Annotated in this window: 115 protein-coding genes, 1 tRNA gene, 1 pseudogene, 2 riboswitches and 2 other annotated features (1 of these 121 only partly in view); of the genes and pseudogenes, 20 read left to right on the top strand and 97 right to left on the bottom strand. The window is 37.7% G+C overall.

What is annotated here, in order from left to right; translation table 11 throughout:
* Positions 1–382 precede the first annotated feature (382 nt).
* Positions 383–841: a MarR family winged helix-turn-helix transcriptional regulator gene (locus ACFX4R_RS13140; RefSeq protein WP_013057155.1), complete on the top strand. Its 459-nt coding sequence runs from the start codon at positions 383–385 to the stop codon at positions 839–841.
* Between the two features lie 36 nt (positions 842–877).
* Here ACFX4R_RS13140 and ACFX4R_RS13135 read toward each other — a convergent pair whose 3' ends face one another.
* Complete coding sequence (locus tag ACFX4R_RS13135; RefSeq protein WP_043982572.1) at positions 878–2,389, bottom strand: class I adenylate-forming enzyme family protein; 1,512 nt, start codon at positions 2,387–2,389, stop codon at positions 878–880.
* 411 nt (positions 2,390–2,800) lie between these two features.
* Between ACFX4R_RS13135 and ACFX4R_RS13130 the strand changes: the two genes are divergently transcribed.
* Complete coding sequence (locus ACFX4R_RS13130) at positions 2,801–3,445, top strand: SDR family oxidoreductase (protein ID WP_043982571.1); 645 nt, start codon at positions 2,801–2,803, stop codon at positions 3,443–3,445.
* 35 nt (positions 3,446–3,480) lie between these two features.
* On the opposite strand, the gene ACFX4R_RS13125 is transcribed toward ACFX4R_RS13130, so the two are convergent.
* The 9 genes from ACFX4R_RS13125 to ACFX4R_RS13085 all read right to left on the bottom strand — a co-directional run bounded on the left by ACFX4R_RS13125 (position 3,481) and on the right by ACFX4R_RS13085 (position 9,181).
* Positions 3,481–4,101, bottom strand: a complete 621-nt coding sequence (locus tag ACFX4R_RS13125) for an NUDIX hydrolase (RefSeq protein WP_043982570.1) — start codon at positions 4,099–4,101, stop codon at positions 3,481–3,483.
* A 176-nt stretch (positions 4,102–4,277) separates the two neighbouring features.
* Complete coding sequence (locus tag ACFX4R_RS13120) at positions 4,278–4,553, bottom strand: hypothetical protein (protein ID WP_016764214.1); 276 nt, start codon at positions 4,551–4,553, stop codon at positions 4,278–4,280.
* 137 nt (positions 4,554–4,690) lie between these two features.
* A complete protein-coding gene (gene fabZ / locus ACFX4R_RS13115) occupies positions 4,691–5,116 on the bottom strand; it encodes a 3-hydroxyacyl-ACP dehydratase FabZ (RefSeq protein WP_028408452.1) in 426 nt (141 codons plus the stop codon).
* A gap of 18 nt (positions 5,117–5,134) precedes the next feature.
* A complete protein-coding gene (locus ACFX4R_RS13110; RefSeq protein ID WP_237074930.1) occupies positions 5,135–5,941 on the bottom strand; it encodes a cobalamin-binding protein in 807 nt (268 codons plus the stop codon).
* Positions 5,942–6,332: 391 nt separating this feature from the next.
* A complete protein-coding gene (locus ACFX4R_RS13105) occupies positions 6,333–6,518 on the bottom strand; it encodes a hypothetical protein (RefSeq protein WP_043982567.1) in 186 nt (61 codons plus the stop codon).
* A 133-nt stretch (positions 6,519–6,651) separates the two neighbouring features.
* Positions 6,652–6,867: a DUF378 domain-containing protein gene (locus tag ACFX4R_RS13100; protein WP_013057146.1), complete on the bottom strand. Its 216-nt coding sequence runs from the start codon at positions 6,865–6,867 to the stop codon at positions 6,652–6,654.
* A gap of 133 nt (positions 6,868–7,000) precedes the next feature.
* Positions 7,001–7,474: a DinB family protein gene (locus tag ACFX4R_RS13095; RefSeq protein WP_043982566.1), complete on the bottom strand. Its 474-nt coding sequence runs from the start codon at positions 7,472–7,474 to the stop codon at positions 7,001–7,003.
* Positions 7,475–7,906: 432 nt separating this feature from the next.
* Complete coding sequence (locus ACFX4R_RS13090; RefSeq protein ID WP_165575108.1) at positions 7,907–8,722, bottom strand: protein-glutamine gamma-glutamyltransferase; 816 nt, start codon at positions 8,720–8,722, stop codon at positions 7,907–7,909.
* Positions 8,723–8,851: 129 nt separating this feature from the next.
* On the bottom strand, positions 8,852–9,181 hold the full coding sequence (locus ACFX4R_RS13085; RefSeq protein WP_377569742.1) for a hypothetical protein: 330 nt from the start codon (positions 9,179–9,181) through the stop codon (positions 8,852–8,854).
* A gap of 647 nt (positions 9,182–9,828) precedes the next feature.
* Between ACFX4R_RS13085 and ACFX4R_RS13080 the strand changes: the two genes are divergently transcribed.
* Both ACFX4R_RS13080 and ACFX4R_RS13075 read left to right on the top strand, forming a co-directional pair.
* Positions 9,829–10,242: a thiol-disulfide oxidoreductase DCC family protein gene (locus ACFX4R_RS13080; protein ID WP_377569740.1), complete on the top strand. Its 414-nt coding sequence runs from the start codon at positions 9,829–9,831 to the stop codon at positions 10,240–10,242.
* A gap of 21 nt (positions 10,243–10,263) precedes the next feature.
* Positions 10,264–10,749 (top strand): hypothetical protein, encoded by a 486-nt coding sequence (locus tag ACFX4R_RS13075; RefSeq protein ID WP_165575110.1) that lies wholly within the window; start codon positions 10,264–10,266, stop codon positions 10,747–10,749.
* 267 nt (positions 10,750–11,016) lie between these two features.
* On the opposite strand, the gene ACFX4R_RS13070 is transcribed toward ACFX4R_RS13075, so the two are convergent.
* Entirely contained in the window at positions 11,017–11,577 is a 561-nt protein-coding gene (locus tag ACFX4R_RS13070) for a nitroreductase family protein (RefSeq protein ID WP_043982556.1), read from the bottom strand.
* A 238-nt stretch (positions 11,578–11,815) separates the two neighbouring features.
* Positions 11,816–13,108, bottom strand: coding sequence for a Glu/Leu/Phe/Val family dehydrogenase (locus tag ACFX4R_RS13065; RefSeq protein WP_097823367.1), 1,293 nt, complete (start codon positions 13,106–13,108; stop codon positions 11,816–11,818).
* 198 nt (positions 13,109–13,306) lie between these two features.
* Here ACFX4R_RS13065 and ACFX4R_RS13060 point away from each other — a divergent pair, with 198 nt between their 5' ends.
* On the top strand, positions 13,307–13,462 hold the full coding sequence (locus tag ACFX4R_RS13060; RefSeq protein ID WP_165575111.1) for a hypothetical protein: 156 nt from the start codon (positions 13,307–13,309) through the stop codon (positions 13,460–13,462).
* A gap of 9 nt (positions 13,463–13,471) precedes the next feature.
* Here ACFX4R_RS13060 and ACFX4R_RS13055 read toward each other — a convergent pair whose 3' ends face one another.
* From ACFX4R_RS13055 to pdxR, 5 genes are all read right to left on the bottom strand, one after another.
* The gene (locus tag ACFX4R_RS13055) at positions 13,472–15,406 is read right to left on the bottom strand and encodes an alkyl/aryl-sulfatase (protein WP_165575112.1); all 1,935 of its coding nucleotides are present in this window, start codon (positions 15,404–15,406) and stop codon (positions 13,472–13,474) included.
* 395 nt (positions 15,407–15,801) lie between these two features.
* Positions 15,802–15,999 (bottom strand): ChaB family protein, encoded by a 198-nt coding sequence (locus ACFX4R_RS13050; protein WP_013083246.1) that lies wholly within the window; start codon positions 15,997–15,999, stop codon positions 15,802–15,804.
* 65 nt (positions 16,000–16,064) lie between these two features.
* A complete protein-coding gene (locus ACFX4R_RS13045; protein ID WP_377569737.1) occupies positions 16,065–16,910 on the bottom strand; it encodes a DUF2971 domain-containing protein in 846 nt (281 codons plus the stop codon).
* 138 nt (positions 16,911–17,048) lie between these two features.
* Positions 17,049–17,681 (bottom strand): hypothetical protein, encoded by a 633-nt coding sequence (locus ACFX4R_RS13040; protein WP_043982549.1) that lies wholly within the window; start codon positions 17,679–17,681, stop codon positions 17,049–17,051.
* A gap of 513 nt (positions 17,682–18,194) precedes the next feature.
* Positions 18,195–19,628, bottom strand: coding sequence for a MocR-like pyridoxine biosynthesis transcription factor PdxR (pdxR, locus tag ACFX4R_RS13035; protein WP_162214282.1), 1,434 nt, complete (start codon positions 19,626–19,628; stop codon positions 18,195–18,197).
* A 136-nt stretch (positions 19,629–19,764) separates the two neighbouring features.
* Here pdxR and ACFX4R_RS13030 point away from each other — a divergent pair, with 136 nt between their 5' ends.
* Complete coding sequence (locus ACFX4R_RS13030; RefSeq protein WP_162214281.1) at positions 19,765–20,664, top strand: DMT family transporter; 900 nt, start codon at positions 19,765–19,767, stop codon at positions 20,662–20,664.
* Between the two features lie 157 nt (positions 20,665–20,821).
* Here the strand turns inward: ACFX4R_RS13030 and ACFX4R_RS13025 are convergent, their stop codons facing one another.
* Positions 20,822–21,052 carry a hypothetical protein gene (locus ACFX4R_RS13025; protein ID WP_016764194.1) on the bottom strand — a complete coding sequence of 77 codons (231 nt, stop codon included), beginning with the start codon at positions 21,050–21,052 and terminating at the stop codon, positions 20,822–20,824.
* A 181-nt stretch (positions 21,053–21,233) separates the two neighbouring features.
* Positions 21,234–22,535 carry a GH25 family lysozyme gene (locus ACFX4R_RS13020; protein WP_057243558.1) on the bottom strand — a complete coding sequence of 434 codons (1,302 nt, stop codon included), beginning with the start codon at positions 22,533–22,535 and terminating at the stop codon, positions 21,234–21,236.
* A 225-nt stretch (positions 22,536–22,760) separates the two neighbouring features.
* Between ACFX4R_RS13020 and ACFX4R_RS13015 the strand changes: the two genes are divergently transcribed.
* Both ACFX4R_RS13015 and ACFX4R_RS13010 read left to right on the top strand, forming a co-directional pair.
* Complete coding sequence (locus ACFX4R_RS13015) at positions 22,761–23,309, top strand: HD domain-containing protein (protein ID WP_043982544.1); 549 nt, start codon at positions 22,761–22,763, stop codon at positions 23,307–23,309.
* 106 nt (positions 23,310–23,415) lie between these two features.
* Positions 23,416–23,487: transfer RNA gene (locus tag ACFX4R_RS13010), tRNA-Ala, on the top strand.
* A 117-nt stretch (positions 23,488–23,604) separates the two neighbouring features.
* Here ACFX4R_RS13010 and ACFX4R_RS13005 read toward each other — a convergent pair.
* The 4 genes from ACFX4R_RS13005 to ACFX4R_RS12990 form a co-directional block, all read right to left on the bottom strand.
* Complete coding sequence (locus ACFX4R_RS13005; RefSeq protein ID WP_013057122.1) at positions 23,605–23,754, bottom strand: hypothetical protein; 150 nt, start codon at positions 23,752–23,754, stop codon at positions 23,605–23,607.
* A 796-nt stretch (positions 23,755–24,550) separates the two neighbouring features.
* Complete coding sequence (locus ACFX4R_RS13000; protein WP_043982543.1) at positions 24,551–25,096, bottom strand: DUF6143 family protein; 546 nt, start codon at positions 25,094–25,096, stop codon at positions 24,551–24,553.
* A 240-nt stretch (positions 25,097–25,336) separates the two neighbouring features.
* The gene (locus tag ACFX4R_RS12995) at positions 25,337–25,798 is read right to left on the bottom strand and encodes a hypothetical protein (RefSeq protein ID WP_230184083.1); all 462 of its coding nucleotides are present in this window, start codon (positions 25,796–25,798) and stop codon (positions 25,337–25,339) included.
* 123 nt (positions 25,799–25,921) lie between these two features.
* Complete coding sequence (locus ACFX4R_RS12990; protein ID WP_043982539.1) at positions 25,922–27,121, bottom strand: phosphoglycerate dehydrogenase; 1,200 nt, start codon at positions 27,119–27,121, stop codon at positions 25,922–25,924.
* 168 nt (positions 27,122–27,289) lie between these two features.
* Positions 27,290–27,368, bottom strand: a riboswitch (ZMP/ZTP riboswitch).
* A 210-nt stretch (positions 27,369–27,578) separates the two neighbouring features.
* Here ACFX4R_RS12990 and htpG point away from each other — a divergent pair.
* Entirely contained in the window at positions 27,579–29,456 is a 1,878-nt protein-coding gene (gene htpG, locus ACFX4R_RS12985; protein WP_377569734.1) for a molecular chaperone HtpG, read from the top strand.
* A 30-nt stretch (positions 29,457–29,486) separates the two neighbouring features.
* On the opposite strand, the gene ACFX4R_RS12980 is transcribed toward htpG, so the two are convergent.
* From ACFX4R_RS12980 to trhO, 6 genes are all read right to left on the bottom strand, one after another.
* The gene (locus ACFX4R_RS12980; RefSeq protein WP_322552066.1) at positions 29,487–30,047 is read right to left on the bottom strand and encodes a tubby C-terminal domain-like protein; all 561 of its coding nucleotides are present in this window, start codon (positions 30,045–30,047) and stop codon (positions 29,487–29,489) included.
* A gap of 55 nt (positions 30,048–30,102) precedes the next feature.
* Entirely contained in the window at positions 30,103–30,909 is an 807-nt protein-coding gene (locus ACFX4R_RS12975) for a DUF817 domain-containing protein (RefSeq protein WP_377569732.1), read from the bottom strand.
* 148 nt (positions 30,910–31,057) lie between these two features.
* On the bottom strand, positions 31,058–32,494 hold the full coding sequence (hpaB, locus tag ACFX4R_RS12970; RefSeq protein ID WP_377569729.1) for a 4-hydroxyphenylacetate 3-monooxygenase, oxygenase component: 1,437 nt from the start codon (positions 32,492–32,494) through the stop codon (positions 31,058–31,060).
* Positions 32,495–32,633: 139 nt separating this feature from the next.
* Positions 32,634–32,996: a group I truncated hemoglobin gene (locus tag ACFX4R_RS12965; protein WP_080781699.1), complete on the bottom strand. Its 363-nt coding sequence runs from the start codon at positions 32,994–32,996 to the stop codon at positions 32,634–32,636.
* 224 nt (positions 32,997–33,220) lie between these two features.
* The gene (locus ACFX4R_RS12960; RefSeq protein WP_025751869.1) at positions 33,221–34,078 is read right to left on the bottom strand and encodes an SMP-30/gluconolactonase/LRE family protein; all 858 of its coding nucleotides are present in this window, start codon (positions 34,076–34,078) and stop codon (positions 33,221–33,223) included.
* Between the two features lie 208 nt (positions 34,079–34,286).
* The gene (trhO, locus tag ACFX4R_RS12955; RefSeq protein ID WP_043982533.1) at positions 34,287–35,255 is read right to left on the bottom strand and encodes an oxygen-dependent tRNA uridine(34) hydroxylase TrhO; all 969 of its coding nucleotides are present in this window, start codon (positions 35,253–35,255) and stop codon (positions 34,287–34,289) included.
* Positions 35,256–35,589: 334 nt separating this feature from the next.
* Here trhO and ACFX4R_RS12950 point away from each other — a divergent pair, with 334 nt between their 5' ends.
* Positions 35,590–36,393, top strand: a complete 804-nt coding sequence (locus ACFX4R_RS12950; RefSeq protein ID WP_323619114.1) for an alpha/beta fold hydrolase — start codon at positions 35,590–35,592, stop codon at positions 36,391–36,393.
* A 76-nt stretch (positions 36,394–36,469) separates the two neighbouring features.
* Here the strand turns inward: ACFX4R_RS12950 and ACFX4R_RS12945 are convergent, their stop codons facing one another.
* The 4 genes from ACFX4R_RS12945 to ACFX4R_RS12930 form a co-directional block, all read right to left on the bottom strand.
* Positions 36,470–37,249, bottom strand: coding sequence for an MBL fold metallo-hydrolase (locus ACFX4R_RS12945; protein WP_162214275.1), 780 nt, complete (start codon positions 37,247–37,249; stop codon positions 36,470–36,472).
* A 184-nt stretch (positions 37,250–37,433) separates the two neighbouring features.
* On the bottom strand, positions 37,434–37,769 hold the full coding sequence (locus tag ACFX4R_RS12940; RefSeq protein WP_043982530.1) for an ArsR/SmtB family transcription factor: 336 nt from the start codon (positions 37,767–37,769) through the stop codon (positions 37,434–37,436).
* Positions 37,770–38,198 carry an SRPBCC family protein gene (locus ACFX4R_RS12935; protein ID WP_043982528.1) on the bottom strand — a complete coding sequence of 143 codons (429 nt, stop codon included), beginning with the start codon at positions 38,196–38,198 and terminating at the stop codon, positions 37,770–37,772. It lies immediately after the preceding gene.
* Positions 38,199–38,386: 188 nt separating this feature from the next.
* Positions 38,387–39,406 (bottom strand): STAS domain-containing protein, encoded by a 1,020-nt coding sequence (locus ACFX4R_RS12930; RefSeq protein WP_340447461.1) that lies wholly within the window; start codon positions 39,404–39,406, stop codon positions 38,387–38,389.
* Between the two features lie 290 nt (positions 39,407–39,696).
* On the opposite strand from ACFX4R_RS12930, the gene ACFX4R_RS12925 reads away from it, so the two are divergent.
* Entirely contained in the window at positions 39,697–40,428 is a 732-nt protein-coding gene (locus ACFX4R_RS12925; RefSeq protein WP_013057106.1) for a GntR family transcriptional regulator, read from the top strand.
* Positions 40,429–40,469: 41 nt separating this feature from the next.
* Here the strand turns inward: ACFX4R_RS12925 and ACFX4R_RS12920 are convergent, their stop codons facing one another.
* The 9 genes and pseudogenes from ACFX4R_RS12920 to ACFX4R_RS12880 form a co-directional block, all read right to left on the bottom strand.
* Positions 40,470–41,312, bottom strand: a complete 843-nt coding sequence (locus ACFX4R_RS12920; protein WP_043982527.1) for a fructoselysine 6-kinase — start codon at positions 41,310–41,312, stop codon at positions 40,470–40,472.
* 15 nt (positions 41,313–41,327) lie between these two features.
* Positions 41,328–42,212 (bottom strand): carbohydrate ABC transporter permease, encoded by an 885-nt coding sequence (locus tag ACFX4R_RS12915; RefSeq protein ID WP_043982526.1) that lies wholly within the window; start codon positions 42,210–42,212, stop codon positions 41,328–41,330.
* Positions 42,212–43,093, bottom strand: a complete 882-nt coding sequence (locus ACFX4R_RS12910; RefSeq protein ID WP_043982525.1) for a carbohydrate ABC transporter permease — start codon at positions 43,091–43,093, stop codon at positions 42,212–42,214. The genes ACFX4R_RS12915 and ACFX4R_RS12910 overlap by 1 nt, the downstream gene beginning before the upstream one ends.
* A 15-nt stretch (positions 43,094–43,108) precedes the next feature.
* Entirely contained in the window at positions 43,109–44,395 is a 1,287-nt protein-coding gene (locus ACFX4R_RS12905) for an ABC transporter substrate-binding protein (RefSeq protein ID WP_013083210.1), read from the bottom strand.
* 116 nt (positions 44,396–44,511) lie between these two features.
* Positions 44,512–45,498, bottom strand: coding sequence for an SIS domain-containing protein (locus ACFX4R_RS12900; RefSeq protein ID WP_377569726.1), 987 nt, complete (start codon positions 45,496–45,498; stop codon positions 44,512–44,514).
* Between the two features lie 79 nt (positions 45,499–45,577).
* Positions 45,578–46,725 (bottom strand): annotated as a pseudogene (locus ACFX4R_RS12895) (ABC transporter ATP-binding protein).
* Positions 46,726–47,026: 301 nt separating this feature from the next.
* Positions 47,027–47,191: a hypothetical protein gene (locus ACFX4R_RS12890; RefSeq protein ID WP_016764155.1), complete on the bottom strand. Its 165-nt coding sequence runs from the start codon at positions 47,189–47,191 to the stop codon at positions 47,027–47,029.
* 262 nt (positions 47,192–47,453) lie between these two features.
* Positions 47,454–50,123: an MMPL family transporter gene (locus ACFX4R_RS12885; RefSeq protein WP_377569724.1), complete on the bottom strand. Its 2,670-nt coding sequence runs from the start codon at positions 50,121–50,123 to the stop codon at positions 47,454–47,456.
* Positions 50,120–50,581 (bottom strand): MarR family winged helix-turn-helix transcriptional regulator, encoded by a 462-nt coding sequence (locus tag ACFX4R_RS12880; RefSeq protein ID WP_028408494.1) that lies wholly within the window; start codon positions 50,579–50,581, stop codon positions 50,120–50,122. Before ACFX4R_RS12880 ends, ACFX4R_RS12885 begins: the two co-directional genes overlap by 4 nt.
* A 256-nt stretch (positions 50,582–50,837) precedes the next feature.
* Between ACFX4R_RS12880 and ACFX4R_RS12875 the strand changes: the two genes are divergently transcribed.
* Complete coding sequence (locus ACFX4R_RS12875) at positions 50,838–52,046, top strand: MFS transporter (protein WP_237074918.1); 1,209 nt, start codon at positions 50,838–50,840, stop codon at positions 52,044–52,046.
* 63 nt (positions 52,047–52,109) lie between these two features.
* Here the strand turns inward: ACFX4R_RS12875 and ACFX4R_RS12870 are convergent, their stop codons facing one another.
* Positions 52,110–53,510: an amino acid permease gene (locus ACFX4R_RS12870; protein WP_340447465.1), complete on the bottom strand. Its 1,401-nt coding sequence runs from the start codon at positions 53,508–53,510 to the stop codon at positions 52,110–52,112.
* Between the two features lie 386 nt (positions 53,511–53,896).
* Between ACFX4R_RS12870 and ACFX4R_RS12865 the strand changes: the two genes are divergently transcribed.
* The gene (locus tag ACFX4R_RS12865) at positions 53,897–54,100 is read left to right on the top strand and encodes a hypothetical protein (protein WP_377569721.1); all 204 of its coding nucleotides are present in this window, start codon (positions 53,897–53,899) and stop codon (positions 54,098–54,100) included.
* A gap of 171 nt (positions 54,101–54,271) precedes the next feature.
* On the opposite strand, the gene thrS is transcribed toward ACFX4R_RS12865, so the two are convergent.
* The 45 genes from thrS to ACFX4R_RS12640 all read right to left on the bottom strand — a co-directional run bounded on the left by thrS (position 54,272) and on the right by ACFX4R_RS12640 (position 100,633).
* Positions 54,272–55,489 (bottom strand): threonine--tRNA ligase, encoded by a 1,218-nt coding sequence (gene thrS, locus ACFX4R_RS12860; RefSeq protein ID WP_322552059.1) that lies wholly within the window; start codon positions 55,487–55,489, stop codon positions 54,272–54,274.
* A gap of 54 nt (positions 55,490–55,543) precedes the next feature.
* Positions 55,544–55,772, bottom strand: a binding site (T-box leader).
* A 38-nt stretch (positions 55,773–55,810) separates the two neighbouring features.
* Positions 55,811–56,036: a binding site (T-box leader), on the bottom strand.
* A 391-nt stretch (positions 56,037–56,427) separates the two neighbouring features.
* Positions 56,428–58,170, bottom strand: coding sequence for a sulfatase family protein (locus tag ACFX4R_RS12855; protein ID WP_377569719.1), 1,743 nt, complete (start codon positions 58,168–58,170; stop codon positions 56,428–56,430).
* A 501-nt stretch (positions 58,171–58,671) separates the two neighbouring features.
* Positions 58,672–59,130: a cell wall hydrolase gene (locus tag ACFX4R_RS12850; protein WP_025751889.1), complete on the bottom strand. Its 459-nt coding sequence runs from the start codon at positions 59,128–59,130 to the stop codon at positions 58,672–58,674.
* A 189-nt stretch (positions 59,131–59,319) separates the two neighbouring features.
* Positions 59,320–60,621 (bottom strand): valine--pyruvate transaminase, encoded by a 1,302-nt coding sequence (locus ACFX4R_RS12845; RefSeq protein WP_377569717.1) that lies wholly within the window; start codon positions 60,619–60,621, stop codon positions 59,320–59,322.
* Between the two features lie 15 nt (positions 60,622–60,636).
* Positions 60,637–61,872, bottom strand: coding sequence for a DUF6421 family protein (locus ACFX4R_RS12840; RefSeq protein ID WP_377569715.1), 1,236 nt, complete (start codon positions 61,870–61,872; stop codon positions 60,637–60,639).
* 27 nt (positions 61,873–61,899) lie between these two features.
* On the bottom strand, positions 61,900–62,838 hold the full coding sequence (locus ACFX4R_RS12835) for a DMT family transporter (RefSeq protein WP_280559634.1): 939 nt from the start codon (positions 62,836–62,838) through the stop codon (positions 61,900–61,902).
* 32 nt (positions 62,839–62,870) lie between these two features.
* Positions 62,871–63,431: a hypothetical protein gene (locus ACFX4R_RS12830; protein WP_016764142.1), complete on the bottom strand. Its 561-nt coding sequence runs from the start codon at positions 63,429–63,431 to the stop codon at positions 62,871–62,873.
* Positions 63,432–63,446: 15 nt separating this feature from the next.
* The gene (locus ACFX4R_RS12825; protein WP_280559633.1) at positions 63,447–64,709 is read right to left on the bottom strand and encodes an ATP-grasp domain-containing protein; all 1,263 of its coding nucleotides are present in this window, start codon (positions 64,707–64,709) and stop codon (positions 63,447–63,449) included.
* A gap of 308 nt (positions 64,710–65,017) precedes the next feature.
* Positions 65,018–65,353 (bottom strand): hypothetical protein, encoded by a 336-nt coding sequence (locus tag ACFX4R_RS12820; protein ID WP_377569712.1) that lies wholly within the window; start codon positions 65,351–65,353, stop codon positions 65,018–65,020.
* 143 nt (positions 65,354–65,496) lie between these two features.
* Complete coding sequence (locus ACFX4R_RS12815; RefSeq protein ID WP_043982505.1) at positions 65,497–66,702, bottom strand: MFS transporter; 1,206 nt, start codon at positions 66,700–66,702, stop codon at positions 65,497–65,499.
* Positions 66,703–66,882: 180 nt separating this feature from the next.
* Complete coding sequence (locus ACFX4R_RS12810; protein WP_043982504.1) at positions 66,883–68,055, bottom strand: iron-containing alcohol dehydrogenase; 1,173 nt, start codon at positions 68,053–68,055, stop codon at positions 66,883–66,885.
* A gap of 190 nt (positions 68,056–68,245) precedes the next feature.
* Complete coding sequence (locus tag ACFX4R_RS12805; protein ID WP_043982503.1) at positions 68,246–68,707, bottom strand: GNAT family N-acetyltransferase; 462 nt, start codon at positions 68,705–68,707, stop codon at positions 68,246–68,248.
* A 39-nt stretch (positions 68,708–68,746) separates the two neighbouring features.
* Positions 68,747–69,004: a SunI/YnzG family protein gene (locus ACFX4R_RS12800; protein ID WP_377569710.1), complete on the bottom strand. Its 258-nt coding sequence runs from the start codon at positions 69,002–69,004 to the stop codon at positions 68,747–68,749.
* A 66-nt stretch (positions 69,005–69,070) separates the two neighbouring features.
* Positions 69,071–69,817, bottom strand: coding sequence for an MBL fold metallo-hydrolase (locus tag ACFX4R_RS12795; RefSeq protein ID WP_043982499.1), 747 nt, complete (start codon positions 69,815–69,817; stop codon positions 69,071–69,073).
* Positions 69,818–70,055: 238 nt separating this feature from the next.
* Positions 70,056–71,537, bottom strand: a complete 1,482-nt coding sequence (locus tag ACFX4R_RS12790; RefSeq protein ID WP_377569708.1) for an amino acid permease — start codon at positions 71,535–71,537, stop codon at positions 70,056–70,058.
* A 101-nt stretch (positions 71,538–71,638) separates the two neighbouring features.
* Entirely contained in the window at positions 71,639–71,917 is a 279-nt protein-coding gene (locus tag ACFX4R_RS12785; RefSeq protein WP_016764133.1) for a YokU family protein, read from the bottom strand.
* Positions 71,918–71,919: 2 nt separating this feature from the next.
* Entirely contained in the window at positions 71,920–73,329 is a 1,410-nt protein-coding gene (kamA, locus tag ACFX4R_RS12780) for a lysine 2,3-aminomutase (RefSeq protein WP_028408513.1), read from the bottom strand.
* Between the two features lie 42 nt (positions 73,330–73,371).
* Positions 73,372–73,851, bottom strand: a complete 480-nt coding sequence (locus ACFX4R_RS12775) for a GNAT family N-acetyltransferase (RefSeq protein ID WP_043982496.1) — start codon at positions 73,849–73,851, stop codon at positions 73,372–73,374.
* Complete coding sequence (locus ACFX4R_RS12770; RefSeq protein ID WP_377569706.1) at positions 73,839–75,359, bottom strand: M81 family metallopeptidase; 1,521 nt, start codon at positions 75,357–75,359, stop codon at positions 73,839–73,841. Before ACFX4R_RS12770 ends, ACFX4R_RS12775 begins: the two co-directional genes overlap by 13 nt.
* 29 nt (positions 75,360–75,388) lie before the next feature.
* On the bottom strand, positions 75,389–76,849 hold the full coding sequence (locus tag ACFX4R_RS12765) for an aldehyde dehydrogenase family protein (RefSeq protein ID WP_097823405.1): 1,461 nt from the start codon (positions 76,847–76,849) through the stop codon (positions 75,389–75,391).
* A 28-nt stretch (positions 76,850–76,877) separates the two neighbouring features.
* Positions 76,878–78,173, bottom strand: coding sequence for an aminotransferase class III-fold pyridoxal phosphate-dependent enzyme (locus tag ACFX4R_RS12760; protein WP_043982491.1), 1,296 nt, complete (start codon positions 78,171–78,173; stop codon positions 76,878–76,880).
* Entirely contained in the window at positions 78,157–79,542 is a 1,386-nt protein-coding gene (locus ACFX4R_RS12755) for an aminotransferase family protein (protein WP_162214256.1), read from the bottom strand. The genes ACFX4R_RS12760 and ACFX4R_RS12755 overlap by 17 nt, the downstream gene beginning before the upstream one ends.
* Entirely contained in the window at positions 79,530–80,720 is a 1,191-nt protein-coding gene (locus tag ACFX4R_RS12750) for a thiolase family protein (protein ID WP_043982489.1), read from the bottom strand. Before ACFX4R_RS12750 ends, ACFX4R_RS12755 begins: the two co-directional genes overlap by 13 nt.
* A complete protein-coding gene (locus tag ACFX4R_RS12745) occupies positions 80,720–81,382 on the bottom strand; it encodes a 3-oxoacid CoA-transferase subunit B (RefSeq protein ID WP_043982487.1) in 663 nt (220 codons plus the stop codon). The genes ACFX4R_RS12750 and ACFX4R_RS12745 overlap by 1 nt, the downstream gene beginning before the upstream one ends.
* 1 nt (position 81,383) lies before the next feature.
* Positions 81,384–82,040 carry a CoA transferase subunit A gene (locus ACFX4R_RS12740; RefSeq protein ID WP_043982486.1) on the bottom strand — a complete coding sequence of 219 codons (657 nt, stop codon included), beginning with the start codon at positions 82,038–82,040 and terminating at the stop codon, positions 81,384–81,386.
* 178 nt (positions 82,041–82,218) lie between these two features.
* Entirely contained in the window at positions 82,219–82,548 is a 330-nt protein-coding gene (locus tag ACFX4R_RS12735) for a DUF3870 domain-containing protein (protein WP_013057066.1), read from the bottom strand.
* 214 nt (positions 82,549–82,762) lie between these two features.
* A complete protein-coding gene (locus ACFX4R_RS12730; RefSeq protein WP_013083172.1) occupies positions 82,763–83,011 on the bottom strand; it encodes a ferredoxin in 249 nt (82 codons plus the stop codon).
* Between the two features lie 37 nt (positions 83,012–83,048).
* A complete protein-coding gene (pdxS, locus tag ACFX4R_RS12725) occupies positions 83,049–83,933 on the bottom strand; it encodes a pyridoxal 5'-phosphate synthase lyase subunit PdxS (RefSeq protein WP_162214255.1) in 885 nt (294 codons plus the stop codon).
* A 193-nt stretch (positions 83,934–84,126) separates the two neighbouring features.
* Positions 84,127–85,110 carry a quinone oxidoreductase family protein gene (locus tag ACFX4R_RS12720; protein ID WP_377569702.1) on the bottom strand — a complete coding sequence of 328 codons (984 nt, stop codon included), beginning with the start codon at positions 85,108–85,110 and terminating at the stop codon, positions 84,127–84,129.
* Between the two features lie 14 nt (positions 85,111–85,124).
* On the bottom strand, positions 85,125–85,898 hold the full coding sequence (locus ACFX4R_RS12715; protein WP_043982483.1) for an enoyl-CoA hydratase/isomerase family protein: 774 nt from the start codon (positions 85,896–85,898) through the stop codon (positions 85,125–85,127).
* A gap of 29 nt (positions 85,899–85,927) precedes the next feature.
* Entirely contained in the window at positions 85,928–86,689 is a 762-nt protein-coding gene (locus tag ACFX4R_RS12710; protein ID WP_162214253.1) for an SDR family NAD(P)-dependent oxidoreductase, read from the bottom strand.
* 11 nt (positions 86,690–86,700) lie between these two features.
* Positions 86,701–88,479, bottom strand: a complete 1,779-nt coding sequence (locus ACFX4R_RS12705; protein ID WP_043982481.1) for an acyl-CoA dehydrogenase family protein — start codon at positions 88,477–88,479, stop codon at positions 86,701–86,703.
* The gene (locus ACFX4R_RS12700; RefSeq protein ID WP_043982480.1) at positions 88,467–89,210 is read right to left on the bottom strand and encodes a 2-phosphosulfolactate phosphatase; all 744 of its coding nucleotides are present in this window, start codon (positions 89,208–89,210) and stop codon (positions 88,467–88,469) included. Before ACFX4R_RS12700 ends, ACFX4R_RS12705 begins: the two co-directional genes overlap by 13 nt.
* Complete coding sequence (locus tag ACFX4R_RS12695) at positions 89,207–90,265, bottom strand: phosphotransferase family protein (protein WP_237074910.1); 1,059 nt, start codon at positions 90,263–90,265, stop codon at positions 89,207–89,209. The genes ACFX4R_RS12700 and ACFX4R_RS12695 overlap by 4 nt, the downstream gene beginning before the upstream one ends.
* Before the next feature lie 25 nt (positions 90,266–90,290).
* The gene (locus ACFX4R_RS12690; protein ID WP_043982478.1) at positions 90,291–90,692 is read right to left on the bottom strand and encodes an acyl-CoA thioesterase; all 402 of its coding nucleotides are present in this window, start codon (positions 90,690–90,692) and stop codon (positions 90,291–90,293) included.
* 14 nt (positions 90,693–90,706) lie between these two features.
* Positions 90,707–91,489, bottom strand: a complete 783-nt coding sequence (locus tag ACFX4R_RS12685; protein WP_013083163.1) for an enoyl-CoA hydratase — start codon at positions 91,487–91,489, stop codon at positions 90,707–90,709.
* The gene (locus ACFX4R_RS12680) at positions 91,489–92,370 is read right to left on the bottom strand and encodes a 3-hydroxyacyl-CoA dehydrogenase family protein (protein ID WP_377569699.1); all 882 of its coding nucleotides are present in this window, start codon (positions 92,368–92,370) and stop codon (positions 91,489–91,491) included. Before ACFX4R_RS12680 ends, ACFX4R_RS12685 begins: the two co-directional genes overlap by 1 nt.
* Positions 92,371–92,453: 83 nt before the next feature.
* A complete protein-coding gene (locus tag ACFX4R_RS12675) occupies positions 92,454–93,017 on the bottom strand; it encodes a TetR/AcrR family transcriptional regulator (protein ID WP_377569697.1) in 564 nt (187 codons plus the stop codon).
* Between the two features lie 90 nt (positions 93,018–93,107).
* Complete coding sequence (locus tag ACFX4R_RS12670; RefSeq protein WP_230183827.1) at positions 93,108–94,724, bottom strand: long-chain-fatty-acid--CoA ligase; 1,617 nt, start codon at positions 94,722–94,724, stop codon at positions 93,108–93,110.
* 19 nt (positions 94,725–94,743) lie between these two features.
* Positions 94,744–95,517 carry an SDR family oxidoreductase gene (locus tag ACFX4R_RS12665; RefSeq protein ID WP_043982473.1) on the bottom strand — a complete coding sequence of 258 codons (774 nt, stop codon included), beginning with the start codon at positions 95,515–95,517 and terminating at the stop codon, positions 94,744–94,746.
* Positions 95,495–96,739 (bottom strand): acyl-CoA dehydrogenase, encoded by a 1,245-nt coding sequence (locus tag ACFX4R_RS12660; protein ID WP_377569695.1) that lies wholly within the window; start codon positions 96,737–96,739, stop codon positions 95,495–95,497. The genes ACFX4R_RS12665 and ACFX4R_RS12660 overlap by 23 nt, the downstream gene beginning before the upstream one ends.
* A gap of 151 nt (positions 96,740–96,890) precedes the next feature.
* A complete protein-coding gene (locus ACFX4R_RS12655) occupies positions 96,891–97,154 on the bottom strand; it encodes a DUF1292 domain-containing protein (protein WP_013057050.1) in 264 nt (87 codons plus the stop codon).
* An 86-nt stretch (positions 97,155–97,240) separates the two neighbouring features.
* Entirely contained in the window at positions 97,241–98,965 is a 1,725-nt protein-coding gene (locus tag ACFX4R_RS12650; RefSeq protein WP_043982471.1) for a PAS domain-containing sensor histidine kinase, read from the bottom strand.
* A gap of 161 nt (positions 98,966–99,126) precedes the next feature.
* Complete coding sequence (locus ACFX4R_RS12645; protein ID WP_377569693.1) at positions 99,127–99,441, bottom strand: YckD family protein; 315 nt, start codon at positions 99,439–99,441, stop codon at positions 99,127–99,129.
* A 73-nt stretch (positions 99,442–99,514) separates the two neighbouring features.
* Positions 99,515–100,633 carry an NAD(P)/FAD-dependent oxidoreductase gene (locus ACFX4R_RS12640; protein ID WP_043982469.1) on the bottom strand — a complete coding sequence of 373 codons (1,119 nt, stop codon included), beginning with the start codon at positions 100,631–100,633 and terminating at the stop codon, positions 99,515–99,517.
* 335 nt (positions 100,634–100,968) lie between these two features.
* On the opposite strand from ACFX4R_RS12640, the gene ACFX4R_RS12635 reads away from it, so the two are divergent.
* The 6 genes from ACFX4R_RS12635 (at position 100,969) to ACFX4R_RS12610 (ending at position 106,176) form a co-directional block, all read left to right on the top strand.
* A complete protein-coding gene (locus ACFX4R_RS12635; RefSeq protein WP_043982468.1) occupies positions 100,969–101,481 on the top strand; it encodes a CBO0543 family protein in 513 nt (170 codons plus the stop codon).
* Between the two features lie 66 nt (positions 101,482–101,547).
* A riboswitch (Lysine riboswitch) is annotated at positions 101,548–101,730 on the top strand.
* Between the two features lie 145 nt (positions 101,731–101,875).
* On the top strand, positions 101,876–103,204 hold the full coding sequence (gene lysA, locus ACFX4R_RS12630; RefSeq protein ID WP_025751927.1) for a diaminopimelate decarboxylase: 1,329 nt from the start codon (positions 101,876–101,878) through the stop codon (positions 103,202–103,204).
* Between the two features lie 52 nt (positions 103,205–103,256).
* On the top strand, positions 103,257–104,519 hold the full coding sequence (locus tag ACFX4R_RS12625; protein ID WP_013057044.1) for a dicarboxylate/amino acid:cation symporter: 1,263 nt from the start codon (positions 103,257–103,259) through the stop codon (positions 104,517–104,519).
* Positions 104,520–104,657: 138 nt separating this feature from the next.
* Entirely contained in the window at positions 104,658–104,792 is a 135-nt protein-coding gene (locus ACFX4R_RS12620) for a hypothetical protein (protein ID WP_013057043.1), read from the top strand.
* A gap of 150 nt (positions 104,793–104,942) precedes the next feature.
* On the top strand, positions 104,943–105,128 hold the full coding sequence (locus ACFX4R_RS12615) for a hypothetical protein (RefSeq protein ID WP_043982464.1): 186 nt from the start codon (positions 104,943–104,945) through the stop codon (positions 105,126–105,128).
* A 136-nt stretch (positions 105,129–105,264) separates the two neighbouring features.
* Complete coding sequence (locus ACFX4R_RS12610; protein WP_162214248.1) at positions 105,265–106,176, top strand: LysR family transcriptional regulator; 912 nt, start codon at positions 105,265–105,267, stop codon at positions 106,174–106,176.
* A gap of 187 nt (positions 106,177–106,363) precedes the next feature.
* Here the strand turns inward: ACFX4R_RS12610 and ACFX4R_RS12605 are convergent, their stop codons facing one another.
* The 8 genes from ACFX4R_RS12605 to ACFX4R_RS12570 all read right to left on the bottom strand — a co-directional run bounded on the left by ACFX4R_RS12605 (position 106,364) and on the right by ACFX4R_RS12570 (position 113,662).
* A complete protein-coding gene (locus ACFX4R_RS12605) occupies positions 106,364–107,050 on the bottom strand; it encodes an O-methyltransferase (protein WP_043982461.1) in 687 nt (228 codons plus the stop codon).
* A gap of 178 nt (positions 107,051–107,228) precedes the next feature.
* Positions 107,229–107,948 carry a pentapeptide repeat-containing protein gene (locus tag ACFX4R_RS12600; protein ID WP_162214247.1) on the bottom strand — a complete coding sequence of 240 codons (720 nt, stop codon included), beginning with the start codon at positions 107,946–107,948 and terminating at the stop codon, positions 107,229–107,231.
* Between the two features lie 18 nt (positions 107,949–107,966).
* Positions 107,967–108,296 carry a PadR family transcriptional regulator gene (locus ACFX4R_RS12595; RefSeq protein ID WP_013057038.1) on the bottom strand — a complete coding sequence of 110 codons (330 nt, stop codon included), beginning with the start codon at positions 108,294–108,296 and terminating at the stop codon, positions 107,967–107,969.
* Between the two features lie 156 nt (positions 108,297–108,452).
* Positions 108,453–109,031 (bottom strand): GNAT family N-acetyltransferase, encoded by a 579-nt coding sequence (locus tag ACFX4R_RS12590; protein WP_043982458.1) that lies wholly within the window; start codon positions 109,029–109,031, stop codon positions 108,453–108,455.
* 181 nt (positions 109,032–109,212) lie between these two features.
* The gene (locus ACFX4R_RS12585; RefSeq protein ID WP_162214245.1) at positions 109,213–109,686 is read right to left on the bottom strand and encodes a hypothetical protein; all 474 of its coding nucleotides are present in this window, start codon (positions 109,684–109,686) and stop codon (positions 109,213–109,215) included.
* A gap of 244 nt (positions 109,687–109,930) precedes the next feature.
* A complete protein-coding gene (locus ACFX4R_RS12580) occupies positions 109,931–111,391 on the bottom strand; it encodes an aminoacyl-histidine dipeptidase (RefSeq protein ID WP_162214244.1) in 1,461 nt (486 codons plus the stop codon).
* A 194-nt stretch (positions 111,392–111,585) separates the two neighbouring features.
* Positions 111,586–112,362 (bottom strand): 3-hydroxybutyrate dehydrogenase, encoded by a 777-nt coding sequence (locus ACFX4R_RS12575; protein ID WP_162214243.1) that lies wholly within the window; start codon positions 112,360–112,362, stop codon positions 111,586–111,588.
* A gap of 19 nt (positions 112,363–112,381) precedes the next feature.
* Positions 112,382–113,662 (bottom strand): GntP family permease, encoded by a 1,281-nt coding sequence (locus tag ACFX4R_RS12570; protein WP_377569690.1) that lies wholly within the window; start codon positions 113,660–113,662, stop codon positions 112,382–112,384.
* Positions 113,663–113,999: 337 nt separating this feature from the next.
* Between ACFX4R_RS12570 and ACFX4R_RS12565 the strand changes: the two genes are divergently transcribed.
* Positions 114,000–114,599: a DedA family protein gene (locus ACFX4R_RS12565; protein ID WP_043982455.1), complete on the top strand. Its 600-nt coding sequence runs from the start codon at positions 114,000–114,002 to the stop codon at positions 114,597–114,599.
* Between the two features lie 35 nt (positions 114,600–114,634).
* On the opposite strand, the gene ACFX4R_RS12560 is transcribed toward ACFX4R_RS12565, so the two are convergent.
* Positions 114,635–115,343: the 3' portion of a CitMHS family transporter gene (locus tag ACFX4R_RS12560; protein ID WP_377569688.1), read on the bottom strand. 599 nt of this gene lie beyond the right edge of the window; the window shows 709 of its 1,308 coding nt (coding positions 600–1,308); its start codon lies beyond the right edge, outside the window — the gene reads right to left on this strand; its stop codon occupies positions 114,635–114,637.

Raw genomic sequence — 115,343 nt, 5'->3', positions numbered from 1 at the left:
ATCTCGGCTTTACCTCAATATGTTTTTTCTATAAAAATATGTATACATTCATTTTATACAAACATCTTGTAAAAGACGATCTGCCAAAGTGAACAATCACCATTTTTTATATTTTTTTCTTTGTTCAACACATGAGGTAAAGCCGAATGATGTTCATAGACCCCATTTTTTCTTATGAACTCAATAGAAAACAAATGTTGTATGCGTTTCCTGTTATTACTATTCTTATATATAATAGCACGAAAACAAGGATTTTTTAACGAATTATGGTAATTATTTTAAAATTTTTCTGACAATTTCCGCAGTGTTGTTCATTTTTCTATGGGCATTATACATGGTATAATGGTAAAAATGGAATTTGTTTTATGAGGAGGATTTACGCTTGACTGAACGTTATAGCAAAGAAGAGATTAGTCATCAGCTAGAAAGTATAGATCATGTAAAAGAAGCTCTTTTAAAATATAAAAACACCGTAATCGGTGAGAAATATGATTTGCTTCCCTACCATTTAACTTCAACAAAAGAGGCAATCTTAAAGACCATTCACGATAAAAAAAGCTGTATTGTTAGCGATATCACAAAAGTACTTGGGCTCTCACCTGGTGCTATCACCATTGTATTAAATCAATTAGAAGATGATGAGCTTGTGAATCGTATTTATAAAAAGCAAAACCGCCGAAGCGTGTGGGTAGAGTTGACGGAAAAAGGCGAAAAAGTTGTCGAAATATTGCAAGCTACTCGTGTCGATTTTTGGTCAGATTTACTTTCACACTTATCAGAAGAAGAAAGAGATCAATACTTTCACATTATGAAAAAAATATCTCAAAAATTACAGCAATAAATATAAAAAAAGCGGCTATAAAGGCCGCTTTTTTTATTATGCGTGTGCTAAGGCTTGTTTTTTCACTTCGTTTTTCAACACTTTTCCTACGCTGTTTTTAGGAAGTGATGAAACAAATACAACAGTTGGTACTTTATATGGTGCTAATCGTTCTTTACAGAAGTTCACTACATCTTCTTCAGTTAAAGCAGATGCTTCTTGTTTAACAACAAATGCATATGGAACTTCGCCGTACACATCATCAGGCATGCCGACAACTGTCGCTTCTAACACCCCATCTGCTGCTAGGACAACTTCTTCTACTTGATCTGGGTAGATGTTGTCTCCTCCATATACAATTACATCTTTATAGCGTCCTTCAATGTAAAGAAATCCGTCCTCATCTAATCGACCTGCATCGCCCATCGCTAACCAGCCATCTTGTAAGACAGCGTTTGTTGCTTCTTCGTTTTGCCAGTAGCCTTTAAATAGATAAGGGCTTCGTACAAGTACTTCACCTTTTTCTCCAGTTGGAACTTCTTGACGTGTTTGGGGGTCTACAATTTTAACTTCCACATGTGGAGCAGGTTTTCCAGCAGAGCTTACTTTCTTCCATCCCATTTGAGGATGCCATGAACTGATAATCCAAGCTTCTGTGCTTCCGTACCCTTGAGCTAAAATCATTCCGTTACGATCATATTGTTCAATTAAAGACTCTGATACTTTTGTTCCGCCTGACACAGCAAGTTTTAGAGGGAAATCATAGTGATCTCCTTTTTCAAGCTCTTCTACAATGTATTTTAATGCCGGTGGTAGTGCAAACAGCATTTTAATGTTCTCTTTTTCAATTACCTCAATTACTTTAGCTGGATCTGTTTCTTCAGAACATACCATTGTATTTCCTGTGTTGATGCACATAAATAAAATGCTCATCGAACTCATGTGGAAGAATGGATGAACAAACAAGTAGCGCATGCTTTTATCAATATTTGCACGTTCTTCCTGGCCGCCAGAATTTAAAAAGGCACTTACTGATCCGTGTGCAATCATACATCCTTTTGACTTACCTGTTGTACCTGATGTGAACATCATCAATGCTAGATCTTCAGGAAGTACTTCAGGAAGTGCTTCTGGTGTGTTTGTGTCATACGCTGAGAATTGAGTTGTAAATTCTTTTGCATCCTCAATTTTTAACGTAAAGCTAAGTTCATCCGTTTGTTCCGCTTTTTCTAATACAGACGTAAATTCGTTGTGGTGGATAATCGCTTTTAACTGTCCGCTCTTAATAATGCTATCCAGTTCATAAGGTGTCATGCTCTTACTTAATGGAACAACGACTGCTCCCACTTGTAAAATCCCCATTGTAACGACTGGGTAAGCAATGCTTGTATGAGCTAAAATACCAATACGATCTCCTTTTTGAATGCCTTTCTCTAAGAAGTAATGAGACAATTGATTTACTTTTTCATAAAATTCATTAAATGTATAACGTTCATTATGTTCAACTAGTGCTTCATGTTGAGGAGAAATCTCTGCACGTTCTGCGACTAAGTATTGTAATGTGTTCATTTTATCCTCTCCCTTGTCCGCTCGGACTAAATATTTCGTTCGTGAATATTTTAATGACTAAAACATAATAACAAAAAATTTTTCCGAAGTAAAAGTTTAAAATTATCAAAATGTGTTTATATAGGTTGTATCGGGAAATGTTAAAAGAGATGCTGTTTTTAAGAAGTGTTGTATTACCAAGGGTTTGATAAAATTTTACAAAATTCAAACAGTTCAGACACTGGGTTTAACGAACTATTTTTTTCCTTTTTTTGTTTGTAAATTAGTTTTTATTTCTTGTTTTTCATTTTTTTAATATATTTTCTTACTTTCCCCTTATTCACCGGATTTTGAGCTCATTTATTGAATGAAAACGGTGAATATGAAACAATAATATATAAGCATTTGGATTTGAAAGGAGCAAATTTAGACATGAAAGTTCTTGTAATTGGTGCGAATGGTCAAGTAGGCCAACATATTGTAAACATTTTGAATGAAAGTGATGTGCACACTGTACGTGCGATGGTTCGTAAAGAAGAACAAGCAAAAGAACTTGAGGCAAGAGGTATCGAAACGGCTTTTGCAAGCTTAGAAGGCACTGTACACGAAATTAAGGAAGTGATGAAAGGCTGTGACGCCGTTATCTTTAGCGCAGGATCAGGCGGAAATACAGGCCATGATAAGACACTTTTAATTGATTTAGACGGTGCGGTAAAATCGATGGAAGCTGCAGAAGATTTAGGTATTAAACGATTTGTCATGGTAAGCGCACTTCAAGCACATCACCGTGAAAACTGGAATACTTCACTAATTCCTTACTATGTAGCCAAACATTATGCAGATAAAATCTTAGAAGCAAGCGGATTAACATATACAATTGTTCGACCAGGCGGATTGTTAAACGAACCAGGAACAGGACGTGTAGATGCTGGGGAGAACAAAGAGCGCGGATCCATTCCCCGCGAAGATGTAGCGCGTGTGGTAGTTGAAACGCTAAGTGAAGATCATACATTCGGACGTTCTTTTGATTTAGTTTCAGGCGATACGCCTATCGCAGAGGCTATTCAATCTATTTAATATAAAAAAAGCAGCGAATCCGTATTCGCTGCTTTTTATTTATCATTTAGTACATGTATTAAATGATAAATCACTTTTGCTGTCAGTCCCCATATGACTCGGTCTTCATAGTAATAAAAATGTTCTTCCATCTCTCTTGTTTGCCAATTATAATTTTCACCACCAATAATCGCGTCATAAGGAAAATTATGTTCGGGTTCTACTCTGAAATGGATATTGTGTATATCAGGTTCGGTACGCTGAAAAAAAGAAAGAGGCACGGTAAATACTTCTGCTACTTCCGAAGGATTCGGTCGAAGTTCAAGCGACTCATCAATAAAACCTACATAAGGATAAATGATTGTTCCAAATTGAGAAACAATATAATCTAAAGCTTGTACTTGCTGAATAGATTCAGGCGTAATCCCTAACTCCTCGGATGTTTCACGGATAGCCGTTTCTTTTTCGTCTGCATCCGTCTTCTCGACACGCCCTCCTGGAAAACAAATTTCTCCGGGCTGTCTTCGTAAATCGAGCGCTCTTACCTCAAATAAAACATGCAGCTCCCCTTGTTTTTCAATAAGCGGAACAAGAATACCGAAGCGAGAAAACTGCTCCATTCCAAGAATTGTCGGTATCCGATTTTCTAACTTAGCTATAATACGGGATGTATCCATACGTCCACTTCCTTTCACAAAATGAATTATCAAAAGAATAGCGAGTTATAAGCTGCGATGTCAACTAACCTGCAAAAGAAAGCTGTTATCTTTAGTATATGAAGAGATCCATTCAATTGACACTACAATTGATAAAAATATATAACAAGGATATAAATAAAAACAGATAGCATCGGCTATCTGTCTTTTTGTTTTGTTTTTAACAACCCATAAATAAGTAAAAAGAATGCAACCACACTGATAAGCAATCCTCCTACTTGCTTATCAGTGAGTCCAAAACGAAGCTGAAGCCAAAAGATAACCAAGCAAATCAAAATGACGCTGGTAGCTAAATAAAAGTAAATGCTGTAGAAAAACGGGTTCGTTCTTTTTCGTTTGTAGACAAGTAGTGAGATGCCTATATACGTACCCAATAGTGTGAGTAATACAACAACTTCCGTTAATGTTCTCACCGCATTCTCCCCTCTCCCTTTTTTCTTCTATACCCCGTTTCTTCTTTCATCAAAAGGAAGTTTGACTAAGGTATTTACAAAAAAACGCTCTTATGCCATAAGGCGTTTTCCTTCAATACGCTTTATCCTGGTTTGTATTATATATCAAGAGCAAAGGTAATGACCGCTTCACAAGCCAACTCGCTATCTACAAATGCTTTTCCTTTTCCTCTTACAATCTTTCCGCGCTGCTTGAGAACCTCAAATTCTAAACGCAGGGTATCTCCTGGCCTTACTTGACGCTTAAAACGACATTCGTCTATTCCCGCTAAAAAGGCAAGTCTTCCTTTTTGTTGGTCATCCGCAGCCATGGCAAATCCACCGAGCTGGGCAAGAGCTTCGACAATAAGTACCCCTGGCATTACCATATAGTCCGGGAAGTGGCCTTGGAAAAAAGGTTCATTTGCTGTTACTTGTTTAATCCCTATCGCAAGCTTTCCTTCTTCTTGCTCTAAGATGCGATCAACAAGTAAAAAAGGATAGCGGTGTTGAATGGTATGTTTTATTTGTTTTATATCTTTCATATGTATCGCTCCTTTTTCTTATAATAAGGGGTCCTTGCCGTCAAATGCAGGAAACGTATCTGGATGAAGAAGCGCCGCGAGTTTTTTTAACCCTAACAGCAACCTAGGTGAAGGACGACAATACAGCCATTCTTCTAGTACATGTACGCGATGTTCTTTAATGGCACACATATCGGACCAATCGGGTCTTTTATGTAAAATAGTCGGATTTACTTTGTTTGTCTGCACGCCTACCCAAGCCAGACAAATATGTTGTGGATTTCGTTTAAACACTTCTTCCCAATTACTCTGTACATTTGCTTCTTTATGATCAGCAAATATATTATCTCCTCCCGCTAACTCACTAATTTCAGTCAGCCAGTTTGCTTTGCCAGGAGTAAAGACAGGTTTTGGCCACCATTCCCAGTATACAGTGGCTTTTTCATCAATTTGATTTGCAATCCCTTTATATGTAGAAAGAAACTGATCATAACGTTTTAACAGTTCAGCTGCTTTTGTTTCAATGTTTAATCGCTGACCTAAATCCTGTAGATTTTGACGGATATCTTCTAGCGAATTAGGATTATATACGACATAAGGAAGCTTTCGTTTTTTAAGTTCTTCAATATTTCGCTCCATTCCAGGAACGCTTAGTGATGCTAGGACTAAATCGGGTTTAGCTTCTTCCACCGCATCCATATTAATAGATAAATCGGGACCTAAACGCGGCAGACCTTGAATAGACTGCGGCCAATCGGAATAATTATCAATTGCTACGAGCAAATGCTCACATTTTAAATACGCTATTAGTTCTGTATTGCTTGGACAAAGCGAAACAATTCGCATAGTTCCCCTCCTGCATTCATTTCTTTTTTTTCTATTATACAATAGATCCAAATATAAAAAGCAGAGACTTTCACTGAAGTCCCTGCTTTTGGTGCTCTTTATCCGCCCATCGCGTGATAAAAGAAGTAAAAGAAAACTAAACAGCCAAGTGAACTAATGCTTGTAGTTAAAATGCCGATTGAAAGCAACACCTGTCCGTCTTTTTTTGTTTATATCGCAGCATATAATAAAAAGCTAAACAGGTGCCAAGAAGTAAATAAATAGCCCATATGTAAGGTAGATTCTTTAGCTGAAAGATGTATCCTTGATTAAATAATAAACAGTAAATAAAAAAAAGATTTACGATAAAAAATATAGAAAGTACACTTTTCTTCATCTATTAAACCCTCTTCTATTCTTTATTTTCTGCTATAGTTGCTCTGTTTTGATTTCTCAGTTCATCCCGTATTTCACGTAAATATTGATTTCTCTCCTGCATTCGCTTTAACACTATAACAATAACAGCTATAATACCAGCAATGATTCCTATATAAAGAACTCCAAACACTAAGATAGGTACTACACCCCAAAGCTCCATCTCATTCCTCCTATTTTTTGGTTATTACCTTATTTTACCGTATTTTGTAAAGTTGTCACGTCTTTTATCCATGAAAAAGGGAGTTTGAATATACATTCAAACTCCCTAAAGAGATTATAAAAAATAATATTTATTATAGCGCTTTGCTTTTGACACTCGCTCCCGTTCCGAAGAACTTATCAAAAATTTGATAAAGAGCAGACAGGCCAACTAACCAATAAATCGTTGTTACTAACCAATCCCAAGAGCCAAATAGCTCTTCTACTACATTCACGCCTAATGCTACAGCTAACCAATTTAAACCGCCTAAAATCACAAGAAGAGTCGTTAAACCTGAAAGAAATTTCACGTTGTCACCTCCTTGCGAACTGCATTAGGAAAAGCAGCTCATGTTACATCTTATGCGCTGCATAGATCAGTATATGCATAGGCGCTATGTAAAATAGTTATAAAGAATATGTGATTTATTCTTTTTTATTTTCTTATTGTGCAGCTGCAGCTTTCCCGATTTGCTTAATCGTTTCTACATGCATCGCTTCGTGATAGAAGCTGAATAAAAACGTTTCGCCAACTGTTGTAAAGTTGATGCCGGCTTTGTTTGTAAAAGGTGTGATTAACTGCTTATCAAACTGCTGGGGCATGAGCTCTTTAATACGATGTGCTTGATCTTTCAACACATTCGCAATTTCTTCAAGAGAAGGAGCAGCCTCCGTCCAATCTGCAGGTTTTGTTCCTGCGCCGAAAAAGTTTTCATAACTCTCTGGCGTTTGCATCGGTTCACCAGCTAAGCCAAACACAAGCTTTTCTTGAATAAAGGCAATGTGCCCAAGATTCCAGCGGATATTGTTATTGAATCCTTTTGGTGTGATGTCCGCTGCCTCTTCTGCTGTTTTTTCGAGGATACTGATCGTAATTCCTCTTACAACGTCCATATGTTTTAAAATCATGTTTTCCATCGTCTAATCTCTCCTTACGTTGTCGTATTAGATAAACTATTCAATGTCTATTGTGCACAAATTATCCCTTAAATGCCACTCATAACATTTAAACCTTAAAATAAAAGAAAATTCAAAAGAAACATCCCCCTATATAAAAACTAGGGGGATGTTTTAAGCAGAAGACTTCAAATTTGAGACAGGTCCTTTATTTGGCTTCGGTTTTAGCTGACCTAGCTTATTTTTTAGATAATCTTTTAATGCGCCGCGTTTTCTCTTGCGTCTTTTATCACGATTTTTAATGGTAATCTCCTCCTTTCCTTTTAGTTTTAAGACCTGTGTATTAAATGGATTCTTCTTTTATACATAAAATCCTTTTGAATTCTTAAATTTACCTTCATGTAATTCTTTCCTTTTTACAAAAAAAGACCAAAGTATCAAAACTTTGATCAATCAAGCTACGTAAGTAATCGACCCAATAGTGGAAATAATAGCGCTGTTTCTGTCGTACCAAACAACGGGTTCGTATCTAACTGCAAAATAACTGAGGTGAGCGGTGTGAAGCCTGACAATTTCATCTGACAGGTAAGCTGATTGCTTTGCGTCGTCTTTTCTCTTTAAATTTAACACTTCAATAATTCTTTCCCGCGTTGTAATTCCAATTCCATGACCAAAGTATAGAGTTTCATCTAATACAATTGTGTTTTCACCTTTCCACTGGGGAGTATCAGGATTATAATCAGGATTTTTAAAATACGCACAGTCTCCGGGCAAGTAGTCAGATCCTTTATAACCATGAAGCTCAAGATCTTCATCATATTGCCAATCGTGTAAGTAAAGATCAGCAAAAAGCCTGTTAAAGTTTACTTTTCCAATATTATTTAATACAGCTTTGTAAAAGATGATGATAACAGCCGTCGCGCACTCAAACGCATATTCGTGTCCGTTGTAAAAAATATCATCGATGGCCTGATGAGGAGAAACGGTAGGCAGTAGCTGAAACCCTCCGTTATCGGTTCGTTTCCAATATTTTTCGTTACACCTAGAACGTGCAAATGTAGCAAACTTGGCGCCGCTTTTGCGTAGCAACACAGACGATTCAATAATTTGTAGTTTAACAGATACATCAAAATCAAGCTGGTCAAATGTAGCATACTCATACACTTCCCTATAGGCATCCATCTGTTTTAAAATGTCTGCTTTTTCTTTCGTTAACGAACTATTATTTAGATCACTTATTTTCACAATTTGTTGGTTAACTTTAATCATAGACGTTCTCTCCTTTACAGAAAATGATATCAATCACTTTCTCTAACAGGATATTGATAAAAAAAGATTTTGTGTATCTTCATTTATTTAAAATCGTGAAGATTAGAAAAAACGATGAAAGAAAGTAATTTAACCAATAATCTTTTCTTTTGTTCCTTTTTGTCCTTTTGTAACCTTTTTAAATATAAAGCGAGCAACTAACACGTACAGTGGTAACACAATAATGACGGCAATAACATTTAAAATCCAAGGTATTGTCCCCATAAAAATGTTTGAAGATGCTTTATCATACCAGCTCACAATAAGTATTAAAAAGAAAACACTGGATATAAAAGTACTTATGTATCCCTTCTTATAGTTTGTACTTCTCACAGTAACAACAAAGCCAATTACCAAGGAAATGCCTGCTGCAATTAAGACAAAAATCAAAAATAAGTTTGCTACCTTTTGAACGTCCATTTCTTCCCTCTTTCCTATAAAAAAGTAAATTTAAGTACTTTAAACTCCCTAAAACAATTAACGCCTTTTTCTAGATACAATTCCTACAGTTAAAATTAAAGTCATACCTACACCATATAGCGCTCTAAAAGTATAAAGTGATTTTATGTAGCCAGCTGGATAAAGCGTAGCGCTCATTATTAATAAAAGTCCTAATATGTTTAATAACTTTGTTTTTTTAATTTTTATTTCACTCTCTTCCTTTCAATCTCGATAGCCCTTTTACTTATATAGAATCTAGAAGCTAAAATATCATTTAGTGCAGTAACTTCATAGCCCTCTCCTTTATAAACTTTAGTTAAATTTTTCACCTCGAAGTCAGTTTTTTTCTGTAGTAACGAAGATAGTTAACTCTTATATCGCATCTCCTTTTGTGAATTTCTACTATATCTAGTACGTTTCAAAACAGGAATAGTTTTACATTTTGAAGAAAATAGGTAAAAAAGTTTTAATTATTTACAAGAAACGCAAAAAGTAGAAGCTTATTAGATGATGCGCTACATTCAAGTGAAATATACCCATATTTAACCTTATGTCTTGTGGTCCGATATGTAAACTATTATACTTATTTTAGTAAATATTCATAAAAAAGGAAAGAGGGAGAAGTCATGCCTAAAAACCCATCACACCATCCTATTATTCTATTTGATGGTGTTTGCAATCTCTGTAATCAATGGGTTCAATTGGTCATCAAGCGGGATTCACGTGATCTGTTTCGTTTTGCATCGCTTCAATCCGATACTGTGGGAACCTTGCTGAGTCAGCATAACTATGAGCATCCACCACTTCAATCGGCCATTCTTCTTATGAACGGGAATCTTTACACAGAGTCTACGGCCATCCTACATATTGTCCGCCGGCTTCGGGGGCCCATTCAACTGATGACGTGTTTCCGAGTTATTCCCGCATTCATTCGAAACCCACTCTATCGTTTCATTGCACGTAATCGGTATAAGTGGTTTGGAAAACAAACGTCATGCATGTTGCCAACCCCTGAAACTAAAATGCGATTTTTGGACTAAGCATACAAATGGAGGAAAACAATGCGTTTATCAACAAAAGAGAAATTTCGTTTAAGTATTCTTGCGACCCTAAGGTGGACCATGGCCATTACGTTTCTTATTTATGGAATGGCCAAAATCTACCCAGGACAATTTATAACAGGCGATTTTGTGTTCGATTCAACAAAAGATTCTGCGATGAAACTGGCGTGGTATTTCTTTGGGTATTCCGATTTCTACAACTATTTTATTGCCGCTGGCGAATTATTAGCTGCATTGCTATTGGTGATTCCGCGTACCGCAACACTAGGGAACATTATTTTTCTCCCCATTATTGCCAACATCACCGTCCTTAACTATTGTTTCAATATTCCTGCTAAGGTGGTGTGTGTTCCGCTGCTTGCAATGAGCTTGCTATTAGTATTGATGGAATATTTAAAGTTAAAAGGCATCTTCTTTGTCAACACTGCTACCCCAATGCAGAAGGTAGACGTTCAATCATCGGAAAGGAAGGTGACCGTTAAATGATTGTCTTTCTTTTGCCGCCCATTATCTTCGGTTTGGCATGTACCTATTATTTTGGTCTTCGAAAAGAAGACTGAACCCAGACAATTCCTATGTTGCTTTGACTAGTAGTTACGGAAACCAGAGAAGTTCTCCATAAGATACTAAAAAAACTGCTGCAGGTAAGCTTATAAAAGCGCAGCTTAACGCCACTCTCAAAAACAATAAAAAAGGCAGCAGCTCAACTTATGAGCTGCTGCCTTTTATTTATAGAAACATGGGAATAACCTTTTAACGATACCAAATCGTTTTATCTTGATATGGAATACGTTTTGATGAAGCTTCTTTATTAGGATGTCCGACGTAAATTAAGCCTAAGAGCTTATCGTCTCCTTCTAGAGATAAAAAGTCATTCAGTTCTGTCTGATAGACAATTTCACCGGTTCTCCAAATTGTAGCTAAACCTTGTTCTTCCGCTACTAATAGCATATTTTGTATGCTTGCCGCTACGGCAGAGATTTCCTCAATTTCAGGCACTTTACCAGAAGGACTTACTGCTACAGCAATAATGACAGGAGCGCGAAGCGGTCCTTTTTTTGCTTTTGTTGTTTTTTTCAACGCTTCTTCTTCACTTAAGTGAGCAGTTTTTTGTTTCATAATACGTTCCATTTCGTCTCCTAAACGAACGCGTGAATCCCCTGTAAACACGCGGAACTTCCAAGGCTCTGTCTTTTTATGGTTAGGAGCCCAAGTGCCGGCTTCTAACATAAGGTTAATAGCATCTTCTGATACGTCTTTGTCTTGCATGGCCCCAATCGTTCTTCTAGCTTTAATAATATCTAATACGTTCATGCTTTCTATCTCCTTTTCTACATTCAATCTATTATAAGTATGTATTTGTCTTGAATATAGAATAATTGAAAATCATTCTCACTGTCAAATGTTTTGATTATTACTTAGGTAACGATAAATAAATATGCCAATTTTTTAAGCGTGTTTGTTTTTTTAGCGGGTTTTCTTTTAATTATTTGGCAGTTTTGTCAAATAAAAAAACGATTTGGAATATAGAGTCCAAATCGTTTTTTTTATCTTATACCCAGCCGCGGAAACGAGAAGCTTCAGCTGATTTTTTGATTCCTGCCATATAAGCAGCAAGCCTCATATCTACGTCATTTTCTTGAGAGATTTGATAGACCGTTTCAAATGAATCTACCATTACCTTGCGTAATTTGTAAGCTACTTCCTCTTCAGACCAGTAGTAGCCTTGATTATTTTGCACCCACTCGAAGTATGAAACCGTTACGCCTCCAGCACTCGCTAAAATATCTGGCACTAAAAGTACGCCTTTTTCATCTAAAATGCGCGTAGCTTCAAGCGTAGTCGGTCCGTTCGCTGCTTCTACTACAATAGAAGCTTTAATGCGATGAGCGTTGCGAACCGTAATTTGATTCGAAATGGCTGCAGGTACTAAAATATCACATTCTTTTTCTAATAGTTCTTCGTTTGTCATCACATTGGTAAATAAATTTGTTACGGTACCAAAACTGTCGCGTCGATCAAGCAGGTAATCAATATCGAGACCAAGCGGATCATAAAGAGCTCCGTATGCGTCTGAAATGCCAATTACTTTTGCTCCTGCATCATGCATGAACTTAGCGAGAAAACTGCCGGCATTTCCGAATCCTTGAATAATAATTCGCGCTTCTTGCAAGTTAAGGTTTTTCTTTTTAACAGCTTCTTCTATACAAATGGTTACTCCTTTAGCCGTTGCAGTTTCGCGTCCTTGAGATCCTCCGAGTACGATAGGTTTTCCGGTAATAAAACCAGGAGAATCGAACTCACGCAGTCGGCTATATTCATCCATCATCCACGCCATAATTTGAGAGTTTGTATAGACATCCGGTGCAGGAATATCTTTAGTAGGCCCAACTATTTGACTGATGGCTCTTACATAGCCGCGGCTGAGTCGTTCTAGTTCACCAAAAGACATGTTTCTTGGGTCACATACAATTCCGCCTTTACCGCCACCGTACGGAAGGTCGACAATGCCGCATTTTAAGCTCATCCAAATGGATAATGCCTTCACTTCCTCTTCATTTACTTCAGGATGAAAACGTACTCCTCCTTTAGTAGGCCCGACAGCATCATTATGTTGAGAGCGGTAGCCGGTGAATACTTTTACCGATCCGTTATCCATTTTAACCGGAATGCGAACCGTCATCATGCGCAGCGGTTCTTTCAATAAATGGTATACTTCTTCACCATAGCCTAGCTTTTGAAGCGCTTCTTGAATAACTGTTTGAGTAGATAAAAATAAATTAAGTGATTCCTGTTCTTGCTGCTGTTCTCTTTTTAATTCACTAGCTGTTTTTGTAATGGACATTCTGTTCACCCCATATTAATCATTGAATTTCCTCAACGATTTAACATGCAATTCCTGTGCCAATTTCTGTTGCTTAACAACGCTTTTATATTATAAATAATCTCTATTAGCAAGCCTTATATTCCCTGCATAGGCTGATATTAGTATATACTTAAAGAAATAAGACAAACTATTTATACTGCAAAGGAGGAAAGTGCTATGTTACATGAAAGAAAAGAACAAGAGCGAAACAATTACTGTATAGAATGCTGTTCCATCTGCGGAGAAAGGCTAACATCTTTTCAAGAAAAAGAAATATTCACATGCGACAGCTGCTTTGAACAAAAAGTCAACGATGTGCTTTCTGAGCTGTAATCAGATGCTCTATTTTTTAGAAACAGGTGTCACAATGTTAAAGTTTGGATCGATAGAATCCTGACAAGACAAAAAGAAATCCCATTTTGATTTATCTCCTTGAACAAATATGACCGAGCTATAAGAGTGATCATTTGTAGTTGTGAGTCGATATAAGGTATCTTGCCACATCGTTACCGTCACCTCAGCTTTCTTTCGCGTATCTCCGAGATACCTAAAGATTCCATGCTTAAATTCTGTGAGAGCTACTTCATTACGATCTGGTATGACAAACAATAGACGATAGTTACATGCACCTGCCTTTAATCCATCTACGCGAATGCTAAATAGTTCTAAAATATTTTTTAAAGGAAGTGTATCCCATACTTCTTTTGTGATAATGTTGGCAGGCAGCGGTATATTACCTAAACGAAGTTCTTTGGCTCCTGTTAAATATTCATTTCGCCAAGGGCCAGATTCCGCTATATACCCTAATTGTTCAAGCGCGTCTGCACATAAAAGTTTTGCCTTTACATGGTGAGGATCAGCGTAAATAACTTGTTTGGTCACTTCAGCTACCCATTGATAGTCGCCTTGTTGAAAACAACGCTGCGCTTTTTTGACAATGTTGTCCGCTCCCCCCATATACTCTACATACTTCTTAGCTGACTCTTCAGGAAACAGTTTATTTAAATCGACAGGATTGCTGTTATACCAGCCCATATAGCGCTGATAAACCGCTTTTGCGTTGTGGCTAACCGTTCCATAAAAACCGTTGGTATACCACTCGTGAGATAGGATTTCTGGGAGCTTCATCATTCGGCCGACGTGATCAATGGTATATCCTTGATTCATGAGCCTTAATGTTTGATCATGAATATATTGATAAACATCTCGTTGATTTTCGATATATGTGATGCACGACTCGTTTCCGAACCTTGGCCAATTATGTACCCCAAATACAGTTGTTAGTTCTTGGCCAAATAAATCGATTGCTTGCTGCAAGTATCTTGCCCATGCTGCTGCGTCTCTTACTTTTGCTCCTCTGAGCGTATAGAGGTTGTGCTGAGTGGCCGTACAGTTTTCGGCAATACACAGAGACTTTTCACTAGGAATATAGATGTTCATTTCAGCAGGCGCTTCCGTTCCTGGCGTAAGCTGAAATTGAAATGAGACGCCTTCAATTTTCTTACTTACATAAGAATGATGTTCGGAAGGACGAATTTCTTCTATTCCTTTAATAAGCGTGATTGTTCCAAATGAAATTTCTTTTCCGATACCGTTGTCAATTAGGCCTTTTTCATCGCGTCGCAGTTGAATACCGTACATATATTGACTTCTTCGTGTCATTGCTGTTGCCGCCGTGACGTTTTCATCAATAACCGCATCCATAAACCCAGCAGGAGCATAAACTTTACTAGCTTTATTTTGTGTTGAGTCAGGTAATACTCCTAAAACTCCACCGTAATGGTCTATATGTGAATGTGAGAAGATAACGGCTCTAACAGGACGCTTCCCGCAGTGCTGGTTTACTAGTTTAAGTGCTTCTTCTGCTGTTTCTCTTGACGTCAAGCAATCAATAACAATCCATCCCGTTTTCCCTTTAACAAATGTAATATTAGCCATATCAAAGCCTCTTACTTGAAAGATATTTTCAGTTACTTGATATAAGCCGGCTTGTACATTTAATTTTCCTTGTTCCCACAGTTTAGGGTGGACAGTAGCAGGTGTAGATTGTTCAAATAAAAAAGCGTACTTTCTTAAATCCCATACAGGATACAGCTGATTTTTTTTGAAAATCAGAGGAAAAGGTACGCGTACAAGAGCTTGGTAATCCGCAAGATTTTGTTCTAATTTCACTTGTTCCCAGTCTATGTTTTTATAAGTATCAGCATTAGTCGCTGCAGTCTTTTGAGTAGCATCTTTTCGGTGAATCGTTAACTCCTGTTCATAATCAAACAGCATAACCCCCTCCTTTTTATTACTTTATGCGTAAAAATGAGACGAAGTACAAAAAGGGAGGGAAAATAGAGTTAACAAAAAAGAAGATGCGCTTAGCACGCATCTTCTTTTTTATACTGAATGTCATGTTTGAATAGTCGAGTATTCTGTCTGAATTAGACAGCCTAGCACTTAGTATAACGATTGTTTACCAATGTGCCTTTTGTAATCAAAACAAATCTTCCTTCTAAGGTGCTCAATACGTTTCTTGAAGTCGCTGTAAAACAATGCATGTGTACAGTCTCTCCTTTCTTGTATTGGCCTTACATAGAGTGTATACCCTCGAAAAAATAATTGAAACCTAATTGGGAGATTTTTTCAAAAAATAATAAATCCATTATGGTTAGGCTCTTTTGTCTCTATTTTTTCACCCAGTTGTCATTATCATCTTTTTTGTACTTCGTTTTCACCGCGTTCCAAGCGACTTTGTGAGCGGTAGCTTCTTCTTTGTATTCATCACTTGCTGAATTGAATGCTTCTTTATAAATTTCCTGAGCATGATGAGGAAGATTATCTCTTACTCCATCCGGCAGTTCTTTTAATGAATTGTAAGGCATGATAGTATTCCTCCTTGAAAACATCTTTTACTACTGATTTACCTGTTTTCAAATAACATAAACATTTAATAAATATAGTCCTTATACAAGTCGGACTGAGTGACCTTTTTATAAGCGAGTCCGTGTTTTTTAGCAAGGGCTTTTACTTCATCTACACAGCTTTGAGCGCTTCTTGGTGATACGTAAATTTCATTGATAAGCTGATGTAAATTACATGTAAGGAGGTTACCATGCTCATGAGAAAACTCATACGATCTTTTTTCAAGGATATCCATTCGTTGTTGCCATTGATTTGCGGAAATACCTTGAATTTCGAACAGCTTTTGCAGCTTCCAAGCGTGTATACGACTTGCTACAATAACAAGCCTCAATTCATTTTCATGCTGATAGGATTTGCGCTTGTAAAATAACGTGTCATATACAGAGTGACTAACCATTTCTTTTTGGAAGTCTATGTACTGCACTTTGCCAGAGAAGATTTTATAGCGTAAATCTTTAATACTGCACAATAAATTTTCATAGGTGGTTTTAATAGCTACGCCATCATTCCCCTTTAAATATAGATCCCACATTCCAGCGGCTTCGTAATCATTGATATGCCAGGATGAAACAGCAGAAAATTCATGGATTTTTCTTATATAGGTTCTAGAGGTACGGTTATGACGTTCGCCTTTTTTTCTTAACTCTTCTATGTTCCACATTGAAGAGCATCCTTCAAGAGGGTCCGAAAATGCATCAGGTTTTGCGAAAAAAAGCGCATTGGTTTCCAGTAAATCTTGAAAATCAGACAGCGGCATAAATCGCCACACCGTCGGATTATTGTGCACCTTATAGCGTTCATCATAATCGTCATAGCTAGATTCGAATCTTTCGGCATATTCGTAAGCTTTATCTCTATAAGCTAAATCCATTGGTTTTCCTCCTCTGAATGCATATTCACACTTGAATTATAGCACTTAATTGTTGTAATTTTCAAAATTATCCACCTGTATTAGGAGAGTTCTGTTATCAGAAAAGAAGGCACGCCTCAACATCTGCAGCGTGTCTTCTTATTTAATGAAATGAATATTTTGCTTAACACTTTCACTTTCTGGCTGATTTAATTCCAATAAATAAATTTTATCCGCTCGAAAATCAGTATTCTTCATTTCTTTTTTTAAGGCACGAATAAAGGCAGCTGAACTTTTTCCGTAGGCTTCAAAATAATGAAACGTGTGTACAACAAATAGAATGGATGCTCCACTGTAATCTTTTTTGCTCTTTTTTTGGATGTTTTCTAGCACTTTTTCTATATACTCTTCTACAGAACCTTCCGTCTGGATACGGGGTAGAGCAAAATTTCCTGAATTCACCCTCTGTGCATCTTCAAATTCCAGTTTCCCATCTTTGTAAGAAGTAATTTCAATTCGTTTTTCAGTACCATCCGGCTGAAGAATTAATCCGTCGTATCCTTGACTTCCAATAATAAGCTTCAATTTTGAATTCCTCGGACAATAGGAAGATTGGCTGAAGCAATAAAGCGGATAAAACTCTTCAAAAAACTTTTTGAAACGCCCTTTTTTAAGTCGAGCCAATTTTATATATTCTCTGTTTTGATGAATCATTTTCTGCGTATGTTCAAAATACTGCTTCATTTCTTCTTGCGTCCTGTACACATCAAGATCTTTAAATAATTCATCCATCTTTTTCACCTTCAATCCCACCAACTAAAAAAGTCTTCTTGCTTAGTAGATACATATTCATAAATGTGTGTGACAATTTTCTTTTTTTAAAGATATAGCTTTTTTAAAACAAAACGTGCACACTTTTCATTTTTTTGCATATCCTGTTATTCGTGCGTTCAATAATGAGCGTAAATTTCAGCCTTTAGTTGTAAAAGATGAACGGCAAAGTTACAGCTGATGGCGGATGATATGCTTCTGATTATTTCATAAACTATAACAAACAGGAAACTTAACAATAATTGAGGTGTTGAAAATGTTTGATAATGATTACGTAGTTAAAACCATTCACGATTTATATGTAAGAAATACAGAAAGCAAATTAAAAGTCTTCTTAACTTATTTTTGCCATAAAAGATAACATGTATTTATAGACGGTAATATATAGTCAATTGTTACTTGGAGTTTTTTATAGGAAGAAGAGTTTGATACAAATAAAAAGGAATAGTGGGTAATCCACTACTCCTTTTTTTATTATACTTGCAATTCCCGAATAAGTTCAGCAATAATTTTAATGCTTCTATCGATATCTGGTAAAGAAGCATAGGCGTAAGAAAGCCGAAGATAACTGCCGGTTTCTTGTGCATAGATACTTCCGGAATTAAGCAATATTCCTGTTTTTAAAGCACGAGAGTATAAAGATTTCATTGAAATAGAAGGTTGAATATGCACCCATATAAAAAAGCCTCCTTCAGGATTCGTCCATGTCGCTACATCTCCTGCATATGTTTCTAAAGCATTCAGCATAACTTTTCTTCTTGTTCGCAATTCGGTTCGTACCGTTTCCATATGCTGTTGATATAAGCCATTTTTAAACCATTCTGCTGCCACTCTTTGAGACAATGAGCTGGATCCATAATCCGTTTGCATTTTAATATCCGCCAAACGCTCAATGACTGGTTCTGGGCCGACTATCCATCCGATACGTAATCCCGGGCTTAATGTTTTAGAAAGACTGCTAACGTATAACACGTGTCCATTTTTATCTAAAGCTTTTAATGGCAACGGAGGCTGTTTATTTAGCCATAATTCGCGGTATAAATCATCTTCAATAATAGGAAGCTGATGTTCCTCACATTCTTTCAGCAAATCGTAACGCCTTTTTGAGGACATTAATGTTCCCGTTGGGTTATGGAAACATGGATTTGTATATAAAATAGCTTGCCCTTCTTGAGGGTCAGCGCGTTTTATAGCTGTTACTTTTATTCCTTCCTCATCCATAGAGAGACCTTTGAGTTTCATTCCGGCTGATTGAAATACATGTAAGGAGTATAGATAAGAAGGTTTTTCTAGCAAAACCGAAGAGTTCTTTTGCAGCAGTCCAATTGAAATAAGCTGAAGAGCTTGAAGAGCGCCGGAAACAATTAAAATAGAATCTGGAGAAGATTCTATTTTAATTGTTTTCATATACGTACTTAACTCTTTTCGTAAAGGAAAATACCCCTTTGGCTCTTCGTATCCCAGAACCTCCATGTTTTTTGCTACTTTTTCCATAGCGTATTTCATTTTATCTTTAGGGAATATGTCAGGTGAAAGCTCTCCTTTGCTTAATTGAATAAGGTTTGAGTTAAATTCGGATTCATTAATATCTTGTACCATTGCTTGACTCGGACGATGCATACCTGATTTCACATGAACATTCCAATCGGGCGGAGTCGTAGCCAAAAGTGTCCATGTATTATTTATAACGATTGTTCCCTTTCCCATCTTCCCTTCAATTAAACCGTCCGCTGTTAATTCCTCTAATGCCGTGATGACCGTACTTCGGTTAACATCGAACATAGCAGCAAGCTTTCGCTGACTAGGAATTTTACTTCCAATCGGCCATTCTCCACGCGCAATTTTCTCTTTCATAAAATCAATGATTTGCTTGTATTTTGGATAACTCGAACTGTTCTCTTGATTCATACATTTACTCCTGTTTTTAAAGTGGTTGGGTTAATTGCTTTTAAACTGGTTGAAGACATTTTATCAAATGTTTATTAACATGGGAACCACAATAGATACTGGTTGGATTCAAAATGAAAAGTGGAGATGAATAGGCATGAAATTAACGTTTAGTCTGGTGTTCTTACATATACTGATGATTAGCTTATGGGCTTCAGCATTTCCAGTTATTCAAATAGGGCTGGAATCGTTTTCTCCTCAGCACCTCGCTTTTGTTCGGTTAAGTATTGCTTCTGTAGTGCTGTTAGTTATTGCAATAGCCACACGCATGCGCTTACCTGATATAAAAGATATTCCACTTCTTTTAGCACTCGGTTTTTTAGGTTTTACCGTATATCACACGGCATTAAACATTGGAGAAAAAACGGTGAGTGCGGGTATTGCGAGTTTACTGGTCTCGACTACTCCTATTTTTTCTTCACTTTTAGCTATTTTTCTTTTTCAGGAGGAGTTCGGAAAAAGAAAATGGATTGGATCTGCAGTAAGCTTTGCGGGTATTGCACTTTTAACCTTGAGCAAAGAGAATTTTGTACACTCAGTTAATGGAATCTTACTGATTCTGCTAGCTGCCCTTGCAGAAAGCATCTATATAGTATGTCAAAAAAATTTATTAAAAAAGTATGGTTTTCTTTCTTTTGTGACGTACAGTATTTGGGGGGCTACAATTTCTATGCTTGTTTTTTTACCTGGGTTAGAAACAGAACTTGCACATATCTCTGTCAGATCAGCAATAAGCGTGACATATTTAGGATTATTTCCAACCGTTATTCCCTATATGGTACTCGCTTATCTGACATCGCGTATAGGTTCTGCTGAGGCTGCCATTTCTCTTTACTTAACTCCTGCGCTGTCCTTTTTCTTAGCGTGGCTGCTTTTAAAAGATATCCCGAGTGCAGCTTCCATTGTTGGAAGCATCATTACGTTATGCGGCGTGTTGCTTACACATAGTAAAAGAAAAGTAGTGGTAAAAGAGACAAAGTTCACAATACAAAGATAATGTGTACGATTTAAGTAATTCTCTTAGAGGCTATGTTTTTTACCTATATATTTTATTTAGAACATACTTTAATTTCTTCTTTTTGCAGTTTAATTAATAATTAATAAAAAAGCACCTTTCTTTAATCTTGGTTTAAGATTTAAAGAAAGGCGCTTTTTTATGTAGTTTCTAATTCTGCTTTTATTTTTCCAGCCACTGCGTGAGTCAGCTGCTGAAGATCGTAAATCTCTTCTCCTGAAAGTACTACATGTCCGTTTAAAACGTGGTTATGTTTATATGCTCGATACGTCACTTCGATACTTTTTATCGCACGCTCTACTTCATCATTCACCATAATACTTTCATAGTGATAGGATAGTGTTTCAATTCGAATCTGCGTATTTTTCATATTCATTCACCCTCCATGAGCCGTTGACTAAAAATATGACTGTTAGAGGTGAACTATACATAGAAACTTTTTTGTTACCACCTACTTTGTTATTTAGAACATATTTTAATTACTTAATTCATCTCTGCTATTCTTTTTTTACAAAATACCAAAATAAACCCCCGCTCTTCGGAGCGGGAGTTTATTGCTTGTAGTACCAGCCTTTTTTATCTAAAAACTGTTTAACTTTTACAAAATCCAGCCCAGCTGCGGTAAGTTCAGCGGACGGATTACCTATTGCATGTACGTGTAATTCACTGTCGATTCCTTCATTTTTTAAGAAAGCACGAAACTCTGTTTCCATGTCTTTACTTAATCCGCCTGTTTTAATTGTAATTGGGATAGGTTCTACGTCTTTCATTTGCACAAATCCGCCTGGAATAGCCCATGCTGCATTGGTATACCCATATACGCTAAATACTGTGCCTTTTTTTATAGTTCTAAAATTCTCTGTTACATTCGCATATTTGTAGACTCCAATATCCTTCTTCGCTTTTACTTGAAAAGAATATTTATCTCCGAGTGAAGTAACCTTTGGTAATGATTCTTCGACAGGATTACTTACACCCTTAAGCAATTCCATCATTTTAGCTAATGTTGTCTCATCAGCTTTTCCAGTTGACGTTAATCCATACTTTTCTTGAAGAGCTTTAACAGCTGCAACAGTTTCGCTGCCATATTGACCATCGGTTCCTTGCTGGGAAAGTTCAAATCCTAATCTAATTAAGTTTTGCTGCAGTTCTTTTACAGCTAGTCCGCTATCACCTTGCTGCAATTGTGCTGATGGCTTATTATTTTCCACCACCGTCACGCCTGTATTAATACTATTAAAGAAATCCAGATCCATTTCATTGATATCAACATTGCCTTTAATCCCGTTTACTTTTCCTTGATCTGTATATTGAAACATAGACCATCTATCCCAAATCGCCGTATCACCTGGGTTAACGAATCCCTTAGAACGGTTACTTCCACTGTAACGAGCTATCCATAGCGGATATCTTGCCACGGCGCTTGTAAAATTGGATTTAATAAAACTATACCCCGTGTAAAGAATAGGCGTAATGCTTGTTTTCCTTTCAATATACTCCATCCATCTGACTGCAAAGGCTGTGACCTGCGCCTTTGTTTTCCCTTTATTCTCTTCCAAATCTAAGCAATGAGGCAAATCAACCTTCATGCTGCCTAATTTATTTAAAAAGAAATTAACTTCTGCAATGGGATCATTATCAGCATGAGCAAAGTGATAAAAGCCTACACGTAGACCTGCATTTTTTGCACCTATATAATTATCATATGATTTTTTATCTAAGAAGGTTGTACCTTCTGTTAATTTAATATACGCGCCTTTTACACCATCCGACGCCACTTTTGCCCAATCAATTGTTCCGTTGTGATGAGAAACATCAATGACCTTAATATTTTGATTATTACGGTTTTGCATTGCTATCACTCCTTCATACAAACTATGAATAAAAAAGGAGATGGCAACTGATACAGGCCTATGAAATAGATATTAGGCTTTATAAAAAAACTACACTAAGAAGGGATTTTGGTAGCCTTCCCTTATTATAAGAAATGAATTTGTGCAATTTTATAAAGTGAGGAAAGCTATATTCGTTTATACTAATAATATGAAGATATACTGAATAAAAAGTGGAGGAATATGATGTCTTTAATAAAAGAAGCACGTAGATATGCAGAACACGCTCATAGCGGCCAAATGCGCAAGCTGTCCGATACACCTTATATTGTTCATCCTATTAACGTAGGTACTATTTTAGAAAAAGCAGGTTTTAGTGAAGAAGTAATTGCAGCAGCTTATCTGCATGATGCTGTAGAAGATACAAGTGTAACACTCGAAGAAATTGTACAAAGATTTGGTTTAGAGGTAGCGGGGATTGTTGAAGCTCATACAGAAAACAAATCAAAAAGCTGGGAAGAACGTAAACAGCATACAATTCAAATTGTGAAAACTGGTTCTCTTGAAGTGAAATCTTTAATTGTAGCAGATAAATTAGACAATTTACGGTCTTTAAAAGAAAGCTACGATCAGCAAGGAGATACGATTTGGAATAGCTTTAAAAGAGGATTCGAAAAGCAGAAATGGTACTACGAATCCATTAGCAAATACGCTGCACAAGGATTGGAACCAAGCCAAATTCCAAGTTTTTTTTATACGTATAAACAAGAAGTAAACGATTTTTTTAGAAGTTAATATTCATATGAAGAAATTAGAAAACACTGAAAATAACTATTGCGAACGCGCTGCATACGTATTAAAATATAGTAGAGTCAACATGCAATAAAGGCTCTACATAATCGGGACTGTAGTTCAGTGGGAGAATACTTGTCTGGCAGACAAGGGGTCGTGGGTTCGAATCCCATCAGTTCCATAAAACCAGTCGTATCAAGAGTTTAAAACGCTTTAAAACTCTGCAGGATGGAATGGTTGCAATACTATTTCATCTGACCTCTTCATGATTTCCATGAAGAGGTTTTTTATTTTCTTTTTACGATTGATCCTCATGATTTTTATGATTATTCTTTTCACTGCTCCTGCTGACAATTTCTCTAAGTTCGCCCTCGTCGCCTTTTGCATTGATGATTTCAAAAAGCTGATTCAGCCCTTCACTTGTTTCATCATTTGGTTCTTTGCCCATTCTATCCCCTCCTTTTGCTTCTAGGATGCCCATTTTTTTCACATTGTTTCATGTGAAAAGCAATTCATCAATATTAATCCGCCGTAAAAGTATACCTTTACGACCCTTGTGCAATTACTGGTTATACGGATATACTCAATCAATTCTTTAAATTTCGCAGCTTTTTATAGGGTTTCTAATACTCATCTATAATGAAATGATCATCACAAACTTCGTTAAAATCGTTCTCTTCGTGGAGATCTACTTCTTTATCTTTAGATATCTCGGTTTCTTGTGTAAATAGTTTAAAAAGCTTTTTTAACATTGTTCCACCTCATATCTTTCATTAATACATTCAGTATGATTAATTTATATGAAGCCAGTATGAATTGAAACTTAAGATAATGTGAATGTAGACATTAACGTGAGATGTTAAGCATGCTTATACCCTGGACAAAAAAGTTATTTCATTCTACAAAGAAGTGATTAGTATATCAGCTGTATGTGGCATTCGTTCTATAACAGTCGTCTTTGTTATTCGTTTTGCTATTGTACTAGGTAGCTTAGTTTTATGTATTATCGCTTTAATCCCTTAGTTATCAACATCCTTAAATACCATTCAAATGGTTTGTGTAGTTGGAATTATCCTTTTGCTTGCTTTGTTTTTCTTGGGTGATATCCACAATCAAACGAAAAAACGCAAGCTATAAAAAAGAACTTTGTATGCTGCTGCAAAGTTCTTTTCATAAACACTTACTGTTTGTTAAGAACTGTATGAAATAGCTCATACACTTCTCATACAATCGCTAAGACCTATTCAGTTAACAGTCCTTCTTACGTTTTTTTCAAACCATCCATATGCAATTTCAGCTTTAATTTCTTTATTTCCCGGAGAAACTAGGAAAATAACGTATGAACCGTTGTTTGGAAAGATAAATTTTCCATCTTCATCACTTACTAATGTACTTTTCGGCGGAACAACACGGTTAAATACGTTTACCCCTTTGGTAGGAAAGCCTTTTACCATTTCTGCAAATTTAATTTTCCCTTTTGGCTTTGAACGTATTGTAGTATTTGCTGGACTCACATTATCTGAAGTTGTTCCTTTTCCAGGCGGGATAGAATTAAACCAAATTTCAGCAGTAAAAGGTTCGTTGGAATAGTTAGTGATAGTAAAAGCATTCACAAATAAATCTACTCCGGAGCCGGAAGGGTTAACTAACCCGCCCCAAGCATTTCTATTTCCACCAAAACGAATAGGCTCAGTTTGTCCGACAAAATAGTCTCCTTTTAAAGATTGATATAAAGGATTAGGTATATTAACGGCTTTAATATAAGGTTTACTCGACTCGTAATTCGACATACAATCATCTCCTTTCTGTACTATATTTTATGAAGTTTTTCTATAAATGCTTGGACACATGCATTTAGAAATATATTTAATCTTTATATAAACGCAAAAAGATAGACCCGGTACTGAGCCTATCTTTTCCTATCGCTTAATGCCCTCGTCGACTGCTGGTGTATAAACGGATTGTTTTTTGACTTTATATTCCGATGCTTTTTTAATACTTCTACTATCACTTCTTAAAGTAGTAATCACCTATTCTTTTGTAGTCATAGAATGAAGAATCCTTACCTTTTTTTCGCAATATTCAACAATTTCATAACAGGCTGTGAGAATATCATGTCTAGACAGTTCTATTTCATCAAATACAAATTTTGAAAGTTGCTTCTGCAGAACCTCCAGCTTTTTGCTGTCTTCTTCATCGATCCATAGCCCTTCCGTAATACACACATCTGCTATTTTGTTAATAGATTGAGCCGTCCAGTTTAAGCCAGCTGAAGAAACAGTTTTTGTAAGTAAATCGTTTTTTATAGCTAGAATAACTTGACACACATGGGTATAGGCATCAACTTTCTTTTGGATAAATGCTTTGCGAAGCTCTTGTTTGTATTGCTCTTTCGACATCACTATAGCTACAACAGACGTAATGAATGTTCCTGCCAGCGCGATGAGCGACCCTATCAAAATTCCTATCAGTTCTCCTGACAAAACGTTCACCTCTTTAAAGGTATTTCTATATGCTATGAGAATGAAGGAATTGATATGAGGTAAACACCATGTAAAAACAGCCCTAACTTTTCTAAGTTAGGGCTGTAACACTAAAATATGATGGGAACCAAATTAGATAATACGACTTGTAATAATTCCTTCAATTTGACCGATTTTTTCTTCTAGCTCAGGCACAATCTCGTCACTTACTTGATTGTCAATATCGATCATTGTATACGCATATTCACCGCGGCTTCTGTTCACCATATCTGCGATGTTTAAATTGTAGTTTGAGAATACTTGCGTAAGTTGTCCTACCATATTCGGCACGTTGTGATGGAAAGCAGCTACGCGTTTTTTCCCAGTGTAAGGAAGAGATGCATTCGGGAAGTTCACTGAGTTTTTAACGTTTCCTGTTTCTAAGAAATTTTTCACTTGACGTGCTGCCATTACCGCACAGTTTTCTTCTGATTCTTGAGTTGATGCCCCTAGATGAGGAATTGGCACAACATTTTTCATGTTCAAGACATTTTGATTTGGGAAATCTGTAATGTATCTTCCAACTTTTCCACTTTCAAGAGCAGCTTTCATATCTTCTTCGTTTACAAGCTCACCGCGTGAGAAGTTCAAAATATGAACATCAGGTTTCATGATGCTAAACGTTTCTTTATTGAAAACACCTTTTGTATCGTCCGTTAATGGAACGTGAACCGTAATATAGTCAGATGCTGCAAATAGTTCTTCTAGAGACATTGCACGCTGTACGTTGCGAGACAAATTCCAAGCTGTATTAACAGAAATGAATGGATCAAAACCAATTACGTCCATATCTAAATCAAGCGCATCGTTTGCTACAAGAGCACCAATTGCACCTAAACCAATAACGCCTAACGTTTTACCTTTGATTTCTTTTCCAACAAACTGTTTTTTACCTGCTTCAACTAACTTAGGAATTTGATCACCTTGGCCATCCAATCCTTTTGTCCATTCAACTCCAGCAAATAAGTTACGAGAAGAAGCCATAATTGTAGTTAAAACCATTTCTTTTACTGCGTTTGCATTAGCTCCTGGCGTATTAAATACAACGATACCTTGCTCCGTGCAAGCGTCCACCGGTATATTATTAACCCCTGCTCCAGCTCGTGCAATAGCTTTTAAATTTTGGTCAAATGCCATGCTGTGCATGTTAAAGCTACGCACGACAATCGCATCTGGACTTTCGCTGTCGTTGTCAATTTGATAACCTTCTTGATTAAAAACATTTAGACCTTTTTGTGCAATGTTGTTTAATGTTTTGATTGTTTGTACTTTTTTTAATGTTAATGTGCTCATTTTGTACTCTCCTCTGATTATCATCGTAGTTTTACATGTTTTTACCTTTGGATAAAGGAACTTCATTTTTATTTTTTTAAAAAGTCTGGTTTTTTAGCCTACATATGTGATAACTTCTATATCCTCTCCCCCTAAACAGAAAGAGGTAAGAGATATGTATTAATCCCTTACCTCTGCCCAGGCGAACGGCTACGTCACTATATGCTTCCTCACGGTTATCCGCGTTTCGCCAGTCACATATAGTCTTTGAAATTAAGTATATTCTAGCAAACTCTTTCAGAACGTTCAACCTTTTTTTAAAAGTTTGCTTTTTTCAGTCTAATTTTTAATCTCTTTAGCGAATCTCCTAATATATTGACAAATACCCTAATACATGTTAAATAAGAAGAGTGATTAGCACTCTATCCACTCAAGTGCTAATTATTTTATAAGCCCTATTTGGAAAGGAGAATTTCTTATGTCAAAAAAAGAATTCAAAGCTGAATCAAAGCGATTATTAGAGATGATGATTAATTCCATCTATTCTCAAAAAGAAGTATTTTTGAGAGAACTTCTATCAAATTCAAGTGATGCAATCGATAAAATTTATTACAAAGCCTTAACAGACGACTCCTTGCGTTTTAACAAAGAAAGCTATTACATAAAAGTAACACCAGATAAAACTAACCGTACCTTAACCATTACGGATACTGGAATTGGCATGACGCAAGAAGAGCTTGAAAGCAGCTTGGGCACAATTGCGCGAAGCGGTTCCCTTGCGTTTAAAAACGAAAATGAAACAAAGGACGGGCACACGATTATCGGCCAATTCGGCGTTGGGTTTTACGCAGCGTTCATGGTGGCAGATGTCGTGACCGTGATTAGTAAAGCGTTAGGCTGCGATGAAGCCTATAAATGGGAATCTACTGGTGCTGATGGCTATACAATCGAACCTTGCGAAAAAGAAACGGTTGGGACTCAAATTATTTTAAAAATTAAAGAAAATACAGAAGATGAAACATATGATGAGTATCTAGAAGATTATCGTTTAAAAGAGATTATTAAAAAGTATTCAGACTTTATCCGCTACCCGATTAAAATGGACATAACGGAAAAACGTCCTAAAGAAGGTTCTGATAACGAGCTAGAAGATTATACAGAAGAGCAAGTTATCAACAGTATGGTACCGATCTGGAAGAAAAATAAAAATGAATTGACTTCAGAAGACTATGAGCAGTTTTATTCAGAAAAGCGCTACGGATTTGATAAACCGCTCACTCACCTTCATATTAATGTGGATGGAACGATTCGCTACAATGCCATTTTATTTATTCCAGAAAATAGTCCGTTTGATTACTACTCAAAAGAATTTGAAAAAGGGCTTGAACTGTATTCAAACGGCGTCTTAATTATGAATAAATGTGCAGATCTTCTTCCAGATTACTTTAGCTTTGTAAAAGGTATGGTAGATTCTGAAGATTTATCTCTTAATATTTCACGTGAAATTTTGCAGCAAGACCGACAGCTTCAGCTGATTGCCAAAAACATCGGCAAGAAAATCAAAAATGAATTAAAAAGCTTACTTAAAAACGAACGTGAAAAGTACGAGAAGTTTTATGAATCATTTGGCCGCCAGCTGAAGTACGGTGTTTACAGTGACTTTGGCAGCAACAAAGACGTATTAAAAGACCTGCTTTTATTCTATTCTTCTACAGAGAAAAAGCTCGTAACACTAGACGAATATGTATCGCGCATGCCTGAGGATCAAAGGTATATCTATTATGCATCAGGCGAATCGTACGACCGAATTGAAAAGCTTCCTCAAGCAGAATTGGTTGCAGATAAAGGTTACGAAATTCTATATTTTACAGAAGATATCGATGAATTTGCGATTAAAATGTTAATGACGTACGAAGAAAAAGAATTTAAATCTGTTTCAAGCAGTGACTTAGGGATTGAAGCAGAAGAAGAACAGCTCAATGAGTCTGAGGAAAGAGAAAATAAAGAGCTATTTGACTATATGAAAAAAGCTTTGGGGGGAAAAATAGGAGATGTGCGCGCGTCTAAACGTTTAAAAACACATCCCGTTTGCTTATCAGCTGATGGTGAAGTAACGATTGAAATGGAGAAAATTTTAAGTGCGATGCCTGACAATCAGCATGTAAAAGCAGAAAAAGTGTTAGAAATTAACGTAAATCATGATGTATTTGCTTCTTTAAAAGATGCATTTGAAAATGATAAAGGGAAATTAGACCTTTATACAAATTTATTATATAACCAAGCTCTTCTAATTGAAGGCTTATCTATTAGTGATCCCGTTGAATTCACAAATGATATTTGTAAAATCATGATATAAAAATCAGGCGCAGAATCATTCTGCGCCTGATTATATGTATGGCATAATAAAAGTAGTTATATAGTAAGAAGCGATAAAAATGGGTACGGGCAGTTCTTCTGTTACTCTTATTGAGTGTTTGCCTTCTTTAAAATGAAAAAGGTCTGATTTAAACTCTGCGACTTTTTCTCTTTTTTGATTAAAAATACACGCTTCCTCTATAGCTTCATGACTGCTTAACATGTAGACGTTATTTCCCCATCTAATTTCTTGTGCTCCTTCGTTTTTAATTAGTCCTTTACCTAATAGATGCCCCACTGTTTTTCCATTTTCTTTTATCACCCACCGGTGTTTTTTCACGTGATCAATAAACACCGTTCTTCCTTCCCATTGAACTTGTAAATGTACCTTTAAGCCGCAGGAAAAGATAGGAAACCAAGAAATAGAATCTAACACTGGAAGTCCATCACGAGTTAAAAAATCAATACTTTTCGTCCACATATTTTTATGCATTCTCTTAAGCTGTCCGACGTTTTCTCCATTTTCATTTGTAACTGCTATGGTCTTTCCCGCTGATTTAAAATAGGGAAGATAAAAAATATATTCTTGCATATAAGCCTCCAAAGGTTCTGCACTTCATATTAACAGCGTGTACATAGTTATGTTTCTATCTTTCATATATTTCGTTTATTTCTTTTAATTTCTTTCTTTGTTTAAATTGGCTTTGATTTTCTTTTAAATGCTTTAGTAAAGCAACAATCAAGAAACTAACAATCACAAGAAGAAGCCAAGAGCTAATTTTACTTACATGAACCATTGTCCACTGCTGCTGTTGATCTGGATACTGCCATGCTCCAAAAAATGTTGCGATATTTTCAGCGATCCAAATGAAAAAGCCAATCAGTACAAAAGACAATACTAAAGGCATGCGATATGTACGTTTGTTAACCGTAAAATATACAAAAGTTCGATAAAAAATAAGTAAAGTAAAAAGTTTTAAAAACCAGCGGAAGTCGTAAATGAAATGATGCGTGAAAAAATTAAGGTAAATAGCCATACTTAGTATACTGACAATCCACGTAGAAGGCCAATTCGTAAGCTTTAATTCAAGCCTTCTCCACACTTGGCACATGTAGCTAGCTACACTAGCATACATAAATCCGCTGTAAAGCGGAACTCCCCAGACTTTAGTGAAAGCTTTTTCTGGATAGCTCCATGAGCCCATATGAACTTTGTAGAGTTCTAACGCTAGTCCAATTAAATGAAATACTGCGATGACTTTTACTTCATCAAGCGTTTCTCGTTTAAACATCACCATTAAAACTTGAGTTCCTAGACAGACTAATAAAATAAGGTCATATCTAGAAATAAACGGTACTTCAATTATTTTTGTCATAGCCAACGTAAGAAAAATGATAACAGGAAAAACACAAGATTTTGCTTGTTCTAAACCAAAATAGATTAATTGATTCATTGTAACATCCTATCTTTATAGTATTCCTTAGTATTTTCACAGAAATGATTCCTTGAAAATTATTGCAGATTTTTAAAATTTATTCAATAAGCATCTCCGCTGTTTTTGTAACGAAACTATCATACCCAGCGGAGATTCGTTTCCTCCGTTAACTTTTCAAAAAATCGGTTACTCTCTGTACATAGCGCTCTTTATCGTAAGATAAGTACAGATAACTGGTTAACTGTACAGGCTCCCCAAAGAAAAAACGTTCGTACAGTGTTTCCCTTGTGCCGAACGGACTCATAGTTAAATCCCACGCTAGTCGAAAAAGCTTAATACGATCTTCTGCCCCTCTAGATTTAGCTTGCAAATAACGCGTAATATCTTCTTTAACCAATGAGCGGCACGTATTTTCTGTTGGTATTGCCATTAGTCCGCTTGCACCTAAAAGCTGGATAATCTCTGTAAAGGTAGGATATGTTTTTGAAAATATATTTGCGGCAATACGAAGTGTAGTTTCATTCGGACGCATGTATCCCCATGGATCAATCTCCGCTTCTTCTTCTGCTTTCATCACGAGAGCTTTCATCGTTTCTAACGCAATAATAAGCTCCGTTGCTTTTTCTCGTACATGCGGATAGTCTATAATGTTAATGGTTTCGATCAGAGATTGTACAATCCCTAATACAAACTCTGTTTTGACAATTCTCCTTGAAGTTACTTGATGCAGAGCAAAAGCTGAGAAGGAACTAGAAGCAAGGAATGTATTTGATACGTCTACATTTTCATAGAAAAACACGCGGTTCCATGGTACTAATATATGGTCAAAGACAACAATTGTATCCATTTCTTCAAATCTAGAACTTAATGGATAATCAAACGCCGAATCTTTTCCTGCAAATGATTCTCTACAAATAAATTTAATTCCTTTTGTATTACTTGGAATCGAAAAAGCAAATCCTTTTTCTTTTCCCTGAATGCCTGCTGAAGACAGTACGAGCAGCTCATCCGTCATTCCACCCTGTGTAGCAAGCAGTTTCGCGCCTTGGATAACGATTCCCTCATTATTTTTATCAACTATTTTTGCTGCTATCGGTTCGTCATTTTGCTCGTAATAAAATTGGATTCGATTGACTTGAGGATCGATGAATGTATGAGTGAGCGATAAATCGTGCTCTCTTACATATTCATAATAAGAAATGATGTTTTCAGGAAAGCAGTTTTCTGTTCCTCTCAGGAGTTCTGCAGAGGATGCAAAAGCCATCAATACGGTATTCATATAATCCGGACTTCTTCCCATCATACCATGGGTTAATTGCGCCCATTGCTGAGTCATCTCTCGTCGTTTTTTTAACTCTTCTTTTGTTGTAGGCTGTAAATAAGATGCACCAAAAAAATCCTCAGAATCCGGGGATTGGTATGTCATGATATCTTTAATTTTTTTATCATGCTGAAAATCATAAAGTTTAGCTTGACTGTTAATGGCTCCTTTAAAAGCCGGATGTTCTGATATATTGCCTGTTACGAGCTTGCCATCAACCCATACATTTGCTTTTAATTGATTAATTCTCTCTACGTATTGCTTCCCATTAATTGCTGACATACTCCCACTCCCAGACTTTCGATAAATATTTTTACCTATTGCATTTTTATCATATTACGATGTCTTTTCCATGTTTCCTTCATACATCACAGCTTTGAGCACAAAAAAAGAAGGTCACAGTAACCTTCTTTTTTATAATTTATTTATATTGAATATCATTTCTTAGGGATTCAACTTTATTTAATGCTTGGTCAATATCCGGCTCTTCAACATTAAAGTGAGCAAGTGCATCGTGAAGATGCTTAGCAATTGCATTAAAATGTTCGGGTTGAATATTCATATTTGCATGTGCTTTGGCCATCGACTTTCCTGAATATTGATTCGGTCCACCTAAGGCAAAGCTTATAAATTTGGCTTGATGTCGACGCTGTTTATCCATATCCGTATGCTCGAAAAAGTGCCTGACCGTTTCATCTTTTAACACGAGCTCAGAATAAAAATAATCAACTACTTTTTCAATAGCTTCTTGTCCTCCCACTTTTTCATACAATGTTTGTTCCAAAACAATTCCTCCTTTTGTACCTTTCCCCATTATTACCCAATAGAAGTGTTCATATTCTTTAAAAGGCTTCTTTATGGAAATTCGTTGTCCCCATGTTTTATTCCTCTTCCACATAAAGAATAAAATGTAAAGAAGTGAACACAATGTAAAGGAATTGTAGAAGCTGCATGTAACATCTTTCGTTACTGGGCTTTAGGAATCATTACATTTTGATAAGCACTTATCTAGTACACGTAAGTATAAGCCGGCACGCCTTTTACTCCTACTCGGCATGAAAAAAGAGAGCCGGCAGCTTCTTCGTATTTTTCTTCTTCCTTAGCTGTGGTGATAAATAAGGTTTGTAAATCGTCTCCTCCAAATGTGCAGCAGGTTACATTGGAAACAGGAAGATGAATAGATTCTATAATTTCTCCTTTATCTGGATCTACACAAATGACTTTCGAACCTCCCCAAAGCGCTACCCATAATCGGTCGTGTTCATCAATTGTCATTCCATCAGGAAACCCGTCCATATCTGAAAGGTCAATCACCACTTTTTCATCTTCGAGCCTTGTTGTTTCTTTCGAAAATGAATAAGACATAATTTTATTTTTCGGTGAATCAACCAGAAAGAATTTGTCTCCTGTTCGATTCCAAGCTAGCCCGTTTGACACGCTTAATCCTTCTTTAGCGCTCTTAATGACACCTTTTTCATCTACTACGTACAGCTGGGCTTTTCCTTCTTCATCTTCTTCACTCATCGTTCCAATCCAAAAGCGATTATATGGATCACATTTCCCGTCATTAAAACGCATGGTTTTTTCAAGAGTATCTAAACGGATATACTCTTCATGATTCTTTTTGTTTTTATCAACTAAAAGCAGCTGATTACGGGTGGAGACAATCAATTTTGAATGATTGGTTTTAGAAACACTTGTAACGACTGAAGGAAGAGCAATATCTTCTAAGGTTGTCGTTTTTGGATCGTACGTAAGAAGCTTTTTATCTAAGATGTCTACTAGCACTAATTTTTGATTTTCTTCATCCCATAGGGGTCCTTCAAGCAAACGGCCATCGTACTTTTTTTCAATTTTTGCTTCCATTTTCAAGCTCCTTTTTCGTTTTTATGTACAATCATTTTTTTATAATCGCTTTCTCAAAAAAATATTCTTTTAAACAAATAAAAAAAGCTAGGAATATCTTTCCTTTTTCATAAATACCCGTTGTATGACATTCTTTAAACACCAGGTTCTAAGAGAATCTTTTCATAAAAAAAGCAGCACGCTTTGTATAGCGTGCTGCTTTTTTTTATTATAAAGTTACGTGTTCTTTTTCGAGCTCTTTAACACGTGCTGCAAACTCTTCTTCTGTTAAACCGTGTTCTTTTACATAGCGGTTACGAGGGCTCACTCGGCATTCATGTGAACAAGCGCGTAAATATTTGTGTTCATTTTCTTCAGAAGCTAAGATTTTCTTATTGCATTCTGGGTTTGCGCAGTTAACATAACGTTCACAAGGCTCACCGGTAAAGTGGTCTTTTCCGACAATCACATGCTCTTTTTGGTTAACTGGTACGCTGATGCGTTCATCAAATACATAGCACTGACCGTCCCATAGTTCACCTTGTACTTCAGGGTCTTTTCCGTATGTTACAATCCCTCCATGAAGCTGGCTTACGTCTTCAAAACCTTCTTCAAGAAGCCACCCAGAGAATTTTTCACAGCGAATACCGCCTGTGCAGTAAGTTAAGATTTTTTTATCTTCAAACTGATCTTTGTTGTCGCGAATCCATTCAGGAAGCTCACGGAAGTTTCGAATATCCGGACGAACAGCTCCTCGGAAATGACCTAAATCGTATTCATAATCATTTCGTGCATCAATTACGACCGTATTCTCATCTTGCATCGCTTGATGAAATTCTTTTGGGCTTAAGTAATTACCCGTTACGCGAAGAGGATTCACATCTTCTTCTAATCGAAGAGTTACTAATTCTTTACGGTGACGCACGTGCATTTTTTTGAACGCATGTTCATCTGCTTCGTCTATTTTAAATACAATACCTTCAAAACGAGGATCATTTTTCATCGTTTCCATGTATTTATCTGTTTGTTCAACTGTTCCTGATACCGTTCCATTGATCCCTTCAGCCGCAATTAAAATACGTCCTTTTAATTCAAGCTCTTTACAAAATGCTAAGTGCTGATCTGTAAACTCTTCAGGATTTTCAATTGGAGTGTACAAATAATATAGTAGTACTTGATATGGTTTTCTTTCAGTCATGTTGCTTCTTCCACCTATCTGTTTATATTTGCAAGATATAATGCATGTAGGTCGGTTATTGTGAACCGAATTGATGGTAACAATTCATTACTTAAAGGTACATTACGACAAAAACAACATCCTTTTTATAAGGATGCCTCTATCTAAAAAGTATTACAGTGAATGATTGTTTCAAAAACATACAGTATTTAAGCCTGTAATAGTATAACATATCAAAGCGTTTACTTCTAGGGTTTGTTCTTCAATAAAAATTTTATTGACGGGATACGTTCTACATGAATGTGCCCGCGCATACATGATGAGATATAAATCTTTGAGATTGGGGGCAAAAATGATGCCTTTTTATACATTAAAAGACGGTGCAACTTTGTACTATGAACAACAAGGGGAAGGAACACCTATTATTTTCATTCACGGAGTTTGGATGAGCAGTCGTTTTTTTCATAACCAGCTTTCTTTTTTTTCAAAACAGTATCAAACTATTCTTTTGGATTTAAGAGGACATGGAAATTCAAGTCATACTCCATACGGCCATACAATTTCCACTTATGCTCATGATGTGCATGAGTTTATAACCACTCATCAATTAAAAGACGTCATATTAGTAGGCTGGTCGATGGGTGCTTTTGTTGTGTGGGAATATTTGAAACAATTTGGTCAAGAAAATGTAAAAGGAAATATTATTGTAGATGAAATGGCTTCAGATTTTAAATGGCCCGACTTTCCGATCGGTGCATTTGATTTACCTGCGCTTATTTCGCTCATGCAGGGTATTCAGCTTGATCGAACAAGTACATTAGAAAATTTTATTCCGCTTATGTTTAAGGATGAATTAACTGAAGAAGATAAACATTGGGTTATGAAAGAAGTAACGAAAATGCCTGAGTCGATAGCCAGTGCTATTTTGTTTGATCAATCCATTGTGGACTATCGAGATTTTCTACCGTTTATTGCAATCCCTACCTTACTGTGCTTTGGAAAAGAAGAAAAGCTCATTCCGGTAGCAGCTGGAAGACATATTCAAAAGCTGGTTTCAGGTTCTGTACTTGAAGTTTTTGAGAACAGCTGCCACTGCCCTTTTCTTGAAGAAAGCGATCGATTTAACAAAGTTGTGGGCAACTTTATCGAACATATCTAATTTACAAACTTAAAGAAGCAGCGCTTTAGCTACGCTGCTTCTTTAAATGAAACCTTTTATGCCTTTATGTATTGCTTTAGGGTAATAAAATCTCGCGTCCGTCATAGGCAAAGCTTACGTTTTCATCTGAAAGCATCTCGGCGTGCTTTTGGATATCAATATCATGTGATAAATGAGTAAACACCATGTTTTTGGCCTGTAGCTTCGCTTTGATCTCCATTGCCTCTGTCACGTCATATACGGATCTTTTTTCTTTTTGAAGATATTCTTTCCAGAAAGATGTACCAAATATCAGTAAATCTAAGTGGTAAAAGGGCTGCCACTGTTCTTTTGTCACATTAAAAGAATCGGATACATACGCCCAGCGTTCGCCTTGTTTTTGATGAACCACAATGCCGTAGGAATGACCGTTAAATCCGTGATTTACTTTATGAAACGTAAGGGTTGTTTCTCCACTATCCCATTTTAACGTTCCTTTAAAGGTGAGCCCTTTTCTTTTTGCGAGATAAGGAAATCTTTCGATTAACTCGCTGATGACTTCAGGCGCTCCTACGACTTCTGTATTTACATTATTCCAATAGCATAAGTCGGCTAAATCTCCTAAACCAGCCACATGGTCATTGTGAGGATGAGTAATAAAAACGGTAGAAGGGATTTTTTTGTTATTGTATAAATGAAATTGATGCTTAAAATCAGGTGATACGTCAATCAAAAACACGTTACCGTCTATTGTAAACTGTGCACTAGGCCTTGTGCGCTGATTTAATTGATCTTTTTGTGTACATACTTTACAGTCACATAATAATCGAGGCACTCCTTGAGCATCGCTCGTCCCATAAAATAAAAGCTTATTCATTGCTCTGTTTCCCCCTTTTTTTCTTCTAAAGGTCTATCTTTTTATTTCAAGAAATGTCCTATGTTGTTCTGCATCGTTCTTTTATTTGTCCTTCTAGAATAAAACCAGCTTTTATGTAAAACAGCCAGTCTTTTTAACGACTGGCTTTGCTATATTCCTTATAAAAAGCGTTTTTATGCTTTTTCTATTGATTTCTTTCTTCATCTCTTTCAACAATATGCTGAAGAATAGATAATTTGTTCGTCCAAAATTGCTCGTAGTAAGAAAGCCAATCTTGTATCTCTTTTAAAGGCTCTGGCTGAAGACAATACACTTTTTCTCTGCCTTTTTTCTGTCCATGGACTAAGTCTGCTTCTGAAAGTATATGAAGATGCTTGACAATAGCGGTACGGCTTATTGAAAAATGAGACGTTATTTCTGATATAGGCAATTCTTTTTCAGAAAGCAGCTCAAGTACTTTTCTTCGAGTAGGATCAGCAATGGCTTGAAAGATATCATGCTTGGCAGCTGATAAAGTCATTTAGTTTTCAACAACCTTTCGAAGTTTTTCATTTACGAGACTAATCCACCCGTAGCTCATTCTATCTCGTACCACTGAACTCTTTTCGTTTGCTTTTTCAAGAAGTGTTTCAGCTTCTTTCCACCCGCTATGAATAAGCGTAAATTCAGTTTGATTACCCATTTCTTTTAAGGTAAATGAAACGACCCATCCATCCGTATCCCAAGAGAAAGAAAGATAGTTTGGTGCATCTATTTCTAATACTTTACACGGAGATGGGCCAAAAGGCGATTGCAAATGAAATTCATATCCTACCTGAGGCTGAAAATCATTAGGCATGAACCATTGTTGGAGCCCTTCTGCTGTTGCTACTTTATCCCAAATTTTTTGAATCGGCGCGTTAAATATTATCGTCTGTTTTACATCTTCTACTACACTTTTATCATTCATCGTTATCTTCATTCTCCTTTTTAAAAAATAACACCAAAAGGTTTTATATAAAAATAATATAACACCTTTTGGTTTCATGTCAATTCCTCTTTTAAAAAATGAAATCCTTCAGTTCATTTCCGTTCTTTGATAAAGAGATTTGTTATGATGCTGAATGAGTGCATTTTGTTATATTTCAAATATATCTTTTAAACGATGCTTCGTCCGCTTTGTGCCAATGCATAATGAATGCCGTGCTGCAATGTTTGAAAACAATCATATTTTGATAAATCAATATGGGTCTCTGATATAACTAAGCCTAAGTCAGCAGAAATCCCTACTAAAATTGTTTTCGTACCAATCAGGGACGCTGCTGCACCTAATTTTTCAATAAGACTTGCCGTATATTCAGTAAGTTCTTTATCCAATCCGGTTAAATCCAGCACAAGATAATTAGCCTGGTGTTTTGGGAGGTTATTTAATGTATTGACAATCAAATCTTCCGTTCGATCCTCGTCGTATTTGCCAATCAAAGGAACGACGACTATGCCTTCCAAAACCGGAATAATAGGAGAAGAAAGCTTTTTAATAAGATCTTTTAACTCTGCTGTTTTTTCTGCTACAATGTTTTGTAAATGTTCTATTTTCTGCGCTTCTTTTCTTCTCGCTAATTGATGAATATTTTGAGTGATATCAATGTTAGAAGGGAAGTATTCTACTGTGGTGCATTCATGCCCTTCTATTTGATGTTGAATCACCTTGTACCAAATATTTGTTCCGAATAGTCCTGTAAAAATTCCTGCATAATGGGCCGGAAGAAAATTCCCTCCCTTTGTTTTCTTTTGCGCAACGTTAATTTTATGTTCCCAACTGTCTTTTAATTCAGCAGATAGAGTTTTACTTTCAGGATTTAAATATTTGATAGTAGTTTTTCCCCATCCAGCCGAAGCGTATGTATTGGTAATTAACTGAGCCGCTTCAAAAACCGTTACGCCTTTCATATTTTGAAAGTACTCTCCTACTACTAATCCCTGTCGGAAACCAGTGGTTTCTAGTACTACAGAAGCTGCCTCTTCCCCAGATATTTCTTCGATTGTGTCAAACAATGTTTTCATCGCAGAAGAAATCCAAAAAAGGATCGCATCTTCTCCTTCAAAGCTAAATTGTCCTTTTTCTAAATCCCAAGCAAAACTAAGGCCACCTATATCAATATTCTTTTTTTCACCCATGGCGAAATCTCCTTTTTATAAAGTTCTTACCTTCTATTTTATCTTATGTTGAAGAAGCTGGTAATAAAAATTGTTGCATATTTTCTATTACTTGTCTAACCAATACCCATGTTTTCAATTAATAGAAAAGAAAGGTGAATGCTATAGAACTTTGAATTCGCCAACTTTTCTTTCTTTTGTATCAAACATACATGATAAAAAGGAAGAAAAGCAAATTGTAATATAACATCACATTACGTTATAATATAATTATATTCAAAAGAAAGTATTTAGGAAAGAGGAGGAAAAAGATGAAGCTAAATACTCATAGCTCTACGCCTTTATATATGCAGTTAAAACAGGCTATTACAGAAGATATTAATAAAGGAGTTTATACTCCGGGTGAAAAACTTCCAATTGAAACGGATTTGTGCGATATATACGGAGTAAGTCGGATTACGGTAAGAAAAGCCGTATTAGATTTAGTAGAAGAAGGCCTTCTGATACGTCAGCAAGGAAAAGGAACCTTTGTTCAATATCCAAAAGCTAAGAGAGAGCTGTTTGCCGTTAATGGGCATACAGAGTATATGTCGGAATTAGGGAAAGTACCGCAGACTAAAATTTTGTCTTTTGGTATAAAACCTGTAAAAGCTCATGTGGCAAAGATGTTATCAATCCCTCCAGAAAGTGAAGTCCTTGAACTGCAGCGCATCCTGTATTATGACGACCAGCCTCTTACCTTAGAAATTTCTCACTACTCCTTAGAATTGTTACCACACTTAGATCAGCACGTCCATAATTCAGTTTCAATGTACGATACTATAAAAAACAAGTACAATATTGCTCCGGTTCATAATAAAAAATTATTGAACATGGTATTTGCAAATGTGGATGAAGCAAAACATTTAGAATGTGAAGTCGGAGAGCCGCTGTTTAAAGTGGAAAAAGTGGCGTATGATGCACAAAAAAGACCGATTCATTCATCTTTTCTACACTACCCTGCGAATCGCGTTACGTTCACTATAGACAGTTCTAATTCTTAATAAAATAGCGCCTTGCTTCAAAAGCAAAGGCGCTATTTTATTCATTTTAGAACCATTTCACAGTCTGTATGATATTCTTTTCCATATCCAAATGCTCCGTAATTTTGACAAGTTTGTGATGCCACCAATGATCCATTATGGAGGGCTTTGGCTATGTTTTTTTCTGGTAGATAAGAAGAAAGAAAACCAGCTATAAAAGAATCTCCAGCCCCAAGCGTATCCACTACATTTGTAGGAATTATAGGCTGTTTAAATAACTGATTTTCGACTGATAATAAAGCTCCCTCTTCTCCTCTTGTCACGCATACGACACTGGTTCCTAACAGGTGTACTCGCTTTATTAAATTCATACACTCTTCTTCTGGCAGGCTGCTTCCTGAGAAAAATGCATAGCTGATATATGGACATACTTGCTGTAAATATTCCTCATCGTATCTCGTAGAAAAATCAAAGGAAATATCAATGATTTTATGTAGCAACGGAAGGTCAGATTCTAAATGACTAAAAACGCTCGTATGAAGAAGATCGTGCTGGCGAATATAGGTTAAATCCGATTCATTCAGCATTAGTTTTAATCTAGATTGAACGCCCCCTTTATTTGATCCTACAAAAACTCGGTCACCTTGTTCATCAAGTGTTACAACCGCCATTCCATTTTCTCCTACAGCTCTTCTTACTCTGCTAATATCCATCTTTTCTTGCTGCAAAGTATTTACTACATGCTCTGCCGATTCGTCATTCCCCACGATTCCCATATAGGAAGACTGATGATTGCTCAATCTATTATAAAATACGGCCACATTTAGCGCGTTGCCGCCTGGATAGATCTTTCCTTGATCTTTATAGTAATCTACTACATTATCCCCTACTCCAATTAGTTTCATCTGCTTGTCCTCCTATTATTTAACACTTCCGTTAGCAATGCCACGGATAAAATATTTTTGCATAAATAAAAACAACATAACAATCGGTGCTGCTGAAATGGTGAGTCCAGCTAGTAATACCCCCCAATCTGTTTGCAAAGCGTCTCTAAATTGCATTAATCCTGCTGGGATTGTACGCAAACTGTCGTCGTCGATAAAGATAATGGCAAACATAAATTCATTCCATGTGTAGTAAGCTGTCAAAATTGTCGTTGTTAATAGAATGGGCGTGCTCATTGGGATAAAAATTCGAAATAAAATCCCCAAGCTTGTACATCCATCTAACCGAGCTGCTTCCTCTAGTTCTTTTGGAATCGAAAGAAAATAAGCTCGAATTAACAAGATGGTTAAAGGAATTCGATAAGCAACATAAGGTAGAATCAGTGCCAAGTGTGTATTATAGATTCCAAGTTTTTGAATAATGCTATACAAAGGAATTAAACTTACCTGAGGAGAAAGCATAAGCCCTCCGAGACATATAATGAGGACAAAAGCTTTTCCTTGAAACTCAAAGCGTGATAGTCCATAAGCTCCTAACGCACTGACCAGCACCGTCAAAAAACAAGACGCGCCCGTGACGATTACACTGTTTAAAAAGTAAGAAGATATTCCACTTTTCCACGCTGTCACATAATTTTCAATTAGCCAAGTATGCGGCATAGACCAGCTGTGCGTAAAGATTTCATCCGTGCTTTTAAAAGAACTTATAATCATCCAAAGCAAAGGATACGCAATGACGATAAAATAGACAATCAATCCGACATATACTATCGTTACACCTGTGTAGCTCTTCTTTTTTCTTTCTTTAGTGGCTGTATTGACAACATTAGGTAAGGTGACATTTGTTTTAGGCATCTGCATCAAGCGTCTTCCTTTCCTGTTTTAAATGCTTTCATTTGAACAAGAGAAATCAACAGCGTAATAATTAAAATGACAGTAGCAATTGAGGAAGCATAGCCCATCATATCTTTCGAAAAGGCTGTTTTGTATAAATACGTACTTAGGACTTCAGATGATGTACCCGGTCCGCCTCCAGTTAAAATATAAGGTTCATTAAATACTGTAAAAGCACCAGTGAGCGTTAAAATAACAGCCACAAATGTCATTTCTTTTGTTTGCGGTACAGTAATATGAAAGAACATTTTAAATTTATTAGCGCCGTCTATTTCAGCTGCTTCATACAATTCAGGTGAGATTTTTTGTATCGCTACAATATACAGCATGGCAATATAGCCGATAGACTGCCATTGAGATACAGCAATAACTGCATAAATAGCCGTATTACTGTCTCCTAGCCAAGGTTTTGCCAATGAGTCTAATCCGATCATTTTGAGCATTTGATTTAAAAGCCCTACTTCAGGATTGTAAAAAAAAGTAAACAGCAAGGCAATAACGGTCATCGAAACGACTACTGGTAAAAAATAAACCGTTCGAAAAAAAGGAGAAAACCTTCGAATAAGTTTATCTTCTAAAACGGCAGCCACAATTAAACCTCCACCCACTTGAAAAATAATTGAAATGACCGCATAAAGAATATTATTTTTGAGTGCCTGATAAAAGACAGGGTCTTTAAATAAGTGCACATAATTATCTATTCCTACAAAAACTTTGTCTGGTGAAAATGTGCTCCACTCATAAAGACTATCCCAAATATTCTGAAAAATAGGGATGTACACAAGTAGTAAAAAAGCAAAAGCAGGAAGAAGATATAAATAAGGGGTTAGCTTATTGCGTTTTAACATCGCTTTTTCACTTCCTTACTTTTTAGATTCAGCACGAACACTCGCTGCAGCTTTTTGCACATCTTTCATTACTTCTTTAGGTGTTTTATCACCATTTAGCATAAGCTGAGCCCCTGTTAAATAAGCATCTGCAATTCGAGCATCGATTGCCATATCAAACCATGGAGCCATCTCTTTGGCTTGTAAAATATTATCTACTGCTTCTAATTGCTCCGGTGTTGAATTACTGCTGTTAGCTGTATCATTTACTGCACTGTATTTCCCTACTTCTTTTACTAGCTTTTCACCCATTTGTTTTGATGTTAAAAATTCAAGAAATTCCATCGCTTCTTTTGGATGCTTTGTTTTAGAAGAAATCATAAACCCTTCAGGTGATCCAGTTAAATTAGTAGCATTTCCTTTTCCATCCTCTAATTTAGGAAAATTAAACATGCCAATCTTAAATTTCGTTGGACCGAAAAGCTTAATTTCAGCGGTTTCAGCATAAAACATAGCTGCTTTTCCATTTGAAAATTGTTGTCTTGCATATTCATGATCAATCGAATTTGTATTTTTATTAAAGTAAGGAACTAATTCTTCTAATTTTTCTAGAGCTTTTACATAGCCTTTATCCGTGAATGTCCCAGTTTTTGAATTATAGTCTTTTGAAAGAACGTCAGGCTTTACCATGCGCTGATTCAAGGTTCCTACGTAGTGAGAAATGGTCCACGTATCCTGGCTTCCAAATTCTAAAGCTGTATAATGCTTCTTTTTTAACACGCTTAAAACATTTAATAGCTCGTTCCAGTTTGTAGGCGCTTTTAATCCTAATTTATCGAAGATATCTTTGTTGTAAAAAAACATTTTCCCGTCCATTGTGACAGGAACACCGTAAATTTTCTTATTAACGGTATATGGTTTAATTTGAGACTGAACAAGCTTGGAAGACCACGCTGAATCCTTCTTATAATAAGAGGTTAAATCTAAGGCTTTGTTTCCTCTGACAAATTGTCTAGCAAACTCATCGCTCCAAGAAAAGTACACATCAGGAGGGGTATTAGTGCCTGTCATAACTTTAATTTTGTCTTTATACGAATCGTTTAACACCGCTTCTGTTTTAATATCAATATCAGGGTGCTGTTTTTCAAATTCTTTTACAACTTCTTCAAAGTAGCTTTTTTCAGGTTCTTTTGGCCATCTGTGAAAGAATGTTAATGTTGTCTTTCCTGTGTCTGAGTCTGAAGACGTTTGTTTTCCCGCACACCCCCCGAGCATTAAAGAACAACTTAAAAGTGAGGCTAAGATTAAATTTGTCTTTTTCATATAGAAACCCCCTTATTGTAAGTGCTTTCATATATAAGTTATACTATAATGTTTTATAACATTATAGTATAACTCGTAAGGAAAATATACAGATTTCTATCTTTATTAGGAGATTATTAATATTCTACTTTCCACATGTAGCGTCTTTTACTTAAAGGATGATTGCGTGCTTCAGCTAATTCTTCGGCATACTGACGCAGTACACGGTTTAATACAAGAGGAGCAATATACCCTTGCACATCTTTATCAATTCCTTCGAAGTCATATGTTTTTGCATCTAGAACAGTTAATTTCTTTCCATATCGTTTAGAGAATGATAAGGCGCGTTCTTCTAAAGGTCTCGTTTCATCTAGTCCAGCTAGGATGATAAACGGTACGTTTTCATCAATAATTTCGAATGGACCGTGGAAATACTCTCCAGCGTGAATAGCGTGAGAATGAATCCACTGCATTTCCATTAAGATACATATGCTGAATGAATAGGCTGCTCCATAGTTCGAGCCGCTGGCCATTGTATAAATAACCGGTTCGGACTTATGTGATTCAGCAAATTTCCTTGCGTTGCTCGCTTCGTATTCTAGAGCTTTTTCATAAACAGACTGTAGATTTTCTAAGCTAGTAACTAACTTTGCAAATTTATCATTTTCTTCTGCTACGTATAAGAGACCAAATACAAGCTGATATAAAACGCCTAAATTTGTTTCAAAAGCATCGATATCATTGCCCCACTCATACTTAATAAAAATATCTGCGCTGTGTGCTAAAGGTGAAGTAGGTTCATTTGTTAAGGCTACAGCATAAGCGCCTTTGCTTTTAGCAAACTTAGCTGCTTCTGTAGTCTCAGGAGTTGTTCCTGACATGGAACATAAAATAACTAAGGAGTCTTTTCCCAGCTGCTGCGGATTGCGGTGGATAAATTCGTTCGAGCTATACAAATCGGATGTAATATGTTGAGCTTCTCGATCTAGTACATACTTAGCTGGATACATGATCGCAGAAGATCCTCCACATGCGACGAAAAACACATTACGAATTTGCTTGCTTTTTAATTCGTTTAATACGGCTTGCACATCACTTTTTACATTCACTGCTGTTTTGCTCATTTTCCCCACTCCTCAAATAAGATATGATATACAACATTATGTAATGTTATATATTGTTATATTAAACCGCAAACGTTAACTAGTCAATACATTTATCAGAATATTTAACTTTTTTATCTATATTTGTAGAAATGCGCTCTTCTGTTTCTCCATCAAAGAAATGCACGTAGGTTAAATTCAACGAAAAAGCGCTTTTGTCCCCTGCTTCAAACTCACATAAAAAAGGCACTCGAGCCACAAACGTTTGCTTTTCTAAACTAGCATATAAAATTGTTTCAGCACCTAGTACCTCTATCATATCTAGTGTCGTAGTGAAGCAAAACTCATTGTTCAACTCTCTCTTACTATCCTCTTTATGATATACAATGTGTTCAGGACGCGCACCCATTATGACCTCTTTCTCATTATGACCTTGAGAATGTAAAGCGTGTATTAGAAAATCAGGAAGCTGTATTTTAGTTTCTCCCATTATAAAATAAGTGCCTTGGAGATACCCCCGAAAAAAATTCATTGCGGGTGATCCAATAAAACTGCCTACAAATACATTCCTAGGATGTCTATAAATATCTTGAGGAGTTCCGATCTGTTGAATAATCCCGTTTTCATAACAACTAGGCGAGTAGCCATTGTCATAGCTTCTACTTGATCATGCGTCACATAGATTGTTGTTGTTTGCAGCCTTTGATGCAGTTTAATAATCTCAGCACGCATCTGTACTCGCAGCTTCGCATCCAAATTAGATAATGGTTCATCCATTAAGAAAACTTTTGCTTCCCGAACAATAGCACGACCTAAAGCAACTCGCTGACGCTGCCCTCCGGATAAAGCTTTTGGCTTTCTATCTAAATATGTTTCTAGACCTAATGTTTTAGCTGCTTCATTTACCCGTCTATCAATTTCGTCTTTCTTTATTTTTTTTAACTTCAAGCCAAATGCCATATTTTCTCGAACAGTCATATGAGGGTAAAGAGCATAATTTTGAAAGACCATAGCAATGTCACGATCTTTTGGAGCTACTTCGTTCATATGATCTCCATCAATGTAAAAATCACCTTTTGAAATCGTTTCTAGACCTGCAATCATTCGCAGCGTAGTAGATTTACCACAGCCTGAAGGTCCAACAAATATAACAAACTCTTTCTCTCCAATCTGAAGGTTAAAATCATTTACGGCGATATTTTTTTTATCATATATTTTATATACTTTATCTAAATGTAACATTGTCATATCACCTCAGCTCCTTATATTTAAAGTTTGAGATACATGATTGCAAGTTACGCGTCTCTTTTTCCTTAATCCTTAATTCTTTCCTCCTTTTTATTTAAATTGTTAACTTGAGACATTAAAGTAACTTAATAACTATACTAATCGAATCTAGTTAGACAGAAAATAAATATGTAAAGGTTGCTAACACAAAACATACAAGCAACCGTTCACCTTCAAAAAAATAAAAACCTTCTCTAAAATAAGAAGGTTTCACATCATAATCTGCATAGAGACTGCCTTTGCCTTATTTCTGAAGATTTTATTACATATCTTCTTTGCCTTGACAGCTTGGACACTCATAAACATGCACAAAATAAAGTCCAATATGGTGGAATCGTTTCCCTAAGCAATCTGGACATGTTCCTGCTTCGCGCATTTGTTCCCGTCGTTTGTCTCGCTGATTAGCTAAGAAATTTACAAATTTCATAAAAAAACCTCCCTCATGTTTTTGACTATAGGTTTTCCTGATGAGAGGTCTTTTATTCGACTAAGTGTATTTATAACAGCACCTGCTTGATTGTGCTTTTAAACTATACTCACGTTTTCCAATAATACAAAAAGGATAGATAGAGCAGTCTTATAACGCTCATCTATCCTTCATTTTTACCCTATATAATGTTTAATGCTATACAGGCGTATCACTATTTCCTAACAGATATCTAATTTTTGATATAGCTATCATATACAAATTATTCTTCTATTTTGTATTTTTCTTTTTTTCGAAGAAACGGCCACCAGTTTCCTTCTCCAAGCGTTACGACAATCGCTGGCATAAGAAGCGGAAGAATGACAAGGCCATAAAGTAAAAGACCAATAATAACAACCGTTGCTACATGAACAAGTGTTAATACACCTGATGGCATCATAGCCCCAAACGTTCCGGCTAAGATAATAGCAGCAGTAATAATAACCGATCCCATCTTGCTCATAGACGTAACCATCCCTTCTGCTACGCCGCTTTTTACTTCTTCGTTAAAACGGTCTAACAAGAAAATAGAATAGTCAATTCCAAGGGCAACTAAAATAACAAAACTAAAGAATGGCACGGCCCAGCTGATTCCGTCATTCCCCATTATATCCACGAATAGAAGCTCTGAGATTCCCATTGCTGTATAATACGTAAGCAGCAGTGAAGCAATCATGTATACAGGCATGATCATTGAACGGAATAAAATGGTCAGCACAATAAACAATCCAACCATCATAATAACCATTGTGCGTGAAAGATCCGTTGTAGATAAATCTTTTAAATCCGCATTTGAGCTCGATACCCCTCCGTACACAATTTCTGTATGCTCAAACGGCGTATCAACGACTTCGCTTGCCACCGCTTTTTCAATATTTTTTATGGTTGAAATGGCTTCTTCAGAATATGGATTTTGATCGAGCACTACACTGAGCTTAACTCCTTTTCCATCTGCAAAAGAATAGTTATCGATGGATTGTTTAAACCCTTTATCTTTCATCACTTCTGCTGGAAGGTAAATACCCGTATCTCTAACTGTTGAGCTGTCACTCATGTTATCAAGCATATCTGTTGCTTTTGTTAAGCCATCTGAGATCTTAGTCAGTCCGTCATTCGCACTGTTAACGCCTTTTGCTAACTGGTTGATACTGTCTGATAACGTTCCAACTTGACCTTGCTGAGCTGAAAGATTCTCATTTGCTTGTTGGAGACCGGTTTGAATGGTAGTAAGCTGTTTACTGATTGCAACAAGCTGCGGAACCGCTTGCTGCACATTTCCTGTTGTAGAGAGCTGCGTGCTGACAAGCTGCAGCTGTTGATTAATTTGAGCTAATCCATCTGCAGCAGGTGCAAGCGACCCGCCAGATTTCTCTTTAGAAGCAGACCCCGTTTGGTCAGCTATTTGATTTAGCCCTTTTTTAACATCACTTAATCCTTTTTGCACATCTCCGATTCCTTTAACAGCATCTTTGATTCCGTCTGATACAGAGCCTAACTGTGAATTAACATATAAATCATCAATCTTTTCTCCGGTAGGCTGTGTGATAGTCATAACAGAATCTACGTGATCCACTTTTTCAATTGCTTTGCTTATATTTCCTAAATAAGGAATAGCATCCGCCTTTGTTAACTCTTTATCTCCTTTAATAATAACATTGACAGGAAACGCTTTTCCTTCTCCCAGTGCATCACTGATAGCATTTAGTCCTTTTATAGATTTATAATCACTGCTTATTTCAGCAGTAGAATCAAACGATACTTTTGAGTCGTACGTTACAATAAAAGGCACGGTAATAATCGCTGTAATGACTAAAAACACGAACGGTCGCGCCACTGCCTTTTTTCCTAAAAAGCCCCACAGCTTATTATCGCTATGAGAAGCCACTTTTTTAGAAGGCCAAAATAATTTTTCTCCAAGCGTAACCATAAAAAGTGGAAGCAGAGTAAATAAAATGACTAGCAGTACACCTACGCCCACTGCTACCCCAACAGCCGACTGGAAAATGGCAAACTTGGCAAATCCAATGGCTGCAAATCCAATAAATACGGCAATTCCGCTGATAAATAGCGTTCTTCCTGCTGTACGATAAGCCGTGATCGTGGCCTCTACTTTATCATGTCCGTTTGCCAATTCTTCACGGAAACGATTAAGTAAAAGAATGCAGTAATCCGTACCAATTCCAAATAAAATAGCTACTAAGAACGTTTGCGTGAACGTTGAGATTGGAAAATCGACATTTTCAACTAAAATCCCTAGTAACGATTGACTGATTAAGTATGTGATTCCCACAATTAAAATAGGAATAAACGGCGTAACGACTGAACGGAAAACGAGTAAAAGCAAACCTAAAATCAAAAAGATAGTAATAAACTCAGTTTTCTTTAACCCTTCTTCTGAACTGTGTGCAAAATCCTGATTAATAAGAGATGCACCCGTTACATATGCCGTAGTGTCTTTTGGCACGCTATCATAAATCTGATTTGCTATTTTTTCAACTTTTTCATCCGATCCACTGACAGTAACCGGAACTAAAACGGTTTTTTTGTCTTTAGACATTAATTGATTACGAACATCTTGATCATCTGTTAAAGGCGTTGTGACATCTTTTACACCTTTAATTTTCTCTGTCTTATCAATGATTTTCTGTATTTGTTTCTCACTATCTTTATCTAATGCGTTATCTAACTTGATAACCATGCTGATGGTATTACTGTCTTCTCCAGCATTTTTTAGAATTTGGCTGGCTCTAGATGAAACGGCATCGTCGGGAAGCTGAGACTGTCCTTTTTCACTTGCGAGCTTTGTTAAATTTGGTGACGTTAGCATCAATATAACTGTTAAAGCTAAAATAAAGGCCGCAATCACCCATTTAAATTTCACAATAAATTTCATTCTTTGCTTTCCCCTTTTGTAGTTAACTTTTCTTTTGCCATTGTAAGAATTTCAATAAATGTATCTATTTTTTCTTCTTCTACATCATCAAACAAATTCTCAATGATACTAAAACACGCGGCATTTCCGTCATTTATTACTTTTTCTCCTTCAGCCGTAATCTTAATAAGCTTAGAACGTTTATCGCTCTCTAGTTCATTAGTGTCCCACTCCACAAGCCCTTTTTCGAGCAGCTTTTTGATTCGATTCGAAATAGCACTTTTATGAACACCTTGCAAGACAGCAAGACTGCCTGGTGAAGATGGACCTTTAATCATTAAACTATTTAACAAATCAAACTGCTGCCTAGAGACATGTTCGAAGAGGTTATGGCTAAGCTCTCTGTGAATTACTTCTGTTCCTACAAACAGCACTTCTTCAAAAAGTTCTACAGCTTGATATAACTTGCTTTTCGTCACTTCTTTCCCTCCTTTGCTCATTTAGTTTATAGGTATAAACTATTCAACTTTAAAAATAGTTTATAGGACTAAACTTTATTCTGTCAATAAATTTATGTCTGACTGTCTTCATATATGATAAAGATAAATAGAAATCTCGAAAGATACCGCTTACATCAGCTTTTTTGGTTGTCAAAGCTCCATCACTTAAGTATTATTAGTAATTGACTTCTTTTCAAGGAGATATAAATTTTATACACAGAAAGGGTGATCACACATGAATACAATGCATGCTAATGAGCAGGTCAGTAAGAAAGATTCCTTTCCAATTGCTCTCATCTCGTTGACTCTTGGAGCTTTTGCTATTGGAATGACGGAATTTGTTATTATGGGGATACTTCCTAACGTTGCGGAAGACCTTCATGTTAGCATTTCGACTGCTGGCCAGCTAATTACAAGCTATGCGTTAGGAGTAGCAATCGGCGCGCCAATTTTAACCATTTTTACTCATCGACTTCCTCAAAAGCTTCTGCTTTGTTTACTTATGCTTTTATTTATTCTCGGAAATGCAATTGCTATTATTGCACCTAGCTATGGAATTTTAATGGGAGCTCGTTTAGTTACGGCATTATGTCACGGTACTTTCTTTGGAGTAGGCGCTGTTATTGCTTCACGGCTCGTACAACCTCATAAACGTGCAAGTGCTGTCGCAACGATGATGGCAGGTTTAACCATTGCAAATATCATCGGTGTTCCTGTGGGAACATTCATTGGGCAACACTTAGGCTGGAGAGCTTCGTTTGGGGCTATTACGATCATGGGGATTATTGCATTTATTGGTATTATTCTGTTTATCCCAAAACTTGGTCAAGACAAATTAACGGGTCTAAAACAGCAGTTTGCTGCTTTTACTCAACCAAAACTTCTTGTGATGCTTCTTTTAAGCGCAATAGGATGCGGTAGTTTATTTACTGTATTTACGTACATTACACCGCTTCTTGAAGACGTTACAGGAGTAAGTGAACATAGCGTTACGTGGATACTTGTATTATATGGATGCGGCGTTACGCTCGGAAACGTTGTTGGAGGCAAGCTAGCAGACTGGAAGTTAATGCCTTCGGTTGTAGGTATATTTGCTTTTCTTTGTATTGTGCTGACTATTTTTACGTTTACCGTTAAAAGCCCAGCAGCAGCAATTATCACGCTGTTTTTCTGGGGAGCAGCAGCATTTGCTGTAATGCCTGGTATTCAAGTGAAAATTATGAACTTAGCACAGGAAGCACCTGCTTTAGCTTCTACTTCGAATCACTCGTTTGCTAACTTAGGAAATGCTTTTGGCGCCTTTTTCGGAGGCGTAATTATTAATCATATGGGACTTACTTCACTTCCTTGGGTCGGCGCCATTTTTGTAGGAACAGCTTTTATTATCAGCACTTGTCTTTTTATTGTGGAGACACGCAAAAAACATAGTGAACAATCGTCCTGACTGTCTAACAACTGAACAAAAAGCAAAAAAAGAGCCTTTCTTGGATGAAAGGCTCTTTTTTTGCTAACTCGCTTTTTTCATTTCTTTACTTGTTAATCGACTGTGTTTACGAGAATAACCGACATATACAACTATACCAAGCATAATCCATATGCTAAAATACAGCCATGTTGTTTTAGGAAGATTAATCATTAAAAATAAACAAGATAATACAGATAAAATTGGTAAAATCGGGACAAACGGCATTGTAAATCCGCGTTTTAAAGTTGGATGCGTTTTGCGTAAGATGATAATGCTGACGCCCACCATGCCGAAAGTTAAAAGAGCTCCGATATTTGCTAAATTCGCAAGTTCTTTTAGATCAATAAATCCTGAAATTAACGCTCCGATAATCCCTACTAGCCAAGTGGAAAGAGTCGGAACTCCCGTTTTCTCATTTGTTTTAGCAAATGCTTTTGGCAGCAAGCCGTCGCGGCTCATTGAGAATAAAATGCGTGTTGCTGCATAAATGTAGGCGAAAATAACAGCCATAATTCCAATGACAGCTCCTGCAGCAATAATTCCTGCCACTGCATTTTGTCCTACTGAATGAAGAACATAGGCCATTGCTTCTGGAACGTTCAGTTCCTTATAAGAAACAACCCCTGTCATAACAAGGCATACTGCTACATAAATAATCGTGCAAATCACGAGTGAACTAATAATTCCAATTGGCAAATTACGCTGCGGGTTCTTTACTTCTTCTGCTGATGTAGATAAGGCATCAAAACCTAAGAAAGCAAAAAATACGGCCGCTCCTCCTGTCACAACACCTTCAATTCCATAAGGCATAAAAGGAGTCCAATTAGACGGTTTTACATAAAAAGCTCCTACAATAATAAAAAGAAGGATAATAAACAATTTAACAAGCACCATAAAGTTATTCACTTTTTTACTTTCTTTTGTTCCTCTTGAAAGCAGCCATGTAATAAGAAGCGTAATACAAATAGCAGGAAGGTTTACTAGGCCTCCATTTGCAGGAATTGTAATCAATTCTTTTGGCAGTGAAAAACCAAAGCCTTCTAAAAAGTTGTTAAAATAAGAAGACCAGCCGTTTGCTACTGCTGACATTGTTAACAAGTAGACAGAAAGCAACGTCCAGCCCATTAAGTGCGCTACCACTTCGCCGATGGTTGCATATGTATAGGTGTAAACGCTCCCAGATACAGGTATAGTTGAAGCAAATTCCGCATAGCACAGCGCTGCAAAACCGCATACAATAGAAGCCAATATAAAAGAAAAAATAACGGCTGGTCCAGCATCGTTAGCAGCTACTAAGCCTGTTAATACTAAAACTCCTGTTCCGATTACTGCTCCAATACCAAGAAGAGTCAAATCGAATGCTCCTAATGTTTTGACTAGAGACTTGTTTTGACTTTGTTCTAATAATTGCTCGATTGACTTCTTTTTAAATAGTTTTCCCATTGCACTCTCTCCTCTCTGTTGCCACTCATCCATTAAAAACTTGAAAATAACGTCTTTTCCCATTTGGCTGCGCGTTTTTACTTCAGATACAGAAGTAATTATATAGAAATAATTACTAACTTGTCTATTAGTATACTAATATCATTATATATATTTCAAGAGTTTTTGTAAGCGATTTCTTAGTATTTCTCTATTTTGGATTTATAAACTAAATAAAGAGATTATCATTGTGCTTATGTATAATAAGTTTGAATAAAAATAATATTCTAAAAATTATTTTATATGTTTTTAGATAACTTTTTTACTAACTATCTTCAGATATAAATTCCTGACATAGAGATTATTTACAGAACGATGAATGTTTTATCTTACCGGGTGTTATAATGATGAAAACTGAAGTGTATGAAGGGCGGAGAAAGATGATTAACTTACTTATTGGCTGTATTTTACTAGCATTAGGAGTATACTTTATGTTTAAATTTCTTTTTTACTCTCCTTCTAAAAAGAAGCGAAATCAGCAAAACATAAACAAACCATCAGGTGAGGCTTCAGCTTCATCGCGTACAAACGATTCGAATGGAATAAGATAAATTTTTTTATAAAATACCGGCGTTTGTCTAAGGCAAAAGTTATACTGCTGATATATATTATCTTATACCCTTCTAGTTCAATATTCCCTTCATTTTGGTGTGAGACAAAATGAAGGGAATCACTATCCGACTTAAAAAATCGGATTTTTCTATTTAGTAAGGTAAATAGCTTCAATACACTCTGTTTGAATTCTTTTCTTTATTCAAGTATACAGCTGCCTCTTCCAAACTTACTGTTCCTATATTTTTCTTCCCGTGCTTTCGCATAGCAAGCGATTCATTTTCCACTTCTTTATCTCCTATCACAGCCATATAAGGAACTTTCAGCATTTCTGCTTCTCGAATTTTCAGCCCTATTTTTTCAATGCGATCATCTACTTCAACACGATACCCTTTTAACTCCAGCTCGTGTTTCACTTTATATGCATATTCCACGTGCGGCGGTGCAATAGGCAAAAGCTTAAATTGAACAGGAGCCAGCCAAAGAGGAAATTGACCTTCGTAATGTTCAATCAAGATGGCCATAAATCGTTCAACGGAACCGTATATAGCGCGGTGAATCATTACGGGACGATGCGGTTTATTGTCTTCTCCAATATACATACAGTCAAACTTCTCCGGCATTAAGAAATCAAGCTGAACTGTTCCGCACTGCCAGCTGCGACCTAAGGAATCTAAAATATGAAAATCGATTTTCGGCCCATAAAAAGCTCCGTCTCCTTCATTTACCTGATAGTCTAAGCCTTTTTCACTTAACACAGATTGAAGCGACTTTTCTGCTTGGTTCCATGTTTCAATATCTCCCATGAATTTTTCAGGTCGTGTGGATAGCTCCACTTTGTAATCGAAGCCAAAATGTGAGTAAAAGTCATGGATAAACGCTAGAATGCGGCTAATTTCAGCTTGGATCTGACTGAGCTTTACGAATAAATGAGCGTCGTCCTGTGTGAATGAACGGACTCTTAGCAAGCCGTTTAAAGACCCAGAAAGCTCGTGACGATGAACTAATCCAAGCTCTGCGTATCGAATCGGAAGTTCTCGGTAGCTTCTTCGCTTGCTGTTAAACAATAAAATGGCTCCCGGACAATTCATCGGTTTAATCGCATAGTTTTGTTTGTCAACATTTGAAAAATACATATTCTCATGATAGTGCTCCCAGTGCCCTGATTGTTCCCAGAGCTCCTGTTTCATCATGATGGGTGTTTTTATTTCTTGATAGCCTGCTTTATAATGCTTTTGTTTCCAGTAATTTTCTAACTCATTTCGAACAATCATTCCGTTAGGTAAGAAAAACGGCATACCAGGAGCTTCTTCCATTGACATAAACAGCTCCAGTTCTTGACCTAACTTTTGATGATTTCGCTTTTCTGCTTCCATTTGTTTTGACATGTTCATTCCTCCAATATGTTTTTATTCAACAAAAAAAACCGCATTCATCCCTAGTAAAGGGACGAATGCGGCCGTGGTACCACCCTAATTCCGTAAAATACTTATACGTATTTTACGCTTAAAAAGATAACGGTTTTACCGGGTGCGGTTTCAGTGTATACACATTCCCCGCCGCAGCTCCAAGGTGGTAAATTCATTTCGTTTTCTAAGGGTTCTCAGCCAGTGACCCTACTCTCTGTAAAGAAAATTCAAAAATGATTCATGTCCTTTTCATTGCTTGTATATTCTTTTTTCTACAAAAAAAACCGCACTCATCCCTAGTGAAGGGACGAATGCGGCCGTGGTACCACCCTAATTCCGTAAAATACCCATACGTATTTTACGCTTAAAAAGATAACGGTTTTACCGATTGCAGTTTCAGTTATGCACGTTCCCTGCAATAGCTCTAAGGTGGTAAATTAGATGATTTCTTAAGGGCTCTCAGCCAGTGGCCCTATTCTCTGCGAAGAAAACAGCATCCAATTCGTGTCCTTTTCATTGCCAAATACTGTTTATTAGTTGTTAAAAGCGATTATAGTGTATAAATTTAACAAAAGTCAAGAAGTAATTTTTTATTTTTCAAATGGTATAGAATTACTTTATGCTTGAATTTTTGAAAAGTTACTTAAGAATACACGGACTGAAAAAGTTTTTTATTATACTATTAACGACTACATTCCATTCTTATTTTCATAACAATAAAGGCGAAAAAGAAAGATGCTATAAGTCCTTATTTGTTTTATCTAATCGGGATTAATGAAGTGAAACCAATACTACCCCAAACCAGAACAAGTAACCTAACACAAGTATCATCAAGTTTTTAATTTATATACTAAAATATTAAATACACCTTTTTCTGCTCACGCAAATATTTAACTTAAATCCATAGAAACTATTTTTTATCTATCTTTAGACAAAAGCTCATCATGCATGCTTCCACTTTGCGGAAAAATCCGTTTTGTCCTGATTTGTTCTTTAAGAATAACGTCAAGCTGCCGCTGAATTTTCCTTGTTTCATTTGTCGAAAAATACGGGTGAGCCAGATTTACTGTTTCTAACGGATCCTTGGTCAAATTGTACATTTCAATTTGATCAGGAACACGGGTTGTTTTAAGGGTAGTAAAACTCACAGGGTAACCTCCATATTGCTCTCCGTGAATGAATTCATCTTTTTCGTCATCTGCTGACCAAAATTGCAGATTATCATGATAGCGAGCGTATTTCCAAATTTCCTTTCCTGCCGCTGACGAAAACTCGACAATGACCGCTTGAATGTGATTAGGCTGAACAACTGACGGGTAGCTTTCTCCTAAAAAATTTGTTTGGTGAAGTCCTTTTGTCGGGTCATCATCCGTCATGAAGAAAATCGCTGTTTCCTCTTGCTCAGCACACGTTTCTCCTCGAAGTATACCTGACAGGTCTCGCCCAACAAATGGATGTACTTCCGTATGACTTTTTTGTAATTGCTTTTGAATAGCGGAAGCATCTATATTAGCTAAACTAAGCATTGTCGGGATCAAGTCAAGCTGACTAGTCAGTGTGTCTGTACGTTGATAACTAGGAAACAAACGCTTGTTATGAATGAGAAGCGGAACGTGAATAGATTCTTCATACATGTTGTACCATTTTTGATGTAGTCCCCCGTGAGCTCCAAGCAAATCACCGTGATCAGACGTAAAAATAATAATTGTATTTTCATAGAACGAAGATTGTTCCATGGTCCGAAGAACTTTTAAAATTTGTTTATCAACATTTTTTTGCAGCTGATAATACAAGCGCCGGTAGAAGCTAGAATTTGGGGTTGGCTGCAGCGCTTTTGGATAGATGTATTTATAGCTGCTTTGAGCGCTAGGCTTTGTTTGTAAAGGTTCTCTAATGGTAGGTGGCGGATCGATGTTTGGAATCGTCTCATCAATAGAAAACTGAAACATAGGAAGGTGTTTGGTAATCGCTCCGAACAGCGCAATGTCATGCGGGTTCACAAATGAAGCTACCATGAGCCAAGGCTGCGCAGGCGCTTGATGTTCTAATCGTTGAATAAGCTCTATGATTTCCTCTGCATATATTTCGTCTCGTCCGCTCACTCCAACGGCCGCAGATGAACCAGAATTGTGCGGATTTCTCCCTTCCGGTTCCGGACCAATCCACCCTGAAAAACCAAACTTTTCAAGCTTATTAGCCCGTTGATAAAGGCCTTCTTTCTCTGGATCCGGTATTCCTGTTTGCATCTGATAGCTAGAAAAAACGTCATGTGTTCCTGGAATTAAGATGTTCTCATCAGAAATATGCCATTTTCCTTTATAAAAGGTTTGATATCCAGCCTTCTTAAAATACTCTCCCATCGTCGGGACGGTATTAGGCTGCAGCCAAAACATATCAGGATCTTGTGATTTCTTTGCGATACCTTGCGTTTGCGTAACTCCGTGCAAGGAAGGATACTGCCCTGTAAACAATGTAGCTCGACTTGGTGAACAAGCTGTAGAACCGACGTAGTGACGAGTAAACTCCGTTCCATGCTGTTTTAAAAATTCATGTGCTTTTAAATGTTTTTTTTTCCACTTTTTTAGTTCTTTACTTTCATATAAGGGTGGAAATCGCTCCTCGTCCACGAGAATCAACAAAAAATTAGGCTGTTTCTGCATGTTTATTCCTCCGCATGTTTATCAAATTTTCTGTATTGATAAACTATGTAAAAAGCACTTTTTTTAGAAGAACGGAGTACGGTTCATGTCTTTTTATACCCACACAAAAAAAGACTTGGAGGATTTCTCTAAGTCTTTCATAACTCGTTTCAATACGATATTCCTTATTTTTTGTAAGCTTTTAGCTGCTGATTTCGTTTATAGGTGCCAATGATACTAGGTATCAATTATACTTATCATAAAACTCCACATCATGTAGCGCCAATCCCCTGTAAAAAGCGCTACTCCCGTAAAAAAACGAGCTGACCAGCAAGAGCTAACCATGAAGCTATCCAAGCAAACATCATATTCTCTTTCACGTTATCACCTCATATTTTTAATTATGAATGACTTTTTATATTTTACCATGAAATTCTAATTTTAAAGATTATTCTACTGTTTATTTTATGTACATAACTAAAAAAGCTAATAGCAGCGCGCAGCTAGCCATTAGCTTTTTTATTATTTTGCAAATACATGATTTCCTATTTTAATTGTTTCTTGTTTTTGGCGCAGCCATTGATCTCCCGTTTTATCAGGATTAAAGAAGAATAATGAACCTTTTCCTTGACCTTGGAAGTTAATTGCTTCTTCTACAGCTTTTTTTGAATCTTTGTCTGCAGGTTTATTAATTTGACCGTTGCTGACCGGACTATACTGACCTTTTTGATAAATAACGCCTTTTACAGTGTCTGGGAATTTGCTGCTGTCGACTCTATTTAATACAACTGTCGCCACGGCTACTTTGCCTGCATAAGGCTCTCCTTTGGCTTCAGCTGATACAAGACGAGCTAATAATTCTTTATCATTTTTATTTACTTGAACGTGCTGTTCATGAGCGGGCGCTGCTGCAAATGCTGAGTAACCTGCACCAAAACTTGGGATAAGCATTGCTATAGCAATCACTAGTTTCTTTATCATAAAAATAAAAAGCCTCCTTGCTATTTCTTGACGTGGTTCATATGCTAGCAGAAATATAGGAGTCTTTCATTGCAAAAAATTATCCAGTTCCAAAAGAAATTGGATGTTATTGTCTTCTTTAAACAATCTTTAGCTTATAAAGAACCCTTTATGATTACGTATGAGTTGCACTTCTAAACCTTAAAGAAATTATAATTTTTCTGTTTGAAATATAAAGTTTGAACTGTATATTTCCTTAACTACTGAAGAAAGAATATCAATTCCTTTCTTTAACTCCTCATCTGCAGCAGTAAGACTTATGCGAATGCACTCCCGGTTGTGAGAAGAAGATTGGCTGCCGTGAAAGAATGAGCCGCCTGGCACTACAATCAAGTTTTCTGCTTTTAATTTATTGTATAGATCGCTATCACTGAAAGGCAAACCTTCTAACCAAAGCCAGCCAAATAACGAACCTTCCGCTTTGTGCAAATACCAAGGAATATTATCCGGCATACGTGTAGTTAAAAGTTTTTTTAAATAGTCATGTTTTTGTTTATAATGAGTTCTTATATAGTTAGCTGAAATTCTGGCTAACTGCCCGCTCTTTAAGGTGTTAACCACCATCCTCTGACCTAGCCTAGAAGAGTGAATCAAAATATTTGATTGAAATGCTTCCATTACTTTTATGAAGTCACTTTTTCCTATAGCAATTCCTATTCTCTCACCAGGCAATCCGGCTTTAGAAAGACTCATGCAGTGAATGATATTATCATGTATGATTGGATCCATTTCAATAAAATTAATAGCAGGAAAAGGCGGTGCGTAAGCTGAATCAATTAGAAATGGAATGTGATAGTCCTTGCACACTTGGGATATAAGCTGTACGGCTTCTTCGGAAAGGATGTTGCCGCTTGGGTTATTAGGTCTTGATAATACAATAGCTCCGATGTCTGGGTCCTGAGCTATTTTATCTTTAAATGCCTGTTTGTTAAATTCATAGCGAAACGTATGACGATCAAGCTTTGAGAGGATAGGAGGAATTCCTTCTATTACACCTTCCTCAAGTGCGACTCCACTATACCCAGCGTAATCTGGCAGCATAGGTATTAATGCTTTTTTTACTCTTCCTTCTTTACTTGTACCGCAAAACGAATTTAAAGCTAAAAAAAAGAGATTTTGACTTCCCGACGTGATCAAGACTTGTTCTCTGTCCAGTTTAATACGATAATTCGTAAAGAAGTATTCTCTTATGCAATCAATTAATTCATGCGTACCGTAACTAGAACCATATTGGCTAATCAAATTTTTTAATTGTTTGTCGTTCACAATATCTCTTAAAGCTTCTTCCCACATTTCATAAACTTGAGGGAGGATGGCAGGGTTGCCAGCACTTAAATTCACATATTGATTGAGATTGGAATTGAGCACTTCTTGGATGTCATGCATGATAGCGCGAACGCCTACTTTATCAGTCATTTTGCTTCCTATTTTACTTAAATGCAAAGCAGTCACTAGTGCACCTTCTCCTTAAAGATTATGGTCATCGAATAGTAAGTATGGAACTTCCATCTTTTTATTTTGCTGATTAATAAAGTAATTGTCCGGGATAATAAATTTATCATCGTTCTCACTAGGTAATAAGTATTTTCGAACATAATGTTCAGCTTCTTCTTTATAGTCAAGGTCACTTTGAATCGTTTCAAGTTCTTCAATTTCTTTTACTAAAAGATCCAGTTCTTCTAAGCATATGTCTAAATCTAAATAAGCATGGTCTCCTTTTCGGGATATTGAACGCCCATTTGCAACTAGCCAGCTAAAAAGAAAAAAACCTGTTCCAGAATCAAAGTTTCGAGGTGCATTATGCTGACTAGGGTATCTTAAAAGTCGTTCAAAGAGAACAAATTCCGTTATCTCTTCCCAAAAAGGATATTTTCTTTTATGAAGAGTCAGCACCGTCTGGCAATCTACTTTAACTTCTTCTAGTATGCCTGCAAAAAAATTCATTTTCGCCTGTATATGTTGGTCAAAAGGTTTGTTTCCGCAGTGATGGTAATAATCATGCAGATATCCCCAGATTACCCTTGCCTGATAAGTGTCTTCTCTATTCATAGTATGAGATTTAAAGTTGAAATCAAGAAAGATAGAAGACGCTCTTTTTAATGTATCCTCATTGTATATGCTGTGAAATTTATTAAAGAAAAATATCGCGAAGTTTTGACTTGTTACCTTTTCTTTTGTTTTTACATTTTCAGGGAAAAATACAATACACTTCCCTTCCATAAATCCTTGAGTACCAGCCAACAGCTTTAAAGATTCACACCCATTTTTAGGATGAGGAAGGTCTGCTTCGATGGATTTCATGATTTCAGGTTCATCGCGCACAGCGATAAAGGCTTCTAAATAAAATCCTCTTTTTGTAGGGCCATTAGGCGTTACAATCGGTCCTAAAAAGAACGTCGCCTCCCCGTTTGCAGGCGGGCTATAGGCAATTAACGTTTGATCAAAATAAGGAGCTTGATCGAGTCCTCTTTCAATCCAATCACATACGTCATTTTTTAATGCATTCCACACTTCAGGTAAATTTAAAGAGTTATATATTGTTTCAGTTTCAGCAACTACTTTTAATAAGAGCTCTCTAGCTTTTTCGTAATTTCTTTTGACCTCTCCATTTGGGCCCTGATATTTTCTTATCTCATATAGAGAAGGTACTATTTTATCGTTTAATAACTCCACTAAACTTTGAGTATGATTTTTTGTTAACATGATTAAAACCCTCCTTTTTTAGAACAGCTACTTAGCAGAAATATTTTTAGATGATGTAAGAGTAGAATTATTTGTGTTTTTCTCTATTTGCTTTTTCAAGTTAATAAATATAACCCCTGCTATTACAAACGCTGTACCTATATAGACCTGTTTGTTTAATGTTTCACCTAAAAAGACAAATCCTACATATAAGGCGATAACCGGTGAAATAAATAAATGCGCCGTTGCTTTTGATATATGCCATTTTTTTAATAAATAAATATTAATAGAAAACCCCACGACCGACCCTATAATGGCCAAGTATAATAATGAGATAAGACTAATCCCAGAGAAAGTGCGGTTTCCATTTTCTACGAATAGACTAACAATCAGTAAACAAGCGCCTCCACTTAGCATCGAAAAAGAATTAAAGGTCATAATAGGCAAGGATTTTATGCGAGATTGAACTTGAACAGTTATAAAAGCAGAACCTAGCATAGCCATTAAAATGACGATCATGGCTACTATTTGAATCACATTTCCCTGTATAAACAGCTGATTTCCAAATACAACGCTCATACCAATTAAGCACATGACTACACCTAGCTTTTGTCCTTTTGTAGCTGGTGTTCCTTTAAATAAGCGATTAAATAAAAGAGCAAACACTGAAATGCTGGCAGCTAAAACGGAAACAAGCCCGCTTGGCAAATAAACGGATGCCCAATAAACAGAACCAAACGGTAGAGCAAAGTACAAAATTCCGTTTAATGCTGAAATGGTTACTACTTCTTTTGAAACGGCCATTTTTTTTGTGAGTAAGAGGTAGAGGGCAATTATTAAACTAGCAATTAAAAACCTCATACCTGCTGACCATAGAGGCAAGCTATCCTTTAATCCAGTCTTTTGAAAAGCCCATGTCGTTCCCCCGATGACGGCTAATAGACAAAACAAAAGATGTACATGAATACGGGTTAATTTAGAAATCACTGTTTCACCTTATTTCTTTTTTAAAGTTAAGCCTATTTTCTTCCGTGGAGCGTAAAACACATCGGCACTTCTCCAAAATCTTTTACAACTGTTAACCCCTGCTCGTTAGCGGCTTTACTCGTTGTAATACATGCGTCTACCTTTCCTTCTAAGCAATCAATCGCCGCTTGAGCATTACTATTTACTAACTGAACATTGGGACTGATGGAATGAGCTAAATCAACAGGGGCAGGATGTGAAGCAATTAACAGGTTATTGGTTGTTATCACCTCTTCTTTTGAGGCAAGCACCATGTTATACGTTGGCATAATAAAGCTATCTACTAGCTCTAAACTAGTTAAATTTTTGAACACAATATCATGTAAGTAAGGATATACTGCGCAGCCTAGAAGAGCAGAACTCTCTGTTTCTTTCACATGAACTAAAGCTTCTTCCAACGTTTGATGCAAAAAGACCTGACCTTGTATGCTTTGGCGTTCGAACCACAGATAGCCTGCTTTTTCACAATTTGTTCCTTCAGGCCCTAAGGTATGGATAATGCTAATTTTTTGAAGCTGCTTATTTTTCTTACTAGACGACTCTGCAACTATCATAGCCTTTGATACCCCCTATGCGTTTACTTTATTTTTATAAACGATTTTTACTTTGTTATCTAAATAGCTGTAATACTGCTCACAGTCGGAATAAGAGTCATGAGTGGTTAAAATAAATCCAGGGTACCCTGAAAAGTGCGGATATGGTAAAATGTCTGTCCCTTTAGTGATAAATTGAATAACTCTTTTTACTTCAGTATCTCTGCGCACGTCTTCTAAGCCTCGAATTTCTTTAAAAATCCCATGGCCTTGAACAGGGATAATGTAGTTGCCCACCACTTTCTTTCGTTTTCTTTCATTTTTTAATACAGGAGGTTTTAACCCTAATACATAGTAAAAAACTAGCTCCATATAGTTAATACCTGTACTTTCCTTTACGATATAATGAGAAATCCCAGATCCTCCAATGCGCGCTCCTATTTCAATTACATAAGGTTTTCCTGCTGGGTCCAGGCGTAATTCAATATGAGCCGGGCCATTCTCAATTCCTAAAGCATTTGCTGCTCTAGCTGCTTCTTGTGCAATAGATTGCCAAACGTTTTCTTCTAGCTGAGCTGGAGCTATATAAACACCTTCTTCAAAGAAAGGTCCTTTGGAATTTCCTTTATAACCTATAGAAAGTACATAAACTTCTCCTTCTACAGAAAACGTTTCAATAGCAAACTCTGGTCCGTCTATAAATTGTTCAATTACCATGCTCGTTTTATTTTTTGTGAATTTGCTTAGGTCTTCTTCATTTACGCGTCTCACTTTTTCTATGCTGTCAATCAGTTCCTTTTTATTATTCGCTCGTGATACACCTTGACTGGAAAATCCGTTAGAAGGTTTTACTACGACAGGATAAGGCAGTGAAAGATTCTTTAATTCCTCCGTATTTTCAACCTCTTTAAAATACGGAGTGTTAAGATCATTATCTTTTAAAACCTCTCTCATCTTCTGCTTGTTTCGACAGTTACTAATCACAAACGGTGATAAACCCGGTAAGTTTAATTCTTCTGTCAGCTGAGATACAACCTCTAATGCAGGCTCATATAATGTCATAATGCCGTCAAAAGGATTTTTGTGATGCTCTGCTTTAATCATCTCAAGAGCTTTGTCTGGGGTGTGAAATAAATCAATGGGTATGAAATTTTGTACGTTTTTAAGATGCTTAGGTTCTACTTCTTCTTGGTTATAAAAAAACGTCAATTTAATTCCGAGAGCTTCTGCTTCTTCAAAAATAAACGGTAAATATGTATTTTGTAACACAACTGCTAGATGCTTATTTTGTAACGGCATTTACTTCCCCCCTACTTTTAAACAGCTCTTCACTGTTCGATGACTAAATTCTAATGACCGCTTCATATATTTGTCAATTTAATTTTATATAACATTAGGAATATATAGAATATTTAATATATTAGTAAAAAGTAAAGAAAAGAATGGGTTTATAGGGTTAATACTAAAGTGAAACTAAAAGCAGAAATTTTGCTATTTGATTATAAAGATATTGTTAAAAAAATTTAATGAGAATTTTTCTATAAAAAAGAAAGGTCGACATAGATTCAACCTTTCTTTTTTATATTTTTTATTAAAATAGATACTTATCATTTACAAAATAAGTTTTCTTTATCAGCTATTTCTTTAACGATTTGAGGATCTAACTCAACACGCAAAAAAGATAGCGGTTCTTTCCATTCGCAAGTGCTGTCAGCTCCAGCAGGGATAAAGTTAATATCATTTTTAAAAGCTACTCCTCCCTGAAAGCTATCTGCTACTGTTTCTTGAATCGCAACAGGCTTAGCGGTACGGTGAAGAAGGAGCAAATGTTTATCCAACATTTCACGTGCTTGTTGAGGCTGCACATTTTCTGCTTTTATAATTTGAACATTTTCTTGTTTTTGACTCAAGATGTCCTTTGAGTTAAACTTCACTTCTTTCATATTGCGCTCCTTTTTCATAGATATATCCATTTTTCACTTTCTTGTTTGAATTTATGTGAACCCTTTTTGTTTACTATAGCGAAAGAGAAAATAAAAAGAAAAAGAAGTGAACTTATAATTCACTTCTTTTTTTGGCGTAGCATTTATTTCATAGTCTGCAAATGATTATTAGTTTTTTGTTTTGCATCACGCTGAACGAAAAAAATAATGCAAAGCGCCAAAAGATATAAACATGCAAAAGCTGTTATGTACCAAAGTGCTGAGGTAATTCCGCTTACGTCCATAGTAAAGCCAATAAGTGCAGGAAAAATAGCTCCTCCAAGCCCTGAAAAACCAGTAATTAAACTTGTTACAATACGAGCAGATCCAGTAAACGTATGGTTAGCATATACCATCGTTATCGAATAGATACCTGACATGGCAAGCCCTAAAAATCCTAATAAAATATAGCCTGCTACTGCTTCTTTTAACACAATAAACAGCACTAAACTCACAATTGTTCCTCCAATGCTGCCAAAAAGATAACGTTCATATGTAACGATTCGAATAATCCACCCAGTAGCCACTCGTCCTATTAGCATAGCCACCCAAAAAACGCTTATGCTCAAAGTAGCCTGTGACGGGATTACATCTAGATACGCGATAAAAATAGACGAAAGAAAATTATTCATACTGCTTTCTACTCCGGCGTACATAAAAATCATCACACTAAAAAGAGCAAGTATTTTCCATCTTTGTTTTTTAGCAAGCACAGGCGCAGGTTCTGAGTTGGCGTCTGAAGCATCACTTTCTGAAGTTAAAACAGTCTCTTTTTTAAAAGAAATCATTTTACAGACCACAACCATTAGTAAAGCTAGTACACTCGTTATAAAAAATGAAAACCTCCAGCTGTTCTGTGAAATCAATAAGCTAGCTACTAACGGCATCAACAGCGCACCTAGACCAAATGATACTTCTAAATAGCTCATAACAATAGCTCTTCTACCGATAAATACTTCCATCATTAAAGTAGCTACAACTACTTCCAATGCGGCTACACCAATACCGTTTAAAAAATTGAATGCAATAATCCACTCAAATGGAGGCAATAAAAGCATACCTATTTGTGATAGCGCTATCATTAGTGCAGAAACTGTAAGTAAATTCATTTCTCTAAAGCGTCCTAATAGAAAAGAAGATAGCGGAACTCCTATCAAAAATCCTAAAGAACCTAATAATACAAGCTGTCCGCCAACTGTATAGGACACATGATAATGTGTTAACAATTGCGGTAAGACGGACCCTACAGCTGTAATGACTAATCCGCCCAGCAAATAAAGCGCATATGAAGCTAGCGCAAACTTTTTCATCTTCCCACTCCCTTAAATTCTCTAAAACTTTCTTTCTGTACTTAATTATAAAGCCTTTCCTTTAGTTGTTAACTGAAATTTGAGAAAAAAACCATTCTTCCTGCTCTACTTAACTTCCAGTCATTTATAAGATAAAACAAAAAGAAGAAGACAGATGTCTCCTTCTTTTTGTTTTTCACTTTACAGTGACGCTTTTAAAATAGCTAAAATATCATCTTTATTTAGTTTTTTAAAGTTACCGAAACCTCCGTACGCCATTTCACGAGCAGCAATTCCAGCAATTTCGTCTAGTCTCTCTTCTCCGATATCGTAATCTGCTAAGCGAGAAGGTGCACCAAGGCTTGACCAAAAAGCGCTTAACTTATCGATTCCTTCTAATGCAATTTCTTTGTCGCTTTTACCTGCAGTTTCAATATCGAACATGCTTGTCATTACACGCTTCATACGAGTTACATCTTGATCTACAACGTGTCGCATCCAATTTGGGAATAGGATTGCTAAACCGCCTGCATGAGGAATGTCATATACCGCTGATACCGCGTGTTCAATTGTATGTGAAGCCCAATCGCCAAAGTAGCCCATTTGAAGTGTTCCGTTTAGCGCGATTGTTCCGGAATATAAAATCGTTTCGCGGTGCTCGTAGCTTTGCAGATCTTTTAGCAATTTTGGTGCTGTTTCAATTACTGTTTGTAATACGGAATAGCACATACGATCTTGTAAAGGCGTGTTTTTCACGTTATGGAAATATTGTTCAAACACATGGCTCATCATGTCTACCATGCCGTAGATAGTTTGATCTCTAGGAACAGACATCGTGTTCACAGGATCTAATATAGAAAATACAGGATGCGTAACGGCGCTTCCCCAAACGTATTTTTCATTTGTTTCCCAATTCGTAATAACAGAATCAGGATTCATTTCAGAACCTGTTGCTGCCAATGTTAATACCGTTCCGAACGGCAGTGCTTTTGTAGCCGTTACTTTTTTGTTAATAATATCCCAGACGTCTCCTTCATACTCAGCTCCGGCAGCGATTGCTTTTGTGCAGTCAATAACGCTTCCTCCGCCGACTGCTAACATGAAGTCAATGTTTTCATTTCGGCAAATTTCAATTCCTTTTCGTACCGTAGATAGTCGAGGATTTGGCTCTACGCCCGCTAACTCATTTATATTTACGTTTAACTCTTTTAACAGCGTAAGAACTTGATCGTATAAACCGTTTTTCTTAATGCTTCCTCCGCCGTAAACAAGCAAAATATTTTTTCCGTATTTCGGGAGCTCTTCTGATAATGCTTGAAGCTGATCTTTTCCGAAGATTAATTTTGTGGGATTATGATAAATGAAATTTTCCATACTATCTGTATACCTCCTAGTTGAATATAAAGTGAGTTGTCGCATTACGCGAACAAGAATGTAAGTATAAATGTAAAACAAAAATTTTTCAAGAGTTAAGTTCTCATATCGCGTACTTTATTTTATTGAGTAATTAAAATGAAGAAAATGGCTTCTTAGATATAAAAAAGAGAGCAAGTAAATGCTCTCTTTAAAGTTCTTTATAAGCCATTTTTCTATACGTAACAAATCCTTCTTTTTCGTAAAAGCTTTCGGCAATCGTATTATCATTCCAATAATCTAACTCAATTGTATTGATGTCGTTTGTACGAGCAATACTATAAATTTCTTTCATTAAACTTGAACCAAACCCTTTGTTTTTGTAGGGTTCTGGGATGTTTATTTGATGAACATAAATTGACTTGTAAGTCTTTTTAAACACTGTCTCTGAATACTGCTTTATTTCCAGCCAAGCGAATCCCACATGCTGACCTTCGTCTTCTCCTAAAAGAAAGATAGATCTATCGTCTTTCATCACTTTCTTAAAAAATTCATGTATCTTCTGAAAATCATATGTTTGAAAGCGCTCGGGGTATAATTCTACATGCAGTTGATGAACAGACTGATTAAGCTTGGCAATTTTACCAGTATCGAAAGTACGGCTAATCTTCAATTTTTTCTCTCCTATATATCTCGTATTTAGTAATGCTCGTTATGAATTTATTTCGTTTAATATAGCCGGTGCGTTTGAGGTAAATAACAGATAGTTTTTATTGGTCGTTTTTATAAAGATGCGGTCAGTCGTTCCGTACGGAGGGCCAATTCGAATGGCGTTTACTCCTTTGCCTCCGTACCTGTTATCTTCCGTTACTTCAAGAATGTCTTCTAACGGAATCGTAAAGTGTGAAAGCTGCCATTTTATAATGAGATTATCATTTATTTTTCGGACACTGATAGTTGGTGTAAACATTTTATACATCCCCTTTGGTTTCTATTTTCCCTTCCTTCTTCTAGCAAAAAACAAGTTCATTTCCCCTTAACTTTCTCCCTGTGCAATGTGTTCTTTTATCCTTAAAATTGCTTCTTTCGGACAGCCTTGAAAATAACCTCCATGGTAACAAATAACATGCTCAATGTCGTAGTGTAAGAATTTTTCGAGTGATTGAACTGCTTGGTCCATATTTAAGGTCGTTTGTTTAACAGGTCCCATTAATCGTCCATTTGCCAACACTAAAGCATCTCCAGCAACCAGTGTTTTTGATTTTCTTAAATAAAAACTTACATGCCCAGGCGTATGTCCAGGGGTAAAAATCGGTTCAATGCCTTCACAGTATGGGAGCATTTGACTCCCTTTTAATACTATATCTACGTCAACTTTTGGAGGGTTTTTATAAAAAGATTTTATTTCATCAGGTATAGCTGCTAGTTCTTCGTTACTCATTCGACTCGCATTCGTTTTAATAAGTGGAAGTTTCCCTTCAATATACGGCTTATCAAATTCATGAGCATATACGATGATATTTTCATTTGATTTTTTTCGTATATCAGTCGCACATCCTATGTGATCTAGATCTTGATGCGTTAGAAGAATTACTTTTAGCTGTTCAATAGATATATTCAATTCACTCAAGGCCTCTTTCAGTTGATCGGTTTGCCCAGGCATTCCTGTATCGATTAGAATAGCTTCATCGTTATTCCAAACTAACGTAGGATTTAATATTATATTTTGGTCAAAAGCTCTGGCAGTCAACTGTAGCATTTCAACACCTGCAGAAATTCTCATTACAAACCCCTTTTCTTATTAAAGTACAAAGATTTTCAACCTCCATAATCGCTTAGCATGCAGTGGTATTCTTGAATTTTATCAATAAACAAAATAAAAACCAGACTGGAAAAAAATCACTTTTTATGCTATGATATCTATAAAATAAAGCGTATTATGATAGATTTTTATAAATAAAAAGGTGAACCTTGTTGTCCAAGGTTCACCTTTTTTACTTATCGTTAGCCGTATAGCTTTTTTATTTCTTATCGTTTCTTCGGATACATTCATGCAAAGGTACAACCTTGGTTTTCTTTGCTATTTTATATCCCCACCACGTCGCTAAAAAGAGAGGCAGACCGATGTATGAGACCGTCAAGCCGTACCAATCAATTTTGTCGGAAAGTACCGCTTGATAATTCTGTCCTAGAATAACGATGAGGCACATTCCAAATGCAAGAACAGGACCTAGAGGAAACCATTTTGCTTTATACGCCAGTTCATTTATATCCCGTCCTGAAGCAACATATGCTTTTCGGAAACGATAGTGGCTGATGGCAATACCAATCCACGCAATAAATCCGCTCATGCCTGAAGCGTTTAAAAGCCACATATACATTTGATCGCCAAAAATTGATGTTAAAAAGGCAAGACCGCCAATGATAGTGGTTAAAACAAGCGCGTTTACTGGAATTCCTCGACGATTAATTTTTCGAAGCGCTTTAGGCGCTTGCCCTTCATTTGCCATGGACCACAACATTCGCGTAGAAGCATATAAGCCAGAAGTTCCGGCTGATAAAACCGAGGTAAGAATAACAGCATTCATCACTGAAGCAGCTGCAGCAATTCCTGCTTTTTCAAAAACAAGCGTAAATGGACTAACAGCAATGTTATCCACATCTCCTCCTAGAAGAGATGGACTTGTGTAAGGAATGATGAGCCCAATTACAGCAATGGCTGCAATATAAAATAGAAGAATGCGCCAAAAGACTTGGCGAATGGCTTTTGGTATATTTTTTTGAGGGTTTTCACTTTCCCCAGCCGCAATGCCGACTAGCTCTGTACCTTGAAAAGAAAATCCCGCGATAAAGAAAATGCTTAGTACGGACAGAAATCCGCCGTTGACCGGCGCTTCTTCTAATGTAAAGTTTTTAAAACCGATATATTCACCGCCGAAAATGCCAAATATGGTCAGAAGGCCCACTCCGATAAACACAATGATGGTTACTACTTTTACGAGAGCAAACCAATATTCAGATTCTCCATAGCTTTTTACAGATAGGAAATTAAGTAAAAAAATTAAGCCTAAAAACAAAGCGCTCCAGATAATACTTGGCACATCAGGGAACCAAAACTTCATAATAATAGCAGAAGCAGCTATTTCTACAGCGAGCGTAACAGCCCAGTTAAACCAATAGTTCCAGCCGAGCGCAAAGCCAAGAGCTGGGTCTACATAATGACTGGCGTACGTTGAAAAAGAACCTGATACCGGCATAAACGTGGCCATTTCTCCAAGACTAGTCATGAGAAAGTAAACCATAATTCCAATGGCCCCGTAAGCAATCAGCGCTCCTCCAGGTCCAGCAGTTTGGATGGATGATCCGGTAGCTAGAAATAAGCCTGTTCCGATTGACCCTCCAATGGCAATCATGGTCATATGGCGTGCTTTTAAATGGCGTTTTATATGCTTATCGTCCTGCTTTTTTTCTTCTTCATTACGATTTATATCGACCGCTTCCATACTTATCCCACCTTTATAAATGAACTATGCGCACATGTTTAACGTAAAGCGTATAAGAATATCCATCTCCCACAAAAAGCAGGAGATGGACCCTTCATTGCTTACTTTGAAAAATCAAAGTAGTTTCGTTTTAATAGACGAGGCAGGCTCATAAGCTGTTCGTACGTTACACTTTTTTCTAAGGCAGAGGTGTTGATTAAAAACAGTTGATCTTCAATGTGTCCAACCGTTGCATCTGTTTGATACGTAATGCCGCATTCTGAACATGTAATGGAAGGCGTCTCTTTAATTTCTATAGCTTTTGTGCCGTCAGGAAGCTCCCAATAAACCGTTGCATCCGTCTCTTTCGCTTCATAGGATTCGCACCATTGACATTTCAATATTATTCCTCCTTCGCTCCCGCCGTTTCGTATTTTTTCATTTGCGTTTCAAATTTTTTCTCTTTTAATTGATCGCGCTTTTCACGCTTGTCTTTTAAAGAGCTATGCTCTGGATTTTGGTCATACGTTTTCCGGCGGTCAAGACGGTTTAGACCTTCCGGTGTTAAGTTGAACTTTGTATCATCAATAATCGAAAGAACACCGTTGCTTTCAAATTTTTCAAATACTTCAGGATATACTTTTTTATAAAATTCTTCTGCGCTTCCACTTTGGTAATTTTGCGGCTCCGGATACGATGTAATAACACCTTCAAAGTTTCGAAGCACCACTTTATTGGAGCTTTGAGAAATAATATAGTTTGGCTGCAGCGGAATTTTACCGCCTCCTCCAGGAGCATCCACGATAAACGTAGGAACTGCATAGCCGGACGTATGGCCGCGAAGTCCTTCCATAATTTCTAGCCCTTTACTGATCGGCGCACGGAAATGGCCGATTCCTTCTGATAAATCACATTGATAAATGTAATAAGGACGCACGCGAATTTTCACTAAATCATGCATAAGCTGCTTCATGATTGGCACGCTGTCGTTAATTCCGGCTAAAATAACCGCTTGGTTTCCAACTGGAACTCCTGCGTTCGAAAGCATTTCACAAGCACGCTTTGATTCTTCTGTAATTTCAATTGATGTGTTAAAATGCGTATTTAGCCAAACCGGATGATATTTCTTCAAGATATTGCACAGGTTTTCTGTAATGCGCTGCGGGAACACCACCGGTGCTCTTGTACCGATACGAATAATTTCTACGTGCGGAATATCGCGCAAATTTTTCAAAATATATTCTAAAATATTGTCATTGATTAATAGGCCGTCTCCTCCGGAAATTAATACATCACGGATCTGAGGGTTGGCTGCAATGTAATTAATAGCTGTATCCAGCTGTTTTTTTGGAACGCCCATGCCAATTTGTCCTGAAAAACGTCTTCTTGTACAGTAGCGGCAGTACATAGAGCATTGATTTGTAACTAAAAACAGCACGCGGTCGGGATAACGGTGCGTTAAGCCAGGAACCGGTGAATCTTCATCTTCGTGAAGCGGATCTTCTAAATCATACCTTGTTTTATGCAGTTCTTCTGAAATAGGAACGGACTGCATTCTGATTGGACATTTCGGATCGTTCTCATCCATTAACCATGCGTAATAAGGAGTGATATTTAACGGAATCGTTTTGGTTGCAATTTTAACGCCTTCTTCTTCTTGAGGTGTTAAATTGATCACTTTCTTTAAATCTTCCAATGTTTTAATCGTGTTTGTCAGCTGCCATACCCAGTCGTTCCACTGCTCGTCCGTTACATCTTTCCAAAGCTCGATTTCTTTCCAGTGTCTGCTTGCTTTATATAATGTATTTTTCATTTTATATTCCCTCCAAAGTTCATTTTTTGAATAGATGTTCTACTAAGAAATTGACCGCACCATATAATAGCGATCTTCTCCTTCGCCAAACTCTCCTGCTCGCGTTTCTTTAATGGTAAAATCCATTTTTTTATACAGCTTCACAGCCCCTTCATTTTTTACATTCACAGTCAAACAAACGCTTTCGAAATTATCTTTTTGTAGAACCGAAAATATTTCTTCTAAAAACAGCTGTCCAATTCCGCTTCCTTGTTTATCAGAGCGGACGTAGAAACCAAAGATATAAGCTTTTGTGATATCTTTGTAATCTCGAAGCAGCTCGCAAATGGCAATTGGTCTTGCGTCATTTTCCTGGAAATATTGAATAAGCTTGCCGTAGCGGGCTAAAGGTACAAGCGTCTGTTCATCAACGGCTCCCATGCCCGGAAACGCATCTTTTTCCAGTTCAATCATCATCTTTTGCTGTTCAGGATTTAACGATTCTGGCACTTCGATATAGTACTGCTCTTTTAATGCATCCATTTTTCTTTCCTCCTTTTTTCACTTTCATATTTGACATCTTGCAGCGGCCAAATTGGTTTTGAAATGTGCTGATAATTAAAGGTCGTTAAGCGATTTGATGCTACGCCCGGAGCATCCACATAGATGATAGATCCTACAAGCGGTTCAAAAGCGGCTCTGAAATGATTTTTAGCTTTTAAACCAATGATTTTTTTCGTCGCTGGCTCGATACCGATATGGCGAAAAAGTTCAGGATCGTTTGCTGATACCGGCCTTCCAATCAACAAAATATCCAATTCTCCTACTCGAATATGAGCTGCACCTTTTACATTTACTTTCAAATGCTGATTAAACGGTCCCGAATTGTAAAATTCACCTTCTGATAAGCCAATGACCTTTGCTTCAACTTCAACGGGCTTTCCGAACTCAGGAGAAACTTTTCCTCCTAAGGAAAGAGAGACGTAATTCCCAACTCCTGCTTGCACGCATTGTTTAATAGATTCAGGGTCATAAAGACCTCCAAATAGTGTCCCCGGCATATCTAGCTTCAGCATGTATTCCAAAACCTCTGTTGTATCGCCGCTTCCGCAGCTTAAAGGATTGTCCGCTATATCAGCGAGCACAATTGGCTGTTCGTTTGATCGTTTTAACGCTGTTTGCAGACCTTCTTCAACGGTAGGCAAATCCATGATGAAATCTTCTTTTATACTCCAAAACTGAGAAGCTAGTTTCTTTGCTGTTTTTTCTGCCGTTTCAGGATTCAAAGCTGTTACGAGCACGCTTGCTCCGGCAATTGGAATATCAGAATACGGAAAGCCCCCAAAAATGGAAACATTGTATACGTCTGCTTCTTGCTCGGCTTGCTTAGCAAGATCAATCATTTTTTTCATCGGCCCTTCTGCGGTTCGCATATTAATCGACGGCAAAAGCATAGGCAATTTTTTTAAAGATGCATAATAGATAGCGCTTTCTTTTACTTGTGTTAAAAGCGCTCGCGCAGCGTTCACTCCTTGTTCGTACATATCAACATGAGGATATGTTTTAAAACCAAAATGAAGCGGCGTGTACGTAAGCATATCTTCACTGATATTTGCGTGCATATCGAGCGTAGTAGCAATGGGAACGTTGCTTCCTATGCAGCTTCTTATCTGACTTAACAAATGAGCTTCAGGATCGAAAAGATGCTCTACTACCATTGCGCCGTGCAAAGCGATTAACAAACCATCTAGCGGCCCCGCATGAGTAAGTGAGTGCAACATTTGCTTTTCAATTGTATGATAAGCTTCAGAAGATACAATCCCAGATGGAACCGCAGCTGCACAAACAAGGGGAACGATTTCTACCTGCTTCTCTTGCTTTAATACATCTAAAAATCCCCCTACTTCTGTTTTGGTTCCTGAGTATGCTTTATATATTTCCGTTCCAACAAAATAGCCTTCTTGTACAAACTGTTCTATTTCTGTTTTTAATGGACTAAAGCTGTGAGATTCATGATAAAAAAAGGCAATGCCAATGCGATATGAAGACATGTGCTCCTCCTTTTCGCTAAGGTGCGAGATTAATAGTTGGTGTAGACAGACTTCCATTCTGTCATCACATCAAATGCATGATGAGAAACTTCCCTGTGGCCATTTCCAGACATTTTCATTCCTCCGAACGCTACCCCCATTTCAGCATTAGATGTTCCGTTATTGATATAGACTAATCCGCTAACAGCGTCTTTTGCCGCTCGGCTGGCATAGTGCAAGCTGCTTGTATAAATAGAAGTGGAAAGTCCATACATCGTTCCATTATTGACGCTCATTGCTTCTTCATAGCCATCTACTTCAATAAAAGCAAGCACTGGGCCAAAAATCTCCTCTTGAGCAATTGTGTGGTTCGAACTGACGTTATCAATAATTGTAGGCATGTAATAACAAGTCCCTAACTCTTCTGATAAAACACGACCTCCAAGCGCAATATTTCCGCCTTCTTCCACCGCTTTTTGTACGTAATTTTCTACTAAACGGCACTGCTGTTCATTTACAAGCGGGCCTATTACAACCCCTTCATCAAGGCCATTTCCAATCTTCATTTCTTTTGTAAGAGCTATTACTTTTTTCAAAAGCTCTTCTTTTACTGAACGCTCCACAATCACTCTGCTAGCTGCGGTACAGCGCTGGCCCGTGGTCGTAAATGCTGATTTAACAATTCCTTCTGCTGCTTTATCCAAATCGGCATCCTTTAATACAATAACAGCGTTTTTTCCTCCTAGCTCTAAAGAAATTCGTTTTAAGGTTTTGCTGCTCATTTCTGCTAACTGCTGACCAACTTCCGTAGAACCTGTAAATGAGATGATTTTCACTTCAGAGTGCGTAGCAAGCTTTTGTCCAACGATTCTGCCCGATCCTGTAAGCAAGTTAATTGTTCCTTTTGGAAGCCCCGCAGCGTGCAATACTTCCATAAAAATCTTCGCTGAAAGCGCCACTTCTGAAGCCGGCTTCCAGACAACGGTATTGCCAGCGATTAAAGCGGCAAACATTTTATAAGAAGCGAGAGAAACAGGAAAGTTCCAAGGTGTAATACATGCCACAACTCCAAGCGGTTCGCGAACCATTTTTATATCTCGGTCAGGAAAGCCAGCGGGCACTATTTCGCCAAACAAACGTCTTCCTTCTCCTGCCATATACTGAGCTGTTGCAATGACGACACCAACTTCCCCTATAGATTCTGTCAGCGGTTTTCCCATCTCTTTTGTCATCACTTGAGCGAGCTCTTCTTTTCTGTCTTCAAAAAGCTCAGCTGCTTTTGTTAAAAATGCTGCACGTTCAGGAATAGATGTATTTTTCCAGTGGCTGTAGGCTGTACTAGCCGCTTTTACTGCATCATCAACTTGACTAGCCGTAGCGGCTGCGCACGTTCCAACGAGCTCTTGTGTTGCAGGGTTTATACTTTCAAAATAGGTTTGCTCCTCTTCACTTACCCACTCGCCGTTAATATATAAATTTCCTTGTAACAGTTCGGTTTTAGTCTGACTCATATTGTTACCCTCCTTTTCATTTAAAAAGCTAGTTAATTGAAACTGCTTCTGTGATGGCTTCTTCTAGTAAAGACAGCCCTTGATCCAGCACGTCTTTATCAATATTTAGCGGCAGCATTAAACGAATGGTTTGCCCTTTGACTCCACAGTTCATAATTAGCAGTCTTTTTTCCAGCGCTTTTGATTTAATAACAGGGACATAAGCAGCTGCTGTTTCAACATGAAATTCAATACCAATCATCATACCAATTCCTCTAACCTCTTTAATAGCTGGTAAATGTCCGATAGAATGCTGAAGGCGTTTAACAATATCAGCGCCTACTTTTTCACTGCGCTCTACAAGCTTTTCTTCTTCAATTATTGAAATATTAGCTAAAGCCGCTGCGCACGATACTGGATTTCCGCCAAAAGTAGAACCATGTCCAGCTGTTGGCCATTTCTCATGCAGTTCTCGGCTTGCTACAATGGCTCCTAAAGGCATACCGCCGGAAAGAGCTTTTGCTAAAACTAAAATATCTGGTGTGACTCCAGCATGTTCTGCGGCAAACATTTTTCCAGTGCGCCCAAATCCCGTTTGCACTTCATCAAAAACAAGCAGAATGCCATAATCATTCGCTATGTCTCTTAGTGCGCGTAAAAAGCTAGAAGGAGCAGGGTAATAGCCTCCTTCGCCCATGACTGGCTCAATTACAATCGCTGCTACGCGTGAAGGATCCACTCGCAGTTCAAACAGCTTTTGCAGTTGATTTAAGCAATATGCTTCTGCATCTTCCTCGTCAACATTAGGAAGCTGACTTGGATACGGATAAGGAACGTGATACACTTCTCCTAAAATCGGCTCGTAGTAGCTGCGATATTTTGAGCTTGAAGCCGTAATAGCTGTAGCTCCTAGTGTACGGCCGTGAAAAGAACCTTCAAAAGCAATGATCGCTGGTCTGCCAGTGGCCGCTTTTGCTAATTTGAGCGCACCATCAATGGCTTCTGCGCCTGAATTTGAAAAAAACACGGTGTCTAAGTTTCCAGGCGTAATGTGCGCAAGTTTTTCTGCCAAATTCACTGCTGTTTCGTAATAGCCGTAGTTTAAGCCTAGGTGAAGCAGCTGATCTGCTTGTTTTTTTATCGCTTCTACCATCTTTTCATGCGTATGACCCACTGCATTGACAGCTACTCCTGATACAAAATCAATATATTCATTGCCATCGGCTGTCCAAAATTTCGCACCGTGCGCTTTTTCAATAACAAGCTCTGTTACTCTTGTCATCACCGGTGATAAATGTTTTTTCCCTTTGATTTGAAGCTCTTCTGTTTTATTTTGCACTTTCATATGACTCATCCTTTCTTATGTGCTGATAAAAAATAGAAAACGCATGATCTAGCAATCTCACTATTTCATCAACTTCTGATTTCGTTATATTTAAAGGAGGACTGATAATGATATGTTCTCCTTTATGTCCGTCTATAGATCCGGATCCTGGATAAAAGACGCCTCCAAGCTCCATACAAATTTCATTGAGCTTTTCGCTGGCTGCTTCACGTGGCTCGAAATATATCTGTTGATTGGCGTCTTTCATTAGTTCTAATCCAATTAAAAGTCCGCGGCCGCGAATATCTGAAATATAAGGATGCTTGCGCTGCAGCGCTACTAAACATTCCATTAAATACGCGCCTTGAGTTTCAACGTTTTGAAGGATATTCATTTCTTCATACATATCCAAAGCAGCAAGGCCTGCCGCTATTGAAACAGGATGTCCACTGTACGTATAGCCATGAAGAAATTTCCCGCTGCTATTTTCTAACAGACCTTGAATCAGACGGTCATGGACAATCATTCCTCCTAAAGGAGCGTACCCAGCTGAAACTCCTTTACCAAACGTTAGGATATCCGGTTCGATTCCGAATTGTTCCACTGCAAAATCAGTTCCCGTTCTCCCGAAGCCTGTCATCACTTCATCAACAATCAAAAGAATGTCATAGCGGCTGCAAAGCTCACGTACTTTTTTGAAATAGTCAAGCGGAGGTACAACAGCTCCTTGCTGACTTCCTACGATGGGCTCTGCGATAAAAGCTGAAATATTTTCTGGACCAAGCTCTAAAATGGTGCGTTCAATATCGGTGATACAGCTCCAGTTTTGATTTGCCATGCAGTCTTCTTGATTGCGATTATACGGACAGCGATGACAATACGGCGAATAGACGTGCGCAAAATGTAAAAGGTTGGGTGTATAAGGATATCGTCTTTTTACATCTCCTCCAGCTGATAGTGCCCCTATCGTGTTTCCGTGGTAAGACTGCCACCTTCCGATTACGATGTGTTTTTGCATCTTTCCGGCATCTCTGTGATATTGCCTTGCTAATTTTAATGCACTTTCATTTGCTTCTGATCCTCCTGATGTAAAATAGACTTTGTTTAAATGAAGCGGCGCCATTTTACCAATTTTTTCTGCAAGTTTATGCAAAACATTCGTTTCAAAACGTAATGTATGAACAAACGCCGCTTTTTTTGCCTGCTCCGCCATCGCCTCGGCTATTTGCGCAATGCCGTGCCCTAAGTTTGCCGCCACGGCGCCGGAGCAGCCGTCTACATACTTTTTTCCTTGTTCATCTATTAAGTAGCTTCCTTCACCATGCGTAATCATTGGATACTTTTTTGTTAAATCTCTATGAAAAACATAATCTCTTTTTATTTCGTCCATCTTTCCACCACCATCGCCATTCCTAATCCTCCTGCAACGCAAATAGTAGCCAGGCCGTATCGTCTTTTTTGCTTGTGGAGTTCATGACACAGAGTTGTTATAATTCTTGCCCCGGAGCAGCCTAAAGGGTGTCCAAGCGCAATCGCTCCTCCGTTTACATTCACTTTTTCTGATGTGATGTCCCATTCTCTTAAGCAAGCAATACTTTGAGCGGCAAATGCTTCGTTTAATTCAATTAAGTCCATATCACCTAAGCTTAGACCGACTTTATTTAAAGCAATTTGCGAAGCAGAAACGGGGCCAATTCCCATTTCCTTTGGAGAGACGCCCGCTGCGGCAAACGAAACAACCTTTGCCATAGGCGTTAATCCGAGCTGCTCAGCTTTTTCTTCCGACATCAACAGCATCATTGAAGCGCCATCGTTTCTGCCGGATGAATTGCCGGCTGTCACCGTTCCATTCTTTTGAAAAACAGGCTTAAGCGCACCAAGCTTTTCTTTGCTAGTAAGACGAGGAAATTCATCTGTTGCAAAATGCCTCATACCTTTTTTTCCTTCTTTTACAGGTACCGGGATAATTTCTTCTTCAAACAAATCAAGTTCTATAGCCCGCCTAGCTTTTTCCTGACTATAAAAAGCAAACTCATCTTGTTCCGTGCGGCTAATACTATATTTTTCAGCGAGCCACTCGGCCGTCTGTCCCATCGTAAACGTTCCGTATAACGTTTCAGGCTGTGATTTTGGCTGACTTTCTGTATTAGAGTCATAGAGTGTTAAATCACCAACGTGAAAACCAAAACGAGTGCCTACCGTATAGTGCGGTGCTTGAGACATGCTTTCCACTCCTCCGGCTAATACCACTTCGGCTTGACCTGATAAAATGGACATAGCTCCATTCATTACAGCCTGCATGCCTGAACCGCACTGGCGGTGCACGGTATAAGCTGGAATACGTTCAGAGAATTGAGCTTTCAGCCCGGCTACTCTCGCTATATTAGGAGCATGAGCGCTTTGTTTCGTTTGTCCGACAATGATTTCATCAACAATCTCTGAAGTATATCCCGCTGAAGACAAATTGTTTTTCATCACAAGAGAGACTAGTTCTTCTGGAAGCGTATCTGCAAGCGAACCGCCAAACTTTCCAATAGGCGTTCGAAATGCATTTACAATCACTACCATTATGCTGTCACCTCATTGTTTTTATTAAATAATTTAGAAACGCGAAAAGAAGCCTGCGTTTTTTGTTGCACTGTCTCTAAAGAAACACCCGGAGCTGTTTCAAGAAGTTCAAGACCATGATCTGTTACCGAAAAGACAGCTAATTCTGTAATAATCATATCGACTCGTCGCTCTGAAGTAAGCGGATAAGTTAACTCCCCAACTAGCTTTGACTCTCCTTGGCTGTTCGTATGAAGAGTCGTAACAATAACTTTTTTTGAGCCTTCTAATAAATCCATTGCTCCTCCTACGCCAAGAACACTTTTCCCAGGAACAGCCCAGTTTGCAATTCGGCCTGCTTCATCTACTTGAAGCACTCCAAGAATCGATACATTCACATGGCCTCCCCGTATCATGGCAAAGGAATCAGCGCTGTTAAAAAATGAGGCACCTTCCAAAACCGTGACGGGCAGCTTTCCAGCATTCACAAGTTCTGGATCTATATAACCTTCTTCAGGAGTAGGGCCAACGCCAAGAATCCCGTTTTCTGAATGTAAAAACACGTGAACATCGGGTGAAATATAATTAGCAACTAAAGTAGGAATGCCGATTCCTAAGTTCACTACATCTCCGTGACAAAGCTCTTTTGCAGCACGCGCAGCAATATATTGTTTGACGTTCATCTTATTGTTCTCCTTTCATTACGATATAAGTAACGTATAAATGAGGAGTTACAATTTCTTCAGGAGAAATCTGCCCAACTTCAACCACTTCTTCTACTTCAGCAATCACGATATCAGCAGCCGTTGCCATCATTGGATTAAAGTTTCTCGCTGATTTGCTGTAAATAAGATTTCCGAGTCGATCTGCTTTTTTAGCTTTTATTAGAGCTACATCTGCGTGCAGCGATTCTTGCAAAACATATTTCTTTCCTTTTAATACTCGTTCTTCTTTTCCTTCCGCAAGCTGAGTCCCTACGCTCACAGGCGTATAAAATCCTCCGATGCCTGCTCCTCCTGCCCTAATAGCCTCGGACATTGTTCCTTGCGGGATGAGCTCCACTTGGAGTTCTTGTTGTTGATAAGCGTGTACAACTTCAGGGTTGGAAGTAAAATAAGAACCTATGGCTTTTTTTACTTGTTTTTTTTGCACCAATACACCTAATCCTTTTCCAGGTTCACCGAGGTTATTACTAATAATCTCTAAATCTTTAAGGTTTGATTTGGCAATCGCTTCAATCAGACTAAGCGGGCTTCCAACGAGACCAAATCCACCTACCATAATGCGTGCGCCATCTGTTATTTTTTCTATTGCTTCTTCGCGCGTGATGATTTTGTTCATTTTGTTTCCTCCTTTTCTTTTTATATTTCACAGCGCTTTACGCGAAAAAAACCAAGCAAGATACAATGACTCCCCAAAGAAACAGGGATGTCCCCACTCTTTGTAAAGTGTGTGTATCTGCTTGGTTTTAATAAGACCATGAAAAGAGGTTGTCTTCTCACTTTATTCTAACCAAACGCTATGTAATTTTTTGATTCACATTATCCCAGTAACGTTGGATTGCAGCCTGAAGCGCTACGATAATCGCCTGTTGAGATGGAGCAAAATAATAATTTTGAATACGTTCAATAAGAGGTTCAATTCCATCTGCAAGGCAGTAACCAATAAGCAGCTTCCGGAAAAAATTTTGCGTCAGCTCCGTAATAAACGTAAACTCAGCATTTACAATTTTATGCTCTGTCAGATCCACTTCTAGTACAATTCCCGCATGCTTATACATTTCATACATGGAAGTTCCCTGTGGAGCTTTTGCATATCCTGTCACAATGACTGTATTCAGTATTTGCATGCCCCTTAATCTCCTTTTAAAAACTATTTAATTACTCCGCACTTTTACACTAATAATTCTGAAAGGTCAAATGAGATTAACTCATTTTCTTTTAGTCATGTAAGTGCTTTCATTTTTAAAAAGATATATTCTTACACAACTAATATTTCGCCTTTTCTAGACAAAATCCTTCTTTTCTTTTAAAAAAACTTTCTATTTTTTTATTTATTCGGCTTTATTGAAATTTATTCGAGTCTCCATCAAACTTTTCATCCGCTATACGGATGGACTCTGTTGGACAGCCTTCAAACGCATCTATTAAATCGTCTTCCAGCTCTTGGGGCACTTCAGCCGTGCCTTGATTATCATCAAGTATAACGAACGCAATTCCTTCATCATCATAATCATAAATATCAGGTGCCGCAGCTCCGCATGCACCGCACGCAATACACGTTTCTTTATCGACTATCGTATATTTCCCCATAATCATCCTCCTAACTAAGTTTAAAAGTTATTACTCATTACCAGCCGCGTTCTTGCATACGATTTTCTGGTAATAATGATGAAATTTCAATTCCTTTCATTGCACTTCCTAATCCTTTTGATAAGCTTGCAATCAGTTCATAGTCTTGATAATGCGTTGTTGCTTCCACGATTGCTCGCGCAAATTTTTCAGGGTTGTCTGATTTGAAAATTCCTGATCCAACAAACACGCCGTCTGCTCCAAGCTGCATCATTAACGCTGCATCCGCGGGTGTTGCTACGCCGCCTGCTGCAAAGTTTACAACCGGTAAACGGCCTTCATGTTTAATTTGCAGTAATAGCTCATAAGGCGCACCTAATAGTTTTGCTTCTGTCATTAACTCGTCTTCATCCATGCCTACAACTTTACGTACTTGAGCGTTTACTTGGCGCATATGACGCACTGCTTCGACGATGTTTCCTGTTCCTGGTTCGCCTTTTGTACGAAGCATCGAAGCACCTTCACCAATTCGTCTTGCTGCTTCCCCTAAATCACGGCATCCGCATACAAATGGAACTGTAAATGTACTTTTGTTAAGGTGATATTCCTCATCAGCTGGAGTGAGTACTTCACTTTCGTCAATATAGTCTACACCCATTGCTTCTAGCACGCGTGCTTCAACAATATGGCCAATACGAGCTTTTGCCATAACTGGAATGGATACAGCGTTCATCACTTCTTCAACAATTGTTGGGTCTGCCATACGAGACACGCCGCCTGCTGCACGAATATCAGCTGGAACACGCTCTAATGCCATAACGGCAACAGCGCCTGCTGCCTCTGCAATTTTTGCCTGTTCTGCATTGATCACGTCCATGATAACGCCGCCTTTTTGCATTTCTGCCATTCCCCGCTTCACGCGGTCCGTTCCATTTCTCACCATATTCATTTCCTCCTTTATATGTTCAAACACTTATTATGCAACTTCCATGCCAGTGTTAAAATATAGAAGAAATTAGTAAAAAACATTGATTTTTATGCCAAATTATTAAGCGATTTTTAAAAAATTGGCAGGTGAAAGCCAATTTTTTAAACCAAAACAGCTCCCATCCCTATTAGAGACGGAAGCTGTTTTGTTAAGGAACTAACACCAATTTTCCGGTCGTTTTTCTTCCTTGAAGCAGACGATGTACATCTGCCGCTTCATCAAGTGAAAATGTGCCGCCCAGCATTAATTTTAACTGACCGGCATTTACGTAGTTTAATAGCTCATGCAGGCTTTGCTGATAAAGTATTGGTTTTGCCATCATTTGAGGTAAGAAAAAGCCTAGAACCGATTGGTTTTTTTCCATCAGGCGGGCGGGGTTAAATTTTACAGGTTTTCCGCTAGCCATTCCGTAAAAAACGAGGCGCCCAAATGGTGCAAGACATTGAAGAGATTCATAGAATATATGCCCTCCTACCATTTCTAAAATAATATCGGCTCCTTTTCCTCCCGTCACTTCTAAAATTTGTTTTTCCCAGCCTGTTTCTGTATAGTTAATTGCTTCGTCAGCTCCGAGATTTTTTGCAAGCTCAAGCTTTTCTTTGGAGCTCGCTGTAGCAATAACTTTTCCAGCTCCAAAAATTTTGGCAAGCTGAACAGCTAAGGTTCCAACACCGCCTGCTGCCGCATGAATGATGACGGTTTCTCCTTTTTCAAGGCGACCCATTGTTTTTAAAATATGATAAGCCGTGAGTCCTTGAAGAGGCAAAGCAACCGCTTGTGTTAAATCCACATTCTCCGGCAACGGAATAAGGCCTCTTGAATCTGCCAGCGTGTACTCAGCGTATCCTGTTGCTCGATTAGATCCTAGCAGCGTCACGACTTTTGTACCTACTTTTATCTCTTTTACATCCTCGCCTACTTCAACCACTTCGCCCGCAACTTCAGAGCCAGGGATAAAAGGCAGCGGTGTTTCGACTACGTATGCTCCTTCACGCCGTGCAGCGTCGGCGTAATTAACACCGATTGCCGCAACTTTAATGAGCACATCTTTCTTTTTTGGTACAGGGCATGCAATATCGATAACTTGAAGAACATCAGGTCCTCCGTACTGCGTAAATTGAATGGCTTTCATCTTATATCCCCCTCTTATTTCCCTTGAAATAGTGGCTTTCTTTTTTCTTTAAACGCAGATATTCCTTCTTGATGATCTCTTGTTTCTACCATAAGAACTTGCGTTAGTCTTTCTTGTTCAAGGACTTGTTCTAATGTTAAATGAAAGGAATCGTTGACAATTTTTTTCATTTTCCCATACGCTTTGGTTGGTCCTTGTGATAAGCGACTTGCAAAGGATGTGACCTCATCTTTCAGCTGATTTAACGGTACTACACGGTTTAAAAAACCAGCTTTGTAAGCCGTGTCGGCATCCATAGGCTCTCCTAAAAATAATAGTTCCTTCGCTCTATGGGGACCAACGACCTTTGTAAGAAAGTAAAGGCCTCCTCCGTCTGAAATCAATCCAACTTGAGAAAAGCTTAATACGAATCGACTTTCTTCTGACGCAATGATAAAGTCAGAAGCGAGAGCTAAATTAAAAGCCGCTCCTGCTGCAAATCCATGAACTGCTGAAATAATTGGCTTCTCTAGATTTTGCATCGCTAAAATACATTCATTTAAACGGCCGATATGTTCATAAACATCAGATCCGGATGCTTGGCCCATCGTTTTTACATCCCCTCCGGCAGAAAACGAGCGCCCTGCTCCATTTAATATAACCACTTTAATAGACTCATCGCTTTGCGCCTGTTTTATTTCAGCTGTTAACTTTTCAATCATTTCCTCACTGAATGCATTTAAACGATCCGGCCGATTTAACGTTAAAGATAAAATAGTCCCGTGCTTTTCTACTAATAAATCACTCATAATTCAGATTCCCTCCTCTTTACTTTGCATTAAACGATAAGCCACCCGCCGTCTACTAATAAATCACTTCCTGTCATATAAGAGGCCTCTTTAGACGCTGCAAAAGCAATAACGTTTGCAATTTCATCTGGTTTACCTACACGTTTTAAAGCCGTATTGTTTTCGATTGCCTTAGTGAAGCGCTCATTTTCAAGTCCAGGCTGCGTTAAAGGTGTTTCTACGAATCCAGGAGACACAGAGTTTACTCTGACTCCGTGAGGTGCTAACTCAAACGCCATTGCTTTTGTAAAGTTAATTAAAGCAGCTTTAGCAGCGCTGTAGTGAGGAATTTGTGCCCCGGCTTTATGTCCTGAAAGAGAAGCGATGTTAACAATAGATCGATTTCCTCCTATTTCTTCAGTTAAAAAAGGAATCAAATGTTTTGTGACAAGAAATACGCTTGTTAAATTGACGTCCTGCACGTGTTTCCACTGTTCAAGCGTTGTTTCTTTGATTGTTGAATTAACTGATCCGCCTGCGTTATTAATTAATAAATGAATTTGCCCGTACTTTTCTTTTATAAACTCAGCCAACTCTTTGACGTCTTCTTCTTTCGTTACATCAGCTGGAAAAATATCCGTGCATTTTCGTTCACACCGTGTGTCAATAGCCGATGCAGCCTGTACTAGCTTTTCTTTCGTTCGCCCGACAAGAATGACGCGAGCTCCTTCTTTCGCCATTCTCTGAGCGGTCGCTTCTCCAATGCCGCTTCCAGCTCCTGTAATAACAGCTATTTGCCCTTCAAAACGCATAATATTCCTCCTTATACAACATATCGCCCGCTGTCGATAAATTCACGGGCGATGTCTCGATTGCGCGTGAACTCTCCTTCACTTTGCAAATCATTCATCCATTTCCCAAGAATTGTGCGGTACTGCCGGTGTTTTTCACCCGTTAACATCCCGTTTATTAATTGTCGAGCCTGCTTTTCAATTTCAAAGAGCGTTTCACTAACAACCGTTGCTGACAGCTTGCTTTTTAACTTTTCTTTTTCTTCTCCATTTTTGTTCACGGCTTTTTCCGCGCGCAGCACAGATGACTCCATAGCGAATAGTCCAATAGCAATTTCTGCGAGCTTCATCAGCGTTTCTTGTTCTTGTGCTAGATTGGCGTTAAACGTTTGGAATGCTGTTCCTAACAAAGCAAGAAATAAATGTCTTGTGGTAATAACCGCCTGCTTTTCTCTTGCTAGAAGTTCATTTGAAGATATTTCCCACTGACCGCTCATCAATTCACTAACAGCATGTTCTACTTGTTTGCTCAGCTCTATTTCTCCTTTGTCTGCTTTTTTTAGAAGCTGAGTTGGAAGCAAAAGGCGATTGATTTCATTTGTACCTTCAAAAATACGATTGATGCGTGAGTCACGATATACTTGTTCTATTTTATATTCTTGAATAAACCCCGCGCCGCCATGAAGCTGCAGCGATTCATCGGCAATTAAATCAAGAGTTTCCGACCCGTACACTTTACAAACTGAACATTCCATTGCAAATTCAGCCAGCTGTTTAGCTACTAACTTATGATTTTCACTTTCATATAAGCCACCAAGCGCCTCTTCTAGTAAACCGGCTGTACGGTACTGAATAGATTCAGATGCAAAAATACGAGCCGCCATTTTTGCTATTTTTTCTTTTGAAGCATTAAATTCCGCAATAGCTGTTTTAAACTGCTTGCGTTCTTTTGTATAAGCTAAAGCAAGCTCAAACGCATATTTCGCTGCGCCCATACATGCAGAACCTAAGTTAAAACGTCCGAGGTTTAAGACGTTCAACGCAATCAAGTGACCTTTTCCTACTTGTCCAAGTACGTTTTCTACGGGTACTAAACAATCTTCATAAATAACTGGACGAGTAGACGACCCTTTGATTCCCATTTTCTTTTCTTCTGGCCCGAGAGACAGTCCTTCAAAACCTTTTTCTACAATAAAAGCGGTAAAATGTTCACCTTCTACTTTTGCATACGTGATGAACGTATCTGAAAAGGCTGCATTGGTAATGTACTGCTTCGTTCCATTTAATACATAATGCGTTTTTTCAGGATTTAATACGGCTTTTGTTTGGGCTGCAAGAGCATCAGAACCTGCTTCTGGCTCTGTCAAACAGTAGGCCCCAATATATTCGCCGCTTGCCAATTTAGGCAAGTATTTTTCTTTTTGCTTCTTGGTGCCAAAATACGTAATAGGAAGTGTCGCAATGCATGTATGATTAGAATGAGCGACTCCATATCCGCTTGTCCGGCCAATGATTTCACCTACAAGTCCTTTGCTTACTTTATCAAGACCTAGTCCTCCATATGCTTCTGGAATACTGTGAGCAAGAAGTCCAAGCTCGCCTGCTTTATGCATCAATTCTACTACTTTATTAAAATCCTGCTGCTCAATGTCATTATGGTAAGGGTCTACTTCTTTTTCAATAAACTGCTTTGCTGTCTGAGCAATCATACGGTGCTCATCCGTTAAGTCTTCGGGTGTATAAACGTGATGCGTAGATGTTTTTTTCAGTAAAAATGATCCGCCTTTTGCTTCTGTTTTCATTTCAGACATATCGTTTCCTCCCCGTTTACTAGCTTTTTTTTCACTACCTTAGGAACTACGGGATAGACGTTTTTCCGGCTTACAAAGCCAATTTCGTCTAGAAATCCATACTGAGTGAGCATTTCTCCTATGGCTGAGCACTTCAATATTTCAACAGGTGAATGCTCATAAGCCTCATACAAAAGCAGTGCGGCTTTTGCAGCATCCGTCAAATGAAATGTTTTTAGTTGCAGCAGACAGCTTACAAAATACCCCGCTCCATACAAATCTTCTAGACAGAAGCGATCGGATGAACCTGAACAAACCAATAAAACAGTTTCATCTTGACCTTGCTGACAAACAGCACTGGCAACCGCTTCTCCGTTTAAAAGCGAAGCTGTATATACATGGTTTGCTTTTTCAGCGTTATGAATGGCTACGGTTCCGTTAGTCGTGGACAAAATAACCGTTTTATTTTGAACATGCTCCTTTAACGTGCTGGGATTCGGATCAAAAAAGCCTTCAATCGTTTTCCCTCTATATTCGCCTACAAGCGCAATATCATCAGGCTTGTACGTTTTTGCTTTTTCACGCGCTTCTTCTTCGTTTTTTACTGGAATAACTTCTATTGCTCCTTGCTGTAAAGCAGCCGCAATTGTTGACGTAGCCAATAAAACGTCAAATATAACAACCGTTTTTCCTTCTAGCTTTTTGGCAAGAAGCTCTTCTTTTTTGAGTATTACGTGAATTTTCCCTTTCATATATGTCCTCGTTCTGTGTGCAGAGCATGAATAATTAGTGTTTTTACATAATCTCCAAATTGTGAAAACCGTTTATCATTTGTTTGGCCTTTTTTATAACGGTAATAAATTTGCTGACAAATGACAGCAAGCTTGAAGTACGCAAATTTTAGGTAAAAGTCAATGTGTGAAACATCCCGTCCGCTTTTTTTAGCGTATGCTTCTACAAAATCTCGACGGGAATAAAAGCTTTTTTGCACAGTAACAGGTGGATTTCCGAGTCCTCTTTTCAAAAGTTCAGGATCGCTGTCTTCCATCCAGTAGCTCAGCGCCACTCCCAAATCAGCAAGCGGGTCTCCAACGGTTGTCATTTCCCAGTCAAATAATCCTACAATTTTATTTCCATCCGGTGAAAATAACGTATTGTTAAGCTTGTAATCATAGTGAATAATGGTCGAATGCTGTGTAGTCGGGATGTGTGTGGTCAACCATTTTTTTAGGGCTTCTACTTCCGGTATGTCACTTGTTTTTGATTTTTCATAACGATGAATCCAGCCGTGTACCTGACGTTCTAAAAATCCTTCGGGCTTGCTGATTTTTTCAAGAAGCGTGCCTTTATAAGGAACATCATGAAGTTTAACAAGGACATCCACCATTTGTTCTGAAATACAACGGCAAAGTTCGTCAGTTCCTTTCATGTCTTCTGGAAACGCTGTGTCGATGAGAACACCGTGCTTTCTCTCCATTAAAAAAAAGGATTTCCCAACCACCGTCTCATCTTCACAAAACACATACGGTCTAGGAGCGAGAGGGAAAGACTTCGATAAAACAGATAAAATCTTGTATTCTCTTTGCATGTCATGCGCTTTTGGCGCAACTGGCCCAAAGGGAGGGCGTCTCAACACCGCCTCCCACTCTCCGACTGAAAGAGCGTAGGTTAAATTGGACGCACCTGATCCAAATTGCTTGATTAAAAGAGGCTCTTTAGGTAAATCAGGAATCGAAACACGGAGAAACTGATGCAGTTTTTCCGTGTTTAATTCCTCTCCTTTTCGTACAGGAATGATTTGTGACATTCTTTTACCACCTGCTTTTTTATAGTTAAACAGCTACTTTATAATTCATCAAAAACTGCTTAATGTCCGCTGGAATAGACACGCTTTTTTGTGCATCAAAATCAAAGTACACGATGACAGCTTCTCCTTTAGCAATCAGCGATCCCGTCTTGCTGTCGGTAATTTCATGACCAATTGTAAAGCTTTTATTGCCGACATTAGATACAAAGGTTTTAATTATTAGCACTTGATTAAAATAACCTTGCGCAACAAAATCACATTTAGTAGACGCTAAAATATACTCCCACTTTTTTGTATGCATGGATGCTCCCATTTCTTCAAAAAAAGCAATACGCGCCTCTTCTAAATAAATGAAATAGCTCGTATTGTTAATGTGACCGAGTGCGTCTGTTTCGCAAAAGCGCACTTTGACCTGTGTTTCATACATAATCTTCTCCTCCTTTACTTATGTGAAAAAACAGCGGGACGCTTTTCAATAAATGCTGATACTCCTTCTTTAATATCTTCTGTTTGAAAGACTTCTTCAAACAGCTCTGCCTCAAGTTCAAGACCTTCAGATAATGTACGATTCATTCCTTCGTTTACCGCTGTCTTAATTCGAGAAAGTGACGGAAGAGAGTGACGGTTAAATTTCTTAGCCAGCTCTTTTGCTTTTTCGAGCCCTTTTCCTTTAGGCGTTATATGATTGGCAAAGCCTGCATGAAGCGCTTCTTCTGCAGAAACAGGACTGCCGGCAAACATCCACTCTTTAGCTTTAGAAACGCCGATTACGCGTGGAAGACGCTGAGTTCCGCCGCCTCCAGGAAACAATCCGAGCTTCACTTCCGGAAGACCTATTTGAGCATGTTCTTCGGCAATGCGTATATCAGCGGTTAGTGAAAGTTCGCATCCTCCTCCAAACGTTAAACCGTTTAACACGACAATTGTTGGTTTTTCAATGTTTTCAAGTTTTTGCAAAACACGATGGGTTTTCATAAACTCTTCTTTAATGCCGCTTTGCCCCATTAACTGAGGAAACTCTTTAATATCAGCTCCAGCCATAAACGCCCGGTCGCCCGCTCCTGTTAAAATGATTGTAATGACATCAGGATCTTTACTAAGCTCTTCATACGTTTCTTCAAGCTGCTGCACAACAGTCTGGCTCATTACATTTAAAGGCGGGTTATCAATGGTTACAATTGCCGTTTTCTCCTCTTTTTCAACACGTACAAATTTTTTCATCATTACTTCACTCCTTGTGTGTGGTATGTGTAAAAACCTTTTCCTGTTTTACGTCCAAGCTCGCCTTTTTGAACTTTTTCTTCAATACACGCAGCTGGCTTGTCCTCTGGATCCCCCGTTTCGCTATAGCGCTGCTGCATCACAAAATATCCGACGTCAATTCCCGAGAGATCCATCAATTCAAAAGGACCGATCGGGTGATTGAGCGCTTTTTTGCAAATCGTATCAATGTCTTCAAAATCTGCGTATCCATTTTCATAAAGGAAAACGGCTTCTTTTTGCAACGCTCCTAAAATTCGATTAGCAATAAAACCTGAGATTTCTTTTTTCAGAAGGACTGCTGTGCGATTAATTTGCTTGCAAACGTCCATTGTCGTTTGAGCTGTTTTTTCACTTGTCTTTTCACTCATGACAACTTCTACGCAGTCCATTACAAGGGGAGGGAAAAAGAAATGCATGTTAACAATTTGATCTGGACGGTTTGTTGCACTTGCAATAAGCGAGTTAACAATTGTTGAACTATTCGATGCTAAAATGGCGTGACTTGGTGCGTACTCATCTATTTCTTTAAAGACACTTTGTTTTACATCTAACTTTTCTACCACAGCTTCAATTACAAAATCAGCATTTGAAACCGCTTCCTTTAATTTGTTTGTAAAAGACAATCTTCGGAATGCGGCTTCCTTAGCCTCAGAAGAGATTTTTCCTTTATGAACCCACTTGCCTATAATTGCTTCCAGCTTGTCTTTTGCATCAATGAGTGAGTGTTCATTCATATCTTGAATAATTGTTTCATATCCTCCGAGTGCACAAAGCATACCGATTTGATGTCCCATTTGTCCTGCTCCAATAACAGCAATACGCTGTATATCTTTACTATTCATGTTATAACCTCCTTTTAATATAAAAGGAGAGAAAGAGCTTATACTTTCCCGCCTTTTACGAGCACTGTCTAGCCCAGCAGCTACTATGACTCAATACCTTTCATCAGCATCTTATAAAAAATAGCCGCAACTTCTCGATCTGTCTTTTCACCATCTGACTGAAACCAAAAATAGCTCCAATTTGTCATTCCTAATATGCCTAGCGTCACGATATCTGAAGGCAAATCTGAACGGAACTGCCCTGCTTCCATGCCTTTTTCAATAATTTCCTGTACGTTTTCTTTAAAACGATCGCGCTTTGGAATGATTTGTTCTAAGTGTTCTTCACTCAAATGACGCATCTCTCGAAAAAACACTTTAGCTCGAAGACCTTCTTTCTCAATACCATGAACAAGTTTAAAAATAATGCTGTGAAGCTTTTCTGGATAAGATGTTGTCTTATCTGCAAGAATCGTTTCTTGGTTTTCTATTAATCTTTCAATATATTGAAGGTGAATATCCATTAAAAGCTCTTGTTTGCTTTTAAAATAATAATAAAACGTTCCTTTTGTGACGTTTAATTCATTTACAATATCTTGAATCGACGTTTCTTTGAAACCTTTTTGAGCAAAAAGCTGAATGCTTCGTTCCATCATCAAATCTTTCATCGTCAAACCCTCTCTGTCTTTTCTCATTTTCACAAATTATACCATGGCTTAGAGGGAGCTTTTGAAAAAGTTTGTTTATGTTCAGCTTATTTACGTCGTTTCTTTCACCACTTCTTCTCGTAGTGCCCGTCGCAAAATTTTTCCTACATTGGTCTTAGGAAGCTCAGCGCGAAACTCAAAGATTCGCGGGATTTTGTAAGCTGCAAGGTGCTGTCGACAATAAGAAGTGAGCTCTTTTTCGGAAAGAGATTTCCCTTCTTTCACTACCAAAATCGCTTTAATGGTTTCTCCTCTGTAAGGATGCGGCACACCAATTACAACGGCTTCTTTAATGTGGCTGTGTTCGTATAAAACTTCTTCAATATCTCGAGGGTACACATTAAAACCACTCGCAATAATCATATCTTTTTTGCGATCAACAATGGATAAATACCCGTCTTCATCTATCTGTCCAATATCTCCTGTGTACAGCCAGCCGTTTCTAAGCGCGTGAGCCGTCTCTTCAGGTTGATTCCAATAGCCCTTCATAACTTGAGGGCCTTTAATTACTATTTCTCCAAGCTCTCCTCTTGGCAGTTCTTTTGTTCCTGTAGCCACATCAACAATTTTATAAGCAGTTTGCGGAACGCCAAGTCCGACTGTACCTGGCTTTCTCTCACAAAACGGCAGGTTGCAGTGCGTCACAGGAGATGCTTCTGATAACCCGTACCCTTCTAACACTTTAGCGCCCGTTTTTCGTTCGAACTCTTTCATCAGCTCAACAGGCATCGGCGCACTGCCGCTGTTGCAGATGCGAATACTTTCGATGTTGTATTCTTCTGCCTGAGGATGATTGGTAATAGCAACATACATAGTTGGCACACCGGGAAAAATACTAGGCTGCTCTTTTTTTATTGTATTTAGTACTTCTTCCAAATCAAACCGCGGCAATAGCAATATTTCATTTCCGCAAAGAATTGATAAATGCATACAGGAAGTCATGCCAAATACGTGAAACAATGGAATAACGGTTAAGCATTTTTCTTTTCCTAATTCAATATCATGCTTAAATATTTCGTATGATTGAACTGCGTTTGTGTAAATGTTTGTATGTGTAAGCATCGCACCTTTAGATGGTCCGGTCGTTCCTCCCGTATACTGAAGAACAGCAATATCGTGTGATGGATGGATAACCGGCTGGTTAAATTCATATTTTATGGTTAAAAAATCTAGGAAGGAAAGGTCTGGTGATGCAGGAACAAAAGGTTTTTGCAAGCTGACGGTTATCGCTTCTTCTATATCAACGCGGTTTCTTATTTCTTGAAGTCTCGTATAAAAATCATCGAGTATAATGATTTTTTTTGCCCCGGAATCGTTTAAAATATGCTCTAGCTCTTGTTCGACAAGCATAGGATTGACCTGAGTAACAATGCCGCCCGCTGCTACAATGCCAAAATAGCTTATTATATATTGCGGACAGTTTGGCAGCATAATCGCTACACGATCTCCTTTTTTAATCCCTTTTTTCTGCAGTGCTCCTGCAAATACCCGAACTGAGTGATACAGCTCCTGGTACGTTAACGTATGCTGATACATGCGCGTTGCTGTGTGAGCAGGATAACGTTCGGCTGTTTCTTTCAGCATATCAAATAGTGAAATATCTTCGATGTGAATGTCATGAGTGTAGGCTTCTGGATAAGGTGTAAACCATTTTTTAACGTCTTCCATCAAGTTACTCCTTTCTTATTCACATAGCATGAACTCCACCGTCTACTGTCAGAACATCTCCCGTAATATAATTAGACGCTGCAGAAGCAAGAAAAACAGCTGCCCCTTTCAAATCGGCTTCGGAGCCAAAGCGTTTTAAAGGAGTTTGACTTAGAAAATAATCTTTGCCTTGTTCCATAATCGCACCTGACATTTTAGTAGGGAAAAATCCAGGCGCAATCGCATTAACTTGAATATTATGCTGTCCCCATTTGACGGCTAAATCTTTCGTAAACGTAATGACCGCTCCTTTACTCGTGTTGTACCCGATTGTATCCATGTACTGAGGATCTGTTCCTCCAAGACCGGCAATTGAAGCAATGTTAATAATCTTGCCAGCTTTTTGTTTAATCATTTCTTTTCCAGCTTCTTGGGACATTAAAAACGTTCCTGTAACATTAATATTCATCACTTTTTGCCAAGCTTCAAGAGGCATTTCTTCAACCGGAGCACCCCACGTAGCTCCGCTGTTATTAATTAAGATATCAATACGTCCAAATGTTTCAATTGTTTGGTGCACGACATTTTTAATATCTTCAGGCTGACTGATGTCGCAAGTTAAGGCGAGCGTTTTTACATCGAGGCGGGCCAATCGATCGGCCACTTGCTGACATGCTTCTTTTTTTCTCGAACATAGAACAATATTTGCCCCTGCCTCTGCAAGCCCTTCTGCCATTTGTTCTCCTAATCCTCTGCCTCCGCCGGTAATAATAGCTGTTTTCCCAGTTAAATCAAACAAATCCTTTATGTGCATAGGTTGCCTCCTTTTCTTGATAGGGTTTTAGCTCAAGTCTTGCAAGCTGTGCTTTGTGCACTTCGTCTGGACCATCAGCGAGGCGAAGAGTGCGAGCATTTGCCCAAAGTGCCGCAAGCGGCGTGTCTTCTGAAACACCTGCTGCTCCAAATGCTTGAATAGCGCGATCAATGACTTTTAAAGCCATAGCAGGAGCCATTACTTTAATCATAGCAATTTCTTTCCGCGCTTTTTTATTTCCAACTGTGTCCATCATATAAGCAGCTTTTAATGTTAATAAGCGAGCTTGCTCAATTTCAATACGCGATTCTGCCACCCATTCTTGAATAACCCCTTGCTGAGAAAGCAACTTATTAAACGTAGAACGGCTTTGAATACGCTTACATAATTCTTCAAGCGCTCTTTCCGCTGCTCCTATTAAACGCATGCAGTGATGAATACGTCCAGGCCCCAATCTGCCTTGAGCAATAGCAAACCCTTTTCCTTCGCCTAAAAGCATATTAGACGCTGGCACACGCACACTGTCATAATGAATTTCAGCATGTCCATGAGGAGCGTGATCGTATCCAAAGACTGGCAGCATTCGTTCAATTTTAACTCCTGGCGTATTTAAAGGAACTAGAATCATAGACTGCTGTTCATATTTAGATGCGTTAAAATCGCTTTTTCCCATGACAATAGCAATTTTGCAGCGAGGATCTCCCGCACCTGAAGACCACCATTTTCTTCCGTTGATCACATATTCATCGCCTTCTCTTACAATACTGCACTGAATGTTTGTGGCATCAGAAGAACCTACATCCGGTTCTGTCATAGAAAAGCAGGAGCGAATGTCTCCATTTAACAGCGGCTTTAGCCATTTTTCTTTTTGTTCGGACGTTCCGTATCGAACCAGTACTTCCATATTGCCGGTGTCAGGAGCTCCGCAGTTAAAAGCTTCTGGTCCAATAATAGAACGGCCCATAATTTCGCAAAGAGGGGCATATTCGACATTTGTTAGACCCGCTCCGTATTCGCTTTCTGGCAAAAATAAGTTCCATAATCCAGCTTGCTTTGCTTTTTCTTTTAACTCTTCCATGATCGGAGGAACAGCTGACCATCTAGATGGCTGTTCATTCAGCTGTTGTTCGTATAGCCGTTCATTTGGGTAAACATGCTCTTCCATAAAAGAGCTCAATTCTTCTTGCAGCTTCACTACTTTGTCAGAGTAAGAAAAATACACGGTAGTCCCTCGCTTTCATTTACTTACTAACCGGTTGGTATGTTACATATTCATCATAAATGAAGGGAAATAATTCAGCAAGGTATTTTTAGAAAAATTCTAAATATTATATTATTTAAAAATAAAAAAAGAGAGGTTTTAACCTCTCTTTTTACGCGGATGTCATTTCCTCAAATACGGCTGATACCTTTTCAAATTCATCGTCATCTTCAATTGAAGACCATTCACCATCATCTTCAATTTTCAAAAAGAAAACATCAATTTCTTCTTCTGTTTCAATTAAAACTTCTTCAACAAACGCAACAGCAATATAATCGTGCCCTTCAATCGTCATTTTTCCAAGCACTTCAATATCTTGCTCTTGATCATTTTCGTCTAAAATTGTAAAAATCTCTCCCGTTTCAATGCGTTCCATCTTATTCCCTCCTATTTTAACCTCATTATTCGTTCACTAACATGTATTCCCCTTTAGAAAAGGTTTCATGCTTATAAAAGTAGAATCTATTTTTTAAAAGGCAAAAGAATGTCTACGGTAGTTCCTTTTCCAAGTTCACTTACAAAGTTAATTTCTCCTCTATGTTCTCGAATGATCTTATAGCACACCATCAGTCCAAGCCCCGTTCCTTTCTCTTTGGTACTATAAAAAGGTTTTCCTAAATGCTGCATTCTTTCCTGCGTGATGCCTGGCCCCTCGTCGCTAAACCGGATAACAAGGTTCTCCTGATTAAATCTTTTTAGTTGAATCGTTACGGTTCCTCCACTTGGCATAGATTCGACTGCATTTTTAAATATATTGCTAAACACCTGTTTCAACTGATTTTCTTCGCATAATACGAGAGGAAGATGAAGATCAATTTCTTTTTTTACGTGAATTTTCTCTGTAATCCCCTGCACCTCAGCTAGCTTTAAAGTATTCTCTAAAATATCTTGGACATGTTTGTCTTTGTAGGTTTTCGCCTGAGGCTTTGCAAGACTCAAGAACTCATCGGTAATCAATTCAATTCTATCTAACTCACGATTTATCATTTCTACATAGTAAGGCTGACCGCTCGTTTCTCTTAATAACTGCATAAATCCTTTTACCGCCGTCAGAGGGTTTCGAATTTCGTGAGCTATACCAGCCGCTAACTGTCCGACTAAGGAAAGCTGAGCGGATTCACGCAGCAATTTTTCAGTTTTTTTACGTTCTGTAATATCACGAAACAAAACTTGAATGGCCTGCTTTCCCATATAGGGAATAGGAAAGGCAATGGTTTCGGCATCAATCGTATGACCGTCTTTATGAATAAACTTTTCTTCCTGTAGGTCTACAGATTTATTTTCTGTTTTCATTCGATAAATTCGCTGTTTTACCACATCATAGTAATCAGGGTGAACAAACTGATAAACACAAGCTCCTAATACGTCTTGAGGACTTTTGTATCCTAGCGCTTTGGCTCCTGAAGGGTTGATGTAATCAATTTTCCCTTCACTATGAACGATAATCGCTTCCGGCGATAACTCAATCAAGCTTCGGTAACGTTCTTCGCTTTCTTTTAAAGCCGTTTCAGCCTGCTTGCGTGATGTTATATCTCGATAGACAAAAGCAATGCATAGCGGCCAATCATTCATATTTTCAACGCGGAAGAGTGTGACGCTTACATTAATTAAATGACCGTCTTTATGCTGTCTGACCGTCTCAAATTCCGTTTTCGATTCACCTGATTGAATGGTCTTATGAAGTTCGCACACTGGCTCCTTTAAAAACGAAGGTATAATCGGAAGAGGCTTTTGATGAATTTCTTCAAACGTCCAGCCAAATGTATTCTCAAACGCAGGGTTCACTTGAAGCGTTTTCCCTTCTAAGTCAACGACAGCAACAGCATCTGCGTTATGATAAATAAAAGGCTGAACCTGTTCTTTTTTCTCCTGATAACTAGTTATATTCACGCAATGTCCCATAATTTCAGGCTTTTCTGTGTAAGATAAAGGGGTTAAGTTTACTACATAGCGTTTATCATTTATTTGAAGCTCGTACATAAGCTTTTTCTTTTTGTTTAGTGCTTCGAAAAAATGCTCATACGAGACCCATTCTTCTAGAGGTATTTTTTGGTCATGAACGCTTTCACCTTGATACATACTGTAAACAAGATGGTCATCTTTTTGTTTGTAAGCAAATATGATTCCTAGCGCCTCAGCTGAATGATTTTCTGCATGTAATCGGACTATTTTTTTATTTTTGTTCATCGTTCATATTTACCTACCCCTCACTAACATCTTTCCTACTCGTTCTCATTCTCTTAATTTTACATGAGGATTTTAGAATTTACTAGATAAAGAAGCGGATATTTTCCATTCATTCACATAAAAAAAACGCCTGTAAAGGCGCTTTTTTATGTGAATAGGAATTACTTTGAATGATGCATTTTATGACAGTGTCGCTTTGGCACAAAACCATTTTGCTCCATATGCTGATAGCGATTTTCCATATGTGAAGAAATGTTTTGACTCTCCGTTTTGCTTAGCACCCCGTACTCCACATATTTTGAAAGTATTTCTTTCTTTTTTGCTAGCATTTCTTTGTACAGCACGGACAGTTCCTGCTTTTGCTCAGACGTCAACTGCACGTCTTTTGTTTCTGGCTGAGGATTATTTTCCGCTAATACAGGCGTCGCGCTCATAAATAAAAAAGCTGTTGCTGCACTTATCATAATCTTTCGCAAACAATCTACTTCCTTTCATCATATAGTAGTTATAGTTTGCGAACTTCTATTTGTTTTCATTCATTCTGTTTGCTTAAGACTCGATAGCTCCTCCTACATCATAGTCGCTAAGATCAATTTCCATTTCCATTTCAAGTGCTAATTTAGCAAGCTCTGAACCAAGATAAGGACCCGACGTTAAGCCTGAAGCTCCGAGACCATTCGCTACTAGTATTCCTTCGTAAGCCGGAAGAGCTCCAATGACTGGCAAGAATCCTGGAGTAAATGGTCGAAACCCTACCCTTGTTTCTAAGACTGTGCTTTCTGTTAAGCCGGGAGCAATTGATAAGGCCTTTGAAAAAATCTCATGCATCCCCCCAGCAGTTACTCTCAAATCATAGCCCGTGTCGTTTTCATGTGTTGCTCCAATGACAATTTGACCTTGTTCAAATGAAAGAATATATTGATCGCTTGGAGGCATCACAACGGGCCAGTCTTTTGTATCTACATCAGGGAGATGCAAGTGGACAATTTGCGCTTTTTGAAAGCTTGCTAAAAATTTCACTCCAAGAGGCTCTAGTAATTGATTTGCCCACGCTCCTGCCGTTACGATTGTTGTACTTGCTAGAAGGGTTTGTCCATTTACGGAAACGCCCGTTACTTGATTATTTTCATAAAGTAGTTCTGCGTTTCCTTCTATTATTTTTGCACCGTTTTTCTTCGCTGCATTCACAAGTGCGTTTCGAAGAGCTCTTCCGTTAACGCGAGCGGCTCCACTAATATGAACTGAACTGTATTCTTCCGAAAGAACCGGAAACAAAGCCTGTGTTTCTTTAGCGGATAAACGTGTAATCTCGCCTATTTCAGGAGCTTCTTCCCGACGCTTATATGCTCTTTCTTCCATTTTTTTAAGTTTTTGCTCATCAGTATGTAAGCTAATTGCTCCTACTCGCTTATATCCCGTATCCGTTTCTCCATCTTCTTCTAATTGCTGAATTAATGTTTGATAGTACTTAGCGCCGCCTTTTGCTAAGCGGTACCATGCTTTATTTCGACGCTGCGAAAGCCATGGGCAAACAATTCCTGCTGCTGCATCAGTAGCTTGACCTGCATCCTTGCGATCTATCAATGTCACATCTGCTCCTGCTTTTGCTAAATGATATGCTGTAGAAGCTCCAAGTACCCCAGCTCCAACTACGATGTATGTTTTCATACCAAAACACCCTTTTCTTTCTTCTAATATTCTCATGCTATATGTACGCAACTTTAGCATAGCAAAAAAAGAAGTCACATACTAGGCGAAGCTATCTTGAGCTTATTTTTGAATCTTGCTGACTTTGACATATAGCTCCTTTCATTGTAAACAAAAGCGCAATAAGTTCTTTTACGGGAATTATGGTGAGATGAAGCAAACCACAAATAGTGATCACCCATATTTAACACTGCGCTTACCGCTTTTTTATTATAGTTTCTGAATAAAAAAATGAAAGAATAAAACCACTATAATATGTAAATAAAAAGAAATAACCATTATTTTAAGGAGAGCGTATGCAATCTTCATTTGTATTATTTTTCATCATTCTTGGTTTACTATTTGGCAAGTGGCGAAGGTATCAAGAATACTATCCTACTTTGCTGTTTTGGGTCACAGGGAATTTGCTTTATGAAGTGCTGCTGTTTCATCACCGCGTATGGGTATTTCACCCTGTAGGTATTGATCACCTTTTTCTACCCGATCACCTAATGGTTTCCCTTGGAATAACTTTAATTATTTATCCGTTTGTTATACCGGTTTTTTTAGGAAGGCTGCCGCTGCATGTAAGCGGCAGGCTGTGGTGGATTCTTTTGTGGGCGCTTTTATTTACTGTGATTGAGTTCATTGCTTATGTTAATCACAGTATCACTCATCATTATGGATGGTCGCTGCTGTGTTCTTTTCTCTTCAACATTGCCACGTTCTCACTTTTAGTCATTCATCAGAAGACAGCACTGGTCGCTTGGATTCTATCTGGAAGCTTCATAGCTTTCTTATTTATTTTTTTTGATATTCCTATGCCTTAACTTTTCATTGACTAGACGGAGGAAAAGGAAATATAATAGGAATTACATTTAAATATAATTTTCCTCTCTGAGAATAGAGGTGCATGAAATCAAGAGTCACTTATTGGAGACTAATGGAGTCTGTGAAGATAAGTAAAAGGGATTTCGTGCCGAAGTATATAAACATCCATTGTGTTCATATACTGGTTCAGTATTGAATAAATGCTGAGCTGTCACAAACCATTTGGTTTGTGGAGAGCTATTGAAGAGATGTTGATGCCTAGAATGTAATAATACTTTATTATTATGAAACCAAGACGCGTGAACATCACTTCACGGGTCTTTTTTGTGTTTTTCTACTGACCATCAAAGTTCAAAGTTATAGTTGAATGATTTAAATGGAGGGATACGGATTATGTACTTACATGGAACGAGTAAAATTAACAGCAGCAATCATTTAGAAATTGGGCAGTGCGATACGGTCGAACTGAAAAAACAATACGGCACTCCCCTATACATCTACGATCAAGAATTAATTGAAACGAAATGCAAGGCCTTCCATTCAGCCTTTCGAAGAAGCGGATTTTCATATCAAATCGCCTATGCAGGGAAAGCATTTCTTTGTATGGAAATGGCTAGCCTTTTAACGAAGCTTGATATGTCACTAGATGTGGTCTCAGGAGGCGAATTATTTACAGCGCTTGAAGCTGGATATCCAGCTGAACGCATTCATTTTCACGGCAATAATAAAACGATTGAAGAAATGGAAATGGCTCTTGATGCGAATATTGGCTGTTTTGTTGTTGATAACTTTACCGAACTTGAAGTTTTGCATGCCTTAGCAGCTGAGCGCAAACAGAAAGCATCTATTCTTCTGCGTGTTACTCCAGGAATTGAAGCCCATACACATGAATATATTATGACCGGACAGGAAGACTCCAAGTTTGGATTTGGTCTTTCCAATGACCAAGCCATGAAAGCGGTAAGTTCTGCGTTAGAAAAGCCTTACTACGATCTTTTAGGCATTCATTGTCATATTGGTTCGCAAATTTTTGAAGTAGATGGTTTTTCTCGCGCCATTGATATTTTAACTGATTTCTTATTCAGCATTCGTGATAAAATGGAATTTGAAGTAAAAGTTTTAAACGTAGGTGGTGGTTTTGGTATTCGTTATACCGAAAGCGACTCTCCTCTTCCAGTTGAGTATTATGTAGATGCACTGACAGAAAAGCTAAGCCGCACGTTAACTGAACAGAATTATACCCTTCCAGAAGTCTGGATTGAGCCTGGAAGAAGCATCGTAGGAGAAGCAGGTACAACGCTTTATACAATTGGATCAACGAAGGAGATTCCAGGTGTACGAAAATACGTAGGAATTGACGGCGGTATGACTGATAATATCCGTCCTGCTCTTTACGATGCAAAACATGAAGCTGTCTTGGCTAATAGAGTGACGGATAAAAAAGATGAAACAGTATCAATTGCGGGTAAATGCTGTGAATCAGGAGATATGCTTATTTGGGATATTGATTTACCGCGCGTTAATCAAGGAGATTTATTAGCAGTGTCCTCTACAGGTGCCTACAACTATTCAATGGCTAGCAATTACAACCGTATTCCGCGCCCTGCTGTTGTATTTGTAAAAAATGGAGAAGCTCGTCTTGCTGTAGAGCGAGAAACATACGAAGATTTGGTGCGTAAAGATGTAAAGCCAGTCGTTACTACGTATGCAATGAGCAAATAATAGCTGTTCTTGCGTAGTAAAGAAGCTATTGTTGTTTGGAGGAAATCTAACTATGGTTTTAAGTGTATTTAAAACGTACAGATCATCGCTTATTCTGCTTCTCGCTATTTTAATTGGCGGGATAGCAGGATATGCTATCGGGCCGGATGTGGCAGTCGTAAAGCCCTTTGGTGATTTGTTTCTTAATTTAATGTTCATGATTATCGTTCCCCTTGTCTTTTTTAGTGTGGCTTCGGCGATCGCAAACATGAATGAAATGAAGCGTCTTGGTAAAATTATGCTAGGTATCGCCGTTGTGTTTATCGCCACTGCTGCTGTTTCAGCCGTTTTAGGCTTTTTAGGCGCATCACTTTACAATCCGCTACATAATGTAGATACTTCTGCCATTAAAGAATTGATGGGTGACAGTGAAAATACAGCTGAAAAAATGACGCTTTTAACTCAGCTTGTTAGTACATTTACTGTACCTGATTTTGTTCAGTTATTTTCGAAAGAGCACATTTTACAATTAATTGTCTTTGCCGTTATTTTCGGTATTGCTACAACGATGGCTGGCGAAAAAGGACAGCCTATGGCGAAATTTCTGACTTCGGGTCAAGAAGTATCGATGAAGGTTGTTAAAATTGTGATGTACTATGCCCCAATTGGTTTAGGATGCTATTTCGCTACTGTAGTAGGAGAACTTGGACCAAAGATCTTACAAGGGTACGCTAGAGCATTTATTCTTTATTTATTAATTGCAATCGTTTACTATTTCGGTTTCTTTACGCTATATGCATGGATTGCTGGCGGTAAAGCAGGAATTAAGCTGTTTTGGAAAAATGCAGCTGCTCCTTCTATCACCGCTATTGCTACCTGTTCTTCTGCTGCATCTATTCCAGTCAATTTAGATGCAACAAAGAAAATGGGTGTGCCGCTGGATATTGCTGAAACAGTGATTCCACTAGGAGCAAACACGCATAAAGATGGTTCTGTTATCGGTGGTATTCTAAAGATTGTTTTCTTATTCAGTTTGTTTGGCAAAGATATGACGTCTGCTACGAGTATTTTGAGCATTTTAGGCGTAGCCTTTTTAGTTGGAGCCGTAATGGGAGCAATCCCTGGAGGCGGTATGATTGGCGAAATGTTAATCATTACAATTTACGGATTTTCGCCAGAAGTTCTGCCCATTATCGCGGTCATTTCCACAATTATTGACGCCCCTGCTACGCTTTTAAACAGTACGGGAAATACAGTAACAGCGATGCTTGTTACAAGGTTTACAGAAGGAAAAGACTGGATTAACAAAATTATCACCACCGATAAAGTCGCTTAGTAAAAAAGCAAAGGGAACAGTCTTAGTGACTCTCCCTTTGCTTTTTTCGTGTGCAGTAATATCGATAGCGGTGTATAAAGTCTGTACATACGCACATTCTAAAGGTATGTTTCATAACCGGACTGGAGGTGTCGTCTAATGAGTAACGCTGCAGGAGGTTCAAAGAAAAATCAACCGAATGATGCGAATCACGTAAGCGCAGAAACAAAAGCTCATCAAAAACGTCTTACTGAGCAAAACAAACAAGAGCATCAAGCTGAAGAACGAAAATAAAATGACGTTAAAGAGCGCAGCGCCTGCGTTCTTTAACGTCATTTTATTTTTAGAGAGAACTTCATACCCCTGCTCGTTATGGGGCTATCGTACAACCTCCTTTCGAACTTTTACATATTCTATTAATAGGTTTGTAAAAGGAGGAATGACATGGTGTTTTCTTGGCTAGAGATTACAGCTGCAGCCTTTGGACTTTCAGTTATTTTGATAAGTTTTGCATTTTTACCCGAACGCACATACAAAAGTCTTTATATCCCTCATCAGCTAGTAGCAAAATCTATTTTTCTCTATAAAAAGATTATTCGTTTTATAAATCAATTTCGACAGAAACTTTAGCTCATTTCCTTTCCCTGTTTTTATTCATTGGATATATCCTCCCCCTTTTTAATCAGCGCATTTACAGTAAATAATTTAGTGGTTAAAATAAAGAGTAAAGAAAAAGGATAAGCAGTTTGCAGAAATGGAGTTTCACATGGAAATCAGAGACTTAGAATACTTTATAGAGGTAGCGAATCATAAAAATTTTACAAAGGCAGCGCTGCAAGTTCACTTGTCACAAACGGCTTTAAGTAAAGCCGTCAAAAAAGTAGAAAATGAACTAGGATTTGAGCTTCTTGATCGTTCAACAAGAGAATTAAAGCTAACCGATGCAGGAGAAGTCGTGTATCATCAGGCAACTAAAGCTCTGTCGGTGTTAAAAGACATGCCTCACTTGTTGGGAGATTTAATGAACTTGCAAACAGGGCAAATCAAGATGGGAGTCCCTCCGCTCATCGGGACCTTGTTTTTCCCGAAGATTGCAAAAGCATTTAATGAACAATACCCTAAAGTATCTCTAAAGCTTATTGAATTTGGAGCAAAAAAAATTGAAGCACTTGTGGAAGAGGCTGGTGTAGATATGGGGATTGTTATGCTTCCTCTTACAAGCGGCCATGATGAGCATTTTCACGTATACCCGTTCGTTAAGGAGAGATTTCTTTTATACGCGCATAGAAACCATCCTTTAGCAAAACGTTCTTCCGTCTGGATGAAAGAATTGGAGCATGAAAAATTCATTATGTTCAGTGAAGAATTTACGCTGCACGACCGGTTAATTCAAGATGCTTTAAAATCAGGTTTTGTGCCTTCTATAGCGTATAAAAGTTCTCAATGGGATTTAATTATTGAATTAACAGCGGCAGAACTAGGTATTGCTATTTTACCCGAATCGCTTTATGCCAAAGTGAAAGATCCCAATATTACTACCGTACCTATTGCAGATCCTGAAATGATGTGGGAACTTGGAATTATTCTGTTAAAAGAACGCTACAGTTCATTCGCTGTACGAGAATTGATTAATTTTTTAACCGAAAAACAAATGACAGATAAATTGGGGCTCCTTTAAAAAAGAGTCTGGAACAAAAGTATGTTAGTTGAAGGACAATCCGAACGAGTTTGGTCGAGAATCCAGCTCGTTCGGATTTTTTTAGAGTGATGATGAACGCAGGTTTCATGTATGTATTTGCTTCTAGCTGTTGATTGGATAGATTTAGTTATGTCTCCGTTTCTTTTTAGGTGTAATACAAGTTTTATCATTCAACAACCCCTACAATGAATCCATCATAGCCTTTGCTTCCAACAGTTTGTATAGCCGTGGCGCTGATTCGTTTTTCTTGAGCCAGAGCATTCATAAATTGGCGAATTCCCTTTACATTTTCATCTTCACTTTCTGAGTTCACCACATGCCCTTGACGAACAACATTATCACAAATAATCGTACTTCCTCTTTTCGATAATTCTAGAGCCCACTTTAAGTAATTTGGGTTATTCGGTTTGTCAGCATCAAGAAAGATAAGATCAAACGGCTCTGTTCCCTTATCCTTTAATACAGCTAATGTATCAAGCCCGGGGCCGACAATGACTTCTACTAAGTGGCTTACTCCCGCTCTTTTTAAATTAGCTCTTGCTACTTCTGCATGCTGAGCGCTTAATTCGAGCGTAATCAGCTGTCCGTCTTTCGGAAGAGCTCTGGCTAGCCAAATCGTGCTGTACCCTCCAAGAGTACCAATTTCCAAAATGCGTTTAGCTCCTTTTAATGAAGCTAACAAATGCAGAAACTTTCCTTGATTAGGCGATACGTCGATGGCAGGTAATCCAGCCTCTTGATTTGCCTTCAATACCTCATCAAGAACAGGGTCAGGTTGTATAAGCTTATCATTCATATAAAGATCCACTTCATTCCAAATTTCATATATAGACATTTCCATACTCCTCCACATAAGTGATAAAAGCTTTATTATTCAAAGATACGAATATGTTTTTCTCATATCCACCTTGTTGCCGTAATCGTTCGTATTATGAATGTGTTCTAGCTTTCTAATAAACTATCCTGCTCGCTCTTAAAAAGAATTGCTATATGTCCATAAAAAAAGACCTTCAGAGAGGTCTTTTTTATCTTTAAATAATCGTAACTTTACTAAGATCTATTTTGGCACTTTTTAAAAAGTTATATGTCAATTTATCCATTTTTGCACCTTCAAAATCAGATTTCTTTAAATCTGATCCTCGGAACTGTACATTTAGCAAAGTTGCGTGGCGAAATGAGGCTTTTTTTAATGATGTTCCTTCAAAGATTGTTCCGTTAAATGTTTCTTCGTCAAATACAATGTCTGTTAAATTACATTGCTTAAAGTACGTGTTGTCATAGATACAGTCTTTAAAACTGGCCTGTTTAAAATTTGCCCATTTAAATTGTACGCCTGTTAAATTAACGTGATGAAATATTGCTTTCGTTAAATTGCTGCTTTTAAACATGCTGTCCGTAAGATCTGCGTAGCTAAAATCAGATTCATTCAAATTACTGGCATTAAATTTCCCTTTATACACCGATACAGAACGAAAATCAGATTTTGTAAGCTCGGTCTTTGAAAAATCCATAGGGACGGTTTGCTTTAATTCCTTTGTTTCTACATTCATTGATTGAATCAGTTCTGTAATATCACCGATAGAATTGATTGTCATATAATAAGCCTGTTCTTCATTATGCCCGTCTTTTTTGTAATCTGTAAATTTTTCCTGCAAGTTCTGTGATAGTTCTTCTTCTAGATCTTGAACATTTTCTACATCCTGATAAGGAGCCAAAATGTTATGCACATAATTTTTTATTTTTTCGTTCATTTATAACATCATCCTTTCTCACAACAATAAATCAATAATTTTTTTCGCTTGCTCCCAATTTTCTTTATTTTGTTTATATACGCTTTTTCCTTGTTCTGTAATTTTATAATATTTTCTGCGGCCGCCTTGTACAGCATCTCCCCAGTAAGAAAGAATATGGCCGTCTTTTTCAAGGCGCTTCAAGCTTGAATACATTGTGGCTTCTTTTAATTCATACTGCTCTTTAGAGTAGGTATAAATAAGCTTACTAATTTCATACCCATACTTATCACCGCTGAGAAGTAATTTTAAAATCATTGTATCTGTATGTCCCCGAAGTAAATCTGAAGACATTTTTGCATATACCAAAGTATCACCTCTTTATGTATAATTTAAATCATATTACTATGACAGTCAAGGTATTATATTTAATAAGATACACTAATATATAATTGCACATATGTAAACAGCTTAACAGGAGAAAATAGCCGGTAGAAACGTACCGGCTATTTTCTAGGAGACATCTTATTCTTCGTTATAGCTGAGCTTAAATACTATCGGCGTACTTTCTGCTGATATTTTCCAAACCATGTGGTGATACCCCTTGCTCCAGTAATCTTTTACTAAATAATCAGGGATTCCAAATATGTTTTTCCATACTTCCTGAGCATTTTTGTATCCACTGTCCAAACAAATTTTTTTAATTTCTCTGCTTTGAAGTGTAAGCAGCATAGTATGTAAAAGCAGTGTTCCTACACCTTTTCTTTGGTACTTTGGATGAACAAAAACTGTGCCGATTTCAATCCATCCTTGCAGCTCTCCTTTTGTACACGCCGTAATTAATTCACTAGCAGGACCATATTCAATACAGCCAATAATCTTATTGGTGCACGTATCTATTCCGAGCCAAAAGAATCGATGTTTTCCACCGCTATCAAGGTCACTTTTTAAATATTGTTCTTTACTTTCAATTTCTATTTGTATATTGTTCACCATTTCAGATAGACCCTCTTTATGAAAGGTATCTGTGATTACTTCGTTAAAAAGCTCGTGGAGTTCTGCGCGGTCTTCTATTTTTGGTCTTCTTATTTCAATATGATGCAATGTTCATTCCTCCTTGTTATTTCACGGCAGAATATGAAGCTTTACCATTATTATTTATTATTTATCAATCTATGTTGATAATCCTTTTCTCTCTCTACTGTTTTTCCAATAAAAAAGCACGAGAAACTTTGAGTTCTCGTACTTTTTTATAATATGGATTCTGCTTTTCTATTGGGAACTGTTAATACTGATTCACAAAGCTCTGGATTTTACATACGAATTCAGAGAGATTCTCTTTTATCTCTTTATCCTCTGTTTTCTCTACTTGCTCCTGTATGGCATCAATCATTAAACGTGCTCTTTTAGGATCTATAGAGGCCGGTTGGCTGCTGTTGTTTGATAGACTTTTCAAAATTTGATTAGTCATTTTGTTTTTATCGTGAATATAAAATAATATTTGAGGAACTTGATTAATTAACAAATTTACGTATCTGCGAAACTCCTCTATCTCATATAATTCTCTTGAATTACCTTTAAAGCCATCAACGGAAAGCATAAGACTCTGGTAGCCTTTATCACTGCGTTGATTAAGTACTTTAATCACTTTCAAAAACCGATCGAACTTTAGATAACGTATTTCGTCTTTCCTTAATTCTAAAAATTCAATTTCTCCTTTTTCCAAAAAGGGATCTTTGATAAGACTATTGTCATTCATATACATTCTCTCCCTACTAATTTATTAGTTGCAGAGCTTGTTTTGAATTCATTTGTCTATCGTTTTAGTAATTGTTTACCTCTTTTAGGCCCGTTTTAAAACCTTTATTTGTAAAACGCTTACATAAATGTTCTCAATTGCCTGACGTGTTGACGGAATTCTGCTTATTATCTGCTAAATGACGAATGAAAAAGAGCTCCTTTACAGAAGCTCTTTTTTTAAAATTATAGGGATGCTGATAACTTTATATCTTATTTGCTTCTTTTAATACCGCTAATAAGTATTCCCATGTCTTAATAGTAGACGGAATGCTCAGGTGTTCATCAGGTGTATGAACGTCGTACATATCGGGACCGAGCGAAATGGCGTCTAATCCAGAGATTTTTCCCAGGAAAATACCGCATTCAATTCCAGCATGGATGGCGATGATCTCCGCCTCTTCCCCATACTTTTCTTTGTAAACCGTTTTACATAATTCACGAATTTTTGAATCTGCATTGTACGCCCATTCAGGGTAATTGCCTTTTGTTTCAACTCTTCCTCCGACTACTTGAGCAAGTATGTGCACTTGACTTACTATTTTTTCTTTTAAGCTTTTTACTGAGCTGCGGATTTCATTTTGAAAAACAATCTCAGACTCTGTCGTCGTAATCACACCTAAGTTGGTAGAAGATTCTACTAATCCTTCGATATTCATACTCATACTTTGAACGCCGTTTGGTGTTAGCATAATAGCTTGTACAATTCGTTCTGTCGTTTCTTTTGTAAAACATTTCTCATCGGAAGAAGATTTGTTTATTTTTACATATACGCTCGGATCAGCCGCTTGTAATTCATTTTTTACTATTTCGTTCCACTCACGAATCTTATTCTCTAACTTTCCTACCTCAGAAGGCTCAACTGATAGAATTGCTTCTGATTCACGGGGAATCGCATTTGATTTTAATCCTCCACTAATGCTGCTTAAAGAATAGGGAAGTTCATGTTGTAAATCATATAAAACTCTTCCTAGCAGTTTATTAGCATTTCCTCTTTCTTTATCAATTTCCATTCCAGAATGTCCGCCGCGCAGTCCACCAATGCTTAAGCTATATGTTTCTGAGTTATCGGAAGGCGATTCCCAGTCTACGGGAATACGAAGCACGCTTTTTACCCCGCCTGCGCTGCTGACAAGCAGCTTTCCGTCCTCTTCTGTATCAAGGTTAATAAAGATTTTCCCTTCAAAATGAGCTGGATTTACAGCAATGGCTCCGCCCATAGTTGTTTCTTCTTCAGTAGTAATGACTACTTCAAGAGACGGGTGAGCTATATCATGAGCATCTAGTAAAGCCAGTGCATATGCCACGGCAATCCCGTTGTCAGCTCCTAGCGTAGTACCATTTGCATAAAGCATATCTTCCACAATTCGCAGTTGAAGCGGATCTTTTTCGAAATCATGCACAGTTCCTTTATTTAACTCGCATACCATGTCCATATGTCCTTGCAAAATGATGGCTGGAGCATCTTCATATCCTTTAGCTGCCGGCTTTTTAATAATTACATTTAAAGCCTCGTCTTGTATAACTTCAAGGCTTCTTTCTTTTGCAAAAGAAACTAAATAGTCACTAATTTTCTTTTCATTTCCAGATTCTCTAGGAATAGCTGAAATTTCGTTAAAAAAATAAAAAACCGGATGTTTAATTAATTCATTTACTGTTTGCACCATATGTATCATCCTTTCTGAACTGCAGGCTTTTTTATCATACTATTTATCTTTACAGGAGAAATAGTATAAGGCTTATTTTATGTATAGCCTAGTTATATTTTAACGTTGATTAGCTCGATAGAATAGGTATAACATAAAAAAGCATAAAGGAGCTCATTAGACTCCTTTATGCTTTTAATGACTTATTCTATTTTTTATTGAGCTGTATATCCGCCGTCCATTACTACCGCTTGACCAGTTACACCTTTTGCTTTATCACTCGCTAAGAAAATAGCGTAGTCAGCAATTTCGCTCACGTCTAGTAATCTTTTTTGAGGGACTAAAGGATAAATAACTTCTTCAAGCACGCTCTCTAATGGTACATTTCTTGTTTTAGCTAAACCATCTAACTGACCTCTCACTAGTGGTGTATCCACATAGCCAGGACAAAGTGCATTCACCGTAATACCGTGTGCTGCGCCTTCAAGAGCAGCTACTCTTGTTAGCCCAATTACACCATGTTTAGCACTGTTATAAGCTGCTTTGCCCGCAAAACCGATTAAACCGTTGATAGAAGAAACGTTAATGATACGTCCGAACCCTTGTTTTTTCATAATCGGAAACGCGTGCTTAATCGCCATAAATGGAGCTGTTAGCATAATTTTAATCATTAACTCATATTTTTCAGTTGGAAACTCTTCGATTGGAGAAACATGCTGCAAGCCAGCGTTATTAATGAACGTATGAACCGCTCCAAAATGTGCGTTTGCTGTTTCAATTAAATGTTTGATTTCTTCTTCTTTTGTTACATCGGCTTTGACACCAAGCGCTTCAAATCCAGCTTCACGAAGATTTTGTGCTGCAGCTTCTACAGCAGCTTGATCAATGTCGGATAACACAATTTTCCCGCCGTTTTCTGCGAATCGTTTACCTATTTCAAACCCAATTCCTCTTGCTGCTCCTGTGATTACAATTACTTGATTTTCAACCATGTGTATTCTCCTCCTGTTTTTAAATAATACCGGCTGCCGCTAATGCGACTCCTGCAAATAAAGCGATTGTCGGGATGATAAATGCAACAACAAATACGTCTTTATACGTTTCTTTATGGCGAAGGCCAGTTACGGCTAATAGCGTTAACAACGCACCGTTATGCGGTAAAATAGATGCACCTGACGCAACGCTTGCAATACGGTGAAGAGCATCGGCACTTAAATTCGTCGTTTGAGACAAGTGATACCACGTATCTCCTAATGCTTGAAGCGCAATACCCATACCGCCGGATGCTGAACCCGTGATCATCGCTAGCACTTGAACGCTTAATGCTTCTGAAACGAGTGGATTGCTCGAAATGTTTAGCAACACATGCGTGACATCTTTAAACTCTGGAACTGCTGTAATAACCGAGCCAAAACCTAATGCTGCACTCGTGTTAATAACAGCCATCACGGATCCTTTTGCTCCTTCATTTATAGAAGAAATAAACGTTTTATAGTGTTTAAAATTAATAAGTAAAATAGAAAAAATACCAATTAATAATGAAACGATAGGCTCCCATTTTAAAACGTTTAACGTCACGACAACGACAATCAGCGGTAAAATAGCTAATATTACATTCATCGAGTCCTGCTCATCACTCGCTGCGACTGATGATTCATTAGGCTCGGTAAATCCTTGATTTTTAGCTTTTAATTTTTTATCACGATAAGCTAACCATAAATATCCTCCCACTGCCATAATAAGACCTGAAACAATTCCAATAATCGAACCGGACATTGCATTCGTTTTAAATGTAGCAGTCGGAATCAGATTTTGGATTTGAGGCGTACCTGGAATCGCTGTCATTGTAAACGTAAATGCTCCGAGTGCAATGGTTGCTGGCAGTAAATTTCGCGATACGTTAGCTTCTCGAAATAGCGCGATTGCTAAAGGATAAATCGCAAAGACAACAACGAATAGACTCACTCCGCCGTATGTCAAAATGGCTGAAGCAATTAGCACCCCTAAAATGGCTCTTTTACTTCCAAATAATTTAGCAATACGCTGCGCCAACGATTTGGCTGCGCCTGTATCTTCCATTAGCTTTCCAAAGACGGCTCCTAATAAAAAGATGGGGAACCATTTTGCAGCGAAATCTACAAACCCTCCCATATACACATCTGTATAAGTAGGCAGTACTTTTAAACCGCTAAAGTAAGCAACGAATGTAGCTACAACAGGTGCCACCCAGATAATAGACCATCCTAGATAAGCAAAAAACATCAACAATAACAATCCTACAATAATAACCACACGGTAACCTCCTTTCCTTTTAATATCTATACATAATGGATTGTTTCACAACACAACAAGTTTACATCCGCTATTTTTATAAGTAAAATGAATAAAAGTAATCAAAACTATGAATAAAAGTCGTAGTTTATTTAAAAATTCACCCTCAATTATTTTTTTCCTATAGTTTCACTTCTGAGTAGAAGCTATAAAATACACTTCCTTCCTTTTTCCTTGTACAAGCTAATTTTTTTCTGTCACATCCCGCTTTCTTCCTTTATTTTCTTTTCTTTTATAAGTTTTTCCGAACATATAGATGGGTATTTGAATGTTATGACACAGAAAAAGAGGCGATCTTATGCTACATTTCATAACAGACTTACTGAAACAATTTGGAATTTGGGGACTTTTAAGCGGACTGGCCATTGAGGCTTCCTCCCTGCCGTTTCCCGGTTCTCTTCTCACCCTTACCTACGGATACTTATTAAACATGCACATAGTGAAATTGTTATTAATCGCTCTTGCAGGAAGCGCCGTTTATACAGCTTTTAGTTTTATACCGTATGGGATAGGCTATAAATTAGAGGATAAGGTAAAGAAAAAATTATCAAAAAAGAAAAAAGCATTTGAGAAATCACAAAAATGGTTTAAAAAATGCGGATTATGGAGTATTGCGATTGCTCGTCCTTTAGGGCTCGGCAACTACATTTCCTACCTTTCAGGGCTATCTAAAGTGAAACCTATGCCGTTTGCTCTGCTCACATTTCTTGGTATCTTTCCTTTGAATATTGCCATGCTTTGGTTAGGGCAAATCGGAAACTTTAAGTCCATTCAATCTTTTATTTCAGATGCACAAACCTATATTTTAATTGCAGCGGTAGTGGCTGTATGCGGATTTTTAATTTATAAGTTCTATTTTAAAAAAAACAGCTGCAGCGAACAGTCTAGTTCAACGTAAGAGTATAAAAAAAGACCCTTTGGGGTCTTTTTTTATCAGATAGAAATAACACCTAAAATTAATGCAGCTATTGTCATCACTGCCGTAGTTCCTAGCGCCCACTTAATTAAAAAGCGTTGCAAATCACTAAATTCAATTCCTACCATTCCAATTAATAAGTGAGCTGCTGCTACCAAGGGACTTATCACGTGAACAGGTTGTCCTAAGATAGCAGCTCTTCCAATTTCAGCTGCGCTAATGCCATAACTTTCGGCAGCTTGAGCAATAATTGGCAATACGCCAAAATAAAAGGCATTATTAGACATAAAAAATGTAAAAGGAGCACTTAAAAATGCTACTATAACTGGCAAAAAAGGACCCATTGCATCTGGGATTATTCCTACAAGTGTACTTGCCATAGCATCAATCATCTTTGTTCCAGACATAATTCCTGTAAAAATACCTGCTGCAATAACAATTGAAACGACGGCTACCGCATTATTTGCATGAGATGAAATTCGCTGCTGTTGATCTTTGATGTTTGGATAATTTATTAATAATGCAATAGCAAACGCTACCATGAACAAAAGCATCAGCGACATAAAGTCCATAATTAAGCACACCATAAGACTAACGGTAAGGAGAAAATTAAACCATACTAACTTAGGACGTCGATAGTCTAAATGTTGCGCTATTCCCTCTAATTCATCTGCATGTGCGATTTCATTTGCAGAATGTTTAATATTGATAACTCCTAACCTTTTT

This window comes from Priestia sp. YIM B13490 (genome assembly GCF_042787735.1).
In the GTDB taxonomy this organism is placed as follows: domain Bacteria; phylum Bacillota; class Bacilli; order Bacillales; family Bacillaceae_H; genus Priestia; species Priestia megaterium.
Note: the sequence above shows the minus strand (reverse complement) of the source record. Positions and strands in the feature narration are given on the sequence as shown.

Coding starts and splice junctions, on each gene's coding strand:
- ACFX4R_RS13135 (WP_043982572.1), bottom strand. CDS start 2,389: ATGAACACATTACAATACTTAGTCGCAGAACGTGCAGAGATTTCTCCT.
- ACFX4R_RS13130 (WP_043982571.1), top strand. CDS start 2,801: ATGAAAGTTCTTGTAATTGGTGCGAATGGTCAAGTAGGCCAACATATT.
- ACFX4R_RS13125 (WP_043982570.1), bottom strand. CDS start 4,101: ATGGATACATCCCGTATTATAGCTAAGTTAGAAAATCGGATACCGACA.
- fabZ (WP_028408452.1), bottom strand. CDS start 5,116: ATGAAAGATATAAAACAAATAAAACATACCATTCAACACCGCTATCCT.
- ACFX4R_RS13110 (WP_237074930.1), bottom strand. CDS start 5,941: ATGCGAATTGTTTCGCTTTGTCCAAGCAATACAGAACTAATAGCGTAT.
- ACFX4R_RS13105 (WP_043982567.1), bottom strand. CDS start 6,518: ATGGAGCTTTGGGGTGTAGTACCTATCTTAGTGTTTGGAGTTCTTTAT.
- ACFX4R_RS13095 (WP_043982566.1), bottom strand. CDS start 7,474: ATGGAAAACATGATTTTAAAACATATGGACGTTGTAAGAGGAATTACG.
- ACFX4R_RS13090 (WP_165575108.1), bottom strand. CDS start 8,722: ATGATTAAAGTTAACCAACAAATTGTGAAAATAAGTGATCTAAATAAT.
- ACFX4R_RS13085 (WP_377569742.1), bottom strand. CDS start 9,181: ATGGACGTTCAAAAGGTAGCAAACTTATTTTTGATTTTTGTCTTAATT.
- ACFX4R_RS13080 (WP_377569740.1), top strand. CDS start 9,829: ATGCCTAAAAACCCATCACACCATCCTATTATTCTATTTGATGGTGTT.
- ACFX4R_RS13075 (WP_165575110.1), top strand. CDS start 10,264: ATGCGTTTATCAACAAAAGAGAAATTTCGTTTAAGTATTCTTGCGACC.
- ACFX4R_RS13070 (WP_043982556.1), bottom strand. CDS start 11,577: ATGAACGTATTAGATATTATTAAAGCTAGAAGAACGATTGGGGCCATG.
- ACFX4R_RS13065 (WP_097823367.1), bottom strand. CDS start 13,108: ATGTCCATTACAAAAACAGCTAGTGAATTAAAAAGAGAACAGCAGCAA.
- ACFX4R_RS13060 (WP_165575111.1), top strand. CDS start 13,307: ATGTTACATGAAAGAAAAGAACAAGAGCGAAACAATTACTGTATAGAA.
- ACFX4R_RS13055 (WP_165575112.1), bottom strand. CDS start 15,406: ATGCTGTTTGATTATGAACAGGAGTTAACGATTCACCGAAAAGATGCT.
- ACFX4R_RS13050 (WP_013083246.1), bottom strand. CDS start 15,999: ATGCCTTACAATTCATTAAAAGAACTGCCGGATGGAGTAAGAGATAAT.
- ACFX4R_RS13045 (WP_377569737.1), bottom strand. CDS start 16,910: ATGGATTTAGCTTATAGAGATAAAGCTTACGAATATGCCGAAAGATTC.
- ACFX4R_RS13040 (WP_043982549.1), bottom strand. CDS start 17,681: ATGGATGAATTATTTAAAGATCTTGATGTGTACAGGACGCAAGAAGAA.
- pdxR (WP_162214282.1), bottom strand. CDS start 19,628: ATGAATCAAGAGAACAGTTCGAGTTATCCAAAATACAAGCAAATCATT.
- ACFX4R_RS13030 (WP_162214281.1), top strand. CDS start 19,765: ATGAAATTAACGTTTAGTCTGGTGTTCTTACATATACTGATGATTAGC.
- ACFX4R_RS13025 (WP_016764194.1), bottom strand. CDS start 21,052: ATGAAAAATACGCAGATTCGAATTGAAACACTATCCTATCACTATGAA.
- ACFX4R_RS13020 (WP_057243558.1), bottom strand. CDS start 22,535: ATGCAAAACCGTAATAATCAAAATATTAAGGTCATTGATGTTTCTCAT.
- ACFX4R_RS13015 (WP_043982544.1), top strand. CDS start 22,761: ATGTCTTTAATAAAAGAAGCACGTAGATATGCAGAACACGCTCATAGC.
- ACFX4R_RS13005 (WP_013057122.1), bottom strand. CDS start 23,754: ATGGGCAAAGAACCAAATGATGAAACAAGTGAAGGGCTGAATCAGCTT.
- ACFX4R_RS13000 (WP_043982543.1), bottom strand. CDS start 25,096: ATGTCGAATTACGAGTCGAGTAAACCTTATATTAAAGCCGTTAATATA.
- ACFX4R_RS12990 (WP_043982539.1), bottom strand. CDS start 27,121: ATGAGCACATTAACATTAAAAAAAGTACAAACAATCAAAACATTAAAC.
- htpG (WP_377569734.1), top strand. CDS start 27,579: ATGTCAAAAAAAGAATTCAAAGCTGAATCAAAGCGATTATTAGAGATG.
- ACFX4R_RS12980 (WP_322552066.1), bottom strand. CDS start 30,047: ATGCAAGAATATATTTTTTATCTTCCCTATTTTAAATCAGCGGGAAAG.
- ACFX4R_RS12975 (WP_377569732.1), bottom strand. CDS start 30,909: ATGAATCAATTAATCTATTTTGGTTTAGAACAAGCAAAATCTTGTGTT.
- hpaB (WP_377569729.1), bottom strand. CDS start 32,494: ATGTCAGCAATTAATGGGAAGCAATACGTAGAGAGAATTAATCAATTA.
- ACFX4R_RS12960 (WP_025751869.1), bottom strand. CDS start 34,078: ATGGAAGCAAAAATTGAAAAAAAGTACGATGGCCGTTTGCTTGAAGGA.
- trhO (WP_043982533.1), bottom strand. CDS start 35,255: ATGACTGAAAGAAAACCATATCAAGTACTACTATATTATTTGTACACT.
- ACFX4R_RS12950 (WP_323619114.1), top strand. CDS start 35,590: ATGCCTTTTTATACATTAAAAGACGGTGCAACTTTGTACTATGAACAA.
- ACFX4R_RS12945 (WP_162214275.1), bottom strand. CDS start 37,249: ATGAATAAGCTTTTATTTTATGGGACGAGCGATGCTCAAGGAGTGCCT.
- ACFX4R_RS12940 (WP_043982530.1), bottom strand. CDS start 37,769: ATGACTTTATCAGCTGCCAAGCATGATATCTTTCAAGCCATTGCTGAT.
- ACFX4R_RS12935 (WP_043982528.1), bottom strand. CDS start 38,198: ATGAATGATAAAAGTGTAGTAGAAGATGTAAAACAGACGATAATATTT.
- ACFX4R_RS12930 (WP_340447461.1), bottom strand. CDS start 39,406: ATGGGTGAAAAAAAGAATATTGATATAGGTGGCCTTAGTTTTGCTTGG.
- ACFX4R_RS12925 (WP_013057106.1), top strand. CDS start 39,697: ATGAAGCTAAATACTCATAGCTCTACGCCTTTATATATGCAGTTAAAA.
- ACFX4R_RS12920 (WP_043982527.1), bottom strand. CDS start 41,312: ATGAAACTAATTGGAGTAGGGGATAATGTAGTAGATTACTATAAAGAT.
- ACFX4R_RS12915 (WP_043982526.1), bottom strand. CDS start 42,212: ATGCAGATGCCTAAAACAAATGTCACCTTACCTAATGTTGTCAATACA.
- ACFX4R_RS12910 (WP_043982525.1), bottom strand. CDS start 43,093: ATGTTAAAACGCAATAAGCTAACCCCTTATTTATATCTTCTTCCTGCT.
- ACFX4R_RS12905 (WP_013083210.1), bottom strand. CDS start 44,395: ATGAAAAAGACAAATTTAATCTTAGCCTCACTTTTAAGTTGTTCTTTA.
- ACFX4R_RS12900 (WP_377569726.1), bottom strand. CDS start 45,498: ATGAGCAAAACAGCAGTGAATGTAAAAAGTGATGTGCAAGCCGTATTA.
- ACFX4R_RS12890 (WP_016764155.1), bottom strand. CDS start 47,191: ATGAAATTTGTAAATTTCTTAGCTAATCAGCGAGACAAACGACGGGAA.
- ACFX4R_RS12885 (WP_377569724.1), bottom strand. CDS start 50,123: ATGAAATTTATTGTGAAATTTAAATGGGTGATTGCGGCCTTTATTTTA.
- ACFX4R_RS12875 (WP_237074918.1), top strand. CDS start 50,838: ATGAATACAATGCATGCTAATGAGCAGGTCAGTAAGAAAGATTCCTTT.
- ACFX4R_RS12870 (WP_340447465.1), bottom strand. CDS start 53,510: ATGGGAAAACTATTTAAAAAGAAGTCAATCGAGCAATTATTAGAACAA.
- ACFX4R_RS12865 (WP_377569721.1), top strand. CDS start 53,897: ATGAAAACTGAAGTGTATGAAGGGCGGAGAAAGATGATTAACTTACTT.
- thrS (WP_322552059.1), bottom strand. CDS start 55,489: ATGTCAAAACAAATGGAAGCAGAAAAGCGAAATCATCAAAAGTTAGGT.
- ACFX4R_RS12855 (WP_377569719.1), bottom strand. CDS start 58,170: ATGCAGAAACAGCCTAATTTTTTGTTGATTCTCGTGGACGAGGAGCGA.
- ACFX4R_RS12850 (WP_025751889.1), bottom strand. CDS start 59,130: ATGATAAAGAAACTAGTGATTGCTATAGCAATGCTTATCCCAAGTTTT.
- ACFX4R_RS12840 (WP_377569715.1), bottom strand. CDS start 61,872: ATGTTAACAAAAAATCATACTCAAAGTTTAGTGGAGTTATTAAACGAT.
- ACFX4R_RS12830 (WP_016764142.1), bottom strand. CDS start 63,431: ATGATAGTTGCAGAGTCGTCTAGTAAGAAAAATAAGCAGCTTCAAAAA.
- ACFX4R_RS12825 (WP_280559633.1), bottom strand. CDS start 64,709: ATGCCGTTACAAAATAAGCATCTAGCAGTTGTGTTACAAAATACATAT.
- ACFX4R_RS12820 (WP_377569712.1), bottom strand. CDS start 65,353: ATGAAAGAAGTGAAGTTTAACTCAAAGGACATCTTGAGTCAAAAACAA.
- ACFX4R_RS12815 (WP_043982505.1), bottom strand. CDS start 66,702: ATGAAAAAGTTTGCGCTAGCTTCATATGCGCTTTATTTGCTGGGCGGA.
- ACFX4R_RS12810 (WP_043982504.1), bottom strand. CDS start 68,055: ATGGAAAATTTCATTTATCATAATCCCACAAAATTAATCTTCGGAAAA.
- ACFX4R_RS12800 (WP_377569710.1), bottom strand. CDS start 69,004: ATGTTTACACCAACTATCAGTGTCCGAAAAATAAATGATAATCTCATT.
- ACFX4R_RS12795 (WP_043982499.1), bottom strand. CDS start 69,817: ATGAGAATTTCTGCAGGTGTTGAAATGCTACAGTTGACTGCCAGAGCT.
- ACFX4R_RS12790 (WP_377569708.1), bottom strand. CDS start 71,537: ATGGAAGCGGTCGATATAAATCGTAATGAAGAAGAAAAAAAGCAGGAC.
- kamA (WP_028408513.1), bottom strand. CDS start 73,329: ATGAAAAATACATTATATAAAGCAAGCAGACACTGGAAAGAAATCGAG.
- ACFX4R_RS12775 (WP_043982496.1), bottom strand. CDS start 73,851: ATGGATGCATTAAAAGAGCAGTACTATATCGAAGTGCCAGAATCGTTA.
- ACFX4R_RS12770 (WP_377569706.1), bottom strand. CDS start 75,359: ATGTCTTCATATCGCATTGGCATTGCCTTTTTTTATCATGAATCTCAC.
- ACFX4R_RS12765 (WP_097823405.1), bottom strand. CDS start 76,849: ATGAGTCAGACTAAAACCGAACTGTTACAAGGAAATTTATATATTAAC.
- ACFX4R_RS12760 (WP_043982491.1), bottom strand. CDS start 78,173: ATGAAAGTGCAAAATAAAACAGAAGAGCTTCAAATCAAAGGGAAAAAA.
- ACFX4R_RS12755 (WP_162214256.1), bottom strand. CDS start 79,542: ATGGACGAAATAAAAAGAGATTATGTTTTTCATAGAGATTTAACAAAA.
- ACFX4R_RS12750 (WP_043982489.1), bottom strand. CDS start 80,720: ATGGTAGTGATTGTAAATGCATTTCGAACGCCTATTGGAAAGTTTGGC.
- ACFX4R_RS12745 (WP_043982487.1), bottom strand. CDS start 81,382: ATGAACGTCAAACAATATATTGCTGCGCGTGCTGCAAAAGAGCTTTGT.
- ACFX4R_RS12740 (WP_043982486.1), bottom strand. CDS start 82,040: ATGAACAAAATCATCACGCGCGAAGAAGCAATAGAAAAAATAACAGAT.
- ACFX4R_RS12735 (WP_013057066.1), bottom strand. CDS start 82,548: ATGCAAATACTGAATACAGTCATTGTGACAGGATATGCAAAAGCTCCA.
- ACFX4R_RS12730 (WP_013083172.1), bottom strand. CDS start 83,011: ATGGGGAAATATACGATAGTCGATAAAGAAACGTGTATTGCGTGCGGT.
- pdxS (WP_162214255.1), bottom strand. CDS start 83,933: ATGGTGAGAAATGGAACGGACCGCGTGAAGCGGGGAATGGCAGAAATG.
- ACFX4R_RS12720 (WP_377569702.1), bottom strand. CDS start 85,110: ATGAAAGCCATTCAATTTACGCAGTACGGAGGACCTGATGTTCTTCAA.
- ACFX4R_RS12715 (WP_043982483.1), bottom strand. CDS start 85,898: ATGAGTGATTTATTAGTAGAAAAGCACGGGACTATTTTATCTTTAACG.
- ACFX4R_RS12710 (WP_162214253.1), bottom strand. CDS start 86,689: ATGCGTTTTGAAGGGCAAATAGCTGTTATTACAGGAGCTGGAAGCGGC.
- ACFX4R_RS12705 (WP_043982481.1), bottom strand. CDS start 88,479: ATGTCTGAAATGAAAACAGAAGCAAAAGGCGGATCATTTTTACTGAAA.
- ACFX4R_RS12700 (WP_043982480.1), bottom strand. CDS start 89,210: ATGAAAGGGAAAATTCACGTAATACTCAAAAAAGAAGAGCTTCTTGCC.
- ACFX4R_RS12695 (WP_237074910.1), bottom strand. CDS start 90,265: ATGTCACAAATCATTCCTGTACGAAAAGGAGAGGAATTAAACACGGAA.
- ACFX4R_RS12690 (WP_043982478.1), bottom strand. CDS start 90,692: ATGTATGAAACACAGGTCAAAGTGCGCTTTTGCGAAACAGACGCACTC.
- ACFX4R_RS12685 (WP_013083163.1), bottom strand. CDS start 91,489: ATGATGAAAAAATTTGTACGTGTTGAAAAAGAGGAGAAAACGGCAATT.
- ACFX4R_RS12680 (WP_377569699.1), bottom strand. CDS start 92,370: ATGAATAGTAAAGATATACAGCGTATTGCTGTTATTGGAGCAGGACAA.
- ACFX4R_RS12675 (WP_377569697.1), bottom strand. CDS start 93,017: ATGAAAGATTTGATGATGGAACGAAGCATTCAGCTTTTTGCTCAAAAA.
- ACFX4R_RS12670 (WP_230183827.1), bottom strand. CDS start 94,724: ATGGAAGACGTTAAAAAATGGTTTACACCTTATCCAGAAGCCTACACT.
- ACFX4R_RS12665 (WP_043982473.1), bottom strand. CDS start 95,517: ATGCACATAAAGGATTTGTTTGATTTAACTGGGAAAACAGCTATTATT.
- ACFX4R_RS12655 (WP_013057050.1), bottom strand. CDS start 97,154: ATGGAACGCATTGAAACGGGAGAGATTTTTACAATTTTAGACGAAAAT.
- ACFX4R_RS12650 (WP_043982471.1), bottom strand. CDS start 98,965: ATGAACAAAAATAAAAAAATAGTCCGATTACATGCAGAAAATCATTCA.
- ACFX4R_RS12640 (WP_043982469.1), bottom strand. CDS start 100,633: ATGAAAACATACATCGTAGTTGGAGCTGGGGTACTTGGAGCTTCTACA.
- ACFX4R_RS12635 (WP_043982468.1), top strand. CDS start 100,969: ATGCAATCTTCATTTGTATTATTTTTCATCATTCTTGGTTTACTATTT.
- lysA (WP_025751927.1), top strand. CDS start 101,876: ATGTACTTACATGGAACGAGTAAAATTAACAGCAGCAATCATTTAGAA.
- ACFX4R_RS12625 (WP_013057044.1), top strand. CDS start 103,257: ATGGTTTTAAGTGTATTTAAAACGTACAGATCATCGCTTATTCTGCTT.
- ACFX4R_RS12620 (WP_013057043.1), top strand. CDS start 104,658: ATGAGTAACGCTGCAGGAGGTTCAAAGAAAAATCAACCGAATGATGCG.
- ACFX4R_RS12615 (WP_043982464.1), top strand. CDS start 104,943: ATGGTGTTTTCTTGGCTAGAGATTACAGCTGCAGCCTTTGGACTTTCA.
- ACFX4R_RS12610 (WP_162214248.1), top strand. CDS start 105,265: ATGGAAATCAGAGACTTAGAATACTTTATAGAGGTAGCGAATCATAAA.
- ACFX4R_RS12605 (WP_043982461.1), bottom strand. CDS start 107,050: ATGTGGAGGAGTATGGAAATGTCTATATATGAAATTTGGAATGAAGTG.
- ACFX4R_RS12600 (WP_162214247.1), bottom strand. CDS start 107,948: ATGAACGAAAAAATAAAAAATTATGTGCATAACATTTTGGCTCCTTAT.
- ACFX4R_RS12585 (WP_162214245.1), bottom strand. CDS start 109,686: ATGAATGACAATAGTCTTATCAAAGATCCCTTTTTGGAAAAAGGAGAA.
- ACFX4R_RS12580 (WP_162214244.1), bottom strand. CDS start 111,391: ATGGTGCAAACAGTAAATGAATTAATTAAACATCCGGTTTTTTATTTT.
- ACFX4R_RS12575 (WP_162214243.1), bottom strand. CDS start 112,362: ATGGTTGAAAATCAAGTAATTGTAATCACAGGAGCAGCAAGAGGAATT.
- ACFX4R_RS12565 (WP_043982455.1), top strand. CDS start 114,000: ATGCTACATTTCATAACAGACTTACTGAAACAATTTGGAATTTGGGGA.